This is a genomic window from Halobacterium jilantaiense, assembly GCF_900110535.1.
In the GTDB taxonomy this organism is placed as follows: Archaea; Halobacteriota; Halobacteria; order Halobacteriales; family Halobacteriaceae; genus Halobacterium; species Halobacterium jilantaiense.
Genome location: NZ_FOJA01000001.1, coordinates 2254186 through 2361443, shown reverse-complemented (window position 1 = coordinate 2361443; position 107258 = coordinate 2254186). Strand labels below are relative to the sequence as shown.

Genomic DNA, 107258 nt, shown 5'->3' with positions numbered 1-107258 from the left:
CGCGAACGGCGTGTATGGACGCTCCCACCTTCGAGCTAGAGCGGTGGTTTGCCGAGGTCGAGGCCGGCGCGGACGTGATGCTCGCGGAGAGCGGCGTGCGCAGCCTCCCGGCGAGCGACTTCGACACGGACCTCGGGGAACTGGGGTACGTGATTCCGACAAACGGCGAGCCGGCGCTGCGGGCGGCTATCGGCCAACGGTACGGCCGGAGTGCCGACGAGGTGGTCTGCACCGTCGGGACGCAGGAGGCGAACTTCCTCGCCTTCCAGTCGCTGCTGTCGCCCGGCGACCACGCCGTCGTCGTGACGCCGACGTACCAGAGCCTGCACGCGATTCCCGACTCCATCTGCGACGTGACGCGGGTCGAGCTGGCGGCACCGGACTGGACGCTCGACGTGGACGCCGTCGCCGAGGCGATTCGACCCGAGACCGAGTTGGTGGTGCTGAACAACCCCAACAATCCGACGGGCCACCAACACGACGCCGAGACGGTCGAAGCGGTCTACGACCTCGCGGCGGACGCCGACGCCTACCTGCTCGGGGACGAGGTGTACCGGCGGCTCGCCCCGGACCCCGCGCCGGCCGTCGCGAGCCTCGGCGAGCACGGCATCAGCACCGCGGGCCTGTCGAAGTCCTACGGACTCGCGGGCTGCCGGTTCGGCTGGCTCGCCGGCCCCGAGGACGCGGTCGAAGACGTGGAGGCGTGGAAAGACTACACGACCATCTCGCCCGGGACGTTCGGACACCACGTCGCCGAGCAGGTGTTCGGCGTCGGCGGCTTCGAGTCACGGGAAGCGGAACTTCGGCAGGCGGCGCTCGACCACGTCGAGACGAACGCCGAAATCACGGCGGAGTGGGCGCGAGAGCACGACCTCGACTGGGACGACCCGGTGGGCTGTAACGTCTTACTCGACGTCCCGGACGGCTTCGACGACTCGCGGGCGTTCTGCCGGGTCGTCGTCGACGAGGCGTCCGTCGTGCTCGCTCCGGGGGACTGCTTCGGGGTCGAGGGGACGTTCCGGCTCGGGTTCGGGCTGCCGACGGAGGAGCTCCGGGACGGGCTGGAACGCGTGGCTGGCGTACTCTAGGCGGCGGCTCCGTTCCAAACGGTTTATACTGGGCAGGCGAGAATCCGGGCACATGGCGAAAGAGCAGAAGGAAGTGCGTGACCTGCAGGAAGGCAACTACGTGATGATGGAAGACGCCGCCTGCCAGATCAACGCGTACAGCACTGCGAAGCCCGGCAAGCACGGCAGCGCGAAGGCCCGAATCGAGGCTCGTGGCGTCTTCGACGGCAAGAAGCGGTCCCTGAGCCAGCCGGTCGACCAGAAGATCTACGTCCCGATTGTCGACCGGAAGCAGGGCCAGATCGTCTCGAAGGAGTCCGAGACCGTCGCGCAGGTCATGGACCTCGACACGTACGAGACGGTGACGATGCAGATTCCCGAAGACCTCGACATTCAGGCCGACGACGACATCGAGTACCTCGAGTTCGAGGGCAAGCGGAAGATTCTCCAGGACTAGATGTTCCCCGGCGCCCGCGACGCCGACCCCGACGACCCCGGGTCGGCGGCGGACTACGTGTTCGTGGGCGCGCCACTCGACGTCTCTACGTCGTTCCGGCCCGGGACCCGCTTCGGTCCCGGTGAACTCCGGAAGCACGCCGCGACGTTCGAGGACTACCACCCCGAGACGCGCACGCACTTCTCCGATTGCTCCGTGGCCGACTACGGCGACGTGCGCGCTTGGAACGACGCCACCGCGTACCTCGATTATCTGGAGGGCGTCCTGACTGACGTCCACTGGAACGACGCGACGCCGCTGCTGGTCGGCGGTGAGCACACCGTCACTGTGGCGGCGGTGCGCGCGCTGGACCCGGACGTGTTCGTCGCGCTGGACGCCCACCTCGACCTCCGTGAGGACCTCGACGGCGACCCGCTGAGTCACTCGACGGTCACCCGGCACGCCCTCGACGTGGCCGACGAGGCCGTCGTCGTGGGTGCCCGGGCAGGCAACGAACACGAGTGGGAGCGCGCGACCGAGAGCGACGTAACCGCGGTTCCGCCAGAGGACGCGGCCGACTGGAGTCCGGACTTCGCCGAGGACCGCGAGGTCTACCTGAGCGTGGACATCGACGCCGCCGACCCCGGGTTCGCGCCCGGAACCGGGACGCTGGAGCCGTTCGGCCTCGCCCCTCGCGAGATGCGGGACGCCGTGCGCGCGGTCGCCCCGCAGGCCGTCGGCTTCGACGTCGTCGAGGTGAACGACCACGACGACGGCCAGACCGCGACGCTGGCGGCGAAGCTCCTCCGGGCGTTCGTCCACCACCACGCCGACGCCTGACCCGGGCGCGCTCGCTGCCGACGCCTAGAAGGGGCCGGCGCTCGCTCGCTCGGGTATGCAGGTCTCCGATATCGCGGACAGGTACGACGAGCGGCTGTGCCCGGGCGACTACGAGGACGCGGCCACGAACGGGGTTCAGGTCGGGCCGCTCGATGGCGAAGTCGAGCGCGTCGCGTTCGCTGTCGACGCGGCCGTCGCGACGGTCGAGGAAGCCATCGAGTGGGGCGCGGACCTCCTCGTCGTCCACCACGGCGTGGTCTGGGGCGGTCTCGACGCCGTGACGGGCCGCGAGTACGACCGAATCCGGCCGCTCGTGGACGCCGGGTGCGCGCTGTACGCCGCTCACTTGCCGCTGGATGGCCACCCCGAACTCGGGAACGCCGCGCAACTGGCGGACGCGCTCGACGTGGAGAACCGCGCGCCGTTCGGCGCGCACGCCGGTGAACATGTGGGCGTCCGGGGAACGTTCACGGAGCCGACGACGGCCGACGACCTCGCGTCGACGCTGGAGGCGGAACTGGACACTGGCGACCAGCCGGTCCAGACGCTCGATTTCGGGCCCGACGAGCTCTCCGAGGTCGCCATCCTCACCGGCAGCGGTTCGGACTGGCTGCGGGAGGCCGAGGCTGCGGGCGTCGACGCGCTCGTCACCGGCGAAGGGAAGGGCAAACTCTACCACGAGGCCCGAGAGGCCGGCGTCTCGGTGTTCCTCGGCGGCCACTACGCGACGGAGACGTTCGGGGTGCGCGCGCTCCAGTCGCTCGCCGGCGAGTGGGGCGTCGAGACGGCGTTTCTCTCGCACCCGACGAGCCTGTAGAGAAGCCGGTAATTGTCGCTGATAGACGCTATCAGGCGTGAAAATCGGGTACCAACTCTTTTTTATGGGCAATCCCTATCGACGGGCTACATGGGGTCCGGATTACTCACTCGCGTACGAGAGAGCTATGGGACGAAGCTCGCTCTCGCGCTCGTTCTGGTCGTCGCACTCTCTGTGGGGGTCGGGTCGCTGGTCTACCAGCAGACCACCGACCAACTCGAAGAAGACGTCGAGGCAGACCTGGTCGGGTCGGCTGACGCCCGCGCCGACCACCTCGACGCCTGGCTGTCGAACGTCCGCGGGCAGACGCAGTTAGCGTCCAGTCAGCCCGCGCTCGCGTCGGAGGACCAGAGACAGGCGGCCCTCGACAGACTCGCCGACAGCAGCGAGCTACCCAAGGGCGTCGTCGCCGTCCACTACTACGACGCGCCCTCGACGACAATCGAAGCCAGCTCGATTGGTGAGTTCGCCGGCCTGAACCCGGCCGAGCAGGGCGCGCCGTTCGCCACCGACCCACCGACGTTCGAGGGGACAGACGACGTGGCCGTGACGAAGCCGTTCACGGTGCCGGCCGCGGACTTCCCGGTTCTGGCGGTGCTCTCTCCCGTCGAGGGCACCGAAGACAAGCGCCTCGTCTACATGGTGAACGTGAACTCGCTCACCGACAGCTTCAGCGAGGCCGTCGACGGCAGCAGCACGGTCGTCGTCGACCAGGACGGCACGTACGTCGCTCACCCCGACCAGTCCCGGGTTCTGACCCAGCACGACGGCAGCGACATGATGCTCGAACAGTCGCTGGCCGGGTCGACGTTCATGGAGCACGGCGACACCGTGATGGCGGCCTCGCCGGTCGAGGGCGCGCCGTGGACTGTGATGGTTCACGCGCCCCAGAGCCAGGCGTTCGCACTCGGTGACTTCGTCGCGTCGAGCCTGCTGGGGCTCGTGCTCATCACCGTCGTGAGCCTCGCGCTGGTCGGGGTCACGGTCGGGTCGACGACCGTCACGTCCCTCCAGCACCTCTCGCAGCGCGCCGACGAGATGGCCGAAGGCAACCTCGACGCCGAGATTGCCACCGGCCGCAGCGACGAGTTCGGGACGCTGGCGCGCTCGTTCAGCGAGATGCGTGACTCGCTGTCGACCTCGCTCTCAGAGTCCGAGGCCGCGCAGGCGGAAGCCCAGCAGGCCAAAGAGGAAGCGGAGCAGCAGCGCCAGGAAGCCGAAGCGGCCCGCGAGAGCGCGGAAGAAGCGCGGCAGGAGGCGCAGGAGACCGCCCGCGTGCTCGAAGACGCCGCGACCGACTACGAGGACGCGCTCACCGCGGTCGCCGACGGCGACCTGACGCGGCGCGTCGACGCCGACCGCGACCACGACGCGATGGCGCGTGTCGGCCGCGCAGTCAACCAGATGCTGGACGACATCGAGACGAGCGTCGCCGCCGCGTCCCAGTTCGCCGACCACGTCTCTGACGCGGCGCTGCGCGTGGAGTCCGGGTCTGGGGACGCAATGGACGCCAGCACCGATGTGTCGTCCGCTGTGGACGAGATTTCGGACGGCGCGACCGAGCAGACCGACCGCCTCCACGAGGTCGCGGGCGAGGTCGACGACCTCTCCGCGAGCGCCGAGGAGGTCGCGAAGACCGTCGCGTCGCTGGCCGACACCGCCGGACAGGCCGCCGACGCGGTCGAAGACGGCCGCGAGGCGACCGACGAAGCGGTCGCGACGATGGACGACGTGGCCGACGACGCCGAGGCCGCCGCCGACGCGATGGACGCCCTCGACAGCGAGATGGAGGACATCGGCGAAATCGTCGACGTCATCGCCGACATCGCCGAGCAGACGAACATGCTCGCGCTGAACGCCTCCATCGAGGCTGCCCGTACGGGGGCCGAAGGCGACGGTTTCGCCGTGGTCGCCGACGAGGTCAAGGGGCTCGCCGAGGAGTCCCGGGACGCCGCCGAGGACATCGAAGCGCGCCTGCTCGACCTGCAGGGACAGGTCAGCGACGTCGCTGACGAGATGCGCGATACGAGCGAGAACGTCGCCGACGGCCGGACGACGGTCGGGGACGCCGCGACCGCACTCGACGACGTCGTGGAGTTCGTCGCGGAGACGGACTCCGCGGCCGGCGAGATTCGGGACGCCACGGACCGACAGGCGGAGGCCGCGTCCCGCGTCGCCGGCGCGGTCGACGAGGTCGCCGGCATCAGCGAGGAGACCGCCGCGCAGGCCACCGACGTCGCCGAATCGGCCGACGAACAGACAGAGACGCTCTCGACGGTCGGGGACGCCGCCGCCGACCTCGCGGAGCGCGCCGCGACCCTCGACGACCTGCTCGCGGACTTCGACGCGCGCGGCGGCGAGGAGGTGAACTGAGATGGCACTCACTACCTGGTTCTGGGTCGGTGCAGTCGGCATGGTCGTCGGGACGGTGCTGCCGCTCCGGGACATGATTCGGTATCCGTCGCATCGACGCTACGACCTCGTGCTCGCCGGCATCACCGGCTTGGCCGCCATCGCGTACGCCGCGATGGGACTCGGCTTCACCGAGACGACGGTCGCGGACCACACCATCTTCGTCGCGCGGTACATCGACTGGCTGGTGACGACGCCGCTCATCGTGGCCTACCTCGCGATGCTCGCGAGGCCGGCCCGCCGCACCTACGTGTGGCTGCTCGTGGCGGACATCTTCGTCATCGCTGCGGGTATCGGTGCGGCGTTCACGGACGGAACGCTCCGGTGGGCGCTGTTCGCGGCGGGTGCCCTCGGGTACCTGGTGCTCGCGTTCGGCCTGCTCCGCGTGCTGCCCCGGTCGCTCGGCAGCAACCCCGACCCGCGGGTCCACTCGCTGTTCGTCACGCTCCGGAACATCACCGTCGTGCTGTGGACGCTGTACCCGGTCGTCTGGCTGCTCGGACCGGCCGGCTTCGGCCTTCTCCAGTACGAGATGTACACCATCGTCGTCGTCTATCTGGACTTCATCTCGAAGGTCGGGTTCGTCGCGTTCGCCGCGATCGGCGTGGACGCCGTCGACCGGCTCGTCACGGCGACCCGCGACGCGTCGACCGCCACTCCGAGCCCCGTGGAGGCCCCGTCCGCGACCGACGACGACTGAACCCCTGTTTCTCCCGCTCGCTCGGTCAGAGCACCGTCGCTGCGCCGGCGACGACCGGCACCAGCACCGCGACGTACACCGCTGCGACCGCCGCCCAGTCGCGCCGAATCGCCGGCACGCGACGCTCGTCGACCAGCGACCGCGGCAACACGACGACGGCGAAGAATCCGACCATCAGCACGTAGAGCACGACCGCGGCGGCCACAGCCGTGACCGCCACGCCGTCGAGGACGGCTGCAGGAGCGAGGAACAGCCACGCGAACAGCGGCCCGGTCAGCAGCCCGGCGGCGTAGTGGACAACGCTCGCCAGCCGTCCCGGTGCCTCCCCGGGCGGCCGCTCGGTGAGCACGCCGGCGGCGACGAACGGCGACGTCTCTCCCTCTGGTAGTCGCGCCATCGCCGCGTCCATGACGAGCGTGGCGACGACTGCGGCGGCGACGCCGACGACGAACAACCCCGGCACGGCGGGTGCAGGCGACAACATACCTACTGCTGTGGACCGCACGGGCATCTGCGTGGTGGTACTCACAGGTCACGCCGGCGCGACTGTCTCTCGGGCGACCGCCAGCGTCTTTTCGGCGCTGCCCGTACCCGCAGATGGCCGATGACGACGCCACCGGGCCGACCCGGGGTGGCTCCCGCGGGACGACGAGCCCTATGAGTGCCGAGGCCGCTTCGTTTCAGTCAGTTCGGAGCGGCCGCTAGCGCGGACGCTGACTGGTACGAGAAGTGTGGTTCTACTGGCACTGCCCACTGACTGTTCGACGCCGATATTGTGGGTCTGATATGGGTACGGTTCGCATGTATGCAGAATCGAATTAGATTAATTTATCTTCGCCAGAGCTTCTGGTATCAGTAGTGATAGCACCGGCAGAGGGTTTTTTACTACCGTTGCAGAATCTCGGCCGTCATGCGTGAACAGAGACAGCCGCCGCTGCTGACGAATCGGCGGCAGCTGCTAGGGGCGCTAACGGCAGGGGGAACCGCGGCACTCGCTGGCTGCGTTGGTGGCGGCAGCGACACCAGTGAGGGCGGTGCTGACAGTGCCAGTGGGGACAGCGACGGTTCACTGTCGGTCGTCGTCAGTTCGAAGGGGTACACCGAACAGCTGAATCTCGGGTACGTCGCGTACGAGCTGCTCGCCAACAACACGAACGCGAATCTCGTGGACGAAACTGGACTCGGCGGGAACGCTGCACACGCCAAGGCGTACCAGTCAGGGGAGATACACGCGTACTACGACTATATGGGGTCGCTGTGGGCGTCACACCCGCCGCGACACGACGAAGCCGACTTCGAGACGCCGGACGAACAGTACGACGCACTGAAATCCGAGATGGAGTCCGAACACCCGATTCGGATTCTCGACCGTGCAGACTGGCAGAACACGTGGGCAGTGTTCGTCCGGGAGCGAGCAATCGAAGGGACTGGCATCGAGACCATCAGTGACCTCGCGGCACACGTCAACAGCGGGAATTACGGCATCAAGCCGGCGTTCGGGGACGGGTTCAGAGTCCGCAGTGACGGACTGGACGCCCTCTTCGACTACTACGGGTTCGACTCCCAGCAGGTGGCTCGCTGGGAGGATGAGAACGAATTCCTCGAAGCTGCGTCCGCACAAGCCGTCGGTACGGCTGTCGACGAGGAGTACGCAGACTTGGGGTTCGGATACAGCACGAGTGCCTGGCTGACTGAGGTCGAAGACATCGTATTCCTCGAAGACGACCGAAACTTCTGGCCGTTCTTCCACCCCGTCGGCGTGGTTCACGAGGACGTCGCGACAGACGCCGTCGTTTCGGCGCTGAATACGATGCCAGACGCGATCCCTGACGCAGCGACCATGCAGGAGCTGAACAGTCGCGCAAACGAGGTCGGGAGCCAGCAAGCGGTCGCCGACCATCTTCGAGCCGACGGCTTCATCTAAACAGATGCAGGACTCAACACAGTCGTCCGGAGACAGGAGCGACAAGGCGGCAGATGCAGCATCGACGGACACGTCGGGGCTGAGCCGCGTGAAAGACGTGGTAATGCTACCTGCTCGGTCGTACCTCGTGAAGTTCGCCGTGGCGCTGCTGGTGATTGTCGCGCTCATCGCGGCCGGCGGGTTCTGGGTGCAGGGGAACGCGACTGCGACACTCGAGGACGACACCGCACAGCAGCTCGTGCAGGAAGTCGAGTCCGAGTCCGGCCTGTTGAACGAGTGGCTGGAACGCAACGAGCGCCCGGTCCTCATTGCGTCTAACAGTCCGACACTCGGACTCGATTCGACAGCCGCGGACCAGCAAGCGTACGTGGAGAAGATTGCTGCGAACGAGCTACAGGCCGACCGCGTCGCAGCGGTTCATCTTGCAGACCCGACTGTTGGTGGTGCTAGTGAAGCCGCAATCGTCGCGAGTACCGACGACGAACTCCGGGGCACGAACGTCTCGTCTAGTTCTCACCCGTGGGTCGACCGAACGCGGTCGATCGGCCGTGACTCGGTCCTCTCTACGAATCCGTACGCGAACGCTGACGGACAGCGAGTCGTCAGTTCGATGAGCGTCGCCGCGGACTTCACGCACGTACTCGTCGTCGAGTACGACGCGGGCGACCTCAGTAACCAGTTCAGTGCCGGCATCGATGGAACGTTCACGCAAGTCGTTCGGCCGACGTCAGATTCGACGGAGGTGTTGTTCTCGGACGCCGGGACAGACACCGTCGGCCAGCCGTACGCCGGCAACCGAACGCAAGCCGACATCCCGGAGATCAGCACGGCGGCGCGGAACGGGACGTTCACAGACGCGCCGACGAAGAACGCCGTCCTCGACGAGAAGTACGTCGCTGCGTACGCGACCATCCCCGGAACGAACTGGGTCGTCGTCAAGCACGCACCAGCGGAGAACGCGTTCGCGCTGAGCGAGCAGATTCGCAGCAACATCCTCGTGTTCATCCTCGTCGCGCTCGTCGGGGTCGTGGTCGTCGGCGGGACGATCGGCCGGAACACGGCAACGTCGGTACAACGCCTCTCTGAGGCGGCGACAGCCATCGAGCACGGCGAGTACGATGTCGACGTTGCGAGTTCACGCCGCGACGAAATCGGCCAGCTGTCGACCTCGCTGGGGAGTATGCGTGACGCGCTCGTCTCGAAGATCGACGAGGCCGAGAGCGCCCGCGAGCAAGCGACCGCCGCCCAGCAGGAAGCCGAGGAGGAGCGCGCTCGGGCCGAGGACGAACGCGAGCGCGCCCGGGAAGCCAAAGAGACCGCTGAGGCGCTGGCAACGGAACTCGAACAGCAGGCCGAGACGTACAGCGAGGTGATGGCGGCGTGTGCGGACGGCGACCTGTCACAGCGCATGCCGGAGGACGAGGCGGACAACGAGGCGATGGCTGCCATCGCGGCGTCGTTCAACGACATGCTCGCCGAGTGGGAGCGAACCATCGTCGACATCCAGGAGTTCGCCGACGCCGTCGCGACGGCCAGCGAGGAAGCCGAGGTCGGCGCGGCCGACGCGGAGCGGGCGAGCGGCCAAGTGAGTGAGTCCGTTCAGGAGATTGCGGGCGCTGCCGACGAGCAACGCGACATGCTCGATACGGTCTCGGAGGAGATGACCGACCTGTCGGCGGCCATCGAGGAGGTGGCGGCGTCCGCTGATTCGGTCGCGGAACACTCCCACCAGACGGCCGAGATTGCGCGAAGCGGCGAGTCGACCGCGCAGCAAGCCATCGAGCGGTCGCGGACCGTCCAGTCTGCAATCGACACGACCGTCGAGAACGTCGAGCAACTCGACGAGCAGATGGCGGAAATCAGCACGATTGTCGAGTTGATTTCGGACATCGCGGAGCAGACGAACATGCTCGCGCTGAACGCGAACATCGAAGCGGCGCGAGCGGACAAGTCCGGCGACGGCTTCGCCGTGGTCGCCGACGAGGTCAAGGACCTCGCCGAGGAGACGCAGGCGTCGGCAAACGATATCGAGGAGGTCATCGAGGAAGTCCAGACGCAGACGCAGACGACCGTGGAGGAAGCTAGGAGCGCAGAGCAGTCGATGGAGGAAGGCATCGAGGCAGTCGAGGAAGTCGTGTCGGCGTTCACTGAGGTGGCGGGCCACGCCGAGGAGACCGACAGTGGCGTTCAGGAAATCAGCGACACCACTGACGACCAGGCCGCCAGCACCGAGGAAGCGGTGTCGATGACCGAGGAGGTCGCGGACCTCAGTGAGTCCACTGCTGGGGAGGCCCAGAGCGTCTCTGCTGCGGCAGAGGAGCAGGCGGCGTCGATGTCGGAGATTACGGGTAGCGTCGAGTCGCTGAGCGATCGCGCCGAGCAACTCGAAACGCTGCTATCGAAGTTCGACGTCGAAGAGCACAGAAACACCGGCCGCGAGTAGCCGTCGTCCGGAGTCGGGCTCGCGGCCTCGTCTGTTGACGCCGGACTGTCTGGCGGCGTCCGGTCGGGTTAGTCAGTTCGCCGCGGTGCCGTGTTCGCGCCGTCCTGTGGCGTGTCTTCGTCGGTCTGGTGGACCGTCCCGCTGACCTCGACACGGAACTCGTTCAGTCGCTCGTTGAGCGTGTCGGCCTGATTGGTGAGCGACTGGAGACTGCTCGTCACTTCCGTAATCGACGCCGTCTGCTCCTCGGACGCCGCGGAGACGTTCTCCGCGCGGTCGGCCGTCGCCTGACTGATTTCGGCGATGTCGTCGATGTTCGCGACGACGCGCTCGGACCGCTCGGCTTGCTCGTCCATCGCTTGGCTGATCTCCTGGATACCGTTGCGGGTCTCTTTGACGTTCGTCGTCACCTCGCCGAAGGCGTCGACCGTCTGCTCGACGGCGGCCGCGCCGTCGTCGACGCGCTGTTCGGCGACGCGAATCTCTTCGACGGTCGTCTCCGTCTGCGTCTGGACTTCCTCGATGAGTTCTGCGATGTCTTCGGCGGAGCGCTGGGTTTCGGTCGCGAGGTCTTTGACTTCGTCGGCGACCACGGCGAACCCGTCGCCGTCACCGGACCCGCCGTTCCCCGATCCGGCCCGCGCCGCTTCGATGTTGGCGTTCAGCGCGAGCATGTTCGTCTGCGCTGCGATGTCACTGATGAGCTCCGCGATGTCGTCGATCTCCGTCGTCAACTGGTCGAGTTCTTCGACGTTCCGCACGGTCGTCTCCATCGTGTTCTGGACAGATTCGATGGCTTCGATCGCGTCTTCGGCTGTCTGCTCGCCGTCGACAGAGATGTCCGCGGTGTCGCTGGCGGTGTCGGCGACACTCTGTGCGGTCGCCGCGACCTCTTCGACGGTGGCCGAGTGGGAGTCCATCTCCTCGGCGACGGCTTCGAGTTGTTCGCGCTGGTCGTCGGTGCCGGCCGCAATCTCCTGGACGGACTGACTGACGGTTTCGCTCGCGTCCTGTATCTCTTTCGCGCCGGCCGTCGCCTCCTGGCTGGCGGTCGTGACTTCCGTCGAGAACCCCTGGATCTCGGCGATTGTGCGCTCCATCGTGGTCAGCATCTCGTTGACAACTGCGGCCACCTCGGCGATTTCTTCGTTGTCCGTCGTGGTCTCGACTCTCGCCGTGAGGTCGCCGTCCGAGGCTGCTTCGAGCGTCGAACCGACTTCCATCGCTTGTGCTTCGAGGTCGTCGGCGAGGCGCTGGATCTCCTCGCTCTGCTCGCGGGCCTCCTCTTTGGCTGCTTCGGCTTCGGCTTGCTGCCGTTTCGCTTCGGCTTTCTGCTGTTCGGCTTCCTCGCGCGCTTGCTCTGCTTCGCGACGTTTCGCTTCGGCTTCCTCCCGGCGCTGCGCTCGCTCCTCGACGAGTGTCTGCATGTCTTCGACGATGGCGAGTGTCGCCGTCCCGCCAATTGCGAACACAGCGACCGTCGCGGTCATGATCGGTCCCGTTGCGAGGTTGAAAATCTCGGTGGCGACGCCGGCTTTCTCCAGCATCAGCGAGATCGTCCACGTCACGCCCAGCAGTGACGCGAAGCTGAACGCCATCCAGAAAGCGGCTTCCGCCTCACTGTCTCGGTAGTTCCGGTACCCGAGCGTGGCCGCTGCGGCGAAACTCAGCGCCCCCACAGCGTCACCGAGGGGTGCGACGACTGTGTCTACGAAGACCGCGATGTCAACCATCGGTGACCTCCGATGTCTGCCGTTCGACGATGTCCTGTCGCCGCTGGTAGGCTGCGAACAGGAACGTGATGCCAGCGAGCCCGATACCGACGACGTGTTCCGTGACGTTCAACACGACCGGCAGTACCACGGCTTCGAGATTCGTCGCAATCATGCCGACGACGAGCAGGAGGTAGCCAGCAGTGAACCACTTTGTCTCGTCTTTGTACTGACTCAGGACCGGTAACAGCCCGAGTACAGCGACTATCAACCCAACCACTTCCAGCACGCCGAACGCCCCTAGGCTAGCCATACAATTGCGGAAAGGATAGCCGGAACCACTAACCTTTCTCTAACTATATAATTTCGAACCAAGAACGGTATCGTAGTTTCCATAGTACACAGTAAATGTACTGTATCATCCCGATACTGGCCAGTGAGAATCACCCGACCGTGTTTTACCCTCCGTGTACTCGGAGTGACCCACATGGGTCTCGTCTGTGAGTTCGAACTGGAGTCCTCGGACCTGCCGCTGTGTGACACGGTCGACGAGCTCGACGCAGTACTCACCGTCGACAACGTCGTCTCCGGGACGAGCGGCCGACCCGCGCTCGTGTTCTCCGCGACCGGCGTCGACCCGGAGGCACTCGAAGACGCCTTGCGTCGGGACGACTGCGTCGTTGAGTTCACTGCTATGGACTCGGGCGTCGTCGAGTCGCGGTATCGGGCCGTCATCGACACGGCCTACGTGGAGATGTACGCGGAACTCGTCGACCGAGAGACGTACCCGATGGGCGCGCTCGTGACGGCGCACGGGTGGAAAGTGAGCACGCAGTTCGCGGACCGGGCGGACCTCGAAGCGTTCCGAGACATCTGTCAGGCGAGTAGCCTCACCTTTTGCCCGCACCGGCTGTGTGAGACCGAGCACGGCGGTGACGACTACGGACTCACCGTCCCGCAGCGGGAGGCGCTGCTGGCGGCGCGCCGCCGGGGGTACTTCGACGTGCCCCGGACGGCGGACCTCGCAGACGTGTCCAGCGAACTCGACGTGACGCCGTCGGCGCTCTCGGAGCGGCTGCGCCGCGCCACGCGGACGCTCGTCGACAACACGGTCGCCAGCTCCGAGCGATGACGGCGAACCTGGCAGCGACCCGCCGAAATCCCCGAACACGACACCCGTTATAAATTGCTGGACATATGTCGGGAACGGGTATCGGTGTCACGAGCGTACCGTGACGTGAGGAGGCCCCGACAATGACAATCCACGAGCAACCCCACGTCGCAGACCGGCACGCCCACTTCGTCGGTGGCGGCATCGCCTCGCTCGCCGGCGCAGCGTTCCTCGTCCGCGACGGGAACATGCCCGGCGAGAACATCCACGTCTACGAGAAACTCGACGTCACCGGCGGCGCGATGGACGGTGCCGGCGACCCGGACGAGGGCTACCTCATCCGGGGCGGCCGGATGTTCAACTACCCGACCTACGAGTGTACGTGGGACCTCTTCGAGACGATTCCGTCCCTCGAAGACGACTCGCGGTCGGTGAAGGACGTGATGGACGAGTTCAACGACGCGAACCCCTCGCACGCGAAGACGCGGCTGATGCACGAGGGCGACCGAATCGACGCCTCGAAGTACGGGCTGACAGACCAGCACCGGCAGTCGCTGGTCCGGTTGCTGCTCACATCCGAGGAGCAACTCGGGGACACGCGCATCGAGGAGTGGTTCGACGAGTCGTTCCTGGAGACGAACTTCTGGTACGTCTGGGCGACCATCTTCGCGTTCCAGCCCTGGCACAGCGTCGCGGAAGTCCGGCGGTACATGTACCGCTTCCTCCACGAGTTCCCCCAGTTGCACAGCATGGAGGGCATCGACCGGACGAAGTACAACCAGTACGACTCGATGATTCTCCCGCTGCGGCGGTGGCTCGAAGACCGCGGCGTCAACTTCGAGTACGGCCACGAGGTGACGGACATGGACATCGTGCCGGCGCAGAGCGGCCGCACCGTCGAGCGCATCCACTGCGAGACAGACGACAGGACCGAGACGGTGGACGTGGACGCGTCGGACCTCGTGTTCATGACAAATGGCTCGATGACCGACGGGTCGTCTATCGGCGGAATGGACGAGGCACCCGACGTGAACGAGACCGGCGCATCCTGGGAGCTGTGGAAGTCCATCGCGGAGGACAATCCGCAGTTCGGGAATCCGTCGGTGTTCGCCGACAACGTCACGGAGACGAAGTGGGAGTCGTTCACCGTCACCCTGCACAACACCGAGCTGTTCGACCACATCGTCGACTTCACCAACGAGGAGCCGGGCAACGGGCTCGTCACGTACCTCGGGTCGAACTGGCTGCTGTCGACGGTCGTCGCCGCCCAGCCGCACTTCGCGAACCAGCCGGACGACGTGAAGGTGTTCTGGGGGTACGCGCTGTTCCCGGACCGGGAGGGGAACTACGTGGAGAAGCCGATGTCCGAGTGCACCGGCCGCGAGATTCTGGAGGAGCTGTGTTACCACCTCCAGTGCGAGGACCGGCTCCCCGAGATACTCGACGACGTGACGTGCATCCCGGCGATGATGCCGTTCATCACGGCGCACTTCCAGCCCCGCGAGCCCGGTGACCGGCCCGAGGTCGTGCCGGACGGGTCGAACAATCTGGCGTTCCTCGGGCAGTACGCCGAACAGCCGCGGGACGTGGTGTTCACGGTCGAGTACTCCGTACGGTCGGCGATGACCGCCGTCTACGAGCAACTCGACCTCGACGAGTCCGTACCGCCCGTCACGAAACACTACCGGGACCCGGACGTGCTCGCGGAGGCCGTTCGCGCGGCCTACCGCTGACTCGGCCGGAGCAGGGTCACGCGTCCCGGAGTTCGTCGTACCGGGCCTCGATGTCTAGCATCGGCTCCGGGTAGTCGACGCCCAGTTCGACACCGTACTCGACCTGCTCGTCGGCAGCCATCCGCCACGGGCGGTGTGCGTACTCCGGGGGCAGCGAGGACAGCTCCGGGAGCCACGTCGTCACGTACTCGGCGTCGTCGTCGTAGTACTCGGCCTGCGAGAGCACGTCGAAGAAGTCGTCCCGGGAGTCGTTGCCGACGCCGGCCTGGTACGCCCAGTTCCCCCAGTTCGACGCGACGTCGTAGTCGACGAGGCGCGCCTCGAAGTAGGCCGCGCCCCACCGCCAGTCGACGCCGAGCGCGTCGGTGAGGAAGGAGGCGACGTTCTGGCGGCCCCGGTTCGACACGTACCCCGTCTGGGTCAGTTCCCGCATGTTCGCGTCGACGAACGGCACCCCGGTCTCGCCGTCTATCCACCGCTGGAACGCCTCGCGGTCGCGGTCCCACTGTCTGTCCACGTCCCGGATGCCGGTCGGCGTGAAGAACGCGCCGCCGTGTTTCTGGAACTGGAACTGGAAGAAGTCCCGCCACAGCAACTCGAACACCAGCCAGTACGTGTCCTCGTTTTCGACCCGGTCGGCCTCGTAGCGCTGGACTTCGGCGTGAATCCACCGCGGTGACAGGCAGCCCGCCGCCAGCCACGGCGAGACCTTCGAGGAGTAGTCCGCGCCCAGCAGCCCGTTCCGGGTCTGCTTGTACTCCCGGAGGTGGTCGCCGTCCCAGACGTAGTCTTCGACCCGGCGTTTGCCGGCCGACTCGCCGCCCTCGAAGTGCAACACGGCGCGGTCGTCGGTCGGCGGGTCGACGACGCCCAGGTCGGACTGCGTCGGAATCGGGCCGGGGTCGAGGTCCGGCGTCCGAATCGCCTCCGGGGCCGACACCAGGTCCCGGATTTCGCCGTCGCCTTCGACGGTCTGCCGCCAGGGCGTGAACGTGTCCTCGATTCGGTCGCAGGGCGTCGGCAGGTCCGAGACGTGGTACAGCGTGTGCGTCCACCGCTGCTCGAAGCTGACGCCCTCGGGGAGCGCCGCCTCGACGGCGTGCGCTCGCGCTCGCTCCTCGGTCGCGGGCTTCGTCTGCGCGTAGACGGCGTCGGCGTCGGTTCGCCGAGCCAGCTCCGAGAGGAGTTCCTCGGGGCGGCCGCGCCGCACGAGCAACTCCCCGCCGCGGTCCCGAATCGACTCGCGGAGGTCCCGGACGCTCTCGCGGCGGAACTGCGTCCGGTGCGGGCCGCACTTCGCCGTCCCGTACCGCGTCTCGCGGCGGTCCCGCGGGTCGAACACGTACACCGGAACGACCGCGTCAGCGGCGTCGACGGCGTCTGTGAGCGTCGCGTTGTCCGTGACCCGGAGGTCGTCCCGGAACCAGACGACAGCGGTTGCCATGCAGCGGGTACGGAGCGGGTCGGCAAGTAGCTGTTCCAGCGCGACAGCGAGCGACAGCGGCGTGGGCACCGATCGGCCGCTATCGACCGGGTCGTGTCACGCGCTCGTCGCGCTGTCTGCGCGCGGGAGTTCGACGACGAACGTCGCGCCGCCGTTCTCGTTGTCCTCGACCCACACGGCCCCGTCGTAGCGGTTGACCAGCGTCCGCACGAGGTACAGCCCGAGCCCGGTGCCGTCGCTGTCTATGCCCCGCGCCCCCTCGTCGAAGATGACGTCCTTGCGGTCGTCGGGGATTCCCCCGCCGTTGTCCGCAATAGACACCCGGACGCAGTCCTCGAACTCCGTCGTCGAGAGCCGGATTTCGGGGACGTCGGCGTCGTTGTGGAGAATCGCGTTCTGGAGGAGGTTCCGGAAGACGGAGCCGAGCATGTCGTCGGCCAGCACCGGCGTGTCCGACAGCGACCCGTCGGTCGTGACCAGGACGCTGCGGTCGCTGGACTGGACGTCGTCGATGCGGTGCTGGAGGACGCGCTGCAGGTTCGTCCGCGACAGGTCGGTCTCTGCCTGCAACAGCAGTTCCGTCACCTCCCGCGCGGACGTCGTGATGTCGATGGCTTCGCGGGCGGCGTTCACCACCGGCTCCAGGTACTCGACGCCGTCGTCGTCGACGTGGTCTTCGAGGAACTCGGCGTAGCCGACCACGATGTTGAGGCTGTTCCGGATGTCGTGGCGAACGATCTGATTGAGGATGTTGAGGTTGTCCCGCTGGGTCTCGAGCTGGCGCTCGTAGGTTTTGAGGTCCGTGATGTCGCGGGCGTAGCCGAGGACCGCCGTTTCGTCCCGGCCCGCGACCGTGTAGGGAATCTTCGTCGTGCGGAAGAGGCGGGTCTCCCCGTCGGCGGTCGTCAGCTCCTCCTCGGGAATCTCGAGCGGTTCGCCGGACTCCATGACGCGGCGGTCGTCCTCCTGGAAGTCAGTCGACTCGTCGGCGTCCGGGAGAATGTCGCGTTCGGTCTTTCCCTCGACGGCGTCCGGCTCCATGCCGTAGGCCTCGGCGGTCGTCTCGTTCGCGAGGAGGTAGACGCCGTTCTCGTCCTTGGCGAACAGCAGGTCGGGAACTAGGTCGATAATTTGGCGGAGCTCCTCGCGGGTCTGTTCGAGCGTCTTCTCGTACTCCTTGCGCTCGTCGATGTCGAGGTGGATGCCGACGGCCCGCAGCGGAGTCCCGTCCTCGTCGCGCTCGACGACCTTCCCGGCGTCCCGAATCCACTTCCAGTCGCCGTCGGTCGTCCGCATCCGGTGCTCGCAGTCGTACAGCTCCGTCTCCCCCTCCATGTGGGGAGTCAGCGCCGCCTCGACCCGCTCCATGTCGTCCGGGTGGACTCGCTCCTCCCACGTGTCGAGGTGGGGGTCGACCTCGTCGGGCGACAGCCCGAGCATCGTCGCCCAGCGGTCGTTGAACGCGACTCCGTCGGTCTCCACGTCCCAGTCCCAGATGCCGAGGTTCGCGCCCTCGACGGCGAGGTCGAGGCGCTCTTTCGTCTCGCGGAGTTCGCGCTCGCTGGCTTTCCGGTCGGTGATGTCCTGGAAGATGCCGATGGCACCAGTCACGGCACCGTCGTCGTCGAACTGCGGTTCGGCGACCGCCCGGACCCACCGGGTCTCGCTGGCCTGCGTCCGGATGCGGAGCTGCACGTCGTAGGGCTCGCCGTCCGTCCGCAGTCGCTCGAAGGCGTCCGTAATCGTCTCCCGGTCGTCCGGGTGGTAGAACTCGATCGCGTCCGCCAGCGTGACGTCGGCGTCGGGCGTCAGTCCGTGAATGCGGTACACTTCGTCGGTCCAGCGCAGCGACTCGCTCGGGAACTCCACCCCCCAGCCGCCGATGGACGCGCTCTCCTGGGCGGTCTCGATGAACTCTCGGCTGCGTTCGAGTTCCCGCTCGCGGGCCACCCGCTCGGTCACCTCGCGGTCCACGGCGATGAACTGCTCCGTCCCGTTGACCGTCACCTTGTTGACCCAGATTTCGACCGGGAACACCTCGCCGTCGCCCCGGCGGTGTTCCCCCTCGACTTTGAGCACGTCGCCCTCCGCCATCTCCGCCCACATCGCCTGGAGTTCCTCGCGGTCGTAGCCGACCTCGAACTCGGCGACGTTCATCGAGAGCAGGGTCTCGCGGTCGATGCCGAGCGTGTCGCATTCGGTCTGGTTCGCGTCGAGCACCGCCCCCTCGGCGTCGTGGATGACGATGCCGTCGGGCGAGTTGTCGAACAGGACGCGGAGCCGCGTGCGCTGGCGTTCAAGCTGGCGTTCGCGGCGTTTCCGCTCGGTGACGTCGCGGCTCGTGCAGACCAGCCGGTCGCCCTCGACCCGCGAAAGCGTGACCTCGTGCTCGACGCTGCTGCCGTCCCGCTTTGTTCCGACCGCCACTCCCCGCCACTGGCCGTCCCGCTCGATGGCCGGGAGGACGGTCTCCTCGAGGCGTTCGACCGCGTCGCCCTCGTACAGCCGCCGCCAGTCGCTGCCAAGCAGTTCGTCGGCCGCGAAGCCGAACGTGTCCGCGTAGGCCCGGTTCACGTAGACGAACTGCCCGTCGTCGAGCACGGCGATGCCGTCGTCGGCCGCGTCCACGGCGTCAGAGAGCCCGTCCACCGGCTGCTCGGGGGCCTCGTTCAGCCGCACGGTGAGTCCGTCCCGGAACGGGAACGCGCGGACGCGGAACCACGCCTCCCGCGGTTCGGCGTACGTCTCGAACGAGACGTCCGCTCCGTCCGCCATCGCCCGTTCGAGCGCGTCGGGGGCGCTGGCGTCGAATCGCTCGCGCAGCACGCCCCACGCCGATTCGCCGACCAGCGACGCGCCGTCCCGGCCGAGGAGCGCCGCTGCGGGTTCATTGACGAACACCACTCTGCCGTCGCCGTCGACCGCGAACAGCGGTTCGTCGATACTGTCGAGTACGTCTGTCGCTGGCGCTGTCGACCAGCACTGGTCCCTTGCATCCATCTCAGTTCCCACGGTCTGTGATGGTTCCTAGAGAGGAACCAGTCTGTATTGACTGTTCGGGCCAGCGCCGGTGTGGCGGCCGCCGCCCTCAGAGGTACGAGTCGTCGTAGGCGTCGCTTGACCGCTCGGCGTGGTCGTTCCCGCAGTCCGGGCACTCCAGGCGCTCGGTGTCGTCCATCGTGACGTCCAGCGACCCGCAGTTCGCGCAGTAGTAGCCGTAGCGGTCCTCGCGGCTGTCGTCCGTGTACACGACGAAGAACGGCGCGTCGGTCCCGGACTCGCGTTCGTCGCGCGCGACGACCACCGACTGGCCGTCCTCGGTGGTGGCCGTCGTCGTCCCGTCCTCGGTCTCCGTGCCGGGGAGGTCGTCGCCGCCCGCGTCGCCGGGCTGTTCGTCGTCGCCGGCGTCGACCGTCGACGGGTCGGCGAACACGACCTCGACGAGCGACTCGTCGCCGACCGAGAGGTCGCGCTCCTCGGCGTGCTCCAGACCGAAGCGTTCGAAGAACTGGCCGCCCTCCGTGTTCGCGTCGAGGACGGTCGCCCGGAGCGTCGACGCGCCGGCGTCCCGCAGCGCCTCGCGCATCGACTCGAACAGCGCCGTCCCGACGCCCCGCCCGCGGTGCTCGGGGTCGACGAACAGCCACGACAGTTCGCCGGTGTCGCCGTCGACGACGCCCTCGACGTAGCCGACGACCGCCTCCCCTTCGATGTTCTCGCCGCGCTCCGCGACGCGCACGAGCGTCGTCTCGCCGTCCAGTTTCTCCGACACCGCGTCGCCGCCGAACTCGCTGTCGACGATGCGGTCTATCTGCTGGGGGCTGAGGCTGTGCGACGCGGTCATCGAACTCTCCACGACGTCCGCGATGCGTTCCGCGTCGTCGGCCGTCGGCTCTCGGAGGTCCATGCGTGGACGTTCGTCGGTGACACAGATAAGTAACGGGCGCGTTAGCCCGTCTGAACCCCTATAACGACATTTGTGCCGTTACTCCGCCTGCACTCGCAGGCCGTTCAAGTGAAATCGAGAGATGAGGCTCTCTAGCGGCTCTCGCGGCCGCAACAGGCCTTTTCGGGTTGTAGGCCGAACGGCTACAGGCTATGCCCGAGGACGACACCGACATCGGCAGCGTGCAAGACAACGCCAGAGAGCGCCAGCACGAGCGCAGCGAGCACGTCGAAGACATCCTGAACGGGGTTGACGGCCTGCTCGACGAGGACAAGTACCCGACCACGAGCGAGGAGCTCGCCGTCGAGTACGCGGACGAAGCCATCGACCTCCCGAACGAGACGGAGAGCCTCGGCAGCGTCTTCGACCGGCTGGTCGACGAGCGCTTCGAGACCCCGGCGGAGGCCCGCGAAGTGCTCTACAGCGAACTCACCGGGCCGGCGGACACCGGCGACGAGTACAGCGAGGGACGCGACCTCGAACGGGTGGACGACGCCGACAGCGAGGACGTCACCGACAGCGGCGCGTCGGACGTGTAGCGACGCTCGACACCCGCTCCGGAGGGCGGCGGTAGCGCCGACACCCGCCGTTCGGTCGCCCCGGCTCGTGCGCGCTACTTCGGGTCGCTCGGTAGGGCGGTCCGACCGCAGGCGCGTCCGGTCGACGTTGCGTTCTTCCGACAGTACTACGTCGTGGCCGTCGTCGCCCCCGTATGGACAGCGCCCGCGCCCTCCTGCTGGCAGTCGCCGCCGTGTTGCTCGCGCTCGCCGTCGCGTTCGTGCTCCCGTTCCTCGATTTCTTCCTGCTGGCCGTGCTGCTCACGGTCGTCTTCCTGCCCATCCAGGAACGCCTGGAGCGCCGGCTGCGGCCGACGGTCGCCGCCACCACCATCGTCGTCGTGGCGTCCGTCACCGTCGTGTTGCCGCTGCTGTACGTCGTGCGGGCGGCGGCCGCCGACGCCGTCGACCTCTACCGCGCGGCCAGCGCGGGCGACGTGTCGTTCGCGGGCGTCGAAGCCCAGATTCGGGCGGCGACGGGCGTGAGCGTCGACATCGGGAGCCAGCTGCAGGCGGCGGTCGGCGGCATCGAAGTCGGGAGCGTCGTCTCCGTCTTCGGCGTCCTCACGCACGCGCTCATCGGGCTCGGGCTGACGCTGTTTCTGCTGTTCTACTTCCTGAAGGACCGCGAGGATTTCCTCTCGTGGGTGCGCACGCGCGCCCCGCTCCCGGACACCGCACACGACAGGCTGGCAAGAGAACTCGACCGCATCCTGAAAGCAGTGCTCGTCGGTCACGTCTTCGTCGCCGTCGTTCAGGGGCTGCTCGCCGGCATCGCGCTGTTCGCGACCGGCATCCCGAACGCGACGTTCTGGACGGTCGTGATGACCGTGCTCTCTCTGCTGCCGGTCGTCGGCTCGTTCCTCGTTTGGGGGCCGGCCGCCATCTACCTGTTTGCCACCGGAGACACCGCGGCCGCCGCCGGCCTGGTCGTCTGGGGGACCGTCGTCGTCGGCGTCTCCGACGACTACCTCCGCCCCATCGTGGTCGACCGGTACGCCAAAGTCAACCCCGCGGTCATCATCGTCGGCGTCCTCGGTGGTATCTACGTCGTCGGCGTCATGGGCATCTTCTTCGGCCCGGTCCTCATCGGGATGCTGCGGGCGACCATCGACGTACTCGCCGAAGAGTTCGGGCCGACAGCGTCCGCCTGACCGACCGACCGCGACCCCTGTTCCTGTCGGCGGCGTGACGCGCGGCGAGCGATTAATGTAGTCCTACCCGCTTCGGCCACGTGCGAAACTGCGTCCTACTCGCCGGCCGCGCCGGCGGGACCGCCACAATGTTCGGCACCGACGACCCGAGAACGCGCGGGCGACACGTCCGACAACTCCCCGGTAGCGGCGGCACCGGCGACGTCGTTCTCGCCGGCGTGGTCCACGACCACCCGGCCAGCGCACACCGCGTGCGCACCGTCGTCGAAGCGACCGACCCCGACGTGCTGGCGCTGGAGTTGCCGCCGCTGGCGGTGCCGCTGTTCGAGCGGTACGCCGACGACGGCGGCGTGTCCGCGTCCGGCGAGGAGATGAGCGTCGGCGTCCGGGCGGTCGACGCGGCCGACGTCGTCGGCATCGACGGCCCCTCCCTGGGGTTCCTGGCTCGGCTCGCCCGGACGCTCCGCCGGAGCGACCCGTCGCTGTCGACGGTTCGGACCGTCCTGCGAGCCGTCCTGTCGGTGAGCGCGCACGCGGTGGCGTGCAGGGCCGCGGCGCTGCTCGGCGCTCCGACCGCCGCCGGGCTCGCCGTCGACGCGCCCGTCGAACACGACGTCGACAGCGAGGACGCGCCCGAGCGACAGGCCGACGACGAACAGCGCCAGATTCGGCAGGCGCGGGCCGTCCTCGGCGCGTTCGGGAAGGCCGACCCGGTACGGGTCCGAGACGAGACCCGGGAGAGACACATGGCCGACCGGCTCGCGGCGCTCCGCGAGCGCGGCGACGTGGTCGCGGTGGTCGGCGTCGACCACCTCGACGGACTGGTCGCCGGCCTCGCGTAATCGCCACGCGTTCCGACCGCGACGCGTCGTCGGGCAGACGACGACACCGCCGGGACTGGTTATACACCCGGAGGGTGCAAGCACCCCGTTTAGTCGCCTTCCCGGCGTTGTCTCTGCCATGGCGCGTTCGGAGTTCACGACAGACCGAGACGACGTAGAGCGATGGGCGGAGAGCCACGACGCGGTACCAGTCCGGGAGGCGGGTCGGGTCGAACTCGTCCCCGAGAACGAGACGACGCCCGACCAGGAGCGCATCGACTGGGACGCCTTCCACCACTACGTCGACGACAACGACCAGGTCGTCATGTACCACGGTGAGACCAGCGACCGGCAGCCGTTCGAGATATCGAACCGGACGGACGCCCTGGACCGCGCCGAGTTCGAGGAAGCCCACGACCGCGACCAGATAGAGAACCGGCTCCTCGAAGGCGAGACCATCGAGGGGACCGTCACCGAGACGACGGTCGTGACCGAGACCGTCGTCGAGGAGACGACCCTGGAGAGCGAGATTGTCGACCAGGACGTCGTGGACCGCCACGTGACCGACGTGGAACTGCTCGACCGCGACTGCCGGTCCTGCAGCGTCGAGAGCGACACGGGCGTCGTCGACCGGGACGACTGGGTCGACACCGACCGGTTCGTGCTCGCCGACGACGAGGTGGCGACCGGGCAGCGCGAGGAGTACGACCAGTCGCCGTACGACGTCACGGTCGAGGTCGACGAGCGCTGGCGGGTGACCATCGACGAACGGGAGCGCTACACGGTCGAGACGCGAATCACCGACGTGGACGTCGCGGAGTCCGAGACGGTCGACAGCAAGGACATCGAGACGCAGGTCGACGTCGACGCCGTCCACGACCAGCTGCTCCGGACCATCGACCTCGACCACGACGAGGACACCGAGGTCGTCGACACCGAGACCTACGACATCGACAGCGAGTTCACGGAGAACGACCGCATCACGACCTCGCTGACCTCCCACCGCACCGTCCAGAAGGAGGTCGCCGAGCAGTGGGAGCTCGCGACGGACGTCGTCGCGGGCGAACTGCGCTCCCGGGAGACCCTCGACGAGACGGTGATGCACAGCGGGCTCGCCGAGCGCGACGGCGCGATGGGGGCAGTCGGCGAGACCGAACAGACGACGACCGCGGGCGAACCAGCGGGGGCTGGCGCGAGCGCCGCCGGCGCGACGGACACCGACCACATCGGGAGCGACGACGTGGACGTCCGGCTGGAGCCCCAGGACGACGACGTCGGGAAGCCCGTCGTCGTCGCCACCGGCGACCAGATCGGGATGGTCACCGAGGTGGAGGGCGACACCGTCTACGTCGACCCCCACCCCGGCATGACGGAGAAGATCATGGCGAAACTCGGCTGGGGCGACCGCGACGACGACGACCTCCCGCTGGCGTCCGACCGCATCGCCGCCATCACCGACGACGACGTGCGGCTGACCGGCGACTACGACGAGGAGACCCTCGAAGAGATTCGGTAGTCACGTCGGTCCGGTCGGCACGCAGTCGAGGACTGACACTCACGGCCGCCGCGCGAACAGCGCGAGGTGGCCGACGATGGCCGGGTCTTCCAGACCGCCGGCGAGCGCGCCCGACAGCACGCCGACGGTGCTGATGAACGCGGCGGTGCGCACCAGGTCGACGACGCCGACGGTGGGCTCTTCGAGGCTCGGCCAGTTCGACATCAGGTTCGGCGGGAACACGGCCAGCTCGATGACGAGCATGACGGTCCCGACGAGCGCGAACAGCCCGACCATCGCGAACACGAGCACGAGAAACACCGTGACGTTCACCAGCGCGGTGTGCTCGGTGACGACCCGGTGGCGCTTCCGGGGGAAGGAGAGATTCTGCGAGAACAGGAGGTAGAGCGCGGCAGCGAGGACGCTCGCGACGGCGAACAGCGCCGCCGTCGCGTTCCCCATGTGGAAGCCGACGTCCCAGGACTCGGCGCTGAAGACGATGACGAGCGTCGGCGCGAGCGCGGCCGTCGACAGCTTCGGCAGCGACAGCGGCAGCAGCGGCGCGCGGCTGTCAACGAGCGCGCGCAGCACACGACCGGGATTCCCGGCGGCGCTCGCAGCGTGGAACGCCAGCCGGCCGAGGCGACCCCAGGGTTCGGCCTCGTCGGCGGGAATCTCGTCGGCGACCCGGTGGAGGTCGCGGGCCACGTCGGCGTCGAACCGCGGGACAGACCGCCGGTCGGGGTCGAAGTCGAACGGTTCCATCGCGCCGCCGTCGCCGTGTCGCGCGCCGAGCAGATGGCCCACAAGGTGGACGAGCAGCGTCGCGGCGTTCCAGCGCACGGCCGCGTCGTCCAGCGACCGGCGTGGGTCCCCGCGCGGCGCGCTGCGGAGGTGGCGCGTGGAGACGACGGCGACCCGCGCGAGCGGGGACGCCAGCCCGGGGACGACGCGCTCCCTGCTGGAGACGAGTGCGACGTCCGTCACGACGACGACGAGGTCGTAGGGACCCTCGACCATCCGCTGGGTGGCGCGGTCGAGGAACTCCGAGGGGCGACGGCGACTGTGGTCTGCGAGCCGGCTGGCGGGCTCCATGTGGCACCGCCAGGCGACGTCGGTCGCCGACGCGAGTTCGGCCACGGCGTCTCCGCAGGCCCGGTGCGCGAACGATTCGAGGCGGTCCGGGTCGGTGCCGGGCGCGTGCGCGACGAGCACTCCGACGTCGACCCGGCGGTCGCTGGCGTCCTCGCCGGCCGACGCAACGAGTGTCGGCGCGTCGGCACGGCGCTGTGCGGCGTCACTCATGTCGAAGCCACGCGAGCCCGCGTCACGCGTCCCGGAGCGCGCGAGCGCGGTACCGGTCGCGTGCGGCCTCGAACAGCGGCCACACGACGGCGCTCTGGCCCTTCTCCCAGTGCAACAGTGGCACCGCGTCGGCACCGTACTTCGACTTGAAGCGGAAGATGGAGTTGTCGAAGTGCGCGCCGGTCTTGTCGAAGCTGTACGCATCGAACCCCGCCGCGATACCCCACTCGATGGCCGCGGCGTGCAGCAGTTCGGACGGCATCGACTCGTAGCAGGCCTCGTCGGGGATGGCCGACAGCCAGTGGACGAGCACGGACTGCTCGGTGTCGAGCAAGTGGACGTACCGGCCGACCGGCTCGCCGTCGACGACGGCGGTGAACACCCGCACGCGGTCGCCGAGCTCGTCGGCGACGGCCGCGAGAAACGACTCCGGGAGCGCGTTCCCGCCGACGCGCGCCATGTTCCGCTCGTAGGCCTCGTAGGTCCGGTCGAGGTCGTCGCCGAGGCGACGGACTTCGACCTCGTAGTCCTGGTCTCGGGCGTCCCTGACGGCCTTCCGTCGCTCCTTGTCCATGCCGGCGAGAACCGCGTCCCACGACCGGTCGATGTCGAGGACGAGCAACGCGACTTCTGCGGAGAGGTCGTAGCCGCGCGCGGAGAGGTACTGGCCGTAGCGGACGTTCCCGAGGTCGTGGGTGGCGATGCGGTGGTAGAGCACGCGGTCGTGGCAGGCGGCCTCCAGCGCGTCGAAGAGGCGGTCGACGTTCACCGCCTCGTTCGAGGAGACGACCGGGCCGCCGTACCCGGGTTCGCCCGACAGCAGCACCGTGACGTCCAGCGCGTCGACGACGGCGTCGGCTGCCTCGTGGGGGAGGTCGAGACCGGTCGCGAACGCCGGTGCGAGCGCCACGGGGTTCGAGTCCTTCGTGACGAGCGCGTGACGGGGCGCGTGGTCCATGCCCGCTTCGACCGCCGCGAGCCACTCGTGGCGGTGGAAGAGGCTCCCGCGGTCGGACTGGGTCACGAGGTTGTTCCACTGGTTCCGGCCGACGTCGTGGATGCTCGACAGTACCGTCGCGCCGTGCGCGTCGTCGCTGGGCGTCCCCGCTGCCATGCTACGAGACACCGCTCTGACTCCCTTCGTTATTCCAGTCATTCCGAGCGGGCTGGCGGCCCGGTGCGCTGGGGTCGGTGTCCGGCGACGGAGCCAGTCAGAGCGGCGGGTGCCAGCGGCGCGCGTAACGCGGTCTTACTCGCTGCTCGGCTCCGAGTCGCCGCCGCGAGGCCGTCGCCAGCGCCGACAGGCGGCGGATATGCCCCCTCGGTCGCGACACTCGGACTGGATAACGGTGGCCGTAGCGGCCGGTGTGGCGGCGCTTGGTGGACGCCGCGCGGCGCGAACACCCGCCCGTCGCAGGGTCGGTACTGAGCGCGACGACCGCCGAGATTCAGCGTGGCCGGACTGGCGATTCCTCGGAAAGACGGTGGAATTCTGGAGAAGCACGCCAGTTAACGGCTCACCGCCGACCGTATGGTGTACAAAGACACGATTTTCGGTGGTTCAACAGACGTTCGTCTACTGTTCGCCAGCTCTGCTTGACGAATGCGGCACCCTTTTATGTGTGTCCGGCGTTTCTCCGGTCGCAATGGCAGAAGGTAAGGTCGACTTCTTCAACGACACTGGCGGCTACGGTTTCATCGAGACTGAGGACGCGGACGAGGACGTTTTCTTCCACATGGAGGACGTCGGCGGCGAGGATCTCACTGAAGGCACCGAAATCGAGTTCGACATCGAGCAGGCCGACAAGGGCCCGCGAGCGACGAACGTCGTTCGCCTGTAACTCGGACTTCCACTACGAACGAACTGCGGTTTTTTCGGCGGCGCTACCCGACTAGCGGCGCGTTTGGTGACGAGCGGCGGCCGACCGGGCCGCGACGCAAAATTCGAGACCTGGCAGCGGCCGTGCTGTCGGCGTCGAGTCCGGAAGTCAGTGCAGCGCCGTCGCTCGGGAGTCAGAAATACTGGTGCGTGCGCCCGTGACGGCGGGTCGCGACGCGATTACTCGATGTGGCCTTCTTCGCGGAGCTGGTCCGCGTCCTGGTCCGAGTACCGCCACTCGACGTTGGCCTTCTCGTCCTGCCAGTCCCACGGCTCCGCGAGGACGACGTCGCCCTCGTTGATCCAGGTCCGGTACTTCATGCGGCCGGGGATGCGGCCCATGCGTTCCTCGCCGTCTGCGCACTGCAGCGTTACGTGGTTCCCGCCGTCGTGCCGCTTGACGACCGCAAACACCTCGTCGTCGTTGGGCATCCGGAGGTTCCGGCGCCCTGTCTCGTCGCTCACACCACTGCTACGAACCCACCACAGTAAAAGGGCGTGGTACGCGTGGTAGCGCGAGACAGCCGCCGCCAGTTATCACCGAACGGAATTGTGGCAGAAAATATAACACAAGTGCCGGGGAGCCACGGTGCATGGAACTCTTGAATGGGCTCCTGTCGTTGGTTCGGGGGGACGACCGTGGCGGTGCTGGTGACAACCATCAGAGCCACGGCAGGCACTGGACGACCGTCGTCGCAGAAGACGAGTGGCCTCATCGCGTGGAATCACTCACGGACCGCCCGAGAGAAGACGGAGAGCCCGTGAACAGCGACCGCGAGGGCGTGATGGGGTACCGCTACGACGACGGGCCAGTCGGCGTCCGCACAGTGACCAGAACAGGGGACACCGTGACGGCGTACCCAGTGTTGTCGGGAAGCCAGCAGACATTCTACGCGGGTGGACTCGAAGAGTGGGAGAACGGCGTGGAAGCTTGGATACACGGAGAGTTCGGGCCGGCGTCACTGGGACTGTTCCCGACAAACTTCTTCGAACGGGAGCGGGACGCGTTCGGCGGCGAACGTGAGGTGTCGGTGGCAGCGTTCCTCTACGACGCCGGACCGCGCGAAGAGGACACAGTATCGACGGACGCCGGCAAGTTCGACATCTCCGAGATGGCGGCGATACTTCCAGTCGACGAGGGCGCGCCCGACGACTACCACATCCAGACAGTAGTCGAGGACGTGACGAAGGTGGAGAACACGCTCTTCGAGGGATACGTGCTAGAAGCGCCGCTCTTCCGAAATCCAGAGGACGGGGATGTCACAGCACAACTCTTTCTCGGGTCTCACCTTGCGGGCACGTACGAGCCTGAAATTGGAGACGGCCTCGTCGGTTCGGGCTGGCTGCAGGCGCGGTTCCTGTGAGCGACCACACATACAACATGAACTTTTATGATATATGGGGTCAGAGATGAAGACACTCCGATGCACCACGCCGCTCGTTCAGTCACCGCCACCGCGTCGACTTCCGAATCACTTGGTCCAGCCATCACCGAATGAAGACCGCAACAGAACGAGTCGAAGCACCCGAGCCCAGCCTCCCACCCGTCGACGCCCCCACTGACAGCGACCCGCCGAGCACTGACGTCTCCTGGGTCGACCGCTGCCAGCGACAGTTCGGCGACGACGACCGCCGCCTCCGCAATCTCGCCGACGACGAGAACTGCGCGTTCTACGACGGCGTCTGACCCGTCGACACGCCACCAGAGAGTCGTCGCTCGTGACTCGACGGTCACGAAAAAGAGATCGCGTGGGCCGCACCGCGACGGCCGGGCGTCCGGCCTCAGGTCGCGCCCTCAGTCTCGTTGGCGGCCGTCTCGTTCATCACGATGGTGACGAACGCGCGGTCGGTCACCGCCACGCCGTCCGCGGTGAACGGCCCGTCGTCGAGCCCGTCAGACGCGACGAAGTCGTAGGTCTCGTTGCCGCTGTCTTCGACGTGCGGCATCGCGACGAGGGACTGGTTCTCCGCGAGCGTCACGTTCTGCTCGCCGTCGATTTCCATCGCGTCGCTGGTCGCGTTGAACTCGGCACCAGAGACGTTGAACAGCGTCACCGTCACGTTCTCGTGCGTGCCGGCTTCGAGATACTCCGAGACGCCGACGACACTACTCACGACCTGTCCCTCCAGCAGGGAGTCGTTGTGGATGGCGACGTAGCCGTCCTCGGGCAGCATCACCGACGAGACGTTCACAGCCGTCCCGTTCGACGTCTGGTTCTGGAACGTCACGTTCGCCACGTCCGGCGTGGCGGTGTCGTTGTCGTCCCCGGCACCGGCACCGTTGTCGCCGTCGTCACCGTTCGGCGGTGCGACGGTCGTGGTGTCGTTGCCGTTGGTCGTCATCGTGGTGGTGTCGTTGGTCGTCGTCTCGTTGTTGTCCATCTCGTCGGACGCCGTGGCGTTCTCGACGGACACCATCGCAGACGCGGTCACCGCTTCACCGTCGGCGGTGAACGGCCCGTCGTCGACTCCGCCGGTGAAGACGAAGTCGTAACTCTCGTCACCAGTGGTCTCCTCGTGCGGCATCGCGATGAGCGTCTGGTTCGCATCGAGAGTCATGTTCTCACCACCCGTGGCATTGAAGTCGGCACCAGAGACGTTGAACAGCGTCACCGTCACGTTCTCGTGCGTGCCGGCTTCGAGGTACTCCGAGACGCCGATGACGCTATCCGTGACGTCACCGTCGAGCAGCGAGTCGTTGTGGACGGCCACGTAGCCGTCCTCGGGCAGCGTCACGGACGAGACGTTCACAGCCGTCCCGTTCGACGTCTGGTTCTGGAACGTCACGGTCGCGGTGTCGTTCTCGTCGCCGTCACCGGCACCACCGTCGTCGCCGTCCCCGTCACCGGGTGGGGCCATCGTGGTGGTGGTCGGCTCCTCGGTGGTCGTCGGCTCCTCAGTGGTCGGTTCCTCGGAGGTCGTCGGTTCTTCCGTGGTTGTCGGCTCCTCAGTGGTCGGCTCCTCGGTGGTCGTCGGCTCCTCAGTGGTCGGTTCCTCGGTGGTCGTCGGTTCTTCCGTGGTTGTCGGCTCCTCAGTGGTCGGTTCCTCGGTGGTCGTCGGTTCTTCCGTGGTTGTCGGTTCCTCAGTGGTCGGTTCCTCCGTAGTGGTTGGCTCCTCGGTGGTGGTCGGTTCCTCGGTGGTCGGTTCCTCGGTGGTCGGTTCCTCGGTGGTCGGTTCCTCGGTGGTCGGTTCTTCCGTGGTCGGCTCCTCAGTGGTCGGCTCCTCCGTAGTGGTTGGCTCCTCGGTAGTCGTCGGCTCTTCCGTAGTCGGCTCTTCCGTAGTCGGCTCTTCCGTAGTCGGCTCCTCAGTGGTCGGCTCCTCCGTAGTGGTCGGCTCCTCGGTGGTGGTCGGCTCTTCTGTGGTCGGTTCCTCCGTAGTGGTTGGCTCCTCGGTAGTCGTCGGTGCTTCCGTGGTCGGCTCTTCCGTGGTTGGTTCCTCAGTGGTCTCGTTCTCCGGTGGCTCCGCCGGCTCGGACGGACCCGCATCGACTGTCAGGGAACCCACGCTGAGCCCCTCGATGGACAGCGACTCGAACGTGAGGCTGCCGCCGAGGAGCATCCCCTCGACGACGTTCCCGTTCGAGCGGTTCCAGTTCACGGTGTCGGCCTCAACACCTTCGAGCCCGAGAGACCCGATGTCGGCGTCGACGGTGACCGTGTTGTTCTCGATGGTAATCGAAGCGGACTGGATGTTGTCTATCTGAATGGCGTCGGCGTCGAAGCCCTCGACGTTGTTGCCGAGCGTGGACGCGAAGCCGTCACGGAGGGCGTCCTCGGTGCCCTCGATCTCGTCGAGCTGGAACGTCAGGTCCGTCACGGTGACGTTCTGCATCGCGATGCTGTCGGCTTCGACGTCCTCGGCTGTGGCGACCGATGCCGGCGACTCGTCGTCGTCCTGTTGCGCTACTGTACTCGCCTGTGTCGAGACCCCGCCAGACGTGGCTGTGACAGCCGTTCCCGCGGAGAGAACGACTGTCAGCGCCATCAGCAGGGCCCCGATTTTGCGTCTGGTACTCGTGCCTGTCATGCGCAAGAGAACATGTCGGCCGCCACACGCATTGTTATAATCTGGCCCGAATCACCAAACGGCGCGCTACTTTCAGCGCCCCTGACCCTACTGGTTTCGTGGCCGACGTGTTTTCCTGAGCGGGTCGCGTGCCGCGAATCGTAAGGCCGCACTAGGGCCGAACTCGTCGAGCTTCGGCGTGTTCGACCCTACTTCTCCGCAGCGCCGCCAGTGTCGACCACCGATTCGTACGCGAGCGTTACTTCCGCCGCCTCGGCGGCTGATACGCGTCGGCCCGCGACGTTTCGGGGGGTCGTCGGGATGCCGAACCCGGGCTGTGCCGTTCGACGAGTAACCCCGACGAACCACGTCGGGCGACTGATAGCTGTCCCGCTGCGGCCCCAGCGGGCGGCTGGAGGACACGGGGAGCCCGACGCTGCGCGGAATCCGCGTCGGTTTTACCGCGGGTCGCCGTACGGCCGCCCATGTACGACCGAATCCTGCTGCCGACGGACGGCCACGAGTCAATGGAGCGCGTCGTCGACCACGCCGCCGACATCGCCGCCCGGCGCGACGCGACCGTGGACGTTCTCTACGTCGTCGACGACCGCGCGTTCCTCACGCTCGACGACGGGATGCAGGACGAAGCGACCGCACAGCTCCACGAGCAGGGCGAGGCCGCCGTCTCGCAGACCACCGAGCGCCTGGAGGACGCGGGCGTCACCGTGACCACGGACGTGCGAGAGGGCGACCCGGCGGAGGAGATTCTCGGGGCGCTCGACGACGGGCACACGGACCTCGTCGTGATGGGGACGCGGCGCGGCGAGTTCGAGCAGTCGATGCTTGGCAGCGTCTCCCGGCAGGTCGTCGAGTCCACGGAGACGCCGGTGCTGACGGTGCCCGTCGCCGACGAGTGATACCGCGCCAGACCTGTTGAGCGAGCGAAACGCCTTTGCCTGCGGTCGCCGTGGCTCGCGACATGGACACCGGGAACCGGGCGTCTGAGACCGGAGACCCGGCCGCGAGCGTGATTCGCGTCCTCCACGTGGAGGACGACGAGGCGTTCGCCGACCTCACTGCGACCTACCTCGAACGCGACGACGGCGGCGCGCCGCTGTCCGTGCGGACTGTCACGGACCCGCAGGCTGCGCTCGGTCTGGTCGCGGACGTGGACTGCGTGGTGTCCGACTACGAGATGCACTCGATGGACGGGCTGGAGTTACTGGAGGCCGTCCGCGAGGACCACCCCGAGTTGCCGTTCGTGCTGTTCACCGGCCGCGGAAACGAGGGTATCGCGAGCGACGCCATCTCGGCGGGTGTCACCGACTACATCCAGAAAGACACCGGCACCGACCAGTACGCCGTGCTGGCGAACACGGTTCGGAACGCGGTCAGCCGGCGGCGCGCTCACGAGGCCGCCGAGCGCGGCGAGCAGCGGCTGCGGCGGGCGCTCGACCTCCTTCCGCAGTGCGTCCTCGTGAAGACGCTCGACGGCGAGTACCTGCTCGTGAACGAGTCGGGCGCTGAGAACTACGGGATGACACCCGAGGAGGTCGAGGGCCGCATGGAGTCCGAACTGGTGCCCGACGACCTCGTGGAGCGGTTCCGCCGGGAGGACGAGCAGGTAATCGAGTCCGGGGAGCCGCTGTACGTCCCCGAGCAGCACGTCGACGACGAACACGGCGGCGAGCGCGTCGAGGAGGTCCACAAGATTCCCTTCGACGCGCCGGGCACCGACGAGCCCGCCGTGCTGACCGTGGTCGCCGACGTCACCGAGTCCTACGAGCGCCGCCACCGGCTCGCGGGCGCTGCCACGAGAATCGGGGACGCGCTCGCCGAACTGAACGCCGACGACACCGACGTCGACCGTCTGGAGTCGATTCTGGAGGACGCTCGCGCGTACGCCGTCGGAGACTGCGAGTCGCTCGGCGACGCGGAGTGAGGCCGCGGCTCAGTACGCCGCGTAGTCGCGGGTCTCGTCGACGGTGGCGTCGGCGTGTGCGTCGAGGGTGTCGGCGTACACCGTTCCGACCTCCGCATCGGGGCCGAGAGTGACTGTCTCCGCAGCGACGGTGTCGGCGCGCGTGGCGTCGAGGTCGGCCGTCTCGGCTTCGACGGTACCGACATCGAGGACGCCGTCGCCGCGGAGGAGCCGACGGAGGAAGGACCCCGACTGGGCGCTGTCCCGGACGACCACGTCGGTCGCGGTCAGCGCGTCGACCGCCGAGCGGCCGTCGACGGTCAGGTCGAAGCTGTCGGCGCGGACGTCGCCGGCCGTCACGCTCCCCGCGCCGGTGAAGGTCTCGGCGTTCACGTCGTCGAACGCGGCCGTGCCGCTGACCGTGAGGTCGGTGACGTCTGTGAGCGCGTCGATCTCAACTTTGCCGCTGACCGAGGCGTCGGCCGCGACGAGGCTCCCGTCGACGGACAGCTTCCCGCTGGCGTCGACGTCGTGGCCGTCGAGGTTCCCGCCGACGGCGAGCTTCCCGCTGATCGTCAACTGGTCGGCCGCGGTGCTTCCGTCCACCTCGAGTTTGCCCGTGGCCTCGACGTCCTGGCTCTCCATGTCGCCGCCGACGGTGGCCTTCCCGCTGACGTCCACGTCGTCGGCTCGGACGTCTCTGGACACGGTGGCTTTCCCGCTGACGTCGAAGGTCCCGCAGTCGACGCTGTCGTAGTTGCTCGTCCCGGAGACGCTGATTCGGTCGCCGCGAGCGGTGTCGCTCATACCACCACCGTCGACGGCACCCACCATGAAACTTGCGACGATTGTGAGTCGGGTGTGCGTTGAAGCGCACATTTATTGTACATCGGGTCGTAGCCAGCGGTGTGAGCCGACAGATACGCATCACCGTCGACGACGACGAGGTCTTCGAGCGGCTGAAGCGCCGCAAGGACGCGCTGGACCTCTCCTGGGAGGACGCGCTCCGCCGCGGCCTCCGGGACTCCAAGCAGCCGCCGCGCGCCCCCGACCCCGGGGAAGCGCGCCAGGAGCGCGACCCCAGTCCGGGCCGCGACCGGTCGGCCCGTCGCGGGACCGACGCCGGGAGAGACGCCGGCAGCGACCCCTCGCCGTTCGACCCGGACTTCGGCGAGCGCCTCGCCGAGCGCGTGCTCTCCCGCGTCGGCGAGTCGGTCTCCGGAGTCGCCGACAGTCTCGACGAGGAGATCGACCGGCTGGAGGACGCCGAGGACGCCGTGCTCGTGCTCGGCGACGAGGAAGGCGAGCGCGTCCCGCTCCGCGTCTCGCTGCACACCGGTCCCAGTGGACTCGACGTGGACGTCGTCGCCGTTCGCAGCGGGAAGGACACCGACGGCATGAACGAGTTCGCGGACGGCGCGCGCGCAGCGGTCGCCCGGCGGTTCGCGCAGGGCGAGACCGCCACGCTCGAGCTCGCGGGCGGCGAGGAGACCTACGACGTCCGGCCCGACCTGGAGTGGGCGCGCGGCGACGACGGCACGCCCGCCGTCACCGCCGTCTCCGTCCGTGAAGTGGTCTTCGAGGAATGATTCGCGTCCGGCTACCCGGCGTGGCTGCCAGTCACCTGGAGGCCCGCGATGCCGACGACGACCAGGAGGATGCAGGCGAGCCGGAGCGCTGACACCGACTCGTCGAAGAGATAGACGCCAAAGCCCGCGGTCGTCACCGCGCCGATGCCCGTCCAGACGGCGTACGCCGTGCCGACGGGGAGCTCCTGGACCGCCTGCGCGAGCAGGTAGACCGAGACCGCCATCGCCGCGAGCGTCACGACCGACGGCAGCGGCTCGGTGAAGCCGTCCGCGTACGCCAGCCCGACGGCCCACACCGCCTCGAACAGTCCCGCGACGAACAGCACCAGCCAGGGGTTCACGTCGAGAGACTCGGCAGCCACCACCGTGAACGCGTCGGTCCCGCCGACCTGAGGGCGCTGGCGGCCGTCCAGCGTGCCGGTGGCGTAACGGTGAAATGCACGACCGACGACGCTCGGGTCGTGCGCTCGAATCGCGTCGCGTCGACCGGCCGCCGGCTCCGGAGGGCGGCCTGATGGTCGACCTCGCCGGCATCTTCCTCGGCGCGGTCGGCCCCATCGTCGCCATCGCCGGCGTCGGCTACGCGCTCGACTCGACGAAGGACGTCGACCCGGGGGCGCTGAACACGGCCGTCGTCTACGTGCTGGCTCCCGCGCTCGTCTTCCACAGCCTCGCCGTCACCGACCTCGACGCCGACACGCTGGCCCGACTCGGCGTCGGCGTCGTCGCGTTCACGCTCGCGATGTGGGCGGTCGCGGAGCTCGTGGGTCGCGCGACGGGCGAACGCGAGCCACTCCTGAGCGCGCTCGTGCTGGTCGCCATCTTCTCGAACTCGGGGAACCTCGGCATCCCCGTCTCCGACTTCGCGTTCGGCGATGTCGGCCGCCAGACGGCGGTCGTCTTCCTCTCCGTGCAGTCCGTGTTGATGTACACGCTCGGCGTCTACGCCGCGTCCCGGAGCGGCGGGTCGGCCGGCCGCGAGGGGCTCCGGCGCGTGTTCCGGCTCCCGCTGGTGTACGCCGTGCTCGCCGCGCTGCTCGCTCGCGCGCTCGGCGTCGTGCCGGCCGCCGACAGCGCCGCCATGGAGTCCGTCCAGCTCGTCGGCGACGCCGCCATCCCGGTGATGCTGCTCGTCCTCGGCATCCAGCTCGCGCGGACGAACACGGGCGCGGCTGTCACCCGGACGGGGTGGGCCGTCGCGCTCCGGCTGGTCGCCGCGCCCGCCGTCGGGCTCGGCGTCGCCGTCCTGCTCGGCTTCCAGAACCCAGACGTTGCGCGCGTCTTCGTGCTGGAGGCCGCGATGCCCGCCGCGGTCACGCCGGTCATCCTCGTGACCGAGTTCGCCGCGGACGCCCGCGACGGCGGCCTCGGCGTCCCCCAGTTCGTCTCCACGAGCGTGCTCGTCACCACGCTGCTGGGCGTCCCGGCGCTCACGCTGCTCATCGCGCTCTTGCAGTCCGGCGCGGTCCTCTGAGGGAGGCTGCTAGTTCGTGGAGACGATTTCGACGACGTCCCGCGGGTCGAGGGTCTGGTCGGCCGCTATCTGGCGGTTCTCCCGGCAGTCCAGCGCGTGCAGGAACCCCTCGCCGACGTCGGAGTGGACGGCGTACGCGAAGTCCTCGGCGGTCGCGTCCGGTTCGAGGAGGAAGACGTCCGGGAGCACGCGGCCGTCGTGCGTGCCGAGGCCGTTCGCGGAGCCCGGGAAGACGGGCTTGACGCCGAGCGCGTCGAACAGCGCCGTCTCGATGGCGGACTGGACGCCCGTCCCGCCGAACTCGCCGACGAACTCGCGGATGGATTCGAGGCCCTGGCGCTGGTCGTCGCTCGGGTCGCCGACGATGTCGAACTCGGCGTCGCCCGGCCGGTAGTCCACCACGTCGCCCTGGTCGGCCTGCTTCAGCGCCTGCTCGGCGTGCGCGCTCACGGGCACGAACTCCAGGTGTTCGTAGTCCTCGTCGCTCGTGATTTCGGCCCAGTTTTCCTGGGCCGCCGGGGTGTCCATCTTGTTCGCGGCGACCACCATCGGCTTCGTGCGCTTGCGCATCTCCCGGGCGAGCTCCAGCCTGTCGGCCTCGTCCCAGGTGTCGGCGTCGAGTTCGAGGCCGAGCGCGAGCACCACTTGCTTGACCTCCTCGGGGCTAGTGCGGAACGCGCTCATCTGCTCGGCGAGTTCCGCCTCCAGATCCGCTTCGACCATGTGCTGGCTCTCGTAGCGCTCGATGCCCTTCTCCAGCACGTCGAGGTACCACTGGTCGAGTTCCGCTTCGAGGAAGTCGATGTCCTCGCGGGGGTCGTGGCCCTCCGTCGGCTCGCCTTCGAGGTCCGTCGTCCCCGAGAAGTCGACGACGTGGACGAGCACGTCCGCCTCGTTCAGGTCCGTGAGGAACTGGTTGCCGAGGCCCGCGCCCTCGTGAGCGCCCGGAATGAGACCCGCGACGTCCACCAGTTTCGTCGGGACGAACCGCGTGCCGTCCTCGCAGAAGCCGGTCGACGGCGTGCACTCCTCGCCGAACTCGGGGGCGGCACACTCCACGCGGACGTACGCCTCGCCGACCGCCGGGTCGATTGTCGTGAACGGGTACGCGCCCTCGGGCACGTCGTTGTTGGTCGCAGCGTTGAAGAACGTGGACTTGCCCACCGAGGGCTTGCCCACCAGACCGACGCGATAGCTCATTGCTCACGGGGAGGGGGCTCTCGCCTAAACGGATTGCTACCTGCGGGTCGTGTGCGACTTGCTGTCAGGGCTGGGCGATGTCCACGAGGTCGTGCAGCGAGTCGAGTTCGTAGTCCGGGGTCGCGTTCAGGTCGTAGCCCTCGCGGTGGTCGCGCCAGAGGAACGCCGAGTCCGTGCCGGCGTTCTCGGCGGCGAGCACGTCGCTCTCGGAGTCCCCGACGAACAGCGCGTCCCCGGGGGCGACCCCGAGGTCCGCGAGCGCGCGGTCGAGGTAGTGGCTCTCGGGCTTCTTCTTGTGGAGACTCGCCGGCTCCATCTCGCGGCCGTAGTACGAGCGGAAGTCCCCGCGGATGCCGTGGTGGTCGAGGATGGCCTCGATGGTCGCGTGCTGGTTCGTGGAGACGATACCCCGGGGCACGTCGACCGCCCGGACCGCCTCGTAGTCCTCGTAGAGGGGCTTCCGGCCGGCCTCCATGTCCGCGACCTGCGTCTCCGAGAACGTCTCGTCGCGGGCGCGCCAGAGCGCGGCGGGGTCGAGGTCGTAGGCCTCAGCCGCGGACTGCAGGTCCTCGGGCGTCACGTGGAGGTGGACGGCGTCGACGTGCTCGGGGTCCGGGTCCGGGACGCCGACGCGCTCGAACGCCTCGACGGTGGCGGCCCGGAGCACGTCGCGCGGTGTCGGGTGTGTCAACACGCCGTCGTTGTCGAAGACGACCGCGTCGTAGGTCACGGCGGTGGCTTCGCCCGGCGGCCGCTTAGTCGTTGCCGGTCGCCTGCCGGCGTCGAACCAGCCAAGGGGCCGGCGTCCCGAGTCGGGGTATGGACGCGCGCTCGCTCGCCGACGCCTTCGACGCCGTCGACGACACCTGGGAGCCCCGGCTGCTCGCCGAACTGAACGACCAGCACGTCAAGGTCGCCCGACTCGACGGCGAGTTCGTCTGGCACGCCCACCCCGACGCCGACGAACTGTTCTACGTCGTGGACGGCGACCTCACAATCGAGTACCGGGCGGACAGCGAGGAGCGGTCGGTCCGGCTCGGCCCCGGCGACCTGACCGTGGCACCGGCGGGCGTCGAACACCGCCCGGTCGCCCACGAGGAGACCGAGGTCGTGCTGTTCGAGCCCGCGGGCACGACGAACACGGGCGACGCCGAGGACAGCGACCGAACCGTCGAGGACGTCGAGCGCGTCTGAGGGGCTGTCCGGTCAGATTCGGTCGTTGCGGTCGCCGCCGAACCGACCCAGCGAAGTGGTCCGGCCGGCGTCGCCGTCGCCGCCGACGTCGAAGTCCACGTTCTCGAAGTACTGCGGCGGTTCACCCGTGGTCGCGTACTCGTAGAGCGCGACCTTCGCGACGCCGTTGAGCGTCGACGCGACGACGAACGCCAGCGCGACCAGCGGCAGGCCGACGGCGGCCGCCGCGAGCGGGCTTCCGGTGGCGAGGAAGACGACTGCGGCGACGGCGACGACGCCGAGGAAGAGAATCCCGTGAACGAAGCCGAGGCCGAACTCGGCCCCGATGGACTCGCCCCAGGTGTCCCGGACGACGTCGACGCTGCGGCCGAACACGCCCCGAATGCCCTCGTCCTCGAAGACGGCGACGGGGACGACGAAGTACGTCACGACCGCCCAGGAGGCGCTCAGGAGCGCGCCGGCGAGCACCGCGCCGAGGTTGTCGGACTCCTGGATGGCGCGCACGACCAGGCCGACGACGGTGCTCACCACCGCCCACGCGAACAGCGTCGACTTGTGCTCCCAGGCCGCCGCGAGGCCGCCGCGGACGCTCGGTTCGCGGCCCGCCATGACCTCCCGCGCCGCGAACATCAGTCCGGCCGTGAACAACACGACGACGAACGACGCGCCGAAGTAGCCGACCGCCAGACCGCCGTAGAGCGCGACCTCGGAGGCGTCCGCGAGCGCCGCCAGCGGGAGGAGGCCGACCGCGCCGCCGAACGCCAGCAGCGCGAACGCGACCCCGGCGACCCCGGCGGCGGCGGGGAACCACAGCAGTCCCGGGTTGTCTCGAAGGAGGTCGACGCTGTCGCGGGCGAGCGCGATGCCGGTCCAGAGGCGGCTGCGAAGTCCCATCAGTGTCTGTTCTCCGTCCGGACGGGCTTAAGTACTGTCCAGAGTCGCAGGGCCTGCGAGCGCTCCCCCGACAGACGACGGCGAACGCCTCCCGGACGCGGGTGCCTGCAGCGACAGGCCTAACCTCCCACGCGCCCACGATTCGGCCATGAGACGACGTGCGTTCCTCGCCGCGGGCGCGACCGGGTCCGCGGCCGCGCTCTCGGGCTGTCTCGGGCTGTTCGGCTCGTCGGACACCGGACAAGAGTGGGACCTCCCGGCCGACCCCGACCCGGCCGACGGGTACGCGCCCGCGTACGGCGACCCGGCGTCCCGGGACGTCGACGAGTCCCAGTTCCAGACGACAGAGACCAACGGGGAGACAGTCACGCTCGCGCCGCTCGACGCGGTCCAGTACTGGCACCAGACTCAGGGCGCGCGGTTCGTCGACGCGCGCGGCCCGGACCAGTACGAGTCCGCGCACATCTACGGCGCGGTGTTGAGCCCCGCGACCCGGAACTCCAGCGGCGGCGGTATCGCGGACTGGAGCGAGGACGACCGAATCGTGTGCTACTGCGGGTGTCCCCACCACCTCTCGTCGCTGCGCGCGGCCGGCCTCCAGAAAGCCGGCTACGAGAACGTGTACGTCTTCGACGAGGGGTTCTACGAGTGGCGCGACCAGAACCTCCCGCTGAGCGGCGGGGAGTTCGACAGCGACCAGTCCTACGTCGTCGCCGGCGAGGTCGCCGCGCAGTACGCCGGGGACTACGCGTGGGCCGAGACCACAGTCGCCGACAAGCGGGAGGCCGCGCCGATTCGGGACGACGGCAGCTTCGAACTCCACCTGCGGTTCACGGGGCTGACCGACGACACGCAGGTGCGCGTGGCGACGCCCGAGTTCGACGTGACGCGGCCGCTCGGCGAACTCACCGAGACGACGCTGACGGCCTGACGGCCGCACCCGGTAACGGGAGTTTTACGCTGGCGGCGCTCCACACTCCGGTATGACCGAGACTGTCGTCGTGACTGGTGCGGCCGGCGGCGTGGGCGAAGCGGTCGCCCGCGCGTTCGCAGACGAAGGCGCGACCGTCGTGCTGGGCGGCCGGAACCGGGACGCCGTCGAGACGTTCGCCGAGGACATCGGGGCCGAGTGGATGCGGGCCGACGCCCGCGACGAGTACGACGCGGAGCGCCTGATGGAGACGGCGTCCCGCGCGGGCGAGGAGTCCGGCGTCGACGTGGTCGTTCCGTGCGCGGCCGTCTACCACGGCTCGGCGGGCGAGACGCCGCTCGGCGAGGAGTCATACAGCGCGTTCGACGACACCGTGCGAACGAACGTCCGGGGCGTGTTCGCGGCCGTCCGGGAGGCGCTCCCGCACATGGACGAGTCGGGGCGCGCGATTCTGCCGACCGGCGGCGTCGCCCGCGAGGCGAAACAGGGGTTCGGCGCGTACGCCGTCTCGAAGGCGGCCGTCGAGGGCGTCGCCCGCCAGTTCGCCGCGGACTGCGAGCAGGCGGTCGGCTGCGTCGACCCTGGCACCGTCGACACCGACCTGCACGGGATGGGCGGCCGCGACCCCGAGGACGTCGGCGGCCTGTTCACGTGGGCGGCGTCCGTCCCCGAGGAACTGGACGGCGACGTGCTGGGACTGAAGGCGTGGAAGCAGGCGACCCGGTAGTCAGAGCCGGCGCGGGAGCGCGGCGGTGACATCGACCCCGGGGCTGTACGCGAGGTGGGGGTCGCCGTCGGGGTGGTCGAAGCCGTTGGCCGCGAACAGGTCGTTCTCGCGGAACTCGACGGTCGCGTCGGCGAGTTCCCAGGGCGCGTGGTCGACTTCGCCCCGGTAGACGGTGTCGCCGCGGCCGGCGACGAAGAAGCGGTAGCGCTCCAGGAGGAACGCCGTCAGCGAACCGGGCTCGGCTCGCGCGAGGTCGCTGCCCCCGCGGTAGGTCGCGTCGAAGGCCAGCGGCGGTGCGCCGTCGTGCGTGCGCTCGCTCTCGAAGGTGACGCCGTCGGGGCCGCGCTCGACGCGCATGTCGGCGTCGTAGTACGGCAGCCGGAACAGCGCGCGAGCGATGCGGACGCCGACGGGGTCGGTGGCGTCGAGGTTGAAGAAGTAGATGCCGGGCTGGTCGTCCCCAGTGACGTACGTGCGGAGGTTCAGTTCGCCGAACGTGCGCCCGACGGCGGCCGGCAGCCCCCGCGGCCGGACGTCGGCCATCACGAACGGGACGACCGAGAGATAGGCGTCGCCCTCGAAGGTGTCCACCGTGAGGGCGTCTGGCAGCCGGTCGGCGACGACGGCGGGGTCGACCGGCCAGCTCGCGACGAGGAGGTCCTCCCATCGCATCGACAAGACGTCCATGACGGTGGTTGGGACGGCTCCGGCTTGGGACTGGCGACAACCGACAGCCTATTAATATTCCGCGAAGAATTAATAATCGAATGTCGGTCTCGCACTCCACGCAGGTGACTCGTGCGCGAACACTCCGCCTGGGCGCAGTCAGCGCCATCGCGTTCGTCGGGCTCTCCGCATACGTCTTCCTCCGGGGCGACGCCCCGAAACTGCTGGGCATCTCCTGGGTCGCGTTCGCCGCGATGGCGGGCGCAGCCGCGCTCGGGGGCCGCACCGCCTCCGACCACCCCCGCGGGCTGGTCTGGGGGTACGGGCTCGCAAGCGGCGCGATGATCACCAGCGCCGCCGCCTTCCTCCTCCCGCAGGCCATCGGCTACGCCGCCAAACCCGGCGGCTTCGGCGTCGCCGCCGGCATCCTCTCCGGGTTCGCCGCCCACACCGTCGGCCACCGACTCTCCCACCTCGACCTCCCGCTGGACCGCACCACCGCCGAGCTCTCCGCGCACTCGCTGGCCGCCGGCTCCATCATCGGCGTCGTCTACACCGCGATGCCCGACCTCGGCCCGCTGCTCGGCCTCGCCATCGTCTCCCACAAGGGCCCCGCGGGCTACGCCGCCGCCCGCCGCCTCGCCCGGAACGGTCGCTCCGCGACGATGCTGTTGCTCCCGGCCGCGGGCGTCGGTATCGCTGCGCTCGCCGTCACCGTCCTGTCGTTCCCCACGGACCCGACGTTCCGCGCCGTCGTCTTCGGGTTCGCCGCCGGCATCTTCCTCCACGTCGCCATGGACTTCCTGCCGCACTGCGAGACCGGCAGCGACATCCACGAGGCCGTCACGCGCTCCGAGAACAGCCACGACCACGAACTGCTGGACAGCCTCCGCCAGCAGGCGGTGCTGTCGACCGCGACCGGCGGCGTCCTCGTCGCCGCCGCATGGCTCCTCCTGCAGTAAGCAGCGCCCCGTCAGCGACTCTCCTCGACCGCGTCCGCGTACACTTCGACGTATTCGGGCACGTCTTCGTGGCCGACCAGGTCGTCGTACCCGAGCCAGAACGCGTCGGCCACCTCTTCGGGCTCCCGGACCTCGGGCTCGCCCGACTCGTACTCGCAGCGCACCACGACGTTCAGGCACTCCGTGCCCTCGTCGGCGGTGAAGGTGCTGCTCGTCACGTACTCAACCGCGCTCACCTCAACGCCGACCTCCTCGCGGACCTCGCGGCGGGCCGTCTCCCAGATAGCGTCACCCGACGCGTCGGGCTCGACCTTCCCGCCGGGGAACGCCAGGGTTCCCGCTGCGTGGTCCTCTGCGGCGCTCCGCCTGACGACAAGGTAGTCGTCGCCGCGAACGACGGCGGCGTCGACGTTCACGACCAGCGCGTAGTCGTCCATGGCTGGGCGTCCACCGAATCGCAGGAAAAGCTTCCGCCACTGGGAATTACCTCGACAGGAGAAATGCGGTCAACACTCCGGGAACGGCGTGGCCTCCCACGGGAAGTTAGTGCCGCCGACCACCCGGAACGTCAGCGCCACGCCCTCGGGCCGCCTGTCCGCGGCAGCGACCTGCTCGGGCAGCGACACGCGAACTGTCTCGTCCGCTGCCGACGCTCGTACCACGTACCGGCCGCTACCGCCTAGTTCCGGCTCGATACGCTTCAACGACCCGGCAGGCAGGTCGTAGGACTCTGCGAACACGTCCTCGGTGCCGTTCCCGTCGCTACGGGTCGCCTCCACGGCGAACTCGAACGTCCGGCTCTCGTCGTCCTCGTTGAACAACCGAGCCCAGCACAGCTCTGCCGGCGGGCCCTCACTGTCACCGCCGCGGCCGAGGCAGCCGCTCGTCCCAGCGAGCGCGGCTGCCGCTGTCCCAGTCGCCGCGAGAACGCGTCGGCGGTGCATAGCTCGCAGGTCAGCGCCGAGAAACAAATTGTTTCTGGGTCGTGTATCGTCGACCCCGGACTAGCTGTAGTCCCGCCAGCGCGCCCCGCACTCCTGGCACTTGAAGAATCGCGTCGGCGGCTCGTCTGCGCTCCCGGTCTGCTTAATCGTGTACCAGGCTTCGTCGTGCCCGCACTCGGGACACGTCTCCTCGGCCGTGGGCTTGCCCTCGAAGTTCGCGTCCTCGCTCGTCTCGATGACGTCGCTGGTGTCCTGGCTCGCGGTCTCCACGAACCCCTCGTCGGCCTCGGACTCGGCGGACGCGCCACAGGACTGACACACCATCTCGCCGTCCTGCTTGTGCATCATCGAGCCGCACTCGTCGCAGAACTGCATATTTGAATTACTCGGGGTCCGGGGAAAAGTCCCCCGGGTCACGGGCTTCGCGCTCGGCGACGACGGGACAGTCCCGCACCCGGAAGTGGCCGGTGTCGACCTCCGCTTCGATGGTCGTGCCGTCGTGCGTGCAGGCGGTCTCCGGCGGGTCCGCGAAGTGCGGGCAGCCGTGGCAGAGGCTCTTCTCCACGACCGTCGTCTCGCCGTCGTCGTCCGCCGGCTCGCCGACTGCGTCGGTCACGACGCCCGGGTCGACGACCGGCTCGTCGGCGGACTCGTCGAGCGCCGCCCACACCTCGGCCTCGTCGACGTCACCGACCTCCATCTCCGCGAACAGCTCCTCGAAGTCGTCGTCCTCCCGGTCGCGGCGCTCGTCGACGTCTCGACGCAGGTCCGACAGCGGCGCGTCGTCCTCGTCCGCGGCCGCCGACTCCCCGGACGCGTCGCCGCGCTCGGCGTCGTCGTCCGACCCGCGGTCGCGGCGCGGCCCCTCGCCGCTCACGGCTCACCACCGTCCGCACGCCCCGGGCTCTCGCCGTCCGCGTCCAGAACCTCCGCAGGCTCCACGGGCGCGTCGCGGTCGTCGTCCGCGTCGTCGGCCGGCGAGTCGCCAGCGGCCATCTCCTCCAGCGTCTCGGTCTCCGCGCCGAGCCACGCGCCCTCGCGGTCCTCGCTGTCGTCGTCCAGCCACGACCGACCCGCGGTCAGCGCGGGCGTCGCGCCCGTCTCCAGCGTGTGGCTGTTGAACCAGCCCGACCCCGGTTCGACGTCCTCGAACGGCGCACCGCAGTACGGGCACTCCGGCGCGGTCAACAGCGCCAGCGTCACCGACTGCCCGCAGTCCCCGCAGTCCGCCTCCTCGACGCCCGCGACGTTCGCCGTGCGCTTCAGGGCGTCCGTGCGCGACCGCCGGGCCTCCGCCGCGCCGACCGTCCGCACGGCCTCCCGCATCGACACCACCGCTGACGCGAGCGTCGTCACCTTCTCCGAGAGGTCGTCGGTCTCGTCCCGGAGGAACTCCAGAACCGCCTCGAAGTTCTCGAAGCCGGCGTCCACGCGGTCGGTCAGCTCCGCCACGTCCTCGGTGAGCATGGCGGTCTCCTCGTCCACGCGCTCGGCCGCGTCGAGCGCCGCAGCCACGTCCTCGGAGAGGTCGGGGTGGTCGTGGTCGGCGTCCGCCTTCCCGTCGGCCTCCCGCTTGACCTGTACCACGCGCTCCCGGACGTCCTGGAGCTTCTCGTCGAAGTCGGCTTCCGCGTCCGCGACGCGGGACTCGGCCTCGCCGACCTGCGACTCGACGTCCTCGACGCGGTCCACGAGGTCGTCCAGCCGGTCCGCGTGCTCGTCGCTCGTCGCCAGGTCCGCGTCCAGGTCGTTGTCCTCGACGCTCCGGTACGCGGCGACGACGCGCTTGAGGAACACCTCCTCGTCGAGGCCGAGTTCGTCCGCTCGCTCCGCCAGCCACGCCGCGGCCGGCCCTTCGAGTGTGGCCCCCTCGACGCCATCCGACGTGCCGTCGGCCATTCACCTCTCCTTACCGGCCAGTATCCTTAACCGTTCGGGGCAGACTACCGAATCTTCCGCACGTCGCTGACGTCGAACCCGGCGTCGTGAATCTCCGTCTCGAACTGCACGATGTCCTCTTCCTCCAGCCGCCCGAGGACGCCGCGGAACTCGCGGACGAACATCGTCCGCACGCGCTCGTTCCCGCCGCTCTCCCACGCGAACTGCACCGTGCCGTCGACGGACGTCATCAGGCTCCCGAACTCCTCCTGTGTCACGGCGTCCCGCGTGAGGTGCAGCAGAATCAGGCCACCCCACTCCCGGGCTGCCTTCCGCAGCCCCTTCAGCGTCATCACCACGTCCGCGAAGTCCATGTCCGAGGACCGCGCCCCGATGAGGTCGTTCAGCGAGTCGACGACCACGAGGCTGCCGCGCGCGTGCTCGTCGAGGTAGTCCGCGAACCGCTCCAGCACGTCCCGGCTGTCTTCGCCCGTGTGCCCGAGGTCCTGAACGGACCGGTGTGCGCCTGCGTACCACCCCCGGGGCACCGGACTCAGCTGGAAGTACTCCGGCGAGAGGTCCGTGAACGTCACCGCGTCCGTCCCCGCCATCACGATCTCCTGGTCCATCGTGAACGCGATTTCGCGCTGGAGCTCCGACTGGTCGGCCGTGAACGACACGTAGTGGATTTCCTCCGGCAGCACTGCGTTCTCGTGGAGGTCCCCGTAGTGCAGGTCGAACAGCTCCCGGTCCGCCGACTCCACGGCGTTCATCATCGTCGCCGTGTACAGGAACTCCCGCGCTCCCGCACCGGCCTCCCCCGACAGGAGCACCACGCTCCCCTCCGGTGCCCCACCCCCGATGCGGCTGTCCAGCCGCGAGATGCCGAACGGAATCGTCGCCATGTCTCCCCGGTAGTGAGGTCCGGGCTTACGTCTTTTGCCGGCTCGGTCGCTCGTGAGGCGTCGGAGGTTTCGCGGCTCGCGACGACCGCCCGAAAGCCCCGGTCCGCGACCGGCTGTCGAGTGAGCGGGTTCGTGGTCGGAAGTCAGTCCTCGATTGCGGCACCGGTGTTTCGAGGGGCGGCGATGCAGACCCGGCCGTCGACGCCCGCGTGGTCGAGGGCTCGCTGTCCCGCGTCCCGGGCCGCGTCGGCTCGCCCGCGGTCGGTGACGCCGTAGACCGCCGGCCCCCACGAGGACTGGCCGGCACCAGCGACCGCGGGACTGTCGTCGAGAGCCTCGATTACGTCGCCGGCGGGCGGCCGGTAGACGCCGCCCTGCTCGGCCGCGTACCACGCGCCGTTCAGCCGCCCGACCGCCGCGACGCCCTCACCGAAGGCGTCCACGTCGCCGGTCGCGACCGCCGGCAGCACGCGGTCGGTGACCACCGCGGAGATGCGGTCTGCGAGCCCCGGGTCCGCGCCCTCCACCGCGCTGCGCATGCTGTCGTCCTCCTCGCTGCCGGCCTTCCCGGGGTCGGCGTCCGGGAGCACGAGCAGAAACCGCCAGTCATCGGGGGTGTCGTGGCGCGCGGCGACCGGGGGCACCGTCCACTCGCCGCGAGCGGGGCGCTCCGGAGTGAACTGGCTCGCCGGGTGGCCGGCGTCGAAGACGAAGCCGCCGGACTCGAAGGTCGCGACGCCGACGCCGCTCCGGCCGCCGCGGCCGAGTTCGGGGGCGTGTCCCCTGACTGTGGGGTTGCGGTCGTGGGCGCGCGCGACCGCAGCGAACACGGCAAGCGCGAGCTGGGTTCCCGAGCCGAGGCCGACGTGTGGCGGGAGTTCGGACTCGACGGCGACGCGCGCGCCGGACACGCCCAGCAGCTCGCAGGCTCGCGCGGCGTGGGGGCGAGCGCGGGCGTGGTCGCAGTCGACGCCGTCGGCGGGCGCGGCCGACACCTCGACGCGTGGCCCGTCGAGGGCGACGCCGAGGCTGCCGTAGAGCCGCTCGCGCGCCAGCGAGAGGTTCAGGAATCCGAAGTGCAGCCGGGGGCCGACCGCCACCCGCACAGACATACCACCACACACGCCACCCGACTCGAAGGGGGTTGTGACGGTGGCAAACGTTCCCGGTATGCTCAGCGCCAGTCAGCGACGCGCTCGGCGACCACGGGCGCGCCGTTCTCGAACTCCGGCTCGGCGGGCGGACTCTGGACCGCGCGGACCGCTTCGGCCGGATTGTCGGCGACGGCGAAGCCGGGTTCGCCGCCGGCCTCGACGAACCGTGCGACGCCGCGCTGCTCGCTCGTGAACGGGTAGACGACGCAGGGCGTGCCCGCGACGGCGGCCTCCATGACCGTCGAGTAGCCCGGACAGACGACGGCGTTCGCCTCGCGCAGCACGGGCAGCATCGACCGGACGGTCGTCCAGTCGTCGCCGCCGACGACGGTCACGTCCCGGCCGCGCTCGCGGAGCCGGCCGGCGACCGTGTCCAGGTCGTCGGAGTACGTGCTGGGCGAAATGAGTACGTCCACGTCGGGCACGTCGCCGTCGAGTGGCACGTCGAGGGCGAGCGGCGGGACGCGCTCGACGCCCCGAGGGTCGCCCGAGAGCGCGGGCCAGACGGCCGGGTAGAAGAACGCCCGGCTGGCGGCGACCTGCTGGCGGGTGAGCAGCTTCGCGCCGGCGCGCTCCGCGAGGTCGTCGTAGTAGCCGGGCGTGTTGTGCGTGGTGACGAACTGCGGGACGCGGGCGAGGAGCGCGGCCATCGACGCGAACATGTCGTCCGTGACGACGCAGTCGGCGTTCACCCGGCGCAGCCACCGAGCGATGTCACGGACGCGACGGACGGCGTCGGGAATGCTCCCCGTGAGCACGTCGGCGAGCGAGCCGCCGCCCTGGTAGTCGCCGATGAAGTCCACGACGGTGGGGACGTACTCCTCGTAGCCGAGCAGGTCGACGAAGTGCTCGCCCGGTCCGCCGCCCGCGAGTTCCACAGTCGCCCCCCGGGCTTCGAGTTCGCGGGCGACCGCCAGCATCCGCGTGGCGTGGCCCGCACCCTCCGGGTAGTGCACGACGGCGACGGTGGCGTCCATGCCCGGACCTGCACGCGGCCCGGGCAAGGCGGTTTCGGTGCCGGGCTACTTCTTCGAGAGGAGCTCGGGGAGCCGGAGCCGGTCGAGGTCGTCGCGGTTCAGGCTGTCGAGGTCGATGCGCCGCAGGAGGTCCGGGAGGTCGTCGCGCTCCCGGCCGCCGCCGCGGTCGGCGTCTATCTCGTCGCCTTCCTCCTCGCGGTACGTGATGAGCTTCGACCACACCGCGGTCTCGCGGTCCGGGAAGTCGAGCTCGGCCTCGTCGCTGCCCGACGCCAGTTCGCTGTCGAGGTTCGCGGCCTCCGACTTCCCCTCGTCGTAGGCCATCTCGACGAGCGACCGACCTGTCGCAGTGACGAGCTTGCGGTACTCGCCGGGATGGGTCTCACCCAGGGCGGCGGCCGCACCGAGCGCGTACGCCCGCCAGACGGCCTCCTCGCGGCCGACGTCCTCGGGGTCCCAGTCCGTGTCGAAGCTGTCGTCGTACATCACTCTGGCCTGACCTTGCGGCTCGGGTCGACGTTCAGGCCCGAGCCCGTGAACGCCACGTCGCGGATGTCGCAGTCGATGTTCGTCCCCCGCATCTTCACCACTTGGACGCCGCGAGTCATCCCTCCTTCTTCGAGGAAGTTGTGGAGGAAGATGACGCCGTGTGCGAGGTAGTGCTCCTCTGCGTACGCCGTCGGGTCCGTCATCTCGGACACGAGCAGGACGGTGGCGTCCGTCTGCTTGAGGTTCGTCGCGAACTCCGTCACCTCGGTGTCGGGGTCGTCCGTGAAGTGATCGAGCAGCATCGTGGAGTCGACGACCACGCGGTCGTAGTCCTCCTGCCGAATCATCGCCGCCAGTCGGGCCGACAGCCCGGATTCCCGGCCGTACCCCGACAGCGACCGCCGCGCGCGCTCCATCGTGAGGTTCAGGAACTCGAAGCGGTCGGTGCTGGCGGCCTGCTCGAACCCGAACTCGAAGTTCGCCATGTCCTCGACGAGTTCGTTGCGCGTCTCGTGCATCGTGACGTACAGCACGTCGTCGCCGTTCCGGATGCCGTCCGTGACGTACTGGGCGGCCAGCGTCGTCTTCCCGCTGCCGGGCGGCCCGCTCAGCGTGTACAGCCGGCGCGCGGGCAGCCCACCGTCGAGCAAGCGGTCGAGCCCCGTGACGCCAGTCGAAATCCTCATCGGCGGCTCAGAGACGGTGGAGACGTATAGCCTCCCGGGATGGTCACTGGGTCACTCGCGCCCCTCCGGTGGTTCGACGTGGACCGTCACGTCGTCGCCCACTGCGAGCACCTCGTCGCCGTCGAGGCCGGTGGCGCGCGCGAGAATCATCACGGCGTAGTAGTGGTCGAACGCGTCCCAGTCGGCCCACTCGGGGAACGACCGCTCGCGCTCCCGGAGGAACGTCTGCCGGAAGTCCGCGACCGACTCGCCGGTATCGGGGTCCCGCGAGGGCACGACACAGCGGTTGCACGGCGTCACGCCCGCGAAGCGCACGCCGCCGGCCTCGAAGGTGGGCGCGTCTTCGCCGACGAACCGGTCCTCCCAGAACGCCGGAACGCCGCCGACCTCGACGTTCGCGCGGAGGCGACGTCGCACACCCTCGGTGCCGAGGCTGTCGAACCACGACGCGACGGTGTCCAGCGTTGCCGTGCTGACGACCGACGGCCCCATGCTCGGGCGGTCCACGAACCCGGCATCCTCGTCCGCTCGGACCAGAGAGAGGGCCGCGTCGAGCCGGTCAGCGAACCAGTCTCCGGCCGCCGCGCGCCCGCTGTCGGTGCCGAGGCCGAACTCGCGGTGGTCGCCGTCCGGCCCCGTGACGGCCAGCGTCCCCGCGTCCGGGTCGTAGTCGGTGCGGAACTCGTGGAGCGCCGGGAACTCCTTGGCGTTGACCGGGTTGCCGTCACCCTCGACCAGCGCGAACGCGCGGTCGTCGGCGAGCGTGCCGCCGGGCCGGAGCGCCGCCCGTTCGACGGCCTCGCCGTCCAGGCCTTTCACCGGGAACACGCGCAGGCCAGCGATGTGTGCCATCACCGGGACGGTGTGTCGGCTGGCGTATAGCTGTTCGCAACCCCGGTGTGGTAGCCGGTAGTATACAGTCTCTCGGTGCGCTACGTCCCCGTGTGAGCGTGGGGCCGAAACGCAGAGCACGCATCTCGCCCGAACCGAACAGTTATTGACCGGCAGACAGAGTGTGGCGGTATGAGCACCCATTCAGTTGACACGTCGCGGCTCCTGACCGAGAGCCGCCGAATCGGGGCTATCGTCCTGGTCGGGTTCCTGCTCGCGCACCTCCTCGTCGCCGTCGTCGACACGTTCATGCTAGACCTCCTCTACGGCGTCAAAGGGCTGCTGGCGGCGGTCATCCGGTACACGACCCTGCTCACGGCGCTGTGCTACGTGCTCGCGAGCGATGGCGTCGGCACACCGTCGGCCGCGACCCCCGGTGGCGACTGAGCGGCGTTCTGGGTGTCCGTCGACGAACCCCGGCGGCCCGGAGGCGCGAACTCGCGTCCCCACTCACAGCGGCTGCTCGCTGCCCACGTCCCGCTCGCGAGCCGTCTCGTACACCTCGGTGGCGGCGGCCACGTCCATCACGGCGGAGCCGACGCTCTCGACGACCAGCGCCTCGTCGCCGCGCTCGCGGCCGCGTTCGCCGCGCAGCACGGCGGAGAACGGAATCAGGTCGGACTCGTCGAGGTCTGTCGCCGTGAGGTCGCCGGTCGCCGCCACCTCCTCGGGGACGTCCGCGAACACGCGGGCGGCGCGGTCGAACACCGCGGGGTCGAGTTCCTGCATCTCGGCCGTGTACGCGCCGACGGCGACGACGAGCGCGCCGTCAGCCAGCGCGTCGGCCGGGAACACCGGGTCGGCGCTGGTCGTCGCCGTCACCACGACGTTCGCGCCGACAACCGCGTCGCGGGGCGAGCCGACGGCCGTCGCGTCGATGCCGTCCTCGCGGAGGTCGCTCGCGCACTCGGCCCGCGAGTCGCTCGGCGAGTAGACGCGGACCGCGTCGAGGTCGGTGAGGGCGTCGATTGCTCGGGTCTGCCAGCGCGCCTGCGCGCCAGCGCCGAGCACGCCCAGGGTGACGGTGTCGCCGACGGCGAGGTCGCGGGCGGCGAGCCCGCCGACACAGCCCGTCCGGGCGTTCGTGACGTGCGAGCCGTCGAGGACGGCCACTGGCTCGCCCGTGCGGGCGTCGGAGAGCACAATCTGGGCGTGGACCGTGGGGCGGCCGCGGTCGGGGTTGTCCTCGTGGACACTCACCAGCTTCGTCGCGAAGTACGGTTCCCCGTGGACGTACGCCGGCATCGCGAGCCCCGTCCCCAGGGGCTCGTCCCCGTCGCCGAGCCCCTCGCCGACCGGGTAGTGCGGGCGCTCGGGACGCTCGACGTCCCCGGCCCCCTGCTTGACGAGCGCGTGCTCTACGACCGGAGCCAGCGACGCGAGGTCGAGGACGCCGCGGACGTCCCCGTCGTTCAGTACCAGAACCATGCGGGAGTGGTGTCGGCCCACCGAGTTAGCTGTTCGCCCGCCCGAACCACACACTTATCTCGGCTGGGTCGTGTGAACTACACGCATGAACGTGGTCGTCGTCGGCGGCGGCATCGTCGGGCTCGCCGCCGCGCACTCGCTCGCCGAACGCGGTGTCGACGTGACGCTCTGCGAGCAGGGGTCGCTCGGGGACGCCAGCACGGCACGGGCCGCCGGCGGCATCCGCTGCCAGTTCTCCACCGCCGTCAACGTCGACCTCTCGGTGACGAGCCGACGAGTCTGGGACGACTTCGAGGCGCGCTTCGGCGTCGACATCGCGTACCGGAGACCCGGCTACCTCTTCCTCGCCCGCGACGACGCGACAGCCGACCAGTTCCGCGCGAACGTCGTGATGCAGAACGAACGGGGCGTCGACAGCGTCCTGCTCGACCCGGAGGACGCCGTCGAGCACTGCCCGGGCCTCCAGCCCGAGGGGTTCGTCGCGGCGACCTACCACGCCGAGGACGGCTTCGCCGACCCGAACCTCGCCGTCCAGGGGTACGCCAGCGCCGCCCGGGAGGCGGGCGTCGACGTCCGGACGAAGACCGCCGTCACCGACGTGCTGACCGAAGCGTGCGTCGGTGGTGACACCGAGACGCCGGACGACTGGACCGGCGGGTCGGTGGTCGGCGTCGACACCGACGACGGCCGCCTCGACGCCGACTACGTGGTGAACGCCGCGGGCGCGTGGGCCGGCCGGCTCGCGGGGCTGGCGGGCATCGACCTCCCCATCGAACCCCGTCGCCGCCAGATTGCCGTCGTCGACCCGAGCCGTCCCGTGCCCGAGGACGTGCCGCTCACTGTCGACCTCGACACGGGGTCGTACTTCCGGCCCGAGCGGGACGGTGCCGCGCTCGTCGGCGGCCACTTCGGCGGCGACGACCCCGCCGTCGACCCCGACCGCTACTCGCAGTCTATCGACCTCGACTGGGCCGCCGACGCCGTGGAACACGCCGCCGACTACACCACGTACTTCGACGAGGAGTCCGGCATCAAGCGCGGCTGGGCGGGCCTGTACGCCGTCACGCCCGACCACCACCCGGTCGTCGAGGAGACCGTCCCCGGGTTCGTGACGGCTGCCGGGTTCTCCGGACACGGTTTCCAGCACGCCCCCGCCACTGGACAGGTGGTCTCGGAGCTCTGCCTCGACGGCGACGCGTCGCTCGTCGACGTCGGCCCGCTGGCGAGCCGGCGGTTCGCCGACGGCAGCGACCTCGTCGAACGCAACGTCGCCTGACGCCGGCCCGGCTACGCGTCGGTCGCCTCTCCCATCGAGTCCTTGACCGGGACCATCGTGACGTGGCCGCCCGGCGTGACCGTGATTCGGTAGCCAGCGTACGAGAACGTCATCTCGAGCTGTGCGGACTCGCTCGGCGGGTCGTCGAACATCCCGCCGACGAACTGGTCGACGACAGAGTACAGCGAGGGCAAGTCGTCCATCTCGATGTCCTCGTGGTCGGCGAGCACGGTCAACAGGTCGTACTCGGCGGTCTGCGGGTCCGGCTCGATGCCGAACTGGAGGATGCCGTTCTCGTCGACGTCGACGTCGACGTCCGCGTCTGTGCCGCTGGGTTCGTCGTCTCTCATACCGAACGGACCGGCGAGACGGCCGTAGTAGTGGTGGCAGAGTGGGTGCCGCACGCGGACAGCGTGGTTTCCAGCGCCGACGGTGGCTGCACGCGCGCCGCTACGGGTCGTCGAGCCGGTACCGGCACTCGGGGAACGTCTCCCCGCCGATAGTGGTCTCCGCCGCGCCCGCCTCCTCGAACCCCTGGGCCTCGTAGAACGCCCGCCCCTGCTCGTTCGCCGCCAGCACCGTCGCCTCCACGCGCTCGCTCCCGCGGGCCGAGAGCGCAGCCACCGTCGCGTCCAGCACCCGCCGCCCGACGCCCGACCGGCGCTCGTCGGGGTGGACGTACAGCCGCAGCACGTGGCCCGTCTCGCCGTCGACGTAGCCGTGTGCGAACGCCGCGATGTCGCCGCGCCCGCTGTCGGCTCCCGCGGACTCCGTCTCCGCCACGTAGACCGGCGTGCGTTCGTCGGTCACCAGGTCGGCGAGGGTCGCTTCGTCGTACCAGTCGTTCACGCCGGCGGCCACCGTGTCCCGCGTCAGGAGGTCCGCGTAGTCCCGCTCCCAGGACGCCTCGGCGACCGCCCGAACCGATGCGACGTCGTCAGTGGTCGCCTCGCGCACTCGCATGCCCCTAGTTACCACGGCAACCGTGATTAGCGTTTCTGCGGCGGATTTCTCGGGGCGTTCGGTGACGCGCCCCCGCAAGCGGCCGGTCAGCTACGCGCGGGAGTACTCGACGACTGCGCCGAGGCCCAGGCTCCCGACGACGAACCCGACGATGCTCCCCAGGACCGGAACCAGATTCGTCGCGCCCGCGACGACTGCGCCCACCAGGAGCGCCTGCACACGGCTGTCCAGAATTCCGTCAAACACCGCCAGGTATCCTACGGCGCTCCCGACGAACGCCACCGCAACGAACCCGACTGCGAGTGGAACCCAGAGCACGATGCCGAAGCCGGTCAACACCAGCAGCACGGATACACCGACGAACATGACGAGTACGACCACGCCCCACACGAAGCACGCCGCGCTCTCGCCACGGATGCGGTCCACGCTCTGGTCCACGAACTGGGGGGCCTTCGACAACAGCACGCCGCCGACGAACAGCGTGGCGACGAACGCCAGGACTGCCTGCACGGGCGGTGATAGCTCTGTGGACTGGGCGGCCGCAGCCGGCCGCGCGGCCACGGTCGCGGGGACGACAGCAAGTAGGACGCTCAGACTCGCGGCGCTCCGGTGGAGGGCAGACATACGTCCGGTCCCGCCACGCACCAGTAAGTGTCTGGTGACTTCCGGCGACTCCGGCCGACCGCCCCTGACGTGACCTGGGCACCCGCCGGACGGTCCCGGAGGATCGCCGCCCAGAACGGTAGCCTTTCGGGTGTCGGTTCTGAAGACGGTCAGTAATGTATCTCGTCATCGTCGGCGCGGGCGACATCGGCGCGCCCCTCATCGAGATTGCCACCGCCGGTGGCAACGAAGTCGTCGTCATCGAACGCGACGACGAGCGCGCCGAACGCGCCTCCCGGAACTACGACTGTCTGGTGCTCAACGACGACGCGACCTCCAAAGAGACGCTGGAGGAAGCCGGTGCCGACCGCGCGGACGCGCTGATTTCGACCACCGACCAGGACGCCACGAACGTCATGGTGTGTCTGCTCGCGCAGGAACTCGAAGTGCCGGACGTCGTCTCCGTCGTCCACAACCCCGAGCACATGGGCCTGTTCCGTCAGATCGGCGTGAACACGATGCAGAACCCCCAGCACCTCATCGCGGAGTACCTGTACCGCGCCGTCAAGCGGCCGTCCATCGTGGACTTCATGCGCATCGGCGAGGAGGCGGAAGTGTTCGAAATCACGGTCGAATCGGGGGCTCCGATTGCGGGGCGGACGCTGGGCGAAGCCGACAGCGAAGGGCTGCTCGGGCAGGACACGCTCGTCGTCGCCATCGAGCGCAACGGCGACAGCCCGCCGATTACGCCACGGGGCGACACCACCATCGAGGCGGACGACGTGCTCACGGTGTACTCGCGGAACGGCGCGACCCCCGAGGTGACCGACGTCTTCGGCCACGCAGAGGACCACTAAGACGATGGCCGGACGGAACGACGCACGGCTCCCGGCCGACCTGCGGACCATCGCGCGCGACGTCGGGTCGCTCGTGCTGATGGAGGCAGGGCTGATGGCCGTCACCACAGTCGTCGCGCTGGGGTTCGGGGAGTACCACGCCGCGCTCGCGTGCTTCCTCGCGGCGGGCGTGACGGCCGCCGTCGGCGGGACGGCGAACCACGTGTTCGCCGACGCGCCGGCCCCGAAGATGAAACACGGGATGGTCATCGCCGCCAGCGGCTGGCTGCTGGTCGCCGTCTTCGGCGCGCTCCCGTTCTTCCTGACGGCGTGGCTCACGCCGCCCGCGGCGATGGACGCGTTCGTGCCGGCCGCCACAGACACCGCCTCGTGGGACTCACTCCGCGTCGGCGGCACCACGACGCTGTCCAGTCTCGCGTACTTCCGGGACCCGCTGCACGCGTTCTTCGAGAGCATGAGCGGGTGGACGGGCAGCGGGCTCACGATGGCGATTCACGAGCCCTCGCTGCCCCGGACGATTCAGTGGTGGCGGTCGTTCATCCAGTGGGTGGGCGGCGTCGGCGTCATCGTCCTCACGGTGTCCATCCTCGCGCGCCCCGGCAGCGGGAGCTACGCGCTCTACCAGAGCGAAGCCCGCGAGGAGAAAATCCACCCCAGCGTCGTCTCCACCGTCCGTACCGTCTGGAAACTCGTCGTCGGCTACACCGGGCTGTCGTTCGCGCTCCTGTTCGGAGCCATCTACTACAGCACCAGCGAGTACAGCCAGTCGCTCGGCCTCGGCGAGATCGCGTGGCAGGCGCTCAACCACGCGATGACCGGGCTCACGACCGGCGGATTCTCGGTGACGGACAACTCGATTGCGACGTACAACTCGCCGCTCGTCGAGACGGTCCTCCTGCCGATCATGATTCTCGGAGCCATCGCGTTCCCGGTCCACTACGTGGTACTCAGGGACCGTGACCTCGGTGAGCTGGTCAGCGACCTCCAGACGCGGTGGCTGTTGGCCCTGCTCGCGGTCGGCGTCGCGGTCCTCTCGGTCCAGAACATCCTGACCGTGCCGTCGACGACTGGCGCGTTCGCCACGCAGTCGTTCCTCCCGTTTTCGGTGCCGTCACTGGACGCCGCGCAACTGGACGCCATCCGTGACTCGACGTTCCAGTGGGTGAGCGCCCTGAGCTGTACCGGATTCCAGTCGGCCCCCATCGGTCGCTGGCTCGCCGGCGCGAAAGTGCTGGTCGCCGGCGCGATGGTCGTCGGTGGCGCGGCCGGATCCACCGTCGGCGGCATCAAAATCATCCGCGCGTACACCGTCCTCCGCGGCATCTTCTGGCAGTTCTCCCGCGTGTTCCTCCCGGAGAGCGCGGTCGTCACCGCGCGAATCGGCGACCGCACGCTCGACCGCGAGTCGATGGAACGAGAGTTCAGCGAAGCCGCCATCGTCTCGCTGCTCTGGGTGGTCGTCCTCGTCGCGACGAGCGTCGTCCTCGTGAACCTCACCGGTGCCGAATTCGGCTACGCCGACGCCCTCTTCGAGGTGGCGAGCGCGCAGGGCAACGTCGGCCTCTCCTCGGGCATCACGGGCCCGTCGATGTCACCGATAGCCGAAGCGATGTTCACGCTGAACATGTGGATCGGCCGCCTCGAAATCATCCCCGTCCTCGTGTTCGCTCGCGCCGTCATCTCGGGACTCAACCCCTGATACGCCGGCACTCGGCTCCACGGCCGCGCTGGCTCACTTCCTTCCGGAGCTGCTTCGGCCCCAAGTACGAGGTGGATGCGGTGGGTCGCTCTGCCGACCACCGCGTCGGTAGAGCCGCGATGCGCGTGCAGCCGCGGCTATTCGAAACTTGTGCGACGGGCGGTGAAAACGGAAGTGGACCAGGTGGAGTTGGTCTCGCTGAGCGGTACGCAGCGAGGCGACTCCGCGCCTTACAGCTTGACGGCGTTCTTGTCCTTCAGAGACTCGGGGACGTTCGCCCAGTAGGAGGTTTTCGAGCCGTACTGGGTGGTCAGCGTGAGCTGGACCTCGTCACCCGCCGAGAGATTCCCGGTGAGCGTGTCCGAATGCATGGTGACCTGAATACGGTCGGACTGCTGCACCAGCACTACGTCGGTGTCGCCTTTGACGGAGGTGGTGTTGAAGTTGTCTTTACTATTTCCACCCGTCGCATTTGCCAGCGTGTCGTGCGTCAGCGTGGTCGCCTTGTCTGGGCCGATCCACTGGATAGTGGACTTGCTGAGATTGATGTTGTCAGCACCGGCGGCCTGACGCACTGTCAGATTCACGTAGTCCACCTGTTCGCCGGTTACGTTGCCGTATGCGGAGACGACGTCGATACGGTTAGAGACCTGTGCGCTGGCTTCCTCGCCCGTGGCTGCGCCTTTGGACTGGAGGAAGCCGGCCGTGTTGATGAGGACGCCGGCGGCGATCGCCGCGACCAGCACCATCGCGATGAACACGATGAGTGTGCCGATCCCGACCTGACCGCGCTCGTCCTCGTCGTTGATAAACTCGAACATCTAGCTACACCACCAAGGGAGAAATCGCTCGCGTATAAGTCCTCTCTCGTGGTTATCGGGAGTGAAAACTGGGGTGGGCAGAGAGGTGACAGAGATATCACGACAGATAACGCTTCCAGCGGTCCTTCGCGTCTGTCGTGTTTGTATCCGCCTCGCGGCCCGCGTAGTACTCGCTGGAGGCCGTCACGCCAACCACCATCCACCATACAACAGCCGCGTGTGTCCCAACTCCGGCTCGCCTGCCTCGCCAGCGTCGCTGCTGCTACTTGTGTGGGAGCAGTACGGAATTGAGTGGGACCGTCGAGATTCGAACTCGAGTCCGACGCACCCCATGCGCCGAGGATACCGCTACCCCACGGTCCCGCACTCGGAACGACGCGCGGTCCGGCATTAAGGCCTTCGCTTCGGCGCGGCGAGCGTCGTCAGACGAGGACGCGCTCCAGGTCGACGACCGTGCCCGAGTCCGCGTCGGGGTCGCCGGCGAGGCGGCCGAGGCAGACCGCGGACCCGGCTTCGGTGTGGCAGGCGACGAGCGCGCCGCGGTCGGCGTCGTCGGCCGCGAGGACGCCGGGTGCGTACACCGGCGCGCCGTTCGCGACCTCGCGGGCGGCGGAGTCGGCGATGGTGACACTCGGCAGGTGCGTGAGCGCGCATTCGGCGGGCTGGACGGCCGCGCGGAGCGCGTCTTCCGCGGTGCCCGGTGGTTCGGTGTCGTCCTCGTCGCGCAGCCACGCGAGCGCGTCCGAGAGGCCGTGGAGCGTGACGAGGCCGGTGTCGTCGAACGGCGTGGTGGCGGTGCGACGGAGGTGACCCATGTGGGCGTTCGTCCCGAGCGCGCGCCCGATGTCGTGACAGAGCTTCCGGACGTACGTCCCGGACTCGCACTCGATGCGGAGCAGAGCTTGGCGACCGTCGAGGTCGAGGACGTCGAGGGCGTACACTTCGCGGCTGCGCAGTCGGCGGGCGACCGCGGACTTCTTCGGCGGTTTCTGGTAGACATCGCCCTCGAAGTCGGCGACGACCGCCTCGAAGTTCCGGGGCGGGTCGTCGTGGAGTTCGAGGACGGCGACGTACTCCTTCGGACCTTCCAGCAGCGCGGGCGCGAGTCTGGTGGCAGCCCCGGTGAGCACTGGGAGACAGCCCGTGACTTTCGGGTCGAGGGTGCCGGCGTGGGCGGCCTTCTCGACGCCGACCATGTCCCGAATCCACGCGGACACCTGATGGGCAGAGGGTCCCGGCGGCTTGTCGAGGTTCACGACGCCGAACTCTAGGACGGCGTCGGGGTCGCGGTCCTCGGGCGGGGCTCGAATCATCTCAGAACTGGTACTGGACGTTCTCGATGGGCGTCGGGCCCTCGTCGCGCTCGGCCTGATAGGCGTCGACGGCGTCCAGAACGATGTCCGTGACAGCGTCCGGCCCCCAGCGCGCAGTGTTCACCGAGAGGTCGTAGATAGTGATGTCGTCGAAGTCGATGGCGTAGTACTCCTCGTATCGCTGCGTCTCGGAGTTCTCGCGCTTCTCGGTCTCCGCGCGCGCCGCCGCCGGCGTCTTGTCCTCGCGCTCGGCGATGCGGCGCGCCCGCACGCCCATCGGCGCGTCCAGCCAGATTTTGATGTCGGCGTACTCGCCCGCCATCCACCCCGCGAGCCGGGACTCCAGAACGACGTCGTCCTGATTGCGTGCGGTCTCCCGGAGCTGTCGGTCGAGGTCCTTGTCGATCTGGGGGTCGTCCTCGGCGAGCTCGTTGAACTCTTCGAGGCTCATGCCGCGCTCCTCGGCGAGCCCGCGGAAGATGTCGCCACCCGAGATGTGTTCGTACCCGAGGTGGTCGGCGAGTGTCGACGCGACCGTGCTCTTCCCGCTCCCCGGTGGCCCGGAGATGGTGACTAACATATCCGTGCTGGGAGCGGCCGGGACAAAGAGGTTTTGAACCGCGCGTCGCGGCGACAGTGAACGTCTTGGGGCGAGGACCGCCGTCGGTCGCGGCTCGTACAGGAACCGCGTTACGTCGGCGACGTCTGGATGTTCAGCGCCTTCCGGATGACGTTCGAGAAGCTGAACGAGCAGACCATGTACCAGACAATCCAGGCCGGGAACACGAGGACCTGGCCGTTCTGGAGGTCGACGTTACCCATGAGCGGGAGCGTCATGTTGAGCTCCTCGGTGGGGACGCGGCCGGTGCCGAGCTTCCAGTACATCCAGAGGAACACCGGGATGGTGAGCAGCATGATCCACACCATCGGCCGGAACTGCTCCTTGAGCATGCCCGCCTGGTCGCCGAACGCTTCCATCTGCTCCTCGCGGAGGCGTTCGACCTCGGCCTCGTCGCCGCGCTCCTTCGCGGCGGACATCTTGTCCTGAAGCGCCTGGGCGCGCTCCTGGTACTCCGACATCTTGTCCATGTCCGTCAGATTCGCCTGCAGGAGCGTGGAGTACAGGCCCGTGAGCACCGCCAGAACGAGAATCACGACGTAGAACGGCAGCATCGCGTCGAGCGGGCCGAGCAGCATGTCGATCGAGTTGCCGATGCCGTTCCGGATTGGCGAGTAGCTGTACCCGATCATCGCGCCGACAGCGCCGACGCCCGCGAGCTTGTCGTACGTCGACCACGACGTGTTCTCGGGGGAGTCGTCGTCGCCGCCGTCGTCGGGTGCGAGTCCGTCCTCGACGCCCTCGGGGTCGGCGAACCGGAACCCCTCGTCGCCCTCCACGAGGATGTCCTTCTCCAGGAGGCGACCCCACTGGCCGCTGGAAACGTCGCCGCTGACGTCCTGCCACTGGAGCTCGCCGTCGTGGTCGAGGAGGTCCTCGAGGATGGTCGCCATCTCGGGGTCCTCGCGGACCAGCGACCGTACTTTCTCCGCGGTTCGTGCCATCTCGTCCGGGTCTTAGCGACGACCGCTTGAATCGCTTACGGAACCCTGACCGGAGTCGGCGCTCGCGACCGTCGGTCGCGCGGGAGGGTCACGCGACCGATACTCGCGTCTCGGCGCTGGCGTCGGCGTCGGTCGCGGCGAGCCACACCCTGACCCGGTACTCGCCGGGGTCGGGGTCGTGCCACGTCGCGTCGAACGTCGCCTCGCCCCCGGTCGGAATCGTCTCCGTCCCGAGCGCCATCGAGAACAGTCGGCCGTCGCCGTACCGCCACACTTCGTCGGCGTCACGCTCGCTGTCGTCGTCCCGTTCGGCGACGGCGTCGACGCGCTGGCCGTCCCGAAACGAACACTCGACCGGCTCGTCGCCCGTATTCCGGACGGTGAACGCGAGTTCGAGGTCGCCGTCCACGACACTGGCAGTCACGCTGGCGTCCAGCACGGCCGTCGAATCGTCGCCGTGGCGTATAGTCCTGTGGGGCCGTCAGTCGTCGCGCTCTGCGACCGCGTCCCGGACGTCAGTCCAGACCTCGTCGGGCGTCTGCTCGCCGTCGATTTCGACCAGCACGCCCGCCTCCCGGAAGTACTCCACGACGGGCGCGGTGTTGTCCTCGTACACCTGGATGCGCTCTCGCGCTGTCTCTTCCGTGTCGTCCTCGCGCTGGTAGAGGTCGCCGCCGCACTCGTCGCAGACGCCGGCCTCCTCGGGCTGGTCGAAGTCCACGTGGAAGGTCGCACCGCAGTCCTCGCAGACCCGGCGGCCGGTCAGCCGACCCACCAGCTCCTCCTCGTCGACGTCCAGATAGAGCACGGCGTCGAGGTCCGTGATGGAGTCGAGGTACTCCGTCTGGCTCTCGTTGCGGGGGTAGCCGTCGAGGACGTAGCCGTCGGCGTCCGCCAGTGCGCTCTTGACGATCTCGTTGACGACTTCGTCGGGCACGAGTTCGCCGGCGTCCATGTACTCGCCCGGCGTCTCGTACTCCACGTCGAGGTGGCTGATGTCCATCTGCTTGTTCGCGCGGAGCGCGTCGCCAGTGGTGACGTGCTCGACGCCGAACTCGTCGACGAGTCGTCGGCTCTGCGTGCCTTTCCCAGCGCCCGGTGCGCCCAGCAGGAGTAGGTTCGGGTTGCTCATACGCCACCTTCAGCCGCCCCGATTAAGGGCGTGTCGTTCCCGGCTGAATCGTCGCAGTACCGCGACGCGGACACCCGGCCTGATATGAGTGTGGGCCGCCAACTCCCGGTATGACGCGATTCGACGCCGACAGCGAGGCCGACCGCATCGACCTCGTCGCCGACACGGTCGCCGCCCACCGCGAGCGCGACAGCCAGTTCTGCACCGTCGAGGCCGCCGACGACCCGAGTGACGACCCAGAGTTCCTGCCGCCGTGGGTGCAGTTCGCCGACGGCACCCTGAACCTCGACTGCACCCAGCCCGAGCTGGACGCGCTGAGCGACCTCCTCGGCCGGTACGGCGCGTTCACGGTGTCCGAGCGGACGACCGTCGACCCCGAGACAGCGGAGGAGACGCCGTCGACGAACGTCCGCGTCGACGCGCAGGCCGACGACGAGCGCGTCGCCCAGTTCGTCGACGCCGTCTTCCGAGAGGTCTACGGACTCCCCGAGGACTTCCGGCTGTGGGCGGTCGAGGTCTGACGCCGGCTACCGCTGCCGCCACGCCATGTTCAACACGTACCCGAGGATGACGCCGGCGTACAGCAGGAGCGCGCCGCCGTCGATTCGCCCCTCGTAGACGAGGTACGCGAGCCCGGCGAACGAGAGGAGGACGACGACGGCGGCCAGCGCGCGGAGTGCGACCGCGTAGACGCGCTCGCTCGCCCCCTTCGCTCGACTCCGCGTCGTCTCTTCGGAGGTCATGCCACTACGCCGGCGCTCGCCGCGGTTTGTTACCCGGACCGTACCCGTGGTGGTCGCCGAACTGCGGGATACCGGGGTACCGGCTGGTGTCTCTTCCACTCGAGAGCGTAGAGCTTCTGTCCAGCGTTAGCCGACGGTACGGGGTCCCGTCAGCGCCACACCCCCAGCGGCCGGCTGCACTCCCAGATTCGTCCTGTCAGTCCTGCCAGTAGGACTTCGTGAACAGGACGAGCACGGGGATGACTTCTAGTCGACCCACCCACATCAGACCGACCATCAGGAGCTTTGTGGCGTTCGTCAGCGGCTCGTAGCTCCCCATTGGGCCGACCATGCCGAACCCCGGCCCGACGTTCCCGAGGGTGGCGGCGACGGCGCTCATCACCTCGATGGCCGACAGCGTCTCGTCGATGCGCGACGCGTCGATGGCGACGAACACCGTCCCGAACGCGAACAGCGCGAAGTAGACGGCGGTGAACGCGTAGATGCCGCGGACGCCGGACTCGTCGAGTGCTCGGCCGCCCAGCCGGACCGGCTCGACGGCCTCCGGGTGGATGGTCGTGAACAGCTCGCGTTTGAGGCTCTTGATGATGACCAGCCAGCGCACCATCTTCACCGCGCCGCCGGTGCTGCCCGCGCTCCCGCCGACGAAGATGGCGAGGAAGAGGACGTACTTCGCGGGCTCGCCCCACTGGGCGAAGTCCATGCTCGCGTACCCCGTGGTGGTGACGATGGAGACAGCCTGGAAGGCGGCGTGTCGCAGCGACACCTCCGCCTCGCCCGCGACCGGGCCGACCGCGACGTCGAGGGTCGGGCCGGCGAACAGCAGGCCGGCGATGACAGCCGTGAAGACGCCCGAGACGCCGGCGTAGAACCGGAACTCGGCGTCCCCGAACAGTTCGTCCAGATCGCCGGTCAGCGCCTGCCAGATGAGCGCGAAGTTCGTCCCCGCCGCGAACATGAACGGCACGATGACCCACTGGACGATACCGGTGAACGCCTCGATAGACTTCGCCTCCGGGCTGAAGCCGCCCGTCGCCATCGTCGTGAAGCCGTGGGCGACGGCGTTGTACAGCCCCATGTTGTCCGCGAAGCCGGCCTGATTGAGGCCAAACAGCAGGAGCACTTCGACGGCCGTGATGCCGGCGTACGCCAGCCAGAGCGCGCGCGCCGTCTCCGCGATGCGGGGCGTGAGCTTCTGGATGCCCGGCCCGGGCGCTTCGGCGTCCATCAGTTGCGCGCCGCCGACCGAGAGTTCGGGGAGGATGGCGACCGCGAGCACGACAATCCCCATGCCGCCGAGCCACTGCGTGAGCTGCCGCCACATGAGGATGCCGTGGGAGTGCCTGTCGAACGATATCTCCCCGAGGACGGTCGCCCCCGTCGTCGTGAAGCCGCTCATCGTCTCGAACAGCGCGTTCGCGGGATTCGCGAGCTTCGACATGGGAGCCGTCGCTGCCGCCACGCCCGGGATGCCGTGGGCCGCCACGAGGTACGGGAGGGCACCGACGATGCTCACCGCGAGCCACGTGCCCGCAACCATCAGGAACCCCTCCCTGCTGCCGATATTCTGGATGTCGCCGACCCGCTCCATCGCGGTACCGACCGCGAGCGCCACCAGAATGGTCACGACGAACGCCGCCACGCCGCCGTCGCCGTAGTAGAGACTCACCGCCAGCGGCACGAGCAGCGGCACCGAGAGCCACTTCACAACGGTGCCGACGAGTGCCGCGCTCGCCCGCCAGTCGACTCTGAGCCTCATAGCTTCGAGGTGACTTCGTCGACTGCGTCCGCTTGCGCGAACGCGACGACGTGGTCACCGACTTCCACGACTGTGTCTCCGCGCGGCGTCACGAGTTCGTCGTCCCGCGTGATGGCTCCGAGCACGACGCCCGCCGGCAGGTCGGCGACGCCCGCCTCGATTGTGCGTCCCGCGAGCACGCTCTCGTCGGTGATTTCGACCTCCAGCACTTCAGCGCCGCCGGAGCCGACGATAGCGACGTTCTCCGCGCGTCGCTCGCGCGTGAACCGGGTGATTTCCTCCGCGGTCACCTCGCGGGGGTTGACAGCGACGTCCACGCCCACCGCCTCGAACAGCTCCACGTACCGCGGCTGGTCGACGACGGCGATGGCGCGGTCCGCACCCACGCGCTTCGCGAGCAGCGCCGCCAGCAGCGACCGCTCGTCGCTGCCGAGCGTCGCCACCACCACGTCCGCGTCCTGGACGTGTTCGCGCGTCAGGAACTCCGGGTCGGTGGCGTCGTGGGAGAGAATAGTCGCGTTCGGCACTCGCTCCGCGAGGTCCCGGGCGCGCTCGTCGTCGACCTCCACGACGCGCGGCGACAGCCCGCGCTCTACGAGCAGGTGGGCGGTGAGTTCACCGGTCTTCGACCCGCCGACGACGACCACGTCTTCGACCTCGTCGAGTTCCCCGTCGGTGAAGAGCGTCCGGGCGAACTCCCGAACGGTCTGTGGCAGGCCCACGACGACCACGCGAGACCCCGGCTCGAGGACAGTGTCTCCGCCGGCAATCTGGGCGTCGTCCGTGTCGGCCGGAATCACGGCGACGAACGTGAGTTCGTCGAAGCGGTCGGCTTCCGCGACGGTCTGCCCCGCGAGCGGGCTCCCGTCCGGCACGTCGAACTCGGCCATCTCCACGCGCCCGTCCGCGAACGGATTCACGTCGCGGGCCGACGGCAGCCCCACGATGCGGACGATGGTCTGGGCCGCCAGGAGGTTCGTGCAGACGAGGAAGTCCACACCGAAGGCTCCCTGGTGGGCCTGCCACGTGTCGAGGTAGTTCGTCTGCTCGACGCGCGCGATGGTGAACGCGTCGCTCCGGGTCTTCGCCGTGGCACAGACGATGAGGTTCGTCTCCTCGCTGTTCGTCACCGAGATGACGACATCGGCCGCCGCCACCTCGGCCTCCTGCAGCACGTCCAGGTCGGTCCCGTCGCCGGTGACACCGAGGACGTCCTCGCTGTACTGGATAGACTCGACTCGGTCGGCGTCCCGGTCCACGACGACGACTTCGTGGGAGCCCGCGAGGCTGCCCGCGATACTCGACCCGACCTCGCCGGCGCCGACAATGAGGATGCGCACTAGTTTCGGCCCCCGCGTTGCATGTCCGGTGACTGGACGGCCGCCGTCAAGTGCGTGTCGGAAGCGACTGCAACGTTTATTGGCCCCCAGAATACATCGGGTACAAATGACGACCGTGTCAGGGGACCCCATCGTCGTCCTCCTCGTCGAGGACGACGACGCGCTCGCGGACCTCACCGCGACGTACCTCGAACGGGAAGACGACGACTTCGACGTGACGACCCGGCCGGACGCCGAATCCGCGCTCGAGTATCTCGGGGACGCGACCGTCGACTGCATCGTCTCGGACCACGACATGCCCGGGATGAACGGCCTGGAGTTCCTCGAAGTCGTCCGCGAGGCCCACTCCGAACTCCCGTTCATGCTGTTCACCGGGAAAGGCGACGAGGAAATCGCGAGCGACGCCATCTCCGCGGGCGTCACCGACTACCTCCAGAAGGACACCGGAACCGACCAGTACACCGTCCTCGCCAACCGCGTGCGCAACGCCGTCGAGAAGCGGCGCTCGCAGACCGCGCTCCGCGAGGAGAAACACCTCCTCGAACAGGTCCTCGCCACCACTCCGGGGTCCGTCGTCTTCCAGCCCGACGGCCGCGTCGCCTCCGCCACGGACCGCGCGCAGGCGACACTCGGACTGAAGGACGCGCAGTTCCCCGCCGACCCCGACTGGACGCTCGCAGACCTCGACGGCGACCCGCTCGGCGGGAACGACCATCCCGCCCGCCGGGTCGCCGACAGCGGCCAGCCGCTGCACGGCGAACGGCTCGCGGTCGTCTTCCCGGACGGCTGGGAGAAGTACCTCGTGATGCACTGCGCGCCCATCTTCGACGACGACGGCGGCGTCGACCGGGTCGTCGCCTCGTTCACCGACATCACCGACCGCGTACGCCGAGAGCGCGAACTCGCGCGCGTCCAGACCATCGTTCAGGCCGTCGGCGACCCCGTCTACACGACCGACGAAGACGGCGTCATCACGTTCGTCAACGACGCCTTCGAGGAACTCAGCGGCCGCGACCGAGACGACCTCGTCGGCAGCCACTCGTCGACGCTGATGACCGACGACGACTTCGCCGAGGGGACCCGCGTCGTCTCACGCCTCATGAAGGGTGACGGCGAGTCCGCGACCGTGTCGTTGACTGGTGAGCACTGGGCCGACGGCGTCGACCACCTCGACGTCCACGTCGGCCTGCTCCCGGAGGACGGCGGCTTCCGGGGGACAGCCGGCGTCGTCCGGGACGTCACCGAGCAGCGCCGCCGCGAACGCAAACTCCGGGAGAGCGAGGAGAAGTACGCGACCGTCGTCGAGGAGGCGAACGACGGCGTGTTCGTCGCCCAGGACGGCGTCCTGAAGTTCGCGAACTCCGAGGGTGCCGCCATCCTCGACTCCGACCCGGAGTCCCTCGAAGGGACGCCGGTCGCGGACGTCGTCGCGCCGGAATACCGCGAGACAGTCCTCTCCCGGCTGGAACGCCGACTCGCCGGCGGCGACCCCGAGCGGCGCTACGAGTTCGAGGCGCTGACCACCGACGGCGACCGAACCCCAATCGAGTTCACTGCAGCCACCATCACCTACGAGGACGACCCCGCCGTGCTCGCCATCTGCCGAGACGTCGCCGACCGCCGCGAGCGCGAACGGCAGCGACGGCGCGCCGAGACCATCGTGGAGACCGCGCCGGACGCGGTGTTCATCCTCGACGAAGCGGCCAACTACGTGGACGGCAACCGTCAGGCGGCCGACCTGCTCGGACTCCCCTACGACGAACTCAGCGACCACAGCGTCCCCGAGCTCGTCGACGACGGAATCTTCGAGCGCGAAGTCGTCCCTCGATACCGGGAGACAGTCGCCGCGTTGCTGTCCTCGGACAACGACCACGACAAGGGCAAATTCGAGTTCCGCGTCCACCCGGCCGACGGCGACGAGACCAGAGTCGTGGAGTGCCACCTCGCGCTCCGCCCCCACGACGGCGACTTCCGGGGAGCCATCGGCGTACTCCGGGACGTCACCGAACGGAACCGGCGACGCCGCGAACTGGAAGCCCAGAACGAACGCCTCGACGAATTCGCGAGCGTCGTCAGCCACGACCTCCGGAGCCCGCTGAACGTCGCCACGGGGTGGCTGCAGCGCTACCGGCAGACCGGCGACGAGGACACGCTCGTCACTGTCGAGGAGTCCCTCGACCGCGTCGACGAGATACTCGACGAACTGCTGACGCTCGCCCGCGACGGCCCCGACAGCCGAGACCCCGAGGCCGTCCCGCTTCAGGACGCCGCCGCTGCGGCCTGGAACGCTGTCGATACCGGCGACGCCAACGTCGACATCGACACCGACGACTGCCGGGTGACGGCTGTCCCCAGCCGTCTCCAGGAGCTCTTCGAGAACCTCTTCCGGAACGCTGTCGAACACGGTTCGACAGACCACGCGTCGCGCACCCCGGAGAGCGTCGTCCCGTCCGAACGGCCGGTCCAGCCCGACGGGGCGTTCCGGGAGTCCGCAGCGGTGACGGTTCGCGTCGGCGAACTCGACGACCGGCGAGGGTTCTACGTGGCGGACGACGGGCCCGGTATCCGCGAGACCAACCGCGAAGACGTCTTCGAGATGGGGTACACGACGACCACGAGCGGCACCGGGTTCGGGCTCGCAATCGTCGCCACGACCGCGGAGAACCACGGCTGGGACGTGACGCTGACGGAGAGCGCGGACGGCGGCGCGCGCTTCGAGTTCGAGACGTGACTGTAGCCCGCCCGTCAGCCGCGACCGCGTCGAGTTGCGGGACGGAGGAGTGCTGGTCAGTGCAGGCAGTCGGCATTAGTCGCTCTCGCCCGTCGTACGCGTATGCGAAGCGTCGTACACCTGAGCTCCGGCGACGAGGCCGAACAGGAGACCGCGCTGGCCGTCGCGGAGAACATGCTCGCCGACGAGAGCGACAGCATCGACGAAGTCGCGGTCGTCGCGCAGTCCGGTGGCATCGAAGCCGTGACCGCCGACGGCGAGTACGCGGACCGCGTCCGCTCGCTGCTCGACGACGGCGTCCCGTTCAAGGGCTGTGCGAACACCCTCGAGACGGCGAGCCTCGACGAGTCGGACCTCGTCGACGGCGTCGAGACAGTGCCGGAGGGTGCCGTCGAGGTGACGCGCCTCCAGAACGACGGGTACGCGTACCTCCGACCCTGAAGCAGCGATGAACGACGGCGATACCGGGGCGTCGAGGCGGTCGAGACCGGGCGTCGACGGCGTTGCTCTGGCGAACCGCGTCGTCAAGGCCGGTATCGGTGTCGCACTCGCCGCGGGCGTCCGCCGCCGCGACCCGACAGTCGTCGTGAACGCGGTCGTGTCGGCCGCGTTCACTGCGCTGCCGCGTGCGCTCGAAGCCAGGTACGGCGTCCGACTGCGGCCCTGGCACCGGCTCTGGGTGTCCCTGTCGGCGCTCGTCCACACGCTCGGGATGCTCGGACCCTACGACCGCGTGTGGTGGTGGGACCACCTCGCGCACACGCTCTCTGGCGTCGTCGTCGCGGGCGCGACAGACCTCGCCCTCCACGCGGAGTCCGGTGACGGCGACACCGCGGCGGCCGGCCCCCGGGCCCGCGCAGCGACGATTACGACCGTGACACTCGCGCTCGGTGTGTTCTGGGAACTGCTCGAGTACGCGGTCCACGCCGTCGCCGACCGACTGGGGTTCGAGCCGCTGCTCGTCCACTACGGGCGGAGAGACACGCTCGGCGACCTGGTTTTCGACCTGCTCGGTGCGGGACTCGTGGTTCGGTTCGGCCGGCGCGCGCTCGGCACCAGCAACCCGACGGCCAGTGGCGACTCCGGGTAGTCAGGCCCCGTCGGTGACGATGCGCGCGACCTCGTCGCGGTCGAACAGGCGTTCGGCCTCGGGAATCTCGGGGTACGAGCCGCCCTCGTACTCGGGCCACTCGCCGAACACGTCCGGGTAGAGCTGCTTGGCGGTCATCTCGAGCTGGAAGAGGTTCATGATGGGGCCCTGGTAGCGCATTCCCGACGCGTACACACGGTCGTTCTCCACCGCGGAGAGCCGGCCGCCGGTTTCGCTATTCCGGAGGCGCTCGCGGACGTCTGTCATGTCGTAGTTCGGAGTCGCGCCCCAGAGGTGGAGGATAACGTCCGGGTCCGCGTCCAGCATCGTCTCGTAACCGACCGTCCCCCAGAGGCTCGACCAGTCCTCGTCGGCGAACGCGTCGTGGGCGGCCAGCGGCCGAGTGTCGGCCAGCCAGTACCCGGGCTTGTTCAGGTGGTACGTGTAGAACGAGCCCTCGCTGTACGTCACGCGGACGGCCGTCGGACGCTCGCTCTCTGGCGGCAGCTCCGACTCGATGGTCGCGAGCAGGTCCTCGTGGACCCCCCGGAGCGCCTCGAAGCGCTCGCGTTCCTGGAACACGTCGGCGACCCGGCCGAACAGCTCCCAGAGCGTGTAGTACTCGTAGTCGTCGCGGTAGGCCTCGTGAGGCTGGGCGTGCGTGCCGCTGTAGAAGTTCCCGAACCACGGGCCGATGCTCGACGCGATGTCCGCGATATCACTTTCGTCCCAGCCGTCCTGCGTGCGCACGTACGCGGGGTCGAGGAAGTGGACGTCGCTGTCGAGGTCATAGAACTCCTCGGGGTCGAGGCCGTCACCGAGCGGGTCCGGCAGCCCCTCGTAATCGAAGCCGACGCCGTCGAGGCGGTCGTAGTAGTTGTTCATCGTCGGACCGCTCATCTGCGGGACGTAGATGGAGTTGACGGCGTCACCGTGGCCGAGTGCGACCGCCATGTCGGCGTACTGGGGGAACAGCACGAAGGCGTTCTCCGGCGGCTGCTCGAACGTGACATCGCCCATCGGAGCCAGTGACGCCTGGTAGTCCGCCGACCCGGTGGTCGTGGTTGCGTCCGTTCGCTGGCCGGCCGTGGTCAGGTCGTCCGTGTTCTCGTCGCCGTCCGACTCGGGGCTCGCACAGCCGGCGAGCAGCGCACTGCTGGCCGCCGCCCCCATCAGGTACCGTCGGCGCGTCAGTCTCCCGCGCATAGATTTTAGGCAGCCCTAAAATAGGATAAGCGTTCGGATTCGGGACCGCTAGCCCCAGTAATCGCTACGCAGCCAGCGCGAACGGAGAGAAAGAGTGTCCCGCGGTCAGTCGCCGCCGCCGAACATCTCCCGCATCATCGGGTGCATCTCCATCATCTGCTCTTCCGCGATCTCCTCGTAGAGCTTGTAGGTGATGGAAATCGTCAGCAGCAAGCCGGTGCCGGTGACGTTCCCGATAGTTCCGAGCATGTTCGCCATCACGGCGAGCAGCCCGACCAGCGCACCACCGATGACGGTGACCTGCGGGATGTACCGCTCCATCACCTTCTCGATGACGCCCTGGTTCTTCCGGAACCCGGGAATCTGCATCCCCGAGTTCTGAATCTGGCGTGCCGTCGCGTCCGGCCCCATGTCCGCGGTCTCCACCCAGAACACCGCGAAGACGGCACCGCCGACGATCATGAACGTCAGGTCCACCGCGATGCGGATGAGGACCTGCCACGGCTCGGCGCTCGTCCCGGCCGTCCACCACATCCACGCCTGCGGGTTGTAGATGGGTGCCAGGTAGTAGAATATCCCGCCCACGACCTGTCCGTTCCCGTCGTAGACGCCGAGCCACGTCGGCAGCGACGCCATCGTCGAGTTCAGGATCTGGCCGAGGAACTGGATGTTCGCCTGCAGCGCGCGAACCAGGATCATCGGCAGGACGCTCGCGTAGATGAGCTTCACCGGGAACCGGCCCCGGGCACCCTTCACGCGAGCGTGGCTCAGGGGAATCTCGACGCGCACGCTCTCCGCGTACACGACGACGACGTAGATGAACAGCGTCGTCAGCAGTCCGAGAATCCCGGCCTGCATCAGCAGGAACGACACCCCGTCCATCGACAGCAACGGCGGGATGTTCGAGACGTTCCCGGCGACGATGTCGAACCACGTCGGAATCAGACCCTGGCTACCGACGCCGCCCTCCCAGAACACGAGCCCGCCGACCAGGCTCTGGCTCACGCCGGCGACGATGAACAGCCCGATGCCGGACCCGACGCCCCACTTCGAGATGACCTCGTCCATGAACAGGAGGAGGATGCCACCGACCGCGATCTGGGCGAAAATGAGGAACTCCACACCGAGCGCTCCGCCCGGAATCGACTGGGCGAGCTGCTGGCTCGGCTGCAGGAAGTTCCCGAGGAACACCATCGGTGCGCCCGTCAGCACGATCATCACGAACACCAGGAACTTCTGGAGGCCCTGGTAGATGGCCTGGTCACGCGGGTCGTTGTCCGTGTCCAAGCCCAGGAGGTTCGCGCCACCGAGCAGCTGCAAGACGATACTCGCCGTGACGATCGGACCGATACCGAGCTGGAGCACGGTACCCTGACCACCGGCGAGCAGACTCCGGAACTGCCCGAAGAAGTCGTCGCCCGCGGTTTCGATGCCCCAGAGCGGGACGTTCGTCAGGAAGAAGTACAGCACGAGGATTCCCCCCGTCCAGTACATCTTCCGGCGGAACGGCACGTGCCCTTCCGGTCGCTGGACCGAGGGCATCCGCGTGAGGACCGGCGCAGCAGCCTCCTTCCATCCCATAGGTTACTCCTCGTCGTCCTCGCTCGCTCGCTCGGAGACGACGGCGTCGCCGCCCTCGCCCTCGATGAGGTCGACGGCGGTGTCGCTGAACGCGTCCGCCGTCACTTCGAGCTGTTCGTAGAGCTGGCCGCCGCCGAGCACCTTCACCACGTCGGCGTCCCAGCCGTCGTCGGCGACGTCACGGGCGTCGACGCGGTAGCCGTACTCCGTCTCCTCGGCGATGCCCTCCTCCGCGAGCAGGGCGATGTCCTCGTCGAGCTCCTGGACGGAGACCTCCGCGACATCTCGGTCGGTCTTCTCCGGCCGCTTGAAGCCGCTCTTGCCGACGTCCTCGTAGTTGTGTTGCTCGTGTTTCTTGCGACCCGCACGACCGCGACCGCCGCGGTTACCGGCGCCGCGGCGGTTCTTGTGCGTCCCGCCGCCGTGCGTTCGAGAGCCGCGCTGTCGTCGTTTCTTGTCGGTCATGGTTATCGCATCTCGGTGAGGAGACTGTCGATCTCCTCGGTCGTGTGTTTCCCGAGCTGGCCGCCGTCGCTGACGGGCTGCTTGATGCCGTCGTGGCCGCCCCGCGGCGGGTGCAGACGGAGCACGGGCGCGAGGCCCGCGTCACGCAGCGTCGTCTCCTCGTCGAGCAGCGCGCCCGCGAGGTCGGCGACGTCGTCGTACTCGGTGTGTTCAGTGAGCCACTCGTCGTCCACGTCGGCGGACCCCTCGGCAGGCTCCGCGCGCTTCTCGAGCAGCTCCGCGAGGACGTCCTCGCTCGGCTCACCGAACGCCACGTAGTCGTTCACCTTGGCGACCATCCCCGAGTACGTTTCGGTCTCGGGAACGAGCGCGCAGTGGTTGACGTTGTGGATGTTCAGCATCTCCAGCGTGTCGACGACGTCCTGCTGCATGTTGACCTCGCCGCGGATCTGGACAACCGCCTGCATCACTCGATCACCTCTCGCTGCTCGCGAGCGTACTGGGGCACGCGAGCCTCGGAGGTCGCGCGGAGCGCGTTGAACGTCGCCTTCGCGAAGTTCACGGTCGTCCGCGTCTTCCCGGAGGAGCGCGTCCAGATGTCCTCGATGCCGGCGAGCTCGAGCACGTGTCGGACGGTCTCACCGCCCGCCAGCCCGAGGCCGCGCGGCGCAGGAATGAGCTCCACGTCGACGCTGCCCGCCTTGCCGGTCGACTTGAGCGCGACGGTGTGGGGACGCCCACAGCCACACTCCCACGACCCGCAGCCACGGGAGACGTCGATGATGTTCAGCTTCGCTACCTCGATGGCCTTCTGGATGGCACCGCCGACCTGGTCGTCGCGGCCCTCCGCGTAGCCGACGTAGCCGTCGCGGTTGCCGATGGCGACGACGCAGCGGAACTTCACGCGTCGGCCGGAGTCGGTCATCCGCTGGACCATGTTGATGTCCAGCACTTCGTCGTCCAGCCCCGGCAGGAGCTGGTCGACGATTTCTGGCTCCTTCAGCGGCAGCCCGGAGTTCAGGGCCTCCGACATGTCCTCGATCTCCCCGTCCTGGACGAGGCGGCCGAGGCGGGTCTTCGGTTGCCAGGTGTCGTTGTAACTCATGTGTTAGTCCTCCATGATGGCCTCCCGAGTCTCGTCGAAGTGCTCGGGAAGCTCCGTTGCGTCGAAGTCACCGCTGTACAGCGGCTCGTCGAGACTCTCTGCGTACTCCGCGACGTGTTCGCCACGCGTCCGCGACCAGTCCGCGAAGACCGAGTCGTTGTGCGGGACGTCCAGTCCGGCGTCGATGACGCCCTCCTGGACGGCGAACACCTTCGAACCCGGGGTGGCCGTGTTCAGGCCGATGTCGAGGACCGCCTCCTCGACGCCCGCGTTCACTGCGCGCTGCCCAGCGAGCAGCCCCGTCAGGTACGCCGCCGGCAGGTTCCCCGTGGGAGCCTCCCAGTCGTACTCGTCGAGGTCACTGGAGTGCGCGCTCGCGATCGTTTCGTCGCCGTCGGGTCCGGTCGCGACCAGCTGCGCCGTAACGTGCTTGTTGCTCTTGCGAGCCACAAGCCGGGGTTTCCCCGACTTCAGGAGGCGCAACCTCTGATGGTAGTCCGTCCGGACCTCGCGGCGGCGCCGCATCGGCACCTTGTATCTAGGTCCTGTCGCCATTAGCTATCACCGTAGTTCTCGTCGATGTAGTTCGTGAGGCGACGGACGCTGTCGAACTCGCCGCCCTTCGCCATGTTGTACAGCTCGCGGTACTCCGCCGGGGACAGCGTCCCGTCGTCGCGGAGTTCGCGGAGCTTCTGTCGCTGCGCGCGGATGCCGGCGACGTGCGCCGACTTCTCGTTTTCGCGCGCACCGGACTTCCCCTTCCGGGAACCGGCTCCCTTCTGGTGGCCGTAGGCACGCTTCGCGGCGCGCTCGCGTGCGCGACCGCGGGAGTTGCCCTGCGTGTCCTCTGCTTCGATAGTGCCCTCCGCGACCAGCTCGCGGATGTCCTCTCGCGTGATCGCGTCGGCGATCTCGGACTGGGCCTCGGGGTCGAACCAGACGCGGTTCTCACCGACGTCGAGGACGTCGGCTGCGAGCCGCTTCTGTGCGCTCAGGTCACTCATTGTCTTCGACCTCCACTTCCACGTAGGTCGGGTTCAGGACGCGGATGCCCTGCTCTTCGGCCTGCTCCTCGATGCGCTCGCGCTTGCGAGCGCCGACCTTCGAAGCGATGCGGGCCGCTTCCGTGTCCGGGTCGACGGCGTCGAGGTCGTCCGTGTTGTGGACGCGGACCTCCTCGAAGCCGCTCGGGTGCTTGCCTCGAACCGCCTTCGGCGTGCGGAATCCGGCCTGGACGGTGTCGCCCTTGCCTTTCACGCCGCGACGCTGCTTGGACAGCGTGCCCTTCGGACGACGCCACGACTTCGGCGTCCGCTTCTTCTTGTGGTAGTCCTGACGGTTGAACTGCGGCTTGCCGACGCGCCGGCGCTTCTCGAGGAGCCGCTGCTCCTCGTCGCTGAGGTCCGGCGTCTTCTCGGAGAGACCGCGGGGACGGAGCTCCGTCTCCACGTCTTCGTCCTCCTCGTCTTCGGTCTCCTCGGGTTCGGCCTCCTCGACCTCCGCCTCGGTGTCCTCTTCGACCTCGAGACCGCCGACGTCGGCCTTGATACGGGCCGCGAGGGCGTTCCCGACGCCGTCGACCTCCGCGAGGTCGCTCTGGCTGGCCGCCTGCACGTCCTCGACGGACTCGTAGCCGGCCTCCTCCAGCGCCTCGGCCTTCGACGGGCCGACACCGGAGATGTCCGAGAGTTCCTGGGGTGTGTCGTCGCTCATCTATCAGGCACCTCCCTTCGCGGGCTTCTCGACGATGTAGACGCCGTCCTGGAAGACGCGCGTGTCCTTGTCGGTGACCCGCGTCAGCTGTTCGATGTCGGCCGCCGTCTGGCCGACGTCCTCGATACTCGGGCCGCTGAGCGTGACGTCCTCGCCGTCCACTTCGACGTCCGTGTCGCCACGGATGGTGGTGCGGCGGGCCGCCTTCTCACCGAGGAAGTTCTGGATGACGACCTCGTCGCCCTCCACGTCGACCTGCATCGGGAAGTGAGAGTAGTGCACTTCGAGCTTGTACTCCCAGCCCTCGGTGACCCCGTGGAACATGTTCTCCACGTGGCTCTCGAAGGTGCCGACGGTCGAGTTCGTCTTCGCGTCCTCCGCGTCGCTCTCGACGACGACCGCGTCGTCGGAGACGCTGACGTCGACGTCGGGGTACCAGAGGCGTCGCGTGACGGAGCCCTCGGGGCCCTCGACGGTGAGGTCGAGGTGGTCGACCTCAGCCGTCACGTCGTCCGGAATTTCGATTTCGATTCGTGCCATGATTCAGTATACGTACGCGATGACCTGGCCACCGACGCCCTCCTCGCGGGCCTCGTAGTGGCTCATGATGCCGTGGCTGGTCGTCACAACGAGCGCGCCGTAGTCCCGGGCCGGGAGGTATCGCTTCTCCCACTGCTCGAAGCCGTCCGCGCCCACGGAGTACCGCGGGTTCACGGGACCGCACTCGTTGATGGCACCCTTCAGTTCGACCTCGAAGCGGCCGGCCTTCCCGTCGTCGACGAACTCGAAGCCGTCGATGTACCCGCGGTCGTAGAAGACCTCGAGGACGGAGCCGACCATGTTCGAGGCGGGCTCTACCGTGTGTGTGAGATGCCCGACGCTCTCGGCGTTGTCGAGGCCGGAGAGTGCGTCGGACAGTGGATCGTTTGCCGTCATTGTTAGCTGTACTTCTTGAAGCCCATCGAGCGGGCGATCTCGCGGAAGCACTGTCGACACAGCCAGATGTCGTACTTGCCGACGAGGCCCTGTTCGCGGCCACAGCGCCGGCACTCGTGCGTCTGGCCTGTCTCTGCTGTCTCGGCGTCCGTCTCGCTCATTCGTTGACCTCCACGTCGAAGTTGGATTCGAGGTACGTGACCGCGTCCTCGGGGTCGAGTCGGTGGTTCGAGGGAATCTGTCGGGAGACCTGGTCGCGCTTCGCGACCCGGTAGCCCGGACGGGTGAGGTTCACGGTGACGTCCATCCCGTAGATTCCGATGTTCGGGTCGTACTCCTGGCTCGGGAAGTCCGTGTGCTCCTCGATACCGAAGCTCACGTTCCCGGTGTCGTCGAACTGGCGACGATCGATGTCCGCAGCGGGGAGCGCGCGCCCGAGGAAGTCCTCGGCGTCGTCGCCCCGCAGCGTGACCTTCGCGCCGATCGGGTCGCCCTTCCGGAGACCGAACTCAGGTTCCGGACGCTTCGCCTGCGTGCGAACCGTGTCCTGGCCGGTGATCTCCTGGAGGATACCCTCCGCGTTCTGGAGTTCGACACCGCCCTGGCCGACGCCCATGTGGACGACGACCTTCTCGATGCGGGGCTCCCGCATCTCGTGGAAGTCGGCGTCTGCCTCACTCATTCGTCATCACCCTCGACGAAGTTCTCGTCGATGACGACGACGTACTCTTCGACCGTCTCGAAGCCGTCGTCGTCGGTCTCCACGCGGACCGTGTTGTCCGCGCTGCCGGGCTGCACGTCGATCTCGTCGATCTCGCCGATGTCACCGGCGTGCTGGCCGGCGACGGCCGTGACGAGCGCGCCCTCCTCGTACTCGAAGTGCGCGACGATCTCGTTGGTCTCGTTGTCGACAACCACGGAGTCGCCCCCCGCGTAGTCGTCTTCGTCGACCACGAGGTTCGTGCCGTCGTGGAAGTTCAACTGCGTGCGACCGCCGGAGACGGTCGTCTTGTCAGTGACCTTGTTCAGCTTGCTGCCGGCCGCGTCGGCGTCGATCTCCGTGAGACCGAGTCGGCCGCCCTGGTCCGGGAACACGCGGTAGTACTCGTCGCGTGCCGGGAACGCCAGGATGTCGAACATCCCGATGGGGCGGTTGACGTCGCCGACGCTCCCGCCGTTGACGAGCACGCCGTCCGTGTTGATGGCGTACTGTGCTTCGCTGGAGTCGTCGACGTAGCCCAGGACGTCCCGGAGCACGACGACCAGCGGCACGCCGGACTCGCCGTGCGGGCCGGCCCCGGCCTTCGCGGTGAACGTCTCCGTCTTCCGCTCGACGGGCCAGGACTTCGGTACCGAGAGTCGCTTCTGGTGGTTCGTCATTCGTTGTCACCCTCCAGTCGCTCGGCGCGCACGTCGTCCTCGAGGTCGAGGTCCGTCACGCGGAGGTTGCTGGAGTCGACGGGACGAGGCGTCTCCTCGCCGTCGGCGGCCTCCACCGTTACATCCTCCACGAACACCTCGGCGTCACGCAGGTCCACGTCGACGACTTCGCCGTCTTCGCCGGCGTAGTCGCCACGCATGACCTCGACGGTGTCGCCGACGTTGACGCGAACGTTCCGCTGGCCGTACTCCTCTCGGAGGTCGTCGGCCAGGGTCGCCCGCACCTGGTCCTGCTTCTCGTGCAGCGACGCGCGCTCCGTGCGAGTTCGCTGTTTGTGTGGTTGTTCGCTCATTGTCTATACAATCATCGTCGCGGTACTCGCGATGGTACCGTACCGTTCCGCCACTTCGCGCGAAATCGGGCCCTTGATCTCGGTCCCGCGAGGCTCGCCGAGGTCGTCGATGATGACGGCGGCGTTGTCCTCGAACTTGACGCGCGTCCCGTCCGGCCGACGGATGGGCTTGCGCTGACGCACGACGACGGCCTCCAGTACCTGGCGGCGCATCTCCGGCGTGCCCTTCGTCACCGAGACGGTGATCGTGTCACCCAGCCCGGCCTTCGGGTGGCGGTTCTTCGTTCCCTGATACCCCTTCACGCTCGTGATTTTGAGCTCGCGTGCGCCAGTGTTGTCGGCGCACGTGATCAGCGAGCCCTTCTCCAGTCCCTGCGTGACGTCGGCCTTGATGGCTTCCATCAGGCGTCACCTCCGTCGGTGACTTCCACGACAACGTGGGACTTGGTCTTCGAGAGCGGTCGGGTCTCTGCGATGCTCACCGTGTCGCCGACACTGATGTCGAAGCACTCGGGTGCGTGTGCCGGAACGCGCGACCGCCGCTTCATGTAGCGGTCGTACTTCGGCACGAACACGTCGTACTCGCGTTCGACGACGACGGTTTTCTCCATGTCTGTGGAGGCCACTTCTCCCTCGAGAACCTGACCGCGCACGGAAAGACTTCCGTGGAACGGACAGTTCTCGTCGGAGCAGGTGCCCTCCGGTTCTGTTACGTTCAGTCCTATCGCCATTTCGAATCAACTCCGTTCTCGGAGCGTCGCTCGGGTCGTGAGAGCAGTTTGACTCCATCCACCGTAACGTAGGCCACGCTCTCGCCAGTGGTTTGGCTCTCGCCACCTGCAGGTTTGAACGCGGTCCCGGCCCCGTTGTCCGGGGCCGCAGCTTCATCTGTGAGTCGGAACTCGAAGGTGGCCCCCGCCTTGGGGACCTGTCTGACACCCGAATCAGTGTCAAGACAGAGGGTCTGCATCGTCTCACGGACGACGCAACCCTCGATGCCCACCCGCGACTGGTCGGTGTCCTCGACGACCCGCACGTGCAGGCCGAGGAGTTCGTGTCGCGGTAGCGATTCGGGTGTCAGACTCATTGTGTTATTCCTCGGTGTCGTCGGCGTCGAGGTCGCCTTCTTCCCGCTGAATCGTCTTGATGCGGGCGATCGTCTTCCGGAGCTCGCCGATGCGACCCGGGTTGTCCGGGGCACCACCGGCGGCCTTCACTGCCTTCGAGTTCAGGAGCTCGGTCTCGAGCTCTTCCAGTTCGGCCTCGCGCTCCGGAGGGGTCATGTCGCGAATCTCCTGCGTGTGGAGAATCGCCATTACTCCTCACCCCCCTCTTCGTCGTCCATCTCGTCGAGCAGGTCTTCCGCCGTCTCGGCGGCCTCCTCGTCGACGTCGCTGAACTCGTCGTCCTCGCCCTCGACCTCGTCGGCGAGTTCGTCGAGTTCCTCCTCGACCTCGTCGTCGGCCTCGATGGCCTCCTCGATGACTTCCTCGTCGTCGAACTCCGCGGACTCCGCGGCGTCCTCGACGTCGGCGGCCTCGTCGTCCTCGGCCGCGACCTCGTCGCCCTCGCCTTCGAGGAGCTCTTCGAGGTCCTCGCCGGCTTCGGCTTCGTCCACGACGAGGTCTTCGATGTCCGCGTCCTCCTGGATTTCGAAGTCGTCGGGGAGTTCCGCGTTCGGCGGGATGATCTTCACGTTCACGCCGATGGTGCCGAGCTTCATCACCGCGACACCCTTGCCGTGGTCGACGATCTCCTCGGCGGGCTCGCCGTTGTGCTTGATGTAGCCGCGGTTGAACTTCTCCACGCGGCCGCGGTTACCGGTGACCTTCCCGCTCAGGACGATCTCGGCACCGAGTGCGCCGGACTCCATGATGCGGTCGATGGTCGTGTGGCCGGCCTTCCGGAAGTACCAGCCGCGCTCGAGCGCGTTCGCGAGGCGGTCCGCGACGATCTGTGCGTTCAGGTCGGGTTCGTCGACCTCCTGCACGTCGATCTGCGGGTCCTCGAGGTCGAATCGCTCCTCGAGCTGGGTGGTGATTTTCCGGATGTTCTTCCCGCCCTTGCCGATGACCATCCCGGGCTTCTCGGCCTTGAGGACGATCTGCATGCCCATCGGCGTCGGTGCGAGGTCCATACCGCCGTAGCCGGCTCGCGCCAGCTCCTCGGCGAAGAACTCGTCGATCTGGGACCGCTGGAGACCCTGCTCGATGAACTCGAGTTCGTCCGCCATCAGGCAGACACCTCCTCTTCCTCGGGCTCGGTCACGACAATCTCCACGTCACAGAGCGTCGAGTTCCACGGGCTGGCCCGCCCCATCGCGCGGGGCTTGCGGCCCTGGCTCTCGCCGACCTTGTGGGGAGCGACGTGGTCGATGACCATCTCGGACGGGTCGAAACCCTGCTGCTCGGCGTTGTTCGACACGTTCGAGAGCAGCTTCAGGAAGTCCTTCGAGGCCTTCTCGGGGTACCGTCCCGCGTCCCAGCCGTCGATGTCGTTCCGGTGGCCGACGCCACTGTTGTGCTGCTTGAAGGGCACCGACTGCTCCTCGTCGACGACCGCCTGGAGGTAGTCCTCCGCGTCGGCGACCGTCTCGCCCTTGATTTCGCGGGCGATGGCCTTGCTGTGCTTCAGACTGATGGACCGCTCCCGGAGCATGGCCTTCGCCGACTCCTCGGGGTCCACGTCCACGCTGTAGCTGATTCCCATGGGTTATTTGAGCGGCACGAACTTCGAGGAGCGGGTCGCGCCGATGCCCGCCTGCCCGTGTTCGACCGAGGTTCGCGTGAGCTGGAACTCGCCGAGGTAGTGCCCGATCATCTCGGGCTGGACCTCGACGCGCTCGAACTCCTGGCCGGTGTACACCGCGAACGTCAGGCCGACGAACTCCGGCAGCACCGGCATGTCGCGCAGGTGCGTCCGGATCGGGTCGTTCGCCGTCTCCTCGGCCGTCGACTCGCGAGCCTCTGCGAGCACCTTCTCGTGCTCGTCGGAGAGGCCACGGGTGATGGTTCGCCGCTGGCGAGCGGGGAGCAGTTCCGCGACGTCCTCCAGGCTCATGTCCTGCAGCTCGTCGAGGTCGTGACCGCGGTAGGTGAACTCACCCTCGCGGCCGGTTCGGTATTCCGTACTCATGGTTACTTGTTGCCTCCGCGGCCGGTCCGCTTCGAGGCGATGTCACCGACCTTCCGGCCGGGTGCCGCGTCTCGGGAGACCGACTTCGGTCGGCCCGGGTGCTGGCGGCCACCGCCACCGAACGGGTGGTCGACGGCGTTCATCGCGACACCACGCACGCGCGGCCACTTCGTGCCGCGCGACTTCATCTTGTGGTGCTTGTTGCCGGCCTTCACGAACGGCTTCTCCGTCCGGCCACCGCCCGCGACCACGCCGATGGTCGCGCGGCAGTCCGGGGAGAGCCGCTTCATCTCACCGGACGGCAGCTGAACGATGGCGGCGTCGCGCTCGTGCGTGACGAGGTCGGCGTTGACCCCGCTCGCGCGAGCGAACTTGCCACCGTCGCCCGGCTGACGCTCGACGTTACAGACCGGGACGCCCTCGGGAATCTCCGCGAGCGGGAGCGTGTTGCCCGGCTCGATGTTCGCGGAGATACCGATCTCGAGGGTGTCACCGACGCCGACGCCCTCGCTGGCGAGGACGAGGCGCTGGTCGCCGTCCTCGAACTCGACGCGAGCGACCGGCGCGCTGCGCGCCGGGTCGTGCTCCACGTCGACGACTTCGCCGGCGAGCACGTCCGCGTCCTCGGTGCGTTTGTGCGACAGTTCGCCCTTGTATCGGTGCGACGGCGCACGGAACGTCGACGTCCCGCGCCCGCGTCGCTGACCCTGGATTCTGCGTCCCATTGTCAGAACACCCCGATGCGGGAGGCGACGTCCTGCGCGTCGTCCTCCTCGGAGAGTTTCACCGTCGCCTTCTTCTTGGCTTCGGGGGTGATCTGCGTGTTCACGTCGACGACGTCGACCTCGTACTCGTCCTGCACGACGTCCCGAATCTCGGGCTTCGTCGCGTCGATGTCGACGACGAACTGGAGCTTGTTCTGGAAGTCCATCTCGTCCATCGCCTTCTCCGTCACGAGGGGGTAGTCGATGATGGAGCTCATCGCTCGGCCACCTCCTCGACGGCGCTCTCCGTCCAGGCCGTCAGTCGGCCCGGCTCTGCGCCCGGTGCGAGGTCTTCGGCGTTCACTTCTCGGCCCGTCGCCACGTCGACGCCGGCGAGGTTGCGGGCGGCCTTCGACGGCCCGTGCTCGCTGGACGTGACGAACAGAATCGAGGTCGGCTCCTTGTACTTGCGGCCGCGGAGCTTCCCCTGACCGGCTCGGACAGTGCGGCCTTCGTCGGCGCGCTCGACGTCCGCGTGGACGCCGACCGCTTCGAGGAAGGCAGCGACCTCCTTCGTCTTCACGAGGTCCTCGAACTCGTCGCTCACGACGAGCGGGAGCTCGACGTCCTCGTCGAAGTTGTGGCCGCGGTCGGCCACCAGCTCGGTGTCGGTCGTCGCCGCGACGGCGGACCGAACGGCGGCCTTTCGCTCCTTGTCGTTGAGGTCGAGGCCGTGGTCTTTCTCGGCTTTCGGCGGGTGTGCGCCTCGGCCACCGACAGTCTGCGGGACGCGGGCTCCCTGCCCGTTCGCCTGCGGGACGTGGGCCATGCCGCGCCCACTCCCCGGCGACTCTGCGGTGGTGCGCAGACCCGCGTACTCGTCGGCGCCGTACTCCTGTGTTCGGTTGGCCTGTGCGGCGAGCACGGCACGCTTCACGAGGTCCGGTCGGACCGGCTCCTCGAAGACCCTCGGCAGGTCGAGCGTGCCAGCGTCGTCGCCGTCCAGGTCGCGTACGGTTACCTGCATAGATTATCCCTGGTTGGATGCGGTGCTCACGTACCGCACCTCCGGATCGAGGCGCGGCGATTCGTTCGGCCGGACGGCCGGCCGGAAGCGCACGAGGCGCTGCTCCGGACCGGGCACCGAGCCTTTCACGAGCGTGTACGGGCCGTCGACTTCGCCGTAGTTCGGGAAGCCGCCGTCCGGCGTCGGCTCGTCCCCATCGTTGATGTCGATGAGGCGCTTGTTCAGTTCGGTGCGCTGGTGGTAGCCGGTCTGGCCCTGCTGGGGAACCGTCGAGCGAACGCGGCTCGGGTTCCACGGGCCGAGGTTACCGATGCGGCGCCGCCAGCCCTGGCGGGCGTGCTTGCCCTTCCGCTTCTGGACGCCCCAGCGCTTGACGGGGCCCTGGGTGCCCTTGCCCTTCGTGACGCCCGCGACGTCCGTGAACTCGCCGGCGCGGAACACGTCACCGAAGTCGTGGGCACCGCCGTCCTCAAGGAGGTCGGCGGCGAACTCGAGTCGGTCGGCGAGCGTACCGCCGCCGACGCGAGTTTCCATGACGTCGGGCTTCTTCTTCGGGACGCCCGGGGCGTCGCCGGGTGCCGTGTGCGTGATGACACGGACGTCGGCGACTTCCTCGGTGTCGAGCGCCTCGTTCAATTCCTCAATGTCTCCGCCCTCGTCGGGAACGGAGAGCGTGCGGTCGAGCGCCTCGTGGGTGTCGTCCGCCCAGACTTCCGTTAGCGGCTTCTTGCCGTACGGCGTGTCCTCGTACAGGCGGACTGCGGCCGCCCGCATGGGCGGCGTCTCGACGACCGTCACGGGGACGGTCGTCTCCATGCCCTCGGTCGGTGCGTTGGCCTTGTCGTCGACGAGGACGACGTGGGTCATGCCGGCTTTGTAGCCAGCGAAGCCCTGGAGGCCGACTTCACCGTCGTCGGCGGGCCACGAGTTGAAGCGCGGTACTTCGCTCTCCGCGCGCTTGCGGGGACTGAACCCCATCGAGCCTTTGCGTGGTCGGTTTGGCTGTGGCATCGTATCACTCCGTGAGCGTCAGGGAGCCGAGTGTCGCGAACACCGCTTCTTCGGTGCGTACGACCTCGCTCCCCTGATCGGGGATGGTGTTGAGCCAGGCGTCGAATCGCGCGGGTGCGTCGGCGGATGAGTCGGTGACCGACTCCCTGACCGCGTCCTCGGAGACACCGAGCATGGGCGGAAGCCCACGTTCCGGTGCCCCGAAGGCGACGGTCAGTCCGTCCCGGGCGGCGCGTTCGGCGTACCCCCCGAGGGAAGCCACCGAAAGCGGCTCCCCGTGCCGGGAGGTCGCGATGCGAACGCCCGCGTCGGAACGGTCGAGAGCGTCACCGAGGTCCGTGCGTTCGACCGAGAACCCCGGGAGGGGTTCGTCGACCAGTTTCGCACGGACCGGTCGTCGCGAAGAGACCCTGATGGTCACGCGCTCTCCCTCCACGAGCTCCATACCGGGAGGCTCGTGGAGCGAGATCGGGTGTTGCGTGCCGCAATTGACCCGAACGCGCCCTTCAGATCCGACCTTGGTCACAATTCCCTGTCGTAACGACCCAGACCCGCTCGAGTCTGAGCCGGTCCATGACGAGAGACGGAGCGGCGGCAGGACACCGGCGTACTCCAGTTCGTCGCGCGTGTCGAAGGCCTCCTTTCGGAGGTACGGTGGCGTCGCGGCGTACCGCAACACCGTTTCGACGAACCCGCCGGCCCACTCGCGCTCGCCGTCTTCGTCGGGGAAGACGACGAGGCGATCGATCCGGAACACCGCCGCCGCGCGGGCGACGTAACCGAGTTTGCGAGTTGCCTCGCGTTTGTCCTCGGCTTCCCGGACGAGGGACGACGGCACGAGTACGCTGCGTGTCATGCCGTGTCGCGTCCGTGTCTCGTCACGAGACTGTAGCGTACGTACAGAGCTCTCCCTAAAAAGGGTGGCGTTTCCGAGATGGCCCTGTGCCGCCCTCTCACCCTGCGAGGCTGCCGAATCGTATGCGAGTGGTTGTCAGTCGTCGACCGGACGAAACAATGGGCCGAGACTGCGGACCAGCGCCGCCCCACACGTGTCCCTCGTTCTCACAGTCGGTCGCGAAGGACGGATTTATATACAACCGTGTTGTTGTTCAGGATGCGAAGCGCGCTGGTAGTGTAGTGGTATCACGTGACCTTGCCATGGTCACAACCTGGGTTCAAATCCCAGCCAGCGCATTTCTCTCCACACGTTCGCCGCCGAGCGGTGGTGCTGTCGCTCCGTACGAGTGTGGGCGTGCGCGACTACGAGAAATTCGAACGTGACCAGCCGGAACTTGGGAACGAGCGTAGCGAACGCGCAGGAGCGGCTGGCTCCGGTTCGAATCCCGGCCGCCGTATTTCTACCAGCACGACACCGGCGAGAGACGGCCGTGTCTCTCACGTGTCGCAGTGTTTTGGGTGCCAGTAGAACACGGAGTGTCGAGTCTCCGAGGGTGTCGAAGTGGACGGCGTGCAACGGGCGACCCTCGTACACGAGGCACGCTCTGTATCCCTGTGAGTGGCGGAGTAGATTGAGTGAACGACAAATCAGTGACGCACGACGACGAGAACCGTCACGGAGGGCGGTCGGCGGATAGGACTGCGTGCGACTCGTCCGATCTGGGCATCACGGACGAGGACATGGCGCGGATTCGGTCGTTCCTCGCGAAGCAGCGCCACGACCGGACGGTGGACGACCTGCGTCCGTCGACAGAGCAATAACACAGGAGAGTGCGGTCGCCGACGCGGTGTGCGCGTGGCGTCGGCGGGGCTGTCTGTTTCTGGCGTCGCTGTTCCTCGGACGGGTCGGGCTGTCGTGGATGCGTCGGTCAGAGTCGCGTCCGGAGTTCGCTGCCGACGGCGACGGCGACGGCGACGGCGGCGAGCGCGAGGACGACCGGGCTGCCGTCGCTGCCGAAGTGCCAGTCGAACGCGAGGTAGCCGACGGCTGCGACCACCGCGAACAGCATCCCGACGAGTGGCAGTTGTCTGGACTGTACCGACATGTGCGAACGGTTGACGCGCGGTCTGGTAAAAGCCGGGTGGCGCTCGCAGCGAGCGAGAACCAGACGTATCACATTTCGTACTGTAGATTGTTTCACCAGATTTGCGCCAGCCAGCGTACTCGACGCCACTCACAGCCCTCAGACGACCGCATAAGAATTTTCACGTGAATCCGAGACACACTCTCGAAGCATATTTGTCGGGTGAGCGTAATTGTCAGACGACCCCTCGCAATGAGTCGTCTCTCCAAGTCTCAGGTCATCCGCCGGTACTACCTCTACCGCGCGACCGCACGGCCGGGGTTCCACTACCCGATCTACACGTTCTTCCTGCTGTTCAACGGCCTCACCTACACGCAGATCGGCCTCATTGCGTCTATCCAGTCTATCGTCGTCGTCACCTCGGAGGTGCCGACCGGCTACGTCGGCGACCGCATCGGCCGCCGGAACAGCCTCGCGGTCGGCGCGGGCATCATGCTCGTGTCGAACGCGAGCTACCTCGTCGCCACTGACTTCGTCGGGTTCGCGTTCACGTTCATCACGCTCTCGTTCGGCGGGACGTTCATCTCCGGCAGCGGGAGCGCGTGGCTCTACGACACCCTGAAAGAACACGATATCGAGGACGAGTTCACGCGCATCAGCGGGCGCGGCCGCGCAATCGGGCTCTACGTCGGCGCTGCCGGTGTCGTCCTCGGTGCGGTCCTCTACACCGTGAACAGGTACTACCCGTTCTACGCGGGTATCGCTGCGGCCGCGCTGGCGATGGTGTTCGTGCTGCGACTCCCGCAGAACGAGGCCTACGACGACGACTCCGACCACGAACAGGAGAACATGGGCATCGCCGAGGCGCTGCCCGTCGTCCGCGACCAGCTTGCCGCGCCCCGGCTCCGGTGGTTCGTCGTCTACCTCGCGCTGTTCAGCGGCGCGCTCTGGACAATGGACATGTGGATTCAGCCCATCGCTCGGGACGCCATCGAGGCGACCATCCTCCCGCAGTTGCAGTCGCTGGCGATTCCGCGGACCGAACTCGGAATCGGCGGCCTCACGATTCCGGCAGTGTCCATCAAGGACCCCGAAATCGTGTTCATCGGCGTCCTGTACGGCGCGTTCAGGCTGCTGTCCGCCGTCGCGAGCGACCTCTCGGGGAACCTCCGTGACCTGCTCGGCGTCCGAAACGCTATCATGCTGGTCCCGTCGCTCATCGCGGTCACGTACGTGGTCGCGGCGTTCGAGCCGGTGATGGTGTTCGTGATGCTGTTCGCGATGAAGGGCGGCAGCGCCATGCTCGGCCCCATCCAGAACCAGTACCTGAACGACCACGTCGAGTCGGTGGGGCGTGCGACCCTCCTGTCGTCGGTCGCGATGCTCCGGCAGGTCGCCGGCGTTCCGTTCCGCGTGGGCAGCGGCGTCCTCGCCGACGCCTACACGACCATCGACGCCGTCGCCATCCTCGGTGGCGTGTTCCTCGTGGCGGCGGCGCTGCTGTGGGCGTTCCGCTCGCCCGTCGAGCGCGGCTACGAGTCCGCTACGACTGGGGCGGCGTCGCCCGAATCGAGCGCAGCGGAGGACTGACACGGCCGTCGCACCCGCCACAGTCGTACTGAGAAACCTCTTGTGTGGGGGCGACGAATCCCGCGGCATGGATAGTCTGAACCGGATGGCGCTGGAGCTCGCCGACGAGGCCCTCGAGTTCACCGAGGAACTCGACATCGGCGCGTTCGAGCTCGACAGCGGTGCGACGGTCATCGATTTCGGCGTGGGCCACGAGGGCGGCCTGGAAGCGGGCCTGCTGCTCGCCGAACTGCAGACGGCGGGGCTGGCGACGGTCCAGACCCGCGTCGACGAGGTCGCGGGCGCGACGTTCCCGCACGTGGAGATGGCCTGCGACCAGCCGGACGTGGCGATGCTTGGGTCGCAGAAGGCGGGCTGGGAGCTCTCCGTCGACGACTACGAGGGCCTGGGGAGCGGTCCGGCTCGCGCGCTCGTCGCCCGCGAGGGCGAGTTCCAGGCCATCGACTACGTCGACGCCTTCGAGTTCGCGGTGCTCGCGCTGGAGGGCGACGCCCTCCCGACCGAAGCGGCCGCGGAGCAGGTCGCGGACCTGTCCGGCGTCGAGCCCGGCAGCGTGTTCCTGCCGGCGTACCGGACCGCGAGCGTCGCCGGCAGCGTCTCCGCGGCGGCCCGGACCGCCGAGCTGGCGGTCTTCCGGCTGTACGAACTCGGCTACGACCCGACAGACGTGCTGTCGGCGACCGGGAGCGCGCCCGTCGCGCCCGTCGCGGGCGACGAGCAGACCGCCATCGGCCGGACGAACGACGCGCTCGCGTACGGCGGCCGCGTCCACCTCACAGTCGCCGAGGACTCGGACGTCTTCGAGGCGGTGCCGTCGTCGGCGGCCGAGCTGTACGGCGAGCCGTTCGCCGAGGTGTTCGGCAGCGAGGACTGGGACCACGACGAAATCGACGAGGGCGCGTTCGGGCCCGCGCAGCTCACGGTCGACGTGGTCGACGGCCCGACGTACGCCTACGGCGAGGTCCGCGAGGACCTGCTCGCCGACGGCTTCGGCCTCGCGTAACGCCGGAGGGCGTCGTTTTATCTGCCGTCCGTTCCTCGTTCGAGGCATGGACGAACTCGCGGGAACGTCGGTCGCAGTCATCGGTTCGGGGTTCGGTGGACTGTCGACCGCGTGCTACCTCGCCGACGCGGGGGCCGACGTGACAGTCGTGGAGAAAAACGAGCAGGTCGGCGGGCGGGCGAGCGTGCTGGAGCGGGACGGCTTCCGGTTCGACATGGGGCCGTCGTGGTACCTGATGCCCGACGTCTTCGAGGAGTTCTTCGCGGACTTCGGGAAGCAGCCCAGCGACTACTACGGGCTGACGCACCTCGACCCCCACTATCGCATCTTCTTCAAGGACAACGCCGGGCGGCGGCCGGGTCGCGACGTGCCCGGCCTCGACGTCGACACCGACGGTGACACCATCGACGTGACGCCGGACCGCGAGCAGGTCAAGCAGGTGTTCGATGCTTACGAGCCCGGTGCCGGCGACGTGCTCGACGACTACCTCGCGAAGTCGCGGGAGAACTACGAAATCGGGATGGAGCACTTCGTGAAGACCGACCGTCCCCGGGTGCGGGACTGGCTCGACCCGAGTCTGGCCGAGTACGCCCGCGGGCTCAGCCTCCTCGGGTCGATGCAGGACCACGTCGAGGACTACTTCGACCACCCGAAGCTCCAGCAGGTGATGCAGTACACGCTGGTGTTCCTCGGCGGGTCGCCGAACACGACGCCCGCGCTCTACAACCTCATGAGCCACGTCGACTTCAACCTCGGCGTCTACTACCCCGAGGGCGGCATGAACGGCGTCGCCGTCGGGATGGCGGACCTCGCCCGCGAACTCGGCGCGGAGTTCCTCACGGACCACCCGGTCACGCAAATCAAGGGCCGGCGCGGCGGCTTCAAAGTCGAGACCGACGGCGAGACCGGTGCCGTGCTCGCCGACGTGGTCGTCTCTGACGCCGACTACGCCCACACCGAGCAGGAGCTCCTCCCGCCGCAGAAGCGCCAGTACGACGCCGACTACTGGGAGTCCCGGACGTACGCGCCGTCGGCGTTCCTGCTGTACCTCGGCGTCGAGGGCGACGTGGACGAGCTCGCCCACCACACGCTCGTGCTGCCGTCGGACTGGCAGCAGCACTTCGACGAGATCTTCGAGCAGCCGGCGTGGCCTGACGACCCCGCGTACTACCTCTGTGTGCCCTCGAAGACCGACGACACCGTCGCGCCCGACGGCCACAGCAATCTCTTCGCGCTCGTGCCCGTCGCGCCCGGGCTGGACGACACCCCCGCGATTCGGGAGTCCTACCGCGACCTCGTGCTCGACGACATCGCGGAGAACACGGACGTCGACCTCCGGGACCGCATCGTCGTCGAGGAGACGTTCTCCGTCTCCGAGTTCGCGGACCGCTACAACAGCTACCAGGGGACGGCGCTCGGCCTCGCGCACACGCTCCGGCAGACCGCGCTGTTCCGGCCGCCCCACCGCTCGACGGCCCTCGACGGCCTCTACTTCACGGGCGCGTTCACCACGCCCGGCATCGGCGTGCCGATGTGCCTCATCAGCGGTGACATCACTGCGGACTACGTGATCGACGACGCCGTCTGACATGCTCCGGTACCTCCTCGTCCTCTCGCGGCCGCGGTTCTGGCTCTACCTCGCCGGCCCGGTGCTCGTCGGCGTCTCCTACGCCGCCGACACCGTCGGCGAACTGTTCGCACCCGCGGCCGTCGTCCTGTTCGCGTACTTCCTGCTGCCGGCGAACGTCTACCTCTACGGCGTCAACGACGTCTTCGACCGCGACGTCGACGAGACCAATCCCAAGAAGGAGGGGAGGGAGGCGCGCTATCAGGGCGGGACGGCTGTCGCCGTCGTCGTCGCGGTCTGTGGCCTGCTTCTGGTCCCGGTCGCCGTCCCGCTCCCCGAGCAGGCGTGGCCGTACCTCGCTGGCTGGTTCCTGCTCGCGACCGAGTACAGCGCGCCGCCCCTGCGCTTCAAGACCACGCCGCTGTTCGACTCGCTCTCGAACGGTCTCTACATCCTCCCGGGCGCGGCCGCGTACGCCGCCATCGCGGGCAGCCACCCGCCGCTGCTCGCGGTCGCCGGCGGCTGGCTGTGGGCGATGGGGATGCACACCTTCTCCGCGATTCCGGACATCGAACCGGACCGGGAAGCCGGCATCACCACCACCGCCACCGTCCTCGGGAAAGAGAACGCGTTCGCGTACTGCGCGTCGACGTGGCTGCTGTCCGCGGGCGTGTTCGCGTTCGTCGATTACCGATTCGGCCTGCTGCTGCTGGCGTACCCCGTGCTCGTGTTCGGTATCCGCCGTCTCCAGGTGGACGTCGACCGCGCGTACTGGTGGTACCCGGCCGTGAACACGCTCGTCGGCGCGCTGTTCACCCTCGGCGGCCTCTGGGGTGTCGTGCGTGCTTGACCGCGCCCGCGCGGAAGCGCGCCTCGACGACGTGGTCGCCGACCACCGCTTCGAAATCGCGGTCGTCTTCCCCGCGGTGGGTGCGGTCACGCTGCTCGCGTCGGCGTGGGACCTGCTCCCACCGTTCCTCTCGTTCAATCCGTACTTCATCCTCTTCGGCACGCTCGTCATGCGGCTCCCGCTCGCCGCCGGCCTCGCGCCGCTGGTCGACAGGAAGGCCGCTGTCGCGCTGCTCGCGCTCACCGGCTACGCGTTCGGTATCGAGCTGTTCGGCGTGACGACCGGCTGGCCGTACGGCGACTTCGCGTACCTCATCGAACTCGGGCCGATGCTCGCCGGCGAGGTGCCACTCGGCCTCCCCGTGTTCTTCTTCCCGCTGGTCCTCAACAGCTACCTGCTCGTCGTCCTCCTGGCGGGCCCTCGGGCGCGCAGCCGCATCCTCCGCCTGGTCGCCGTCGCCGCCACCGTCGTCTGGATGGACGTCGTCCTCGACCCCGCCGCGGTCGCGCTCGGTTTCTGGGAGTACTACCCGCCCGGCACCTACCACGGCGTCCCGCTCTCGAACTACGCCGGCTGGGTGCTGTCCGCGGCGGTCTCCGTCGCGCTCCTCGACTGGGGGTTCGACGCCGACGCGCTCCGCGACCGGCTCGCGGACTGTGCGTACCTCCTCGACGACCTGGTGAGCTTCGTCATCCTCTGGGGAGCCGTCAATCTCGCGTTCGGTCAGGCCGCGCCGGCCGTCGCGGCCGGCGTCCTCGGGGTCGCGCTCCTCCGAACAGACCGCTTCGACTTCGCCGTGCTCCGCGACCGCATCCGCTCCACCCGACAGTAGCGCCAGCGTCGCGCCGCGTGTGGCAGTCGGCGGCGCGGACTCCCCGACACGGACGTTCGCAGCAGACTGGTGTCGTCAGTCGGCTAACTCGGGGTACGTCAACTGGAGTTCCCCGTCGAGGGTGTAGTCAGTGCTCGTGAGGCTGTTGCCGGACAGTTCGAGTGTCCCGTGGATATTGACGTCCGTCGCCGATTCCGCGCCGGGAACCACGATGAGGTCGAGCGTGCTGATTGTCTCGTCTGCCAGATCGTCCAGATCGGTCACCTCGATGGTCGTTCCGATGTCCCGCTCGGGCGTGTAGAGTGACACCGACGGTGGCGGAGAGCTATCGCCCTCGACTGGTGAGACGACGGCCACCTCTGCAGGAGACTCAGTGGCGACCTCTGGCATCCACACTCGCAGCGCAATCGAGTCCACGCTCGTCCCGTCCTGATGCCAGATTTCCATCGGAAGGCGGAGCTGGCCAGACGTGACTCTGCCATTGACACTCAGATGGCCGACTTCCGTGTCGCCGTCGGCGAACGTGAGTGTCGTTCGCCCACTCTGTGTCCCGTCCACCGTCTGGTCAGAGATCGTCGTGTGGCCTGCGATTCCGCTGCAGCCCGCCAGTGCTGCGCTGCCGACACCGCACGCGGTCGTGAGGTACGTCCGCCTGTTCACGGCTGCAGCAACAGCCCCCGGATACAAATACAGTTTGTAGAGTCAAAGAACGGGACTCGTTTGCGCGCCGACCCGAGGGCAACTGTGCCGCCGCGGAGTAGTGTCCGAGACCCTGCGAGGCTGGTTCGCGACTGCTACGGCATCGGCTGCGGGCCGCCGTGGGGCCGCCGGTTGTCGCCGGTCTCCGCGAGCCCGGTCGCCCGGTAGAACACCGCCTCCGGGTTGGAGTTCAGCGCCCAGAGCGCGCGCGTCTTCGCCACCAGCCAGAGCTTCCGCGTCGTCGACAGCGACGGCGTCTCGGTGAGCACGTCGCAGTTCCGCTCTCGGATGAGCCTGTGGTGGTCGGCGTACAGCACGGCCGACACCAGCACGGCGAACTGGCAGTCCTCCGGCAGGTACTCGATGCCCGCGACGCCCTCCCGGTACTTGCGTTCCGTGTACGCGAGCTCCGCCCGCATCGCCTCTCGGAATCCCGCGTCCACCTCGCCCGCGCGGAGCTGGTCGACGGTGACGCCGTACTCCTCGCGGGTCTCCGCCGGGAGGTAGACGCGGTCGTACTCGTGGACGTCCTCTGCAACGTCCCGCAGGAAGTTCGACAGCTGGAACGCCTCCGCGAGCGCCGCGGCGTGGGGAGCCGCCGTCTCCTTGTCGTCGACCTCCATCACGTCCATCATCATGTAGCCGACGGCGACCGCCGACCCCCGCATGTACTCTTCGAGTTCCTCGTGGGTCTCGTAGCGGGTCTTTTCGAGGTCCGACTGCATCGCGTCCACGAAGATGTCGATGTCCTCGTCGCTGATGTCGTGGCGGTCCGCGAGTTCGCGGAACGCCGTCAGCACCTCGCCGTCGGCGTCGACGGCGTCGGCGTCGCGGTCCCCGAGTGCGACGGCGCGGATGGCGTCGAGTTCCGCGCGCTGCACGTCGGGGTCTCTGTCCTCGGTCGTGTCGACGACGTCGTCGGCGACACGGAAGAACGCGTAGAGGACGTAGGTGGCGTGTCGCACTCGCTTCGGCAGCAGCCGGGTTGCGAGGTGGAATGTCTTCCCGGTCCGGCGCTGTATCGTCTTGCTCGTCGAAATCTGTGTGTGGTCGACCATGTAGCGAACTCCGCGGTGCTCGCCACCGCCAGCGGGCCCCGACTTGCTTGAAGTCACATATGCAGCGAGAGAAGAAAAAACACGGTGTCGACTGCGGGGTTCGCCGGGTCTCCAAACGACTGAAGGCCGGGGGGCACTCACGCACGACCATGCAGCGAAAGCCCGTCCCGCCCGCGCCGCAGTCGCTGACTGCCGTGGCGGACGTCGTGGACGCCGTGCCGCTCGTCCCGAAGCCCGAGGACGACTGCTGTCGCCGGCTCGTCGACCGCGCGGAGGTCCCGGACCGGGGGCGGGCGTCCTCGTGGCTCGTCTTCCTCGCCGCGCTCGGCGTGCTGGACGACGACGCTGCGGGGTACGCGCGCGGCGGCGATGTCCCGCTGGACGACACCGACGCGCTCGCGGCGAACTTCCGCGAGAACGTCTTCCTCGCCGCCGAGACCGTGGACGCGCTCGGCGACGGGCCGCGGTCGCCGGCCGACGTTTTCGCGGTCGTCCGCGAGCGCGTGCCGCGCTGGGAGCGCGCGAAGCGCGACAACTGGCCCGAGTTCTGGACGGGGCGCGTCGAGCGCCGCCTCGACTGGGCAGTCCTGCTCGGTCTCGCCGAGCGCGAGGGCGACAGCTACGTCGCCGCGCGAGACTGACACAGTGCCTGCCGTGTGGCGCGATTCACTGGATGTAGTCGCCGTTCCGGGCGTAGAACAGTATCTGGCCGGCGAACACGCCAGTGGCGGCCGCGACCGCGATAGCGACTGGTCCCTCGTAGCCGTTCGACACGGCGACGTAGCCGCCCGCGACCCCGACGACCGCCGTGCTCACTGCGGCGAGCGCGCCGTCGACGACCTGCTCGGTGCTCGATTTCGCGGCGTCGTAGGACTCGCGGTCCAGGCGCGAACTGGTGCGCACGAGCGCCGGCGTCCCGGCGGCTAGTCCGATGGCGAGTGCGTACGCCGTCTCCATCGACAGCGAGAGAGCGCCCGAGACGACGCCCGCGGTCGTCAGGCCGACGACGAACTCCAGCGTGCTCCGACTGACCATACGCCGACTGGGCAGCCGGGAGGCAAAAAGCTACTCTACGATGCCCGTCACGGTGCCGACGCCTTTGCTGGACCCCTCCCGGAAGACGAACCGCTGGCCTTCCTCGACGAGGTACGGCCGGAACTTGAATCGGACCCGCGTCCGGCCCGTGTCCCCGGGGAGGAGTTGGCCGTCCTCGGGGTCGAAGCGCGCGGCCTCCCCGACGGTCTCCAGGTGGACGACCGGCTCGTAGCCGGCGTCGATCCGCGTCGGGTGGTTCAGCACCATCACTTCGGCCTCGAACTCGCGGACGGGCTCCGGCTCGGCGTCCCCCGGAAGCAACACCATCCCGCGCTCGATGTCCTCCTCGCGGACGCCCTTGAGCGCGATGCCGACGATGCGGCCGGCCTGCGCGCGGTCCACGCGGTGATAGTGCATCTCGATGGACCGCACCTCCACCTCGCGGAAGCTCCCGTCCGGGAACGGCCCGAGCAGGAGGTCGTCGCCAGCCTCGACGGTGCCGGACTTCACGGTGCCGGAGGCGACAGCGCCGACGCCTGTGACGCTGTACGTCCGGTCGACGTACATCCGGAACGGCCCGCTCGCGGCCGTCGTCTTCGGCAGGCGCTCGAACAGCTCGTCGAGCACGTCGAGGCCGTCCCGTGAGACGGCGCTCGTGCGCACGATGGGGACCACGCCCTCGCCGACCTCGTCGACGGCGGCGTCGACGCCGTGGCGCGCCACCGGGAGCGGCGCGCGGTCGGTCTGCCGGAGGATGCGTTCGACCTCCCGCCCGACCTCGGCGACGCGCTCATCGTCGACGAGGTCGGTCTTCGTGATGGCGACGATGGTCGGGAGTTCGGTCGCGAGCAGCACGCCCATGTGCTCCCGAGTGGTCTTCGTCGGGCCGTCGTCCGCGGCGACCGTCAGCAGCCCGTAGTCGAGCTTCTGGCCGACCAGCCCCCGGATGGTCGTCGACAGCCACGGCTCGTGGCCGACCGTGTCCACGAACGACACCACGCGGTCGGCGGTCTCCACGACCGCCGCCCGCTCGTCCTTGCGGTCGGGGTTCCGCACGCGCAGCGGCCCGTCGCCGTCGAAGCCGTAGACGCCGTACGAGAGGTCCGCCGAGAGCCCGCGCTCGACCTCGTGGGGCTGGACGTCGAGGAATCCACGCGTGCCGCCGTCGCCGTCGTCGGCGTCGCCCGTGACGAGACTGCCGACGAGCGTCGACTTCCCGTGGTCGACGTGGCCCGCCGTCCCGACGATGATGTGGTCGTCGTCCGGCGTCAGCGACGCCCCGTCGACGAGCGTCGCGATGCCGACGATGCCCTCCTCGGCGTCCGTCTCGCCGTCGCCGCTGACGCTGTCGACGCCCCACGTCTGGACGTCCGCGATGTGCGCGCCGGCCTCCTCGGCGAGTAGGCTCAACACGTCCATCGTCTCCGAGAACGTCGTGGGGCTCACGCCCGCCAGCCCGCCGTCGTCCGTGACGCCGAGGACGTACTCGGCCTCGCCGTCCCCGGACAGCACGCGGTGGCGCAGCTGGGCAGCGAGGCTCTCCAGCCGACCGTCCACCAGGTGGACGTCGCGGCTGAACCGTTCCTTGAACTCGACGCTTCCGCCCTCCTGTTCGCCGCGCTCCAGCGCGGTCGCCAGGCGGGCCCGGTCGCGTCCCATGGAGTCGCGTTAGGGACTACCAGACAAAAGCCTTCCCCGGGTAGCGGTACGTAGCCGTCCCGAGACGACGATTTCCGGCTACACGCGGTCGACGGCGTCAGCGAGCGACTCGCCGTCGTATCGGGCCGCCAGCCAGCCGGCGTTCGCCGCGCCGTCCACGTCGGCGTCGGAGTCGCCGACGAGCGCGTGCTCGTCGGCCGGGAGGCGGCGCTCGGCGAGGTCGAACGGCGCGCGGTGAGGTTTGTGGTGACCGGCCTCGTACGCCGTCACGAACGCGTCCACGTCCCCGAGCAGGCCGCAGGCGGCGAGCTTCGCGCGCTGCCACTCGGGCACGCCGTTCGTCAGCACGCCGACTCGCCCGCGGTCGGCGGCCGCATTGAGCGCCGCGCGTGCGTCCTCGGTCCGCTCGGTCGCCCGGAGCTCGGCGTCCAATAGCGCACCGGCCGTCTCCTCCACTCCGTGGTCGTAGTCGGTCTCGGCTCGCAGATGCTCGACGCCGCCGCGGTAGGGCGCGGGCTCGCAGTTCCGGAATCGGTCGAGGAACCCCTCGTTGTAGGCCGCCAGCCAGGAGTCCGGGCTCTCGCCCGCGACACGCTCGAACGCCTCGGCCATCGCCGCCTCGATGGAGGTTGTCATCCGCAGAAGCGTGCCGTCAAGGTCGAAGTAGGTGGCGCGCACACGCCCCCGTCACCGCCCGACGGCCTAATCGTTCCGCTTCAGCCGCTTGTAGGCCTCGTTCACGCGGGAGAACTCGGCCTGATCGCCGCCCCGGTCCGGGTGGAGTTCCCGAGCCTTCTCGCGGTACGCTGTCTTCACTTCGTCGCGGCTCGCACCCGGTTCGAGACCCAGCACGCGGTAGTCCTCGGGTCTCGGACGGTCGTCGGCCGCGCCGCTCGCAAACTCGCTGGCCCCGGCTGTCCGTCGACCGCCGCCGGCGCGCCGGCCGCGAGACTGCCGACGGCGTTCGCTCCGCCCGCGGCCGCCCCGGGGGCCCGTACTCGCGGTTCGGCCGCGCGCCTGCCCCGCGCGCGCTCGCTCCCGAGTGGCTCCGCGCCGAAACGCCCGCGCCCGGAGTCGACCGGACGCGTGGTAGTAGAAGATGCCGGCCGCCGCGCCGAACGGCACCGCGACCGAGAGCGCCACCGGGCTGTAGACGACGGCCAGCACGCCGAAGACGAGACTGAGCGCGCCGAACACGCCAGCGAGCCCCCACACGAGACCGTCGTCGGGTCGCACGAGCGACAGTACGGGACGAACCGACAAGGGTGTTGGCCTCCCCGCGACGCCCGCACAGTCAAGCCCCGGGCACCCGTAGGTGTGCGTATGAGTGTCACTGGCGTCTGTTCGGTCTGCGGGAGCGCCGACGCGAACCGCGTGTGCGACCGCTGCGGGAACGTCGTCTGTGAGGACCACCACGACGAGCGCGGCGTCTGCACGGAGTGCGCCGCCGAGATGGCTGGCGGCGACCCCACCGGGGGCGGCGACTTCCCGCCGTCCGGCGGCCCGCAGTAACGTCGTTCCCAGTCGGTCCGACTACCGGTACTGGTTCAGCCGTTCGCGGAGCTTTCGGGCCGCGTCGCCGGCGGCGGCCGCCCACTCCGGGGAGTGCTCGCCCGCGAAGATGATGCCCCGCGTCGAGTTCACCAGCCCGACGCCCTCGTCGTTCAGGCCGTACTCGACGGCCGCCTCGGCGTCACCGCCCTGTGCGCCGACTCCGGGGACGAGAAACGGCAGCTCGGGGACGCGCTCCCGGATGGCTTCGAGTTCGTCGGGTGCCGTCGCGCCCACCACGAGGCCGACGTTCCCGTACTGGTCGTTCCAGCCGGCGGCGCGCTCGGCGACGTGCTCGTACAGCCGGCGGTCGTACGCCGCGAGTTCGAGGTGCTGGAAGTCCATCCCCCCGGGGTTCGACGTCCGGCAGAGCACGAACACGCCCGCGTCGGACTGCGAGAGGAACGGCTGGAGCGCGTCCTCCCCGAGGTAGGGGTTGACGGTGACGGCGTCGACGTACTCCAGCATCTCGGCGTACTGGCGTGCGGTGTTCCCGATGTCCGCGCGCTTCGCGTCCAGCAGGACCGGGACGTCCTTGCCGTGCGCGTAGGCCACCGTCTCCCGGAGCGCCCGCCAGCCGTCGGCGTCCTCGTAGAACGCCGCGTTCGGCTTGAACACCGCCGCGTGCTCGTGCGTCGCGTCGATGATGCGTCGATTGAACGCCCACCGGGGCAGGTCCGCGTCCTGCACCGACTCCGGCAGTCGGTCGGGGTCGGGGTCGAGTCCGACGCTCACCACCGAGTCCGCCGTCTCGATGCGGGCCGCCAGGTCCTCGAAGAAGCTCATACGTCTGGGTGCCCGCAAACCGGCAAAAGCGATTCGCTTCCACACGGGGAGAAGGCATTTACTGGCCCGCGTGCAGCGACGACGTATGCCCTCCCTTCGCTCTGTCTTCCGCGCACTGCTCGTCGTCGCCGGCATCGGCATCACGGCCCTCGGGCTGCTGTTCGCGGCCACCGGCTGGGGGGCCGAGGGGTTCCCCGCCGGCCTCGCACTCGTGTTCGGATTCGTCGCGCTCGCCGGTGGCGGTGGCGTCCTCGGCGTCGCTGCCCTGCTCTCCGGTGGCAGTCTCCGCCCTGTCCAGACGACGATGCTCAAACTCGCCGGTGGCCTCGCGGTCGTCGCGCTCGCTCTCCCCGCCGGCCTCCTAGTGGTCGCGCCCGCCGCCCTGCCCGGCCAGCTGGGACCAGCCGGCGTCGGTGATGCCGTTCTTCTCTGGCTGCTGCTCGCGCTCGGCGCGCTCGCCCTCGCCGTCTGGGTTGGCATCTGGCGTGCCGGCGAACTCGTCCACGGCAGGGTCCAGTCCTGACAATCAGTCGTCGCGAGCCGCGGCTGCGTCGCCCAGCACGTCGAGCGCGCGTTTCGCCGCCGCGCCGTACTCCACGAACACGACGACCCGGGGCGGCTCGCTGGCGACGGGCCGCGTCCGCAACTCCGCGTCCTCGGCGGCGTCGCGAGCCGCGTCCAGACCCGCGTACAGTTCCAGGCGAACGCGGTCTGGCTGCACGAACACGCGCGCCAGCCGCTCGCCGCCGTGTTCGACGTCGTAGGCGCGAGCGCCGTCCGCCGTCGGCTCGACGTCCGGGTTCGCGTCGGCGACGCCCAGCTCGTCGTACGGTGAGCGCTCGTGGCCCGTGACCTCACTGGACAGGAGTTCCGCAATGCGCTTTCCGTCGGTGATGCGGTCTTCGACCATCTCAGAGGTCCTCCCGGGCTTTCGCCGCAGCGCCCTCGGGTTCGACGCCCTGCCGGCGCGCGTACACCACGGCCGCCGCGTCCGCGGTCACGCCGAGGTCTCGCTGGAGTTCGTTCACCGCCGCGACGGTCTCCTGACGGTCGAAGTCGGCGGCGACCAGCGCGTCCAGCGCACGCTCGAACGCCGACCGCTCCTGAAACAGCGACGCGTCGGGCGCGAATTCGTCGGGAATCGACACCTCGCTCGGGTCGAACGTCGCCTCCACGTCGCCGTCCACGCGCTCCACGAGGCCCTCGCCGTCCGCCACGTCCAGCAGGCGCTTGGCCTGGTCGGGACTCATCCAGTCGCGGTCCAGCGACAGCGCCACCACGAACGCCTGCTCGGCGACCCGCGTCCGTCCCTTCTGTTTGAACGGCGCGGCCGCCGCGACCCGGAGACTCATACCCGAATGCAGCGCCGGCACCCGCCTAAACCCTGCGTCTCGGCTAACCGAGGCTTTCAAGTACGTCGTGGTGCTGTTCTCGGGTATGCAATATCAGGGCCGCTCCAAGCGCTCGAAGACGGGCGCGCGACTCCGACCGCGCTCGAAGAAGAAGAAGAGCGAACTCGGCCGCGAGCCGACCGAGACGACCGTCGGCGAACCGCGGTTCCGCACCGTCGACGCCCGCGGCAACGTCGAGAAGGTTCGCGCGCTCTCCACGGACGTCGCCAACGTCGCGACCGACGACGGCACCGAACGCGCCACCATCGAGGACGTCGTCGAGAACGCCTCGAACCCGAACTACGCCCGCCGGAACATCGTCACGAAGGGCGCTGTCATCGAGACGGACGCCGGCACGGCCCGCGTCACCTCCCGTCCCGGTCAGGACGGCCAGGTGAACGCGACGCTCGTCGACGAGTAAGCAGTTCTCTCCGTTCGACTTCTGCTCCCGCGACCGCCAGCACCCGCTACGGAGAGAAACGCTCGCGGTGAATCTCCTCGGTGTCGCCGCCCACCGGATAGCTGACGACAACCTCGTCGCCGTCCGGGTGTGCGCCGACGTTGAGGTAGTTCAGCGACCCGACCGGTTCGGCCTCCGAACTGCTGTCCGCCACGGTCGTCACGACGCGCACGCGTCCCTCCTCGTCGTTGTCGTTGAAGTTCACGCGCGCAATCGCGTCCCGGTCGTCCGTCTCTGGGTCGACGACGAACTCGATGTCGTCCACGAGACGGTCACTCTCCGGGAATCGCTCGCGGTGGACCACCCGGGATTCGCCGTCGACGGTCGCCGACACCACGACCTCGTCACCGCCGGGTTCGACACCAACTTCGAGGTAGGAGACGCTCCCCGGCGTACTGGTCGGCGTGGTGTCGCCGGACTGCACCGCTTCGACGGTCACGCTGTCCGCCACGACAGTCGAGACGAACTGCACGCGTGCCGCGTTCTGGTCCGGTTCGAACGCCACGCCGGAGACGACACGCGCCGCCAGCGCCGTGTCGGGAGATTCCCCCTGAGACCCGACGCCCTGTGCGAGAATCAGCCAGCCGTCCGCCTGCTCGACGGTGACGAACCGCACCGTCTCCGTGCCGGTCTCGGACTCGTAGGTGACTTCCACGACTGCGGCGTCGGTGCCCGCGAGCGTGTCCTCGATTGCGCTCCGCTCCGTGTCGGGACCGGGGAGCGTCCCCGACAACACGAGGTCGACCGTCACGTCGCGGTCGACCCGTTCGAGGGTCACGTCCTCGGGGAACGTCGAGTTCTCGAACAAGTTCTCCGCCTCCTCACGCGAGAGCTGCTCGACGCTGAACGGGTGGAGCGGGTGGAACGGCCCCTGAAACGCCGACGCGTCCTCGGCGGTGACGAACGCCTCGATTGCCGCCGTCGGACTGTCGGCCGGCTCGGGCGCTCGCTCGTCCGACGCCGTCTGCTCTGTCGTCTGGGTCGTCGTCGATTCCTCGGCGGTGGTCGACGCCGTCGTCTTGTCGCTGCCGCTACTCGGTGTCCCAGTACAGCCAGCGACGCCGGCGACGCCGGCGGCCGCGAGCGCGCTCAATGCCGCTCGTCGCGACAGGTCGAAATCCATTACGTTCCGTTCCACCTCCCGTGCCTTCAGTACCCGGAGTGCGTTTCCGCGCCGGCGACTCGGCTGAAGGTATTTACGTCTCGAACGACCGCTGAGCGAAGCGAGCGAAAGAAGCCCGGAGAAGAGCAGCGGCGTTACTGGAACCCGATGTGCTCGCTGCCGCGGCGGCTCGTGTCGGGTGCCTGGCTGCCCTTGAACTGGTCTTCGACCTGGTCGTAGTAGTCCATGAGGTCGTCCGTGATGGTCGGCCGGACGTTCTCCATGGCCTTCCGGAAGTGGGACATGCCGACATCCTCGGCGTCGTCGTCCTCGCGGAGCGCCTCGATGGCGGCCTCCCGGGCGATGTTCGCGAGGTCGCTGCCGACGTAGCCGTCCGTGAGCTCGGCGAGCTCGCGCAGCGAGACGTCGGGCGACAGCGGCGTGTCCTGCGTGTGAATCTTCAGAATCTGCTCGCGACCCTCGACGTCGGGCTGGCCGACCATGACGAGACGGTCAAAGCGACCGCTCCGGATGAGCGCGGGGTCGATGATGTCGGGGCGGTTGGTCGCCGCGACGACCATCACTTCCTCCATCTCCTCCAGCCCGTCGAGTTCTGTGAGGAGCTGGTTGACGACGCGCTCGCTGACGTTGTTCCCGGCGTTCTGTCCGCGGCCGGGCGCGAGGCTGTCCAGCTCGTCGAAGAAGATGACGGTCGGCGCGACCTGACGGGCCTTCCGGAACGTCTGCCGGATGGCCTTCTCGCTCTCGCCGACCCACTTCGACAGCAGCTGCGGCCCGCGCACCGAGATGAAGTTCGCGTTCGTCTCGTTGGCGACGGCTTTCGCCATCAGCGTCTTCCCGGTGCCCGGCGGTCCGTACAGCAGCACGCCGGCTGGCGGGTCGACGCCCATCCGCGTGAACTTCTCCGGCTCGTTCAGCGGCCACTCGACGGACTCCTTGACGTTGTCCTTGGCCTCGGTGAGGCCGCCGACGTCGTCCCACGTGACCTTCGGGAGTTCGACGAGGACCTCCCGCATCGCCGAGGGTTCGACCTCGTTGAGCGCGCCCTTGAAGTCGTTGCGCTTGACGATCATGCGGTCGATCAGACTCGGCGGGATGTCCTCCTCGTCGAGGTCGATTTCGGGGAGGTACCGGCGGAGCGCGCGCATCGCCGCCTCCTTCGTCAGGCTCTCGATGTCGGCCCCGACGAAGCCGTGGGTGTCGTCCGCGAGCGACGAGAGGTTCACGTCGTCCGAGAGCGGCATCCCCCGGGTGTGAATCTTCAGGATTTCCTCGCGGCCGACCTCGTCCGGGACGCCGATCTCGATCTCGCGGTCGAAGCGGCCCGGACGCCGGAGCGCGGGGTCGACGGCGTCGACGCGGTTCGTCGCCGCGATGACGATGACCTGCCCGCGGCCCTCTAGGCCGTCCATCATGGTCAGCAACTGGGCGACGACGCGGCGCTCGACTTCGCCGGTGACGTCCTCGCGCTTCGGCGCGATGGAGTCCAGTTCGTCGATGAAGATGATGGACGGCGACTCCTCTTTGGCGTCCTCGAAGATCTCTCTGAGTTGCTGTTCGGACTCGCCGTAGTACTTCGAGATGATCTCCGGACCGGCGATGGAGAAGAAACTCGCCGACGTCTCGTTGGCGACGGCTTTCGCCAGCAGCGTCTTCCCGGTGCCCGGCGGGCCGTGCAGCAACACCCCCTGTGGCGGCTCGATGCCGAGCTTCTGGAAGATCTGGGGGTGTTTCATCGGGAGTTCGACCATCTCCCGGACGCGCTGAATCTCGTTCTCCAGACCGCCGATGTCCTCGTACGTGATGCCGCCGCCGGTGCGCTCGAAGCCGCTGATGGGCTCCTCGCGCAGTTCGACTTCGGTGTCCTCGGTGACCAGACAGACGCCCTCCGGCTCCGTCTCGACGGCGATGAGCGGGATGGCCTGGCCCGGCGACCGCATGAAGGGGTGGTTCGTCGAGGACATCACCGGGACGATGTCGCGGGCGACGACCGGCCGCTTCAGAATCTGGCGTTTCACCATACCGGCGGCGTCGCTGCCGAACTGGACGCTCGCTTCTTCGGGGGGTGCGAGCACGAGCTTGTCGGCCTTCTCGGCCTCGGCTTTCCGTATCTTCACGCGCTCGCCGATGCCGACGTCCGCGTTCTGGCGGGTGAAGCCGTCGATGCGGATGGTGTCGGTGTTCCAGTCCTGGCGGTCGGCGCGCCAGACCTTCGCGGCCGTCGTTTCGGCCCCCTCGATCTCGATGATGTCACCCGGGCTGAGCTTGAGGTGCAACAGGGTGTCGGGGTCGAGGCGCGCGATGCCTCGTCCCGAGTCGTTCGGGTAGGCTTTGGCGACCTCGAGTTGGACTTCGTTCATGATTGGAGACTGCGGGGTTAGTTTCGAATCCGACGGCCCGACAGAAGTACTTTCCGTCGGTCCACCCGGACCCGACTGTGACAAAAGGTAGCACGGTCGGCCTCATAGGTGTGCCGAATGGCCGGGGTTCTGCCGGCAGCACGGCACGCAGGTTCCCGCCAGTCGGCAGGAGGATTTTTATCCGCGGGGTGGTGGGAGTGGCCTATGGACGTCCTCGTCGTCGGCGGCACCGGACTGCTCGGGTCCGCGGTCGTCGACCGCACCGGCGGAACCGCGGTCTCGCGCCGCACGGGCTTCGACGTGTTCGACGACGACCCGGCCGACCTCCTCGCAGCCCACGACCCGGACGCCGTCGTCGTCGCAGCGAGCGTCGAGCAGCAGTCCGTCCCGATTCCCGACTACGTCGACGCCGTCACTGCGTTCGTCGAGGCGTGCGCGGGCCGCCGGCTGGTGTACGTCTCCAGCGACGCCGTCTTCGACGGGGACGCCGGCCCGTACGAGCCCGGCGACATCCGGACGCCGGGAGACGCCCCCGGCCGCCGGCTCCAGGTGTTCGAGGACCAGGTCGAGCGCCACGACGACGGCGTCGTGCTCCGACCGGGCGCGGTGTACGCGGGCGACCCGCTGTCGCCGCGGCTCGCCGACACCCGCGACGCGCTCGCCGACGGCGGCTGCGAGCGCTACGACGACGTCTACCGCAGCCCCGCACACGTCGACGACGTCGCGGCCGCCGTCGCAGAACTGGCTGCCGGCGGCTGGACCGGCGTCTTCCACGCACCGGGCCCGCGGCTGAGCGTCTACGAGTTCCACGAGCGCGCGCTGTCGGCGCTCGGCGTCGACACCACGAACCTGGAGCCGGTGTCGGCACCCGAGGAAGACTCGGTCGCCCGCGACCGCTCGCTCCGCGGGCCACGCTTCGAGACAGAACTCGACGCGACGGTTCGCCCGCCGGAAGACGCGCTCTAGGCGTCGTCGCGGTGCTCGGCCAGCGCCTCCTCCAGTGTGAGGTCGCCGGCGGCGACGCGCCGCGCCAGCTCCGCCGTGATGGTCCGGTTCTCCTCGCTTCGCTCCCGGGAGCGCGCCTTCACGACCTCGATTTCGCCCTCGGTCGGGTCCACAGACCGCCCCTCGACTTCCTCGCCGGGCGTCAGCGCGATGTTCGTGGCGGCGAGCACGTCACCCATCCCCCTCGCGCCCGACCCGAGGTGGGGCGTCGTCCCGGTCTCGTCGACGAGCTCGACCGTCACGTCCCCGAGTTCGTCGAGGATGCGGGCACCCGCCATCCGGGCACCGTCGCCGACGCGCACGACCGCGTCCTCGTCGTCGGCGACCTCCTCGCGCACGACTTCGGCCGCGTCCGTGACCGGCACCTGAAACGCCGCCACGACGATGCCGCCGCGCAGCACGGCGATTCCCGGCCGGTCGCCGGGGTCGACGCCGACGACGGTCCGGCTGCGCTCGCCTCGCACTCGTCCGACCGCACGCTCGACGGCGAGCCTCGCGTTCCCCGCCGCAGCCCGAACGACCGGCACGTCGACGGCTAGGTCGTCGTCGCTGGTCACGACAGCGTCGGTCCCCGGCGGCAGCGCGTCGCCGGGTTCGATTGTCGTGAACTCCACGTCGCGCTCGCGGAGTTCGCCGACCACCTCGTGGTACACTTCGAAGTCCGCGGTCGCGACGACAATCACGACTGGACCTCGGTCCGCCGCCGTCAAAGTCCTTTTCGAGCCGCGGAGCTGGGAGCCGGAAAGCGTCGACCGGGAGTATTTAGCCGGGGGCGCGCCAACCCTGGGTAGTGAGCGACGACACCCACGTCTCGACCGGCTGTGCGGCACTCGACGACCTCCTGGGGGGCGGCGTCGAGCGCGGCACCGTCACGCAGCTGTACGGCGCGCCGGCGGCCGGGAAGACGAACGTCGCGCTGTCGACGGCCGTCGAGGTCGCCACCGAGGGTGGCACCGCCGTCTACGTCGACACCGAGGGCCTGTCCGTGGCGCGGTTCGACCAGATTCTGTCGGCGCGAGCGGACGACCCCGATGCGGCCGCCGAGCGCATCGTCGTCTCCGAAGCCCACGACTTCGCGGAGCAGGCCGAG

Annotated in this window: 124 protein-coding genes and 2 tRNA genes (1 of these 126 running past the window's edge); 46 read left to right on the top strand and 80 right to left on the bottom strand. The window is 68.6% G+C overall.

What is annotated here, in order from left to right:
• Window positions 1–14: 14 nt before the first annotated feature.
• The 6 genes from BMW35_RS12295 to BMW35_RS12270 all read left to right on the top strand — a co-directional run bounded on the left by BMW35_RS12295 (window position 15) and on the right by BMW35_RS12270 (window position 6272).
• Window positions 15–1088, top strand: a complete 1074-nt coding sequence (locus BMW35_RS12295; protein WP_089669784.1) for an aminotransferase class I/II-fold pyridoxal phosphate-dependent enzyme — start codon at window positions 15–17, stop codon at window positions 1086–1088.
• Window positions 1089–1140: 52 nt separating this feature from the next.
• On the top strand, window positions 1141–1524 hold the full coding sequence (locus BMW35_RS12290; RefSeq protein WP_089669782.1) for a translation initiation factor IF-5A: 384 nt from the start codon (window positions 1141–1143) through the stop codon (window positions 1522–1524).
• Complete coding sequence (speB, locus tag BMW35_RS12285) at window positions 1525–2343, top strand: agmatinase (protein WP_089669780.1); 819 nt, start codon at window positions 1525–1527, stop codon at window positions 2341–2343.
• 55 nt (window positions 2344–2398) lie between these two features.
• Window positions 2399–3160 carry a Nif3-like dinuclear metal center hexameric protein gene (locus BMW35_RS12280; protein WP_089669778.1) on the top strand — a complete coding sequence of 254 codons (762 nt, stop codon included), beginning with the start codon at window positions 2399–2401 and terminating at the stop codon, window positions 3158–3160.
• 90 nt (window positions 3161–3250) lie between these two features.
• Window positions 3251–5533, top strand: a complete 2283-nt coding sequence (locus BMW35_RS12275) for a methyl-accepting chemotaxis protein (RefSeq protein ID WP_089669775.1) — start codon at window positions 3251–3253, stop codon at window positions 5531–5533.
• Between the two features lies 1 nt (window position 5534).
• Entirely contained in the window at window positions 5535–6272 is a 738-nt protein-coding gene (locus BMW35_RS12270) for a bacteriorhodopsin (RefSeq protein ID WP_089669773.1), read from the top strand.
• 25 nt (window positions 6273–6297) lie between these two features.
• Here BMW35_RS12270 and BMW35_RS12265 read toward each other — a convergent pair whose 3' ends face one another.
• Complete coding sequence (locus BMW35_RS12265; RefSeq protein WP_089669770.1) at window positions 6298–6756, bottom strand: hypothetical protein; 459 nt, start codon at window positions 6754–6756, stop codon at window positions 6298–6300.
• A gap of 426 nt (window positions 6757–7182) precedes the next feature.
• Between BMW35_RS12265 and BMW35_RS12260 the strand changes: the two genes are divergently transcribed.
• Window positions 7183–8196, top strand: a complete 1014-nt coding sequence (locus tag BMW35_RS12260; RefSeq protein WP_089669768.1) for a glycine betaine ABC transporter substrate-binding protein — start codon at window positions 7183–7185, stop codon at window positions 8194–8196.
• 4 nt (window positions 8197–8200) lie between these two features.
• Window positions 8201–10639 carry a methyl-accepting chemotaxis protein gene (locus BMW35_RS12255; RefSeq protein WP_089669766.1) on the top strand — a complete coding sequence of 813 codons (2439 nt, stop codon included), beginning with the start codon at window positions 8201–8203 and terminating at the stop codon, window positions 10637–10639.
• Window positions 10640–10707: 68 nt separating this feature from the next.
• Here BMW35_RS12255 and BMW35_RS12250 read toward each other — a convergent pair whose 3' ends face one another.
• Together BMW35_RS12250 and BMW35_RS12245 are read right to left on the bottom strand one after the other, a co-directional pair.
• Window positions 10708–12372 carry a methyl-accepting chemotaxis protein gene (locus tag BMW35_RS12250; protein WP_089669763.1) on the bottom strand — a complete coding sequence of 555 codons (1665 nt, stop codon included), beginning with the start codon at window positions 12370–12372 and terminating at the stop codon, window positions 10708–10710.
• Window positions 12365–12664, bottom strand: a complete 300-nt coding sequence (locus tag BMW35_RS12245; protein ID WP_089669760.1) for a hypothetical protein — start codon at window positions 12662–12664, stop codon at window positions 12365–12367. Before BMW35_RS12245 ends, BMW35_RS12250 begins: the two co-directional genes overlap by 8 nt.
• 174 nt (window positions 12665–12838) lie before the next feature.
• Here BMW35_RS12245 and BMW35_RS12240 point away from each other — a divergent pair, with 174 nt between their 5' ends.
• Complete coding sequence (locus BMW35_RS12240; RefSeq protein WP_089669758.1) at window positions 12839–13483, top strand: helix-turn-helix domain-containing protein; 645 nt, start codon at window positions 12839–12841, stop codon at window positions 13481–13483.
• A gap of 122 nt (window positions 13484–13605) precedes the next feature.
• Window positions 13606–15195, top strand: coding sequence for an oleate hydratase (locus BMW35_RS12235; RefSeq protein WP_089669756.1), 1590 nt, complete (start codon window positions 13606–13608; stop codon window positions 15193–15195).
• A gap of 16 nt (window positions 15196–15211) precedes the next feature.
• On the opposite strand, the gene BMW35_RS12230 is transcribed toward BMW35_RS12235, so the two are convergent.
• The 3 genes from BMW35_RS12230 to BMW35_RS12220 form a co-directional block, all read right to left on the bottom strand.
• A complete protein-coding gene (locus BMW35_RS12230) occupies window positions 15212–16639 on the bottom strand; it encodes a DASH family cryptochrome (protein ID WP_089669754.1) in 1428 nt (475 codons plus the stop codon).
• Between the two features lie 96 nt (window positions 16640–16735).
• Window positions 16736–19639: a PAS domain S-box protein gene (locus BMW35_RS12225; protein ID WP_089669752.1), complete on the bottom strand. Its 2904-nt coding sequence runs from the start codon at window positions 19637–19639 to the stop codon at window positions 16736–16738.
• An 88-nt stretch (window positions 19640–19727) separates the two neighbouring features.
• Window positions 19728–20546: a GNAT family N-acetyltransferase gene (locus BMW35_RS12220; protein WP_089669750.1), complete on the bottom strand. Its 819-nt coding sequence runs from the start codon at window positions 20544–20546 to the stop codon at window positions 19728–19730.
• 191 nt (window positions 20547–20737) lie between these two features.
• Between BMW35_RS12220 and BMW35_RS12215 the strand changes: the two genes are divergently transcribed.
• The 4 genes from BMW35_RS12215 (at window position 20738) to BMW35_RS15920 (ending at window position 24633) form a co-directional block, all read left to right on the top strand.
• The gene (locus tag BMW35_RS12215) at window positions 20738–21124 is read left to right on the top strand and encodes a DUF5789 family protein (RefSeq protein WP_089669748.1); all 387 of its coding nucleotides are present in this window, start codon (window positions 20738–20740) and stop codon (window positions 21122–21124) included.
• Window positions 21125–21297: 173 nt separating this feature from the next.
• Window positions 21298–22296, top strand: coding sequence for an AI-2E family transporter (locus BMW35_RS12210; RefSeq protein WP_089669746.1), 999 nt, complete (start codon window positions 21298–21300; stop codon window positions 22294–22296).
• Window positions 22297–22376: 80 nt separating this feature from the next.
• A complete protein-coding gene (locus BMW35_RS12205) occupies window positions 22377–23138 on the top strand; it encodes a hypothetical protein (protein WP_218138605.1) in 762 nt (253 codons plus the stop codon).
• A 118-nt stretch (window positions 23139–23256) separates the two neighbouring features.
• A complete protein-coding gene (locus BMW35_RS15920; protein WP_089669744.1) occupies window positions 23257–24633 on the top strand; it encodes a hypothetical protein in 1377 nt (458 codons plus the stop codon).
• Between the two features lie 39 nt (window positions 24634–24672).
• On the opposite strand, the gene BMW35_RS12195 is transcribed toward BMW35_RS15920, so the two are convergent.
• Together BMW35_RS12195 and BMW35_RS12190 are read right to left on the bottom strand one after the other, a co-directional pair.
• Window positions 24673–25917, bottom strand: a complete 1245-nt coding sequence (locus BMW35_RS12195; RefSeq protein WP_089669741.1) for a hypothetical protein — start codon at window positions 25915–25917, stop codon at window positions 24673–24675.
• Window positions 25918–25939: 22 nt separating this feature from the next.
• Complete coding sequence (locus tag BMW35_RS12190; RefSeq protein ID WP_089669738.1) at window positions 25940–27031, bottom strand: GNAT family N-acetyltransferase; 1092 nt, start codon at window positions 27029–27031, stop codon at window positions 25940–25942.
• 532 nt (window positions 27032–27563) lie between these two features.
• Here BMW35_RS12190 and BMW35_RS12185 point away from each other — a divergent pair.
• Window positions 27564–27758: a cold-shock protein gene (locus BMW35_RS12185; protein ID WP_089669736.1), complete on the top strand. Its 195-nt coding sequence runs from the start codon at window positions 27564–27566 to the stop codon at window positions 27756–27758.
• Window positions 27759–27976: 218 nt separating this feature from the next.
• Here BMW35_RS12185 and BMW35_RS12180 read toward each other — a convergent pair whose 3' ends face one another.
• Window positions 27977–28261: a translation initiation factor eIF-1A gene (locus tag BMW35_RS12180; RefSeq protein ID WP_089669733.1), complete on the bottom strand. Its 285-nt coding sequence runs from the start codon at window positions 28259–28261 to the stop codon at window positions 27977–27979.
• 296 nt (window positions 28262–28557) lie between these two features.
• On the opposite strand from BMW35_RS12180, the gene BMW35_RS12175 reads away from it, so the two are divergent.
• Together BMW35_RS12175 and BMW35_RS12170 are read left to right on the top strand one after the other, a co-directional pair.
• On the top strand, window positions 28558–29160 hold the full coding sequence (locus tag BMW35_RS12175) for a hypothetical protein (RefSeq protein ID WP_143052198.1): 603 nt from the start codon (window positions 28558–28560) through the stop codon (window positions 29158–29160).
• 131 nt (window positions 29161–29291) lie between these two features.
• Window positions 29292–29483 (top strand): hypothetical protein, encoded by a 192-nt coding sequence (locus BMW35_RS12170; RefSeq protein ID WP_089669730.1) that lies wholly within the window; start codon window positions 29292–29294, stop codon window positions 29481–29483.
• Between the two features lie 95 nt (window positions 29484–29578).
• On the opposite strand, the gene BMW35_RS15695 is transcribed toward BMW35_RS12170, so the two are convergent.
• The gene (locus BMW35_RS15695) at window positions 29579–31822 is read right to left on the bottom strand and encodes a DUF7282 domain-containing protein (RefSeq protein WP_177170838.1); all 2244 of its coding nucleotides are present in this window, start codon (window positions 31820–31822) and stop codon (window positions 29579–29581) included.
• A 464-nt stretch (window positions 31823–32286) separates the two neighbouring features.
• Here BMW35_RS15695 and BMW35_RS12160 point away from each other — a divergent pair, with 464 nt between their 5' ends.
• Both BMW35_RS12160 and BMW35_RS12155 read left to right on the top strand, forming a co-directional pair.
• Window positions 32287–32718, top strand: coding sequence for a universal stress protein (locus BMW35_RS12160; RefSeq protein WP_089669728.1), 432 nt, complete (start codon window positions 32287–32289; stop codon window positions 32716–32718).
• Between the two features lie 62 nt (window positions 32719–32780).
• Window positions 32781–33743 carry a PAS domain-containing protein gene (locus tag BMW35_RS12155; RefSeq protein WP_089669726.1) on the top strand — a complete coding sequence of 321 codons (963 nt, stop codon included), beginning with the start codon at window positions 32781–32783 and terminating at the stop codon, window positions 33741–33743.
• A gap of 9 nt (window positions 33744–33752) precedes the next feature.
• Here BMW35_RS12155 and BMW35_RS12150 read toward each other — a convergent pair whose 3' ends face one another.
• Window positions 33753–34529, bottom strand: coding sequence for a hypothetical protein (locus BMW35_RS12150; protein ID WP_089669723.1), 777 nt, complete (start codon window positions 34527–34529; stop codon window positions 33753–33755).
• A 101-nt stretch (window positions 34530–34630) separates the two neighbouring features.
• Between BMW35_RS12150 and BMW35_RS12145 the strand changes: the two genes are divergently transcribed.
• Window positions 34631–35311, top strand: coding sequence for a hypothetical protein (locus BMW35_RS12145; protein ID WP_089669721.1), 681 nt, complete (start codon window positions 34631–34633; stop codon window positions 35309–35311).
• A gap of 11 nt (window positions 35312–35322) precedes the next feature.
• On the opposite strand, the gene BMW35_RS12140 is transcribed toward BMW35_RS12145, so the two are convergent.
• Window positions 35323–35652, bottom strand: a complete 330-nt coding sequence (locus BMW35_RS12140) for a DMT family transporter (RefSeq protein WP_089670422.1) — start codon at window positions 35650–35652, stop codon at window positions 35323–35325.
• A 173-nt stretch (window positions 35653–35825) separates the two neighbouring features.
• Between BMW35_RS12140 and BMW35_RS12135 the strand changes: the two genes are divergently transcribed.
• Entirely contained in the window at window positions 35826–36785 is a 960-nt protein-coding gene (locus BMW35_RS12135; RefSeq protein WP_089670421.1) for an AEC family transporter, read from the top strand.
• Window positions 36786–36794: 9 nt separating this feature from the next.
• On the opposite strand, the gene BMW35_RS12130 is transcribed toward BMW35_RS12135, so the two are convergent.
• Complete coding sequence (locus tag BMW35_RS12130; RefSeq protein WP_089669719.1) at window positions 36795–37985, bottom strand: redox-regulated ATPase YchF; 1191 nt, start codon at window positions 37983–37985, stop codon at window positions 36795–36797.
• A gap of 64 nt (window positions 37986–38049) precedes the next feature.
• Complete coding sequence (locus BMW35_RS12125; protein ID WP_089669717.1) at window positions 38050–38715, bottom strand: HAD family hydrolase; 666 nt, start codon at window positions 38713–38715, stop codon at window positions 38050–38052.
• 89 nt (window positions 38716–38804) lie between these two features.
• Between BMW35_RS12125 and BMW35_RS12120 the strand changes: the two genes are divergently transcribed.
• The gene (locus tag BMW35_RS12120; protein WP_089669715.1) at window positions 38805–39179 is read left to right on the top strand and encodes a cupin domain-containing protein; all 375 of its coding nucleotides are present in this window, start codon (window positions 38805–38807) and stop codon (window positions 39177–39179) included.
• 12 nt (window positions 39180–39191) lie between these two features.
• Here the strand turns inward: BMW35_RS12120 and BMW35_RS12115 are convergent, their stop codons facing one another.
• Entirely contained in the window at window positions 39192–40073 is an 882-nt protein-coding gene (locus BMW35_RS12115) for a DUF6159 family protein (RefSeq protein ID WP_089669714.1), read from the bottom strand.
• A gap of 148 nt (window positions 40074–40221) precedes the next feature.
• On the opposite strand from BMW35_RS12115, the gene BMW35_RS12110 reads away from it, so the two are divergent.
• On the top strand, window positions 40222–41004 hold the full coding sequence (locus tag BMW35_RS12110) for a rhodanese-like domain-containing protein (RefSeq protein ID WP_089669712.1): 783 nt from the start codon (window positions 40222–40224) through the stop codon (window positions 41002–41004).
• A 52-nt stretch (window positions 41005–41056) separates the two neighbouring features.
• Entirely contained in the window at window positions 41057–41731 is a 675-nt protein-coding gene (locus BMW35_RS12105; protein ID WP_089669710.1) for an SDR family oxidoreductase, read from the top strand.
• On the opposite strand, the gene BMW35_RS12100 is transcribed toward BMW35_RS12105, so the two are convergent.
• Entirely contained in the window at window positions 41732–42418 is a 687-nt protein-coding gene (locus BMW35_RS12100) for a YqjF family protein (protein ID WP_089669708.1), read from the bottom strand.
• Between the two features lie 80 nt (window positions 42419–42498).
• Between BMW35_RS12100 and BMW35_RS12095 the strand changes: the two genes are divergently transcribed.
• Window positions 42499–43359, top strand: coding sequence for a ZIP family metal transporter (locus BMW35_RS12095; protein WP_089669706.1), 861 nt, complete (start codon window positions 42499–42501; stop codon window positions 43357–43359).
• 11 nt (window positions 43360–43370) lie between these two features.
• Here BMW35_RS12095 and BMW35_RS12090 read toward each other — a convergent pair whose 3' ends face one another.
• From BMW35_RS12090 to BMW35_RS12040, 11 genes are all read right to left on the bottom strand, one after another.
• A complete protein-coding gene (locus BMW35_RS12090) occupies window positions 43371–43796 on the bottom strand; it encodes an NUDIX domain-containing protein (protein ID WP_089669704.1) in 426 nt (141 codons plus the stop codon).
• Window positions 43797–43865: 69 nt separating this feature from the next.
• Entirely contained in the window at window positions 43866–44303 is a 438-nt protein-coding gene (locus tag BMW35_RS12085; RefSeq protein ID WP_089669702.1) for a hypothetical protein, read from the bottom strand.
• A gap of 60 nt (window positions 44304–44363) precedes the next feature.
• Window positions 44364–44678: a transcription factor S gene (locus BMW35_RS12080; protein ID WP_089669699.1), complete on the bottom strand. Its 315-nt coding sequence runs from the start codon at window positions 44676–44678 to the stop codon at window positions 44364–44366.
• A gap of 7 nt (window positions 44679–44685) precedes the next feature.
• Window positions 44686–45180 carry a DUF8135 domain-containing protein gene (locus BMW35_RS12075; protein ID WP_089669697.1) on the bottom strand — a complete coding sequence of 165 codons (495 nt, stop codon included), beginning with the start codon at window positions 45178–45180 and terminating at the stop codon, window positions 44686–44688.
• The gene (locus tag BMW35_RS12070; protein ID WP_089669695.1) at window positions 45177–46202 is read right to left on the bottom strand and encodes an Rpo12/RPC10 RNA polymerase subunit family protein; all 1026 of its coding nucleotides are present in this window, start codon (window positions 46200–46202) and stop codon (window positions 45177–45179) included. The genes BMW35_RS12075 and BMW35_RS12070 overlap by 4 nt, the downstream gene beginning before the upstream one ends.
• Window positions 46203–46246: 44 nt before the next feature.
• Complete coding sequence (locus tag BMW35_RS12065; protein ID WP_089669690.1) at window positions 46247–47086, bottom strand: RAD55 family ATPase; 840 nt, start codon at window positions 47084–47086, stop codon at window positions 46247–46249.
• Between the two features lie 143 nt (window positions 47087–47229).
• Entirely contained in the window at window positions 47230–48198 is a 969-nt protein-coding gene (locus tag BMW35_RS12060; RefSeq protein WP_089669688.1) for a beta-ribofuranosylaminobenzene 5'-phosphate synthase family protein, read from the bottom strand.
• 62 nt (window positions 48199–48260) lie between these two features.
• On the bottom strand, window positions 48261–49217 hold the full coding sequence (locus tag BMW35_RS12055; RefSeq protein ID WP_089669686.1) for a glycosyltransferase: 957 nt from the start codon (window positions 49215–49217) through the stop codon (window positions 48261–48263).
• Window positions 49218–49262: 45 nt separating this feature from the next.
• A complete protein-coding gene (locus tag BMW35_RS12050; RefSeq protein ID WP_089669683.1) occupies window positions 49263–49703 on the bottom strand; it encodes a DUF8057 family protein in 441 nt (146 codons plus the stop codon).
• Complete coding sequence (locus tag BMW35_RS12045) at window positions 49703–50392, bottom strand: RAD55 family ATPase (protein WP_089669681.1); 690 nt, start codon at window positions 50390–50392, stop codon at window positions 49703–49705. Before BMW35_RS12045 ends, BMW35_RS12050 begins: the two co-directional genes overlap by 1 nt.
• 51 nt (window positions 50393–50443) lie before the next feature.
• Window positions 50444–51244, bottom strand: coding sequence for an MOSC domain-containing protein (locus tag BMW35_RS12040; RefSeq protein WP_089669680.1), 801 nt, complete (start codon window positions 51242–51244; stop codon window positions 50444–50446).
• Window positions 51245–51415: 171 nt separating this feature from the next.
• Between BMW35_RS12040 and BMW35_RS12035 the strand changes: the two genes are divergently transcribed.
• A complete protein-coding gene (locus BMW35_RS12035; protein WP_089669679.1) occupies window positions 51416–51670 on the top strand; it encodes a hypothetical protein in 255 nt (84 codons plus the stop codon).
• Between the two features lie 63 nt (window positions 51671–51733).
• Here BMW35_RS12035 and BMW35_RS12030 read toward each other — a convergent pair whose 3' ends face one another.
• Window positions 51734–52711, bottom strand: coding sequence for an ornithine cyclodeaminase family protein (locus tag BMW35_RS12030; protein WP_089669678.1), 978 nt, complete (start codon window positions 52709–52711; stop codon window positions 51734–51736).
• Window positions 52712–52796: 85 nt separating this feature from the next.
• Here BMW35_RS12030 and BMW35_RS12025 point away from each other — a divergent pair, with 85 nt between their 5' ends.
• On the top strand, window positions 52797–53987 hold the full coding sequence (locus BMW35_RS12025) for an NAD(P)/FAD-dependent oxidoreductase (protein ID WP_089669677.1): 1191 nt from the start codon (window positions 52797–52799) through the stop codon (window positions 53985–53987).
• Window positions 53988–53998: 11 nt separating this feature from the next.
• On the opposite strand, the gene BMW35_RS12020 is transcribed toward BMW35_RS12025, so the two are convergent.
• The 3 genes from BMW35_RS12020 to BMW35_RS12010 all read right to left on the bottom strand — a co-directional run bounded on the left by BMW35_RS12020 (window position 53999) and on the right by BMW35_RS12010 (window position 55574).
• The gene (locus tag BMW35_RS12020) at window positions 53999–54337 is read right to left on the bottom strand and encodes a HalOD1 output domain-containing protein (RefSeq protein ID WP_089669676.1); all 339 of its coding nucleotides are present in this window, start codon (window positions 54335–54337) and stop codon (window positions 53999–54001) included.
• Between the two features lie 100 nt (window positions 54338–54437).
• A complete protein-coding gene (locus tag BMW35_RS12015; protein WP_089669675.1) occupies window positions 54438–54950 on the bottom strand; it encodes a GNAT family N-acetyltransferase in 513 nt (170 codons plus the stop codon).
• 90 nt (window positions 54951–55040) lie between these two features.
• Window positions 55041–55574, bottom strand: coding sequence for a DUF8173 domain-containing protein (locus BMW35_RS12010; protein ID WP_143052197.1), 534 nt, complete (start codon window positions 55572–55574; stop codon window positions 55041–55043).
• 155 nt (window positions 55575–55729) lie between these two features.
• On the opposite strand from BMW35_RS12010, the gene BMW35_RS12005 reads away from it, so the two are divergent.
• Together BMW35_RS12005 and BMW35_RS12000 are read left to right on the top strand one after the other, a co-directional pair.
• Complete coding sequence (locus tag BMW35_RS12005) at window positions 55730–56410, top strand: potassium channel family protein (RefSeq protein WP_089669673.1); 681 nt, start codon at window positions 55730–55732, stop codon at window positions 56408–56410.
• Between the two features lie 4 nt (window positions 56411–56414).
• On the top strand, window positions 56415–58109 hold the full coding sequence (locus BMW35_RS12000) for a potassium transporter TrkG (RefSeq protein ID WP_089669672.1): 1695 nt from the start codon (window positions 56415–56417) through the stop codon (window positions 58107–58109).
• Window positions 58110–58339: 230 nt separating this feature from the next.
• On the opposite strand, the gene BMW35_RS11995 is transcribed toward BMW35_RS12000, so the two are convergent.
• The 7 genes from BMW35_RS11995 to BMW35_RS11965 all read right to left on the bottom strand — a co-directional run bounded on the left by BMW35_RS11995 (window position 58340) and on the right by BMW35_RS11965 (window position 62938).
• Window positions 58340–58930 (bottom strand): archaellin/type IV pilin N-terminal domain-containing protein, encoded by a 591-nt coding sequence (locus tag BMW35_RS11995; RefSeq protein ID WP_089669671.1) that lies wholly within the window; start codon window positions 58928–58930, stop codon window positions 58340–58342.
• Window positions 58931–59222: 292 nt separating this feature from the next.
• Window positions 59223–59293: transfer RNA gene (locus BMW35_RS11990), tRNA-Pro, on the bottom strand.
• A gap of 59 nt (window positions 59294–59352) precedes the next feature.
• Window positions 59353–60243 carry an RNA-guided pseudouridylation complex pseudouridine synthase subunit Cbf5 gene (locus tag BMW35_RS11985; RefSeq protein WP_089669670.1) on the bottom strand — a complete coding sequence of 297 codons (891 nt, stop codon included), beginning with the start codon at window positions 60241–60243 and terminating at the stop codon, window positions 59353–59355.
• A 1-nt stretch (window position 60244) separates the two neighbouring features.
• Complete coding sequence (gene cmk, locus BMW35_RS11980) at window positions 60245–60823, bottom strand: (d)CMP kinase (RefSeq protein ID WP_089669669.1); 579 nt, start codon at window positions 60821–60823, stop codon at window positions 60245–60247.
• A 110-nt stretch (window positions 60824–60933) separates the two neighbouring features.
• A complete protein-coding gene (locus BMW35_RS11975) occupies window positions 60934–61806 on the bottom strand; it encodes a DUF106 domain-containing protein (protein ID WP_089669668.1) in 873 nt (290 codons plus the stop codon).
• 88 nt (window positions 61807–61894) lie between these two features.
• Window positions 61895–62245 (bottom strand): BsuPI-related putative proteinase inhibitor, encoded by a 351-nt coding sequence (locus BMW35_RS11970; protein ID WP_177170837.1) that lies wholly within the window; start codon window positions 62243–62245, stop codon window positions 61895–61897.
• Window positions 62246–62287: 42 nt separating this feature from the next.
• Window positions 62288–62938, bottom strand: coding sequence for an adenylate kinase (locus tag BMW35_RS11965; protein WP_089669666.1), 651 nt, complete (start codon window positions 62936–62938; stop codon window positions 62288–62290).
• 110 nt (window positions 62939–63048) lie between these two features.
• Between BMW35_RS11965 and BMW35_RS11960 the strand changes: the two genes are divergently transcribed.
• Window positions 63049–63459: a DUF7975 family protein gene (locus tag BMW35_RS11960; RefSeq protein WP_089669665.1), complete on the top strand. Its 411-nt coding sequence runs from the start codon at window positions 63049–63051 to the stop codon at window positions 63457–63459.
• A gap of 6 nt (window positions 63460–63465) precedes the next feature.
• Here BMW35_RS11960 and BMW35_RS11955 read toward each other — a convergent pair whose 3' ends face one another.
• The 3 genes from BMW35_RS11955 to trkA all read right to left on the bottom strand — a co-directional run bounded on the left by BMW35_RS11955 (window position 63466) and on the right by trkA (window position 66780).
• Complete coding sequence (locus tag BMW35_RS11955; RefSeq protein WP_089669664.1) at window positions 63466–63681, bottom strand: hypothetical protein; 216 nt, start codon at window positions 63679–63681, stop codon at window positions 63466–63468.
• A 196-nt stretch (window positions 63682–63877) separates the two neighbouring features.
• A complete protein-coding gene (locus tag BMW35_RS11950) occupies window positions 63878–65440 on the bottom strand; it encodes a TrkH family potassium uptake protein (protein ID WP_089669663.1) in 1563 nt (520 codons plus the stop codon).
• On the bottom strand, window positions 65437–66780 hold the full coding sequence (gene trkA / locus BMW35_RS11945) for a Trk system potassium transporter TrkA (protein WP_089669662.1): 1344 nt from the start codon (window positions 66778–66780) through the stop codon (window positions 65437–65439). Before trkA ends, BMW35_RS11950 begins: the two co-directional genes overlap by 4 nt.
• A gap of 106 nt (window positions 66781–66886) precedes the next feature.
• Between trkA and BMW35_RS11940 the strand changes: the two genes are divergently transcribed.
• From BMW35_RS11940 to BMW35_RS11930, 3 genes are all read left to right on the top strand, one after another.
• On the top strand, window positions 66887–69511 hold the full coding sequence (locus tag BMW35_RS11940; RefSeq protein ID WP_177170836.1) for a hybrid sensor histidine kinase/response regulator: 2625 nt from the start codon (window positions 66887–66889) through the stop codon (window positions 69509–69511).
• A gap of 102 nt (window positions 69512–69613) precedes the next feature.
• Window positions 69614–69952 (top strand): DsrE family protein, encoded by a 339-nt coding sequence (locus BMW35_RS11935; protein ID WP_089669660.1) that lies wholly within the window; start codon window positions 69614–69616, stop codon window positions 69950–69952.
• A 7-nt stretch (window positions 69953–69959) separates the two neighbouring features.
• Window positions 69960–70601 carry a DUF2238 domain-containing protein gene (locus BMW35_RS11930; protein ID WP_089669659.1) on the top strand — a complete coding sequence of 214 codons (642 nt, stop codon included), beginning with the start codon at window positions 69960–69962 and terminating at the stop codon, window positions 70599–70601.
• On the opposite strand, the gene BMW35_RS11925 is transcribed toward BMW35_RS11930, so the two are convergent.
• From BMW35_RS11925 to BMW35_RS11800, 26 genes are all read right to left on the bottom strand, one after another.
• Window positions 70602–71807 carry an ABC transporter substrate-binding protein gene (locus tag BMW35_RS11925; RefSeq protein WP_089669658.1) on the bottom strand — a complete coding sequence of 402 codons (1206 nt, stop codon included), beginning with the start codon at window positions 71805–71807 and terminating at the stop codon, window positions 70602–70604.
• Window positions 71808–71912: 105 nt separating this feature from the next.
• Window positions 71913–73388, bottom strand: a complete 1476-nt coding sequence (secY, locus tag BMW35_RS11920; protein ID WP_089669657.1) for a preprotein translocase subunit SecY — start codon at window positions 73386–73388, stop codon at window positions 71913–71915.
• A 3-nt stretch (window positions 73389–73391) separates the two neighbouring features.
• Window positions 73392–73853 carry an uL15m family ribosomal protein gene (locus tag BMW35_RS11915; RefSeq protein WP_089669656.1) on the bottom strand — a complete coding sequence of 154 codons (462 nt, stop codon included), beginning with the start codon at window positions 73851–73853 and terminating at the stop codon, window positions 73392–73394.
• 2 nt (window positions 73854–73855) lie between these two features.
• Entirely contained in the window at window positions 73856–74320 is a 465-nt protein-coding gene (rpmD, locus tag BMW35_RS11910; protein ID WP_089669655.1) for a 50S ribosomal protein L30, read from the bottom strand.
• Window positions 74320–74958, bottom strand: a complete 639-nt coding sequence (locus BMW35_RS11905) for a 30S ribosomal protein S5 (RefSeq protein WP_089669654.1) — start codon at window positions 74956–74958, stop codon at window positions 74320–74322. The genes rpmD and BMW35_RS11905 overlap by 1 nt, the downstream gene beginning before the upstream one ends.
• Before the next feature lie 3 nt (window positions 74959–74961).
• Entirely contained in the window at window positions 74962–75513 is a 552-nt protein-coding gene (locus BMW35_RS11900) for a 50S ribosomal protein L18 (RefSeq protein WP_089669653.1), read from the bottom strand.
• On the bottom strand, window positions 75513–75962 hold the full coding sequence (locus tag BMW35_RS11895) for a 50S ribosomal protein L19e (protein WP_089669652.1): 450 nt from the start codon (window positions 75960–75962) through the stop codon (window positions 75513–75515). The genes BMW35_RS11900 and BMW35_RS11895 overlap by 1 nt, the downstream gene beginning before the upstream one ends.
• Window positions 75955–76671 carry a 50S ribosomal protein L32e gene (locus tag BMW35_RS11890; protein WP_089669651.1) on the bottom strand — a complete coding sequence of 239 codons (717 nt, stop codon included), beginning with the start codon at window positions 76669–76671 and terminating at the stop codon, window positions 75955–75957. The genes BMW35_RS11895 and BMW35_RS11890 overlap by 8 nt, the downstream gene beginning before the upstream one ends.
• A gap of 3 nt (window positions 76672–76674) precedes the next feature.
• Window positions 76675–77211, bottom strand: coding sequence for a 50S ribosomal protein L6 (locus BMW35_RS11885; RefSeq protein ID WP_089669650.1), 537 nt, complete (start codon window positions 77209–77211; stop codon window positions 76675–76677).
• Between the two features lie 3 nt (window positions 77212–77214).
• On the bottom strand, window positions 77215–77607 hold the full coding sequence (locus tag BMW35_RS11880) for a 30S ribosomal protein S8 (RefSeq protein WP_089669649.1): 393 nt from the start codon (window positions 77605–77607) through the stop codon (window positions 77215–77217).
• A 2-nt stretch (window positions 77608–77609) separates the two neighbouring features.
• Complete coding sequence (locus BMW35_RS11875) at window positions 77610–77768, bottom strand: 30S ribosomal protein S14 (RefSeq protein ID WP_089669648.1); 159 nt, start codon at window positions 77766–77768, stop codon at window positions 77610–77612.
• On the bottom strand, window positions 77765–78289 hold the full coding sequence (locus tag BMW35_RS11870; RefSeq protein WP_089669647.1) for a 50S ribosomal protein L5: 525 nt from the start codon (window positions 78287–78289) through the stop codon (window positions 77765–77767). The genes BMW35_RS11875 and BMW35_RS11870 overlap by 4 nt, the downstream gene beginning before the upstream one ends.
• Window positions 78286–78987 carry a 30S ribosomal protein S4e gene (locus BMW35_RS11865; protein ID WP_089669646.1) on the bottom strand — a complete coding sequence of 234 codons (702 nt, stop codon included), beginning with the start codon at window positions 78985–78987 and terminating at the stop codon, window positions 78286–78288. Before BMW35_RS11865 ends, BMW35_RS11870 begins: the two co-directional genes overlap by 4 nt.
• Window positions 78984–79340, bottom strand: coding sequence for a 50S ribosomal protein L24 (gene rplX / locus BMW35_RS11860; RefSeq protein ID WP_089669645.1), 357 nt, complete (start codon window positions 79338–79340; stop codon window positions 78984–78986). The genes BMW35_RS11865 and rplX overlap by 4 nt, the downstream gene beginning before the upstream one ends.
• Before the next feature lie 3 nt (window positions 79341–79343).
• Entirely contained in the window at window positions 79344–79742 is a 399-nt protein-coding gene (locus BMW35_RS11855; RefSeq protein WP_089669644.1) for a 50S ribosomal protein L14, read from the bottom strand.
• A complete protein-coding gene (locus tag BMW35_RS11850; RefSeq protein WP_089669643.1) occupies window positions 79742–80071 on the bottom strand; it encodes a 30S ribosomal protein S17 in 330 nt (109 codons plus the stop codon). Before BMW35_RS11850 ends, BMW35_RS11855 begins: the two co-directional genes overlap by 1 nt.
• Entirely contained in the window at window positions 80062–80427 is a 366-nt protein-coding gene (locus tag BMW35_RS11845; protein ID WP_089669642.1) for a ribonuclease P protein component 1, read from the bottom strand. Before BMW35_RS11845 ends, BMW35_RS11850 begins: the two co-directional genes overlap by 10 nt.
• A gap of 4 nt (window positions 80428–80431) precedes the next feature.
• Window positions 80432–80656: a 50S ribosomal protein L29 gene (gene rpmC / locus BMW35_RS11840; protein ID WP_089669641.1), complete on the bottom strand. Its 225-nt coding sequence runs from the start codon at window positions 80654–80656 to the stop codon at window positions 80432–80434.
• Window positions 80656–81573, bottom strand: a complete 918-nt coding sequence (locus tag BMW35_RS11835; RefSeq protein ID WP_089669640.1) for a 30S ribosomal protein S3 — start codon at window positions 81571–81573, stop codon at window positions 80656–80658. The genes rpmC and BMW35_RS11835 overlap by 1 nt, the downstream gene beginning before the upstream one ends.
• Window positions 81573–82049, bottom strand: a complete 477-nt coding sequence (locus BMW35_RS11830; protein ID WP_089669639.1) for a 50S ribosomal protein L22 — start codon at window positions 82047–82049, stop codon at window positions 81573–81575. Before BMW35_RS11830 ends, BMW35_RS11835 begins: the two co-directional genes overlap by 1 nt.
• 3 nt (window positions 82050–82052) lie before the next feature.
• Window positions 82053–82475: a 30S ribosomal protein S19 gene (locus tag BMW35_RS11825; protein ID WP_089669638.1), complete on the bottom strand. Its 423-nt coding sequence runs from the start codon at window positions 82473–82475 to the stop codon at window positions 82053–82055.
• A gap of 2 nt (window positions 82476–82477) precedes the next feature.
• Window positions 82478–83200: a 50S ribosomal protein L2 gene (locus BMW35_RS11820; protein ID WP_089669637.1), complete on the bottom strand. Its 723-nt coding sequence runs from the start codon at window positions 83198–83200 to the stop codon at window positions 82478–82480.
• Window positions 83201–83202: 2 nt separating this feature from the next.
• Window positions 83203–83457 (bottom strand): 50S ribosomal protein L23, encoded by a 255-nt coding sequence (locus BMW35_RS11815; RefSeq protein WP_089669636.1) that lies wholly within the window; start codon window positions 83455–83457, stop codon window positions 83203–83205.
• Window positions 83454–84206, bottom strand: coding sequence for a 50S ribosomal protein L4 (gene rpl4p, locus BMW35_RS11810; protein ID WP_089669635.1), 753 nt, complete (start codon window positions 84204–84206; stop codon window positions 83454–83456). The genes BMW35_RS11815 and rpl4p overlap by 4 nt, the downstream gene beginning before the upstream one ends.
• Before the next feature lie 3 nt (window positions 84207–84209).
• Window positions 84210–85217, bottom strand: a complete 1008-nt coding sequence (locus BMW35_RS11805; RefSeq protein ID WP_089669634.1) for a 50S ribosomal protein L3 — start codon at window positions 85215–85217, stop codon at window positions 84210–84212.
• A 4-nt stretch (window positions 85218–85221) separates the two neighbouring features.
• Window positions 85222–86073, bottom strand: a complete 852-nt coding sequence (locus tag BMW35_RS11800) for a putative RNA uridine N3 methyltransferase (RefSeq protein WP_089669633.1) — start codon at window positions 86071–86073, stop codon at window positions 85222–85224.
• A gap of 267 nt (window positions 86074–86340) precedes the next feature.
• Between BMW35_RS11800 and BMW35_RS11795 the strand changes: the two genes are divergently transcribed.
• Together BMW35_RS11795 and BMW35_RS11790 are read left to right on the top strand one after the other, a co-directional pair.
• Window positions 86341–86411 (top strand) — tRNA-Gly (locus tag BMW35_RS11795).
• 339 nt (window positions 86412–86750) lie between these two features.
• Complete coding sequence (locus tag BMW35_RS11790) at window positions 86751–86936, top strand: hypothetical protein (RefSeq protein ID WP_089669632.1); 186 nt, start codon at window positions 86751–86753, stop codon at window positions 86934–86936.
• A gap of 107 nt (window positions 86937–87043) precedes the next feature.
• Here BMW35_RS11790 and BMW35_RS15690 read toward each other — a convergent pair whose 3' ends face one another.
• A complete protein-coding gene (locus BMW35_RS15690; RefSeq protein ID WP_177170835.1) occupies window positions 87044–87220 on the bottom strand; it encodes a hypothetical protein in 177 nt (58 codons plus the stop codon).
• A gap of 231 nt (window positions 87221–87451) precedes the next feature.
• On the opposite strand from BMW35_RS15690, the gene BMW35_RS11785 reads away from it, so the two are divergent.
• From BMW35_RS11785 to cruF, 5 genes are all read left to right on the top strand, one after another.
• Window positions 87452–88789 carry an MFS transporter gene (locus BMW35_RS11785; RefSeq protein WP_089669631.1) on the top strand — a complete coding sequence of 446 codons (1338 nt, stop codon included), beginning with the start codon at window positions 87452–87454 and terminating at the stop codon, window positions 88787–88789.
• Window positions 88790–88856: 67 nt separating this feature from the next.
• Window positions 88857–89792: a methenyltetrahydromethanopterin cyclohydrolase gene (mch, locus tag BMW35_RS11780; protein WP_089669630.1), complete on the top strand. Its 936-nt coding sequence runs from the start codon at window positions 88857–88859 to the stop codon at window positions 89790–89792.
• Between the two features lie 46 nt (window positions 89793–89838).
• Window positions 89839–91380 carry a phytoene desaturase family protein gene (locus BMW35_RS11775; protein WP_089669629.1) on the top strand — a complete coding sequence of 514 codons (1542 nt, stop codon included), beginning with the start codon at window positions 89839–89841 and terminating at the stop codon, window positions 91378–91380.
• A 1-nt stretch (window position 91381) separates the two neighbouring features.
• Window positions 91382–92209 (top strand): prenyltransferase, encoded by an 828-nt coding sequence (locus tag BMW35_RS11770; protein ID WP_089669628.1) that lies wholly within the window; start codon window positions 91382–91384, stop codon window positions 92207–92209.
• Window positions 92202–93041, top strand: coding sequence for a bisanhydrobacterioruberin hydratase (gene cruF / locus BMW35_RS11765; protein WP_089669627.1), 840 nt, complete (start codon window positions 92202–92204; stop codon window positions 93039–93041). The genes BMW35_RS11770 and cruF overlap by 8 nt, the downstream gene beginning before the upstream one ends.
• A 75-nt stretch (window positions 93042–93116) precedes the next feature.
• Here cruF and BMW35_RS15915 read toward each other — a convergent pair whose 3' ends face one another.
• Entirely contained in the window at window positions 93117–93701 is a 585-nt protein-coding gene (locus BMW35_RS15915; RefSeq protein WP_245708174.1) for a DUF8121 family protein, read from the bottom strand.
• Between the two features lie 134 nt (window positions 93702–93835).
• On the bottom strand, window positions 93836–94798 hold the full coding sequence (locus BMW35_RS11755; protein ID WP_089669626.1) for a phytoene/squalene synthase family protein: 963 nt from the start codon (window positions 94796–94798) through the stop codon (window positions 93836–93838).
• A 149-nt stretch (window positions 94799–94947) separates the two neighbouring features.
• Between BMW35_RS11755 and BMW35_RS11750 the strand changes: the two genes are divergently transcribed.
• Entirely contained in the window at window positions 94948–95439 is a 492-nt protein-coding gene (locus BMW35_RS11750) for a double winged helix-containing putative transcriptional regulator (protein ID WP_089669625.1), read from the top strand.
• A gap of 25 nt (window positions 95440–95464) precedes the next feature.
• Here BMW35_RS11750 and BMW35_RS11745 read toward each other — a convergent pair whose 3' ends face one another.
• The 4 genes from BMW35_RS11745 to BMW35_RS11730 form a co-directional block, all read right to left on the bottom strand.
• Window positions 95465–95833, bottom strand: a complete 369-nt coding sequence (locus BMW35_RS11745; protein ID WP_089669624.1) for a hypothetical protein — start codon at window positions 95831–95833, stop codon at window positions 95465–95467.
• 30 nt (window positions 95834–95863) lie between these two features.
• Window positions 95864–97492 carry a GTPBP1 family GTP-binding protein gene (locus BMW35_RS11740; RefSeq protein ID WP_089669623.1) on the bottom strand — a complete coding sequence of 543 codons (1629 nt, stop codon included), beginning with the start codon at window positions 97490–97492 and terminating at the stop codon, window positions 95864–95866.
• 78 nt (window positions 97493–97570) lie between these two features.
• Window positions 97571–98170 carry an HAD family hydrolase gene (locus tag BMW35_RS11735; protein WP_089669622.1) on the bottom strand — a complete coding sequence of 200 codons (600 nt, stop codon included), beginning with the start codon at window positions 98168–98170 and terminating at the stop codon, window positions 97571–97573.
• A 24-nt stretch (window positions 98171–98194) separates the two neighbouring features.
• A complete protein-coding gene (locus BMW35_RS11730; protein WP_245708173.1) occupies window positions 98195–98728 on the bottom strand; it encodes a J domain-containing protein in 534 nt (177 codons plus the stop codon).
• A gap of 87 nt (window positions 98729–98815) precedes the next feature.
• Between BMW35_RS11730 and BMW35_RS11725 the strand changes: the two genes are divergently transcribed.
• Complete coding sequence (locus tag BMW35_RS11725) at window positions 98816–99004, top strand: hypothetical protein (RefSeq protein ID WP_089669621.1); 189 nt, start codon at window positions 98816–98818, stop codon at window positions 99002–99004.
• A gap of 21 nt (window positions 99005–99025) precedes the next feature.
• On the opposite strand, the gene pyrF is transcribed toward BMW35_RS11725, so the two are convergent.
• A complete protein-coding gene (pyrF, locus tag BMW35_RS11720; protein WP_089669620.1) occupies window positions 99026–99829 on the bottom strand; it encodes an orotidine-5'-phosphate decarboxylase in 804 nt (267 codons plus the stop codon).
• Window positions 99830–99914: 85 nt separating this feature from the next.
• Here pyrF and BMW35_RS11715 point away from each other — a divergent pair, with 85 nt between their 5' ends.
• Window positions 99915–100352: a hypothetical protein gene (locus BMW35_RS11715; protein WP_089669619.1), complete on the top strand. Its 438-nt coding sequence runs from the start codon at window positions 99915–99917 to the stop codon at window positions 100350–100352.
• Window positions 100353–100355: 3 nt separating this feature from the next.
• On the opposite strand, the gene BMW35_RS11710 is transcribed toward BMW35_RS11715, so the two are convergent.
• Together BMW35_RS11710 and BMW35_RS11705 are read right to left on the bottom strand one after the other, a co-directional pair.
• Window positions 100356–100739 (bottom strand): DUF7993 family protein, encoded by a 384-nt coding sequence (locus tag BMW35_RS11710; protein WP_089669618.1) that lies wholly within the window; start codon window positions 100737–100739, stop codon window positions 100356–100358.
• Window position 100740: 1 nt separating this feature from the next.
• Entirely contained in the window at window positions 100741–101181 is a 441-nt protein-coding gene (locus BMW35_RS11705) for a DUF2240 family protein (RefSeq protein ID WP_089669617.1), read from the bottom strand.
• 85 nt (window positions 101182–101266) lie between these two features.
• On the opposite strand from BMW35_RS11705, the gene BMW35_RS11700 reads away from it, so the two are divergent.
• Complete coding sequence (locus tag BMW35_RS11700; protein WP_089670418.1) at window positions 101267–101641, top strand: 30S ribosomal protein S8e; 375 nt, start codon at window positions 101267–101269, stop codon at window positions 101639–101641.
• 46 nt (window positions 101642–101687) lie between these two features.
• On the opposite strand, the gene BMW35_RS11695 is transcribed toward BMW35_RS11700, so the two are convergent.
• On the bottom strand, window positions 101688–102803 hold the full coding sequence (locus BMW35_RS11695) for a hypothetical protein (protein WP_143052196.1): 1116 nt from the start codon (window positions 102801–102803) through the stop codon (window positions 101688–101690).
• A 134-nt stretch (window positions 102804–102937) separates the two neighbouring features.
• Window positions 102938–105163 (bottom strand): CDC48 family AAA ATPase, encoded by a 2226-nt coding sequence (locus BMW35_RS11690; RefSeq protein WP_089669615.1) that lies wholly within the window; start codon window positions 105161–105163, stop codon window positions 102938–102940.
• Between the two features lie 204 nt (window positions 105164–105367).
• On the opposite strand from BMW35_RS11690, the gene BMW35_RS11685 reads away from it, so the two are divergent.
• Window positions 105368–106129, top strand: a complete 762-nt coding sequence (locus tag BMW35_RS11685; protein WP_089669614.1) for a sugar nucleotide-binding protein — start codon at window positions 105368–105370, stop codon at window positions 106127–106129.
• Here BMW35_RS11685 and BMW35_RS11680 read toward each other — a convergent pair.
• On the bottom strand, window positions 106126–106851 hold the full coding sequence (locus BMW35_RS11680) for a hypothetical protein (RefSeq protein WP_089669613.1): 726 nt from the start codon (window positions 106849–106851) through the stop codon (window positions 106126–106128). The genes BMW35_RS11685 and BMW35_RS11680 overlap by 4 nt on opposite strands.
• Before the next feature lie 107 nt (window positions 106852–106958).
• On the opposite strand from BMW35_RS11680, the gene radB reads away from it, so the two are divergent.
• A protein-coding gene (radB, locus tag BMW35_RS11675) for a DNA repair and recombination protein RadB (RefSeq protein WP_089669612.1) crosses the window boundary here: on the top strand, window positions 106959–107258 show its 5' portion. The gene runs 408 nt beyond the window's last position; 300 of the gene's 708 nt are visible here — the first part of the coding sequence; it begins with the start codon at window positions 106959–106961; its stop codon lies off the right edge, out of view.

Excerpts from the sequence above, each read along its gene's own strand:
- rpl4p (WP_089669635.1), bottom strand. The coding sequence starts at position 84,206 with ATGCAGGTAACCGTACGCGACCTGGACGGCGACGACGCTGGCACGCTC.
- BMW35_RS11950 (WP_089669663.1), bottom strand. The coding sequence starts at position 65,440 with ATGAGGCTCAGAGTCGACTGGCGGGCGAGCGCGGCACTCGTCGGCACC.
- BMW35_RS11705 (WP_089669617.1), bottom strand. The coding sequence starts at position 101,181 with ATGAGTCTCCGGGTCGCGGCGGCCGCGCCGTTCAAACAGAAGGGACGG.
- BMW35_RS11925 (WP_089669658.1), bottom strand. The coding sequence starts at position 71,807 with ATGCGCGGGAGACTGACGCGCCGACGGTACCTGATGGGGGCGGCGGCC.
- BMW35_RS11875 (WP_089669648.1), bottom strand. The coding sequence starts at position 77,768 with ATGAGCGAGACGGACGCCGAGACAGCAGAGACAGGCCAGACGCACGAG.
- BMW35_RS12085 (WP_089669702.1), bottom strand. The coding sequence starts at position 44,303 with ATGCACCGCCGACGCGTTCTCGCGGCGACTGGGACAGCGGCAGCCGCG.
- BMW35_RS12230 (WP_089669754.1), bottom strand. The coding sequence starts at position 16,639 with ATGGCAACCGCTGTCGTCTGGTTCCGGGACGACCTCCGGGTCACGGAC.
- BMW35_RS12215 (WP_089669748.1), top strand. The coding sequence starts at position 20,738 with ATGCCCGAGGACGACACCGACATCGGCAGCGTGCAAGACAACGCCAGA.
- BMW35_RS12100 (WP_089669708.1), bottom strand. The coding sequence starts at position 42,418 with ATGGACGTCTTGTCGATGCGATGGGAGGACCTCCTCGTCGCGAGCTGG.
- BMW35_RS11845 (WP_089669642.1), bottom strand. The coding sequence starts at position 80,427 with ATGAGTCTGACACCCGAATCGCTACCGCGACACGAACTCCTCGGCCTG.
- BMW35_RS11835 (WP_089669640.1), bottom strand. The coding sequence starts at position 81,573 with ATGGCGGACGAACTCGAGTTCATCGAGCAGGGTCTCCAGCGGTCCCAG.
- BMW35_RS11710 (WP_089669618.1), bottom strand. The coding sequence starts at position 100,739 with ATGGTCGAAGACCGCATCACCGACGGAAAGCGCATTGCGGAACTCCTG.
- mch (WP_089669630.1), top strand. The coding sequence starts at position 88,857 with ATGGATAGTCTGAACCGGATGGCGCTGGAGCTCGCCGACGAGGCCCTC.
- BMW35_RS11800 (WP_089669633.1), bottom strand. The coding sequence starts at position 86,073 with ATGACACGCAGCGTACTCGTGCCGTCGTCCCTCGTCCGGGAAGCCGAG.
- BMW35_RS12110 (WP_089669712.1), top strand. The coding sequence starts at position 40,222 with ATGAGACGACGTGCGTTCCTCGCCGCGGGCGCGACCGGGTCCGCGGCC.
- BMW35_RS12245 (WP_089669760.1), bottom strand. The coding sequence starts at position 12,664 with ATGGCTAGCCTAGGGGCGTTCGGCGTGCTGGAAGTGGTTGGGTTGATA.
- BMW35_RS12070 (WP_089669695.1), bottom strand. The coding sequence starts at position 46,202 with ATGGCCGACGGCACGTCGGATGGCGTCGAGGGGGCCACACTCGAAGGG.
- BMW35_RS12080 (WP_089669699.1), bottom strand. The coding sequence starts at position 44,678 with ATGCAGTTCTGCGACGAGTGCGGCTCGATGATGCACAAGCAGGACGGC.
- BMW35_RS11745 (WP_089669624.1), bottom strand. The coding sequence starts at position 95,833 with ATGGTCAGTCGGAGCACGCTGGAGTTCGTCGTCGGCCTGACGACCGCG.
- BMW35_RS12190 (WP_089669738.1), bottom strand. The coding sequence starts at position 27,031 with ATGGCAGCGGGGACGCCCAGCGACGACGCGCACGGCGCGACGGTACTG.
- BMW35_RS12150 (WP_089669723.1), bottom strand. The coding sequence starts at position 34,529 with ATGAGCGACACCGCTCGCGGCGACCGAATCAGCGTCTCCGGGACGAGC.
- BMW35_RS12040 (WP_089669680.1), bottom strand. The coding sequence starts at position 51,244 with ATGGCACACATCGCTGGCCTGCGCGTGTTCCCGGTGAAAGGCCTGGAC.
- BMW35_RS11965 (WP_089669666.1), bottom strand. The coding sequence starts at position 62,938 with ATGAGCAACCCGAACCTACTCCTGCTGGGCGCACCGGGCGCTGGGAAA.
- BMW35_RS12135 (WP_089670421.1), top strand. The coding sequence starts at position 35,826 with ATGGTCGACCTCGCCGGCATCTTCCTCGGCGCGGTCGGCCCCATCGTC.
- BMW35_RS12280 (WP_089669778.1), top strand. The coding sequence starts at position 2,399 with ATGCAGGTCTCCGATATCGCGGACAGGTACGACGAGCGGCTGTGCCCG.
- BMW35_RS11975 (WP_089669668.1), bottom strand. The coding sequence starts at position 61,806 with ATGGCACGAACCGCGGAGAAAGTACGGTCGCTGGTCCGCGAGGACCCC.
- BMW35_RS12265 (WP_089669770.1), bottom strand. The coding sequence starts at position 6,756 with ATGTTGTCGCCTGCACCCGCCGTGCCGGGGTTGTTCGTCGTCGGCGTC.
- BMW35_RS12270 (WP_089669773.1), top strand. The coding sequence starts at position 5,535 with ATGGCACTCACTACCTGGTTCTGGGTCGGTGCAGTCGGCATGGTCGTC.
- BMW35_RS12095 (WP_089669706.1), top strand. The coding sequence starts at position 42,499 with ATGTCGGTCTCGCACTCCACGCAGGTGACTCGTGCGCGAACACTCCGC.
- BMW35_RS12035 (WP_089669679.1), top strand. The coding sequence starts at position 51,416 with ATGAGCACCCATTCAGTTGACACGTCGCGGCTCCTGACCGAGAGCCGC.
- BMW35_RS12295 (WP_089669784.1), top strand. The coding sequence starts at position 15 with ATGGACGCTCCCACCTTCGAGCTAGAGCGGTGGTTTGCCGAGGTCGAG.
- BMW35_RS11850 (WP_089669643.1), bottom strand. The coding sequence starts at position 80,071 with ATGGCGATAGGACTGAACGTAACAGAACCGGAGGGCACCTGCTCCGAC.
- BMW35_RS12275 (WP_089669775.1), top strand. The coding sequence starts at position 3,251 with ATGGGGTCCGGATTACTCACTCGCGTACGAGAGAGCTATGGGACGAAG.
- BMW35_RS12090 (WP_089669704.1), bottom strand. The coding sequence starts at position 43,796 with ATGGACGACTACGCGCTGGTCGTGAACGTCGACGCCGCCGTCGTTCGC.
- BMW35_RS11940 (WP_177170836.1), top strand. The coding sequence starts at position 66,887 with ATGACGACCGTGTCAGGGGACCCCATCGTCGTCCTCCTCGTCGAGGAC.
- BMW35_RS11955 (WP_089669664.1), bottom strand. The coding sequence starts at position 63,681 with ATGACCTCCGAAGAGACGACGCGGAGTCGAGCGAAGGGGGCGAGCGAG.
- rpmC (WP_089669641.1), bottom strand. The coding sequence starts at position 80,656 with ATGGCGATTCTCCACACGCAGGAGATTCGCGACATGACCCCTCCGGAG.
- BMW35_RS12155 (WP_089669726.1), top strand. The coding sequence starts at position 32,781 with ATGGACACCGGGAACCGGGCGTCTGAGACCGGAGACCCGGCCGCGAGC.
- BMW35_RS12030 (WP_089669678.1), bottom strand. The coding sequence starts at position 52,711 with ATGGTTCTGGTACTGAACGACGGGGACGTCCGCGGCGTCCTCGACCTC.
- BMW35_RS12130 (WP_089669719.1), bottom strand. The coding sequence starts at position 37,985 with ATGAGCTATCGCGTCGGTCTGGTGGGCAAGCCCTCGGTGGGCAAGTCC.
- BMW35_RS12025 (WP_089669677.1), top strand. The coding sequence starts at position 52,797 with ATGAACGTGGTCGTCGTCGGCGGCGGCATCGTCGGGCTCGCCGCCGCG.
- BMW35_RS12000 (WP_089669672.1), top strand. The coding sequence starts at position 56,415 with ATGGCCGGACGGAACGACGCACGGCTCCCGGCCGACCTGCGGACCATC.
- BMW35_RS11740 (WP_089669623.1), bottom strand. The coding sequence starts at position 97,492 with ATGGGACGCGACCGGGCCCGCCTGGCGACCGCGCTGGAGCGCGGCGAA.
- BMW35_RS11985 (WP_089669670.1), bottom strand. The coding sequence starts at position 60,243 with ATGATTCGAGCCCCGCCCGAGGACCGCGACCCCGACGCCGTCCTAGAG.
- BMW35_RS11830 (WP_089669639.1), bottom strand. The coding sequence starts at position 82,049 with ATGGGAATCAGCTACAGCGTGGACGTGGACCCCGAGGAGTCGGCGAAG.
- BMW35_RS11900 (WP_089669653.1), bottom strand. The coding sequence starts at position 75,513 with ATGGCGACAGGACCTAGATACAAGGTGCCGATGCGGCGCCGCCGCGAG.
- BMW35_RS12115 (WP_089669714.1), bottom strand. The coding sequence starts at position 40,073 with ATGGGACTTCGCAGCCGCCTCTGGACCGGCATCGCGCTCGCCCGCGAC.
- BMW35_RS12250 (WP_089669763.1), bottom strand. The coding sequence starts at position 12,372 with ATGGTTGACATCGCGGTCTTCGTAGACACAGTCGTCGCACCCCTCGGT.
- BMW35_RS11695 (WP_143052196.1), bottom strand. The coding sequence starts at position 102,803 with ATGGATTTCGACCTGTCGCGACGAGCGGCATTGAGCGCGCTCGCGGCC.
- BMW35_RS11890 (WP_089669651.1), bottom strand. The coding sequence starts at position 76,671 with ATGAGCGACGACACACCCCAGGAACTCTCGGACATCTCCGGTGTCGGC.
- BMW35_RS12055 (WP_089669686.1), bottom strand. The coding sequence starts at position 49,217 with ATGGACGCCACCGTCGCCGTCGTGCACTACCCGGAGGGTGCGGGCCAC.
- BMW35_RS12020 (WP_089669676.1), bottom strand. The coding sequence starts at position 54,337 with ATGAGAGACGACGAACCCAGCGGCACAGACGCGGACGTCGACGTCGAC.
- BMW35_RS12065 (WP_089669690.1), bottom strand. The coding sequence starts at position 47,086 with ATGGCGACGATTCCGTTCGGCATCTCGCGGCTGGACAGCCGCATCGGG.
- BMW35_RS12260 (WP_089669768.1), top strand. The coding sequence starts at position 7,183 with ATGCGTGAACAGAGACAGCCGCCGCTGCTGACGAATCGGCGGCAGCTG.
- BMW35_RS12255 (WP_089669766.1), top strand. The coding sequence starts at position 8,201 with ATGCAGGACTCAACACAGTCGTCCGGAGACAGGAGCGACAAGGCGGCA.
- BMW35_RS11865 (WP_089669646.1), bottom strand. The coding sequence starts at position 78,987 with ATGACGAACCACCAGAAGCGACTCTCGGTACCGAAGTCCTGGCCCGTC.
- BMW35_RS11880 (WP_089669649.1), bottom strand. The coding sequence starts at position 77,607 with ATGACGGCAAACGATCCACTGTCCGACGCACTCTCCGGCCTCGACAAC.
- BMW35_RS11935 (WP_089669660.1), top strand. The coding sequence starts at position 69,614 with ATGCGAAGCGTCGTACACCTGAGCTCCGGCGACGAGGCCGAACAGGAG.
- BMW35_RS11815 (WP_089669636.1), bottom strand. The coding sequence starts at position 83,457 with ATGAGCTCCATCATCGACTACCCCCTCGTGACGGAGAAGGCGATGGAC.
- BMW35_RS11775 (WP_089669629.1), top strand. The coding sequence starts at position 89,839 with ATGGACGAACTCGCGGGAACGTCGGTCGCAGTCATCGGTTCGGGGTTC.
- BMW35_RS12045 (WP_089669681.1), bottom strand. The coding sequence starts at position 50,392 with ATGAGGATTTCGACTGGCGTCACGGGGCTCGACCGCTTGCTCGACGGT.
- rplX (WP_089669645.1), bottom strand. The coding sequence starts at position 79,340 with ATGAGCGAACAACCACACAAACAGCGAACTCGCACGGAGCGCGCGTCG.
- BMW35_RS11905 (WP_089669654.1), bottom strand. The coding sequence starts at position 74,958 with ATGAGTTACAACGACACCTGGCAACCGAAGACCCGCCTCGGCCGCCTC.
- BMW35_RS11960 (WP_089669665.1), top strand. The coding sequence starts at position 63,049 with ATGACGCGATTCGACGCCGACAGCGAGGCCGACCGCATCGACCTCGTC.
- BMW35_RS11995 (WP_089669671.1), bottom strand. The coding sequence starts at position 58,930 with ATGTTCGAGTTTATCAACGACGAGGACGAGCGCGGTCAGGTCGGGATC.
- BMW35_RS12225 (WP_089669752.1), bottom strand. The coding sequence starts at position 19,639 with ATGGATGCAAGGGACCAGTGCTGGTCGACAGCGCCAGCGACAGACGTA.
- BMW35_RS12120 (WP_089669715.1), top strand. The coding sequence starts at position 38,805 with ATGGACGCGCGCTCGCTCGCCGACGCCTTCGACGCCGTCGACGACACC.
- BMW35_RS12185 (WP_089669736.1), top strand. The coding sequence starts at position 27,564 with ATGGCAGAAGGTAAGGTCGACTTCTTCAACGACACTGGCGGCTACGGT.
- BMW35_RS11725 (WP_089669621.1), top strand. The coding sequence starts at position 98,816 with ATGAGTGTCACTGGCGTCTGTTCGGTCTGCGGGAGCGCCGACGCGAAC.
- BMW35_RS12235 (WP_089669756.1), top strand. The coding sequence starts at position 13,606 with ATGACAATCCACGAGCAACCCCACGTCGCAGACCGGCACGCCCACTTC.
- BMW35_RS11685 (WP_089669614.1), top strand. The coding sequence starts at position 105,368 with ATGGACGTCCTCGTCGTCGGCGGCACCGGACTGCTCGGGTCCGCGGTC.
- BMW35_RS11690 (WP_089669615.1), bottom strand. The coding sequence starts at position 105,163 with ATGAACGAAGTCCAACTCGAGGTCGCCAAAGCCTACCCGAACGACTCG.
- BMW35_RS12195 (WP_089669741.1), bottom strand. The coding sequence starts at position 25,917 with ATGAGTGACGCCGCACAGCGCCGTGCCGACGCGCCGACACTCGTTGCG.
- BMW35_RS12290 (WP_089669782.1), top strand. The coding sequence starts at position 1,141 with ATGGCGAAAGAGCAGAAGGAAGTGCGTGACCTGCAGGAAGGCAACTAC.
- cmk (WP_089669669.1), bottom strand. The coding sequence starts at position 60,823 with ATGTTAGTCACCATCTCCGGGCCACCGGGGAGCGGGAAGAGCACGGTC.
- BMW35_RS11750 (WP_089669625.1), top strand. The coding sequence starts at position 94,948 with ATGCAGCGAAAGCCCGTCCCGCCCGCGCCGCAGTCGCTGACTGCCGTG.
- BMW35_RS11770 (WP_089669628.1), top strand. The coding sequence starts at position 91,382 with ATGCTCCGGTACCTCCTCGTCCTCTCGCGGCCGCGGTTCTGGCTCTAC.
- speB (WP_089669780.1), top strand. The coding sequence starts at position 1,525 with ATGTTCCCCGGCGCCCGCGACGCCGACCCCGACGACCCCGGGTCGGCG.
- BMW35_RS12220 (WP_089669750.1), bottom strand. The coding sequence starts at position 20,546 with ATGGACCTCCGAGAGCCGACGGCCGACGACGCGGAACGCATCGCGGAC.
- BMW35_RS12160 (WP_089669728.1), top strand. The coding sequence starts at position 32,287 with ATGTACGACCGAATCCTGCTGCCGACGGACGGCCACGAGTCAATGGAG.
- BMW35_RS12050 (WP_089669683.1), bottom strand. The coding sequence starts at position 49,703 with ATGTACGACGACAGCTTCGACACGGACTGGGACCCCGAGGACGTCGGC.
- BMW35_RS11820 (WP_089669637.1), bottom strand. The coding sequence starts at position 83,200 with ATGGGACGCAGAATCCAGGGTCAGCGACGCGGGCGCGGGACGTCGACG.
- BMW35_RS12060 (WP_089669688.1), bottom strand. The coding sequence starts at position 48,198 with ATGTCTGTGCGGGTGGCGGTCGGCCCCCGGCTGCACTTCGGATTCCTG.
- pyrF (WP_089669620.1), bottom strand. The coding sequence starts at position 99,829 with ATGAGCTTCTTCGAGGACCTGGCGGCCCGCATCGAGACGGCGGACTCG.
- BMW35_RS11930 (WP_089669659.1), top strand. The coding sequence starts at position 69,960 with ATGAACGACGGCGATACCGGGGCGTCGAGGCGGTCGAGACCGGGCGTC.
- BMW35_RS11885 (WP_089669650.1), bottom strand. The coding sequence starts at position 77,211 with ATGGCACGAATCGAAATCGAAATTCCGGACGACGTGACGGCTGAGGTC.
- BMW35_RS11915 (WP_089669656.1), bottom strand. The coding sequence starts at position 73,853 with ATGACCGACAAGAAACGACGACAGCGCGGCTCTCGAACGCACGGCGGC.
- BMW35_RS15920 (WP_089669744.1), top strand. The coding sequence starts at position 23,257 with ATGGCGCGTTCGGAGTTCACGACAGACCGAGACGACGTAGAGCGATGG.
- BMW35_RS11755 (WP_089669626.1), bottom strand. The coding sequence starts at position 94,798 with ATGGTCGACCACACACAGATTTCGACGAGCAAGACGATACAGCGCCGG.
- rpmD (WP_089669655.1), bottom strand. The coding sequence starts at position 74,320 with ATGCAGGCGGTTGTCCAGATCCGCGGCGAGGTCAACATGCAGCAGGAC.
- BMW35_RS12005 (WP_089669673.1), top strand. The coding sequence starts at position 55,730 with ATGTATCTCGTCATCGTCGGCGCGGGCGACATCGGCGCGCCCCTCATC.
- BMW35_RS15690 (WP_177170835.1), bottom strand. The coding sequence starts at position 87,220 with ATGTCGGTACAGTCCAGACAACTGCCACTCGTCGGGATGCTGTTCGCG.
- BMW35_RS12170 (WP_089669730.1), top strand. The coding sequence starts at position 29,292 with ATGAAGACCGCAACAGAACGAGTCGAAGCACCCGAGCCCAGCCTCCCA.
- secY (WP_089669657.1), bottom strand. The coding sequence starts at position 73,388 with ATGGGATGGAAGGAGGCTGCTGCGCCGGTCCTCACGCGGATGCCCTCG.
- BMW35_RS12015 (WP_089669675.1), bottom strand. The coding sequence starts at position 54,950 with ATGCGAGTGCGCGAGGCGACCACTGACGACGTCGCATCGGTTCGGGCG.
- BMW35_RS11825 (WP_089669638.1), bottom strand. The coding sequence starts at position 82,475 with ATGAGTACGGAATACCGAACCGGCCGCGAGGGTGAGTTCACCTACCGC.
- BMW35_RS11805 (WP_089669634.1), bottom strand. The coding sequence starts at position 85,217 with ATGCCACAGCCAAACCGACCACGCAAAGGCTCGATGGGGTTCAGTCCC.
- BMW35_RS11785 (WP_089669631.1), top strand. The coding sequence starts at position 87,452 with ATGAGTCGTCTCTCCAAGTCTCAGGTCATCCGCCGGTACTACCTCTAC.
- BMW35_RS11700 (WP_089670418.1), top strand. The coding sequence starts at position 101,267 with ATGCAATATCAGGGCCGCTCCAAGCGCTCGAAGACGGGCGCGCGACTC.
- BMW35_RS15695 (WP_177170838.1), bottom strand. The coding sequence starts at position 31,822 with ATGACAGGCACGAGTACCAGACGCAAAATCGGGGCCCTGCTGATGGCG.
- BMW35_RS11715 (WP_089669619.1), top strand. The coding sequence starts at position 99,915 with ATGCCCTCCCTTCGCTCTGTCTTCCGCGCACTGCTCGTCGTCGCCGGC.
- BMW35_RS11855 (WP_089669644.1), bottom strand. The coding sequence starts at position 79,742 with ATGGAAGCCATCAAGGCCGACGTCACGCAGGGACTGGAGAAGGGCTCG.
- BMW35_RS12240 (WP_089669758.1), top strand. The coding sequence starts at position 12,839 with ATGGGTCTCGTCTGTGAGTTCGAACTGGAGTCCTCGGACCTGCCGCTG.
- BMW35_RS12010 (WP_143052197.1), bottom strand. The coding sequence starts at position 55,574 with ATGTCTGCCCTCCACCGGAGCGCCGCGAGTCTGAGCGTCCTACTTGCT.
- BMW35_RS12105 (WP_089669710.1), top strand. The coding sequence starts at position 41,057 with ATGACCGAGACTGTCGTCGTGACTGGTGCGGCCGGCGGCGTGGGCGAA.
- BMW35_RS11870 (WP_089669647.1), bottom strand. The coding sequence starts at position 78,289 with ATGAGTGAGGCAGACGCCGACTTCCACGAGATGCGGGAGCCCCGCATC.
- BMW35_RS11895 (WP_089669652.1), bottom strand. The coding sequence starts at position 75,962 with ATGAGTGACCTGAGCGCACAGAAGCGGCTCGCAGCCGACGTCCTCGAC.
- BMW35_RS12210 (WP_089669746.1), top strand. The coding sequence starts at position 21,298 with ATGGACAGCGCCCGCGCCCTCCTGCTGGCAGTCGCCGCCGTGTTGCTC.